General features: G+C 60.7%; 94 protein-coding genes, 1 tRNA gene, 1 other RNA gene and 1 pseudogene (1 of these 97 only partly in view). 41 read left to right on the forward strand and 56 right to left on the reverse strand.

What is annotated here, in order from left to right:
* The 7 genes from GOQ25_RS09165 to pyrF all read left to right on the forward strand — a co-directional run.
* Window positions 1–1,227, forward strand: the 3' portion of a protein-coding gene (locus GOQ25_RS09165; RefSeq protein ID WP_160350162.1) for an acyl-CoA dehydrogenase family protein. The gene continues 444 nt to the left of window position 1, outside the view; 1,227 of the gene's 1,671 nt are visible here — the last part of the coding sequence; the start codon falls outside the window, past its left edge; the stop codon is at window positions 1,225–1,227.
* An 85-nt stretch (window positions 1,228–1,312) separates the two neighbouring features.
* Window positions 1,313–2,293, forward strand: coding sequence for a tripartite tricarboxylate transporter substrate binding protein (locus tag GOQ25_RS09170; protein ID WP_160350163.1), 981 nt, complete (start codon window positions 1,313–1,315; stop codon window positions 2,291–2,293).
* 18 nt (window positions 2,294–2,311) lie between these two features.
* Window positions 2,312–3,448, forward strand: a complete 1,137-nt coding sequence (locus GOQ25_RS09175) for a CaiB/BaiF CoA-transferase family protein (RefSeq protein WP_160350164.1) — start codon at window positions 2,312–2,314, stop codon at window positions 3,446–3,448.
* 127 nt (window positions 3,449–3,575) lie between these two features.
* The gene (locus GOQ25_RS09180; RefSeq protein ID WP_160350165.1) at window positions 3,576–4,502 is read left to right on the forward strand and encodes a YihY/virulence factor BrkB family protein; all 927 of its coding nucleotides are present in this window, start codon (window positions 3,576–3,578) and stop codon (window positions 4,500–4,502) included.
* Window positions 4,503–4,562: 60 nt separating this feature from the next.
* A complete protein-coding gene (locus tag GOQ25_RS09185) occupies window positions 4,563–4,955 on the forward strand; it encodes a diacylglycerol kinase (RefSeq protein WP_160350166.1) in 393 nt (130 codons plus the stop codon).
* Between the two features lie 87 nt (window positions 4,956–5,042).
* Window positions 5,043–6,374 (forward strand): NAD(P)/FAD-dependent oxidoreductase, encoded by a 1,332-nt coding sequence (locus GOQ25_RS09190; protein ID WP_160350167.1) that lies wholly within the window; start codon window positions 5,043–5,045, stop codon window positions 6,372–6,374.
* Window positions 6,375–6,378: 4 nt separating this feature from the next.
* Window positions 6,379–7,197, forward strand: coding sequence for an orotidine-5'-phosphate decarboxylase (gene pyrF, locus GOQ25_RS09195; RefSeq protein WP_160350168.1), 819 nt, complete (start codon window positions 6,379–6,381; stop codon window positions 7,195–7,197).
* Window positions 7,198–7,248: 51 nt separating this feature from the next.
* On the opposite strand, the gene GOQ25_RS09200 is transcribed toward pyrF, so the two are convergent.
* The 6 genes from GOQ25_RS09200 to ribBA form a co-directional block, all read right to left on the reverse strand.
* Window positions 7,249–7,818, reverse strand: a complete 570-nt coding sequence (locus GOQ25_RS09200) for a CinA family protein (RefSeq protein WP_160350169.1) — start codon at window positions 7,816–7,818, stop codon at window positions 7,249–7,251.
* Complete coding sequence (locus GOQ25_RS09205; RefSeq protein WP_160350251.1) at window positions 7,815–8,321, reverse strand: phosphatidylglycerophosphatase A; 507 nt, start codon at window positions 8,319–8,321, stop codon at window positions 7,815–7,817. The genes GOQ25_RS09200 and GOQ25_RS09205 overlap by 4 nt, the downstream gene beginning before the upstream one ends.
* A gap of 39 nt (window positions 8,322–8,360) precedes the next feature.
* On the reverse strand, window positions 8,361–9,326 hold the full coding sequence (thiL, locus tag GOQ25_RS09210; protein ID WP_160350170.1) for a thiamine-phosphate kinase: 966 nt from the start codon (window positions 9,324–9,326) through the stop codon (window positions 8,361–8,363).
* Window positions 9,327–9,458: 132 nt separating this feature from the next.
* Window positions 9,459–9,962: a transcription antitermination factor NusB gene (nusB, locus tag GOQ25_RS09215; RefSeq protein WP_160350171.1), complete on the reverse strand. Its 504-nt coding sequence runs from the start codon at window positions 9,960–9,962 to the stop codon at window positions 9,459–9,461.
* Window positions 9,949–10,470, reverse strand: coding sequence for a 6,7-dimethyl-8-ribityllumazine synthase (gene ribH / locus GOQ25_RS09220; protein WP_160350172.1), 522 nt, complete (start codon window positions 10,468–10,470; stop codon window positions 9,949–9,951). The genes nusB and ribH overlap by 14 nt, the downstream gene beginning before the upstream one ends.
* Window positions 10,471–10,479: 9 nt before the next feature.
* Complete coding sequence (gene ribBA, locus GOQ25_RS09225) at window positions 10,480–11,658, reverse strand: bifunctional 3,4-dihydroxy-2-butanone-4-phosphate synthase/GTP cyclohydrolase II (RefSeq protein ID WP_160350173.1); 1,179 nt, start codon at window positions 11,656–11,658, stop codon at window positions 10,480–10,482.
* Window positions 11,659–11,821: 163 nt separating this feature from the next.
* Between ribBA and GOQ25_RS09230 the strand changes: the two genes are divergently transcribed.
* The 7 genes from GOQ25_RS09230 to GOQ25_RS09260 all read left to right on the forward strand — a co-directional run bounded on the left by GOQ25_RS09230 (window position 11,822) and on the right by GOQ25_RS09260 (window position 19,067).
* On the forward strand, window positions 11,822–12,637 hold the full coding sequence (locus tag GOQ25_RS09230; protein ID WP_160350174.1) for an HAD-IIB family hydrolase: 816 nt from the start codon (window positions 11,822–11,824) through the stop codon (window positions 12,635–12,637).
* Window positions 12,634–13,458 carry an IclR family transcriptional regulator gene (locus tag GOQ25_RS09235; protein WP_160350175.1) on the forward strand — a complete coding sequence of 275 codons (825 nt, stop codon included), beginning with the start codon at window positions 12,634–12,636 and terminating at the stop codon, window positions 13,456–13,458. The genes GOQ25_RS09230 and GOQ25_RS09235 overlap by 4 nt, the downstream gene beginning before the upstream one ends.
* A gap of 148 nt (window positions 13,459–13,606) precedes the next feature.
* Window positions 13,607–14,617: a phosphate/phosphite/phosphonate ABC transporter substrate-binding protein gene (phnD, locus tag GOQ25_RS09240; protein WP_160350176.1), complete on the forward strand. Its 1,011-nt coding sequence runs from the start codon at window positions 13,607–13,609 to the stop codon at window positions 14,615–14,617.
* Between the two features lie 5 nt (window positions 14,618–14,622).
* A complete protein-coding gene (phnC, locus tag GOQ25_RS09245; RefSeq protein WP_160350177.1) occupies window positions 14,623–15,393 on the forward strand; it encodes a phosphonate ABC transporter ATP-binding protein in 771 nt (256 codons plus the stop codon).
* A complete protein-coding gene (phnE, locus tag GOQ25_RS09250) occupies window positions 15,381–16,247 on the forward strand; it encodes a phosphonate ABC transporter, permease protein PhnE (RefSeq protein WP_160350178.1) in 867 nt (288 codons plus the stop codon). The genes phnC and phnE (GOQ25_RS09250) overlap by 13 nt, the downstream gene beginning before the upstream one ends.
* Window positions 16,244–17,068 carry a phosphonate ABC transporter, permease protein PhnE gene (gene phnE / locus GOQ25_RS09255; protein ID WP_160350179.1) on the forward strand — a complete coding sequence of 275 codons (825 nt, stop codon included), beginning with the start codon at window positions 16,244–16,246 and terminating at the stop codon, window positions 17,066–17,068. Before phnE (GOQ25_RS09250) ends, phnE (GOQ25_RS09255) begins: the two co-directional genes overlap by 4 nt.
* A gap of 133 nt (window positions 17,069–17,201) precedes the next feature.
* Entirely contained in the window at window positions 17,202–19,067 is a 1,866-nt protein-coding gene (locus tag GOQ25_RS09260; protein ID WP_160350180.1) for a CYTH and CHAD domain-containing protein, read from the forward strand.
* A gap of 114 nt (window positions 19,068–19,181) precedes the next feature.
* On the opposite strand, the gene ftsY is transcribed toward GOQ25_RS09260, so the two are convergent.
* Window positions 19,182–20,165 carry a signal recognition particle-docking protein FtsY gene (gene ftsY, locus GOQ25_RS09265; RefSeq protein WP_236844540.1) on the reverse strand — a complete coding sequence of 328 codons (984 nt, stop codon included), beginning with the start codon at window positions 20,163–20,165 and terminating at the stop codon, window positions 19,182–19,184.
* A 572-nt stretch (window positions 20,166–20,737) separates the two neighbouring features.
* On the opposite strand from ftsY, the gene rsmD reads away from it, so the two are divergent.
* From rsmD to GOQ25_RS09285, 4 genes are all read left to right on the forward strand, one after another.
* Window positions 20,738–21,322 (forward strand): 16S rRNA (guanine(966)-N(2))-methyltransferase RsmD, encoded by a 585-nt coding sequence (gene rsmD / locus GOQ25_RS09270; protein WP_160350181.1) that lies wholly within the window; start codon window positions 20,738–20,740, stop codon window positions 21,320–21,322.
* A 59-nt stretch (window positions 21,323–21,381) separates the two neighbouring features.
* Window positions 21,382–21,897 carry a pantetheine-phosphate adenylyltransferase gene (gene coaD / locus GOQ25_RS09275; protein ID WP_160350182.1) on the forward strand — a complete coding sequence of 172 codons (516 nt, stop codon included), beginning with the start codon at window positions 21,382–21,384 and terminating at the stop codon, window positions 21,895–21,897.
* Between the two features lie 94 nt (window positions 21,898–21,991).
* Entirely contained in the window at window positions 21,992–22,246 is a 255-nt protein-coding gene (locus GOQ25_RS09280) for a YfhL family 4Fe-4S dicluster ferredoxin (protein ID WP_160350183.1), read from the forward strand.
* A gap of 38 nt (window positions 22,247–22,284) precedes the next feature.
* Entirely contained in the window at window positions 22,285–23,475 is a 1,191-nt protein-coding gene (locus GOQ25_RS09285; protein ID WP_236844541.1) for a benzoate/H(+) symporter BenE family transporter, read from the forward strand.
* On the opposite strand, the gene GOQ25_RS09290 is transcribed toward GOQ25_RS09285, so the two are convergent.
* Entirely contained in the window at window positions 23,472–23,858 is a 387-nt protein-coding gene (locus GOQ25_RS09290; RefSeq protein WP_160350185.1) for an MOSC N-terminal beta barrel domain-containing protein, read from the reverse strand. The two genes, GOQ25_RS09285 and GOQ25_RS09290, sit on opposite strands and share 4 nt — an antisense overlap.
* Window positions 23,855–26,356: an AsmA family protein gene (locus tag GOQ25_RS09295; protein WP_160350186.1), complete on the reverse strand. Its 2,502-nt coding sequence runs from the start codon at window positions 26,354–26,356 to the stop codon at window positions 23,855–23,857. Before GOQ25_RS09295 ends, GOQ25_RS09290 begins: the two co-directional genes overlap by 4 nt.
* 378 nt (window positions 26,357–26,734) lie before the next feature.
* Between GOQ25_RS09295 and GOQ25_RS09300 the strand changes: the two genes are divergently transcribed.
* Together GOQ25_RS09300 and GOQ25_RS09305 are read left to right on the forward strand one after the other, a co-directional pair.
* Window positions 26,735–27,127, forward strand: coding sequence for a MarR family winged helix-turn-helix transcriptional regulator (locus tag GOQ25_RS09300; RefSeq protein ID WP_370519933.1), 393 nt, complete (start codon window positions 26,735–26,737; stop codon window positions 27,125–27,127).
* Between the two features lie 35 nt (window positions 27,128–27,162).
* Window positions 27,163–27,993 carry a siderophore-interacting protein gene (locus tag GOQ25_RS09305; RefSeq protein ID WP_160350188.1) on the forward strand — a complete coding sequence of 277 codons (831 nt, stop codon included), beginning with the start codon at window positions 27,163–27,165 and terminating at the stop codon, window positions 27,991–27,993.
* A gap of 104 nt (window positions 27,994–28,097) precedes the next feature.
* Here the strand turns inward: GOQ25_RS09305 and GOQ25_RS09310 are convergent, their stop codons facing one another.
* The 3 genes from GOQ25_RS09310 to GOQ25_RS09320 all read right to left on the reverse strand — a co-directional run bounded on the left by GOQ25_RS09310 (window position 28,098) and on the right by GOQ25_RS09320 (window position 32,419).
* Window positions 28,098–28,814 (reverse strand): MgtC/SapB family protein, encoded by a 717-nt coding sequence (locus tag GOQ25_RS09310; protein WP_160350189.1) that lies wholly within the window; start codon window positions 28,812–28,814, stop codon window positions 28,098–28,100.
* Between the two features lie 9 nt (window positions 28,815–28,823).
* Window positions 28,824–31,577, reverse strand: coding sequence for a magnesium-translocating P-type ATPase (gene mgtA / locus GOQ25_RS09315; protein ID WP_160350190.1), 2,754 nt, complete (start codon window positions 31,575–31,577; stop codon window positions 28,824–28,826).
* A 113-nt stretch (window positions 31,578–31,690) separates the two neighbouring features.
* Window positions 31,691–32,419 (reverse strand): hypothetical protein, encoded by a 729-nt coding sequence (locus tag GOQ25_RS09320; protein ID WP_236844535.1) that lies wholly within the window; start codon window positions 32,417–32,419, stop codon window positions 31,691–31,693.
* A 447-nt stretch (window positions 32,420–32,866) separates the two neighbouring features.
* Between GOQ25_RS09320 and GOQ25_RS09325 the strand changes: the two genes are divergently transcribed.
* The 4 genes from GOQ25_RS09325 (at window position 32,867) to GOQ25_RS09340 (ending at window position 37,208) form a co-directional block, all read left to right on the forward strand.
* A complete protein-coding gene (locus GOQ25_RS09325; RefSeq protein WP_160350191.1) occupies window positions 32,867–33,775 on the forward strand; it encodes a restriction endonuclease in 909 nt (302 codons plus the stop codon).
* Window positions 33,776–34,245: 470 nt separating this feature from the next.
* The gene (locus GOQ25_RS09330) at window positions 34,246–34,458 is read left to right on the forward strand and encodes an AlpA family transcriptional regulator (RefSeq protein ID WP_105843190.1); all 213 of its coding nucleotides are present in this window, start codon (window positions 34,246–34,248) and stop codon (window positions 34,456–34,458) included.
* Window positions 34,459–34,493: 35 nt separating this feature from the next.
* On the forward strand, window positions 34,494–35,366 hold the full coding sequence (trfA, locus tag GOQ25_RS09335) for a plasmid replication initiator TrfA (protein WP_202109386.1): 873 nt from the start codon (window positions 34,494–34,496) through the stop codon (window positions 35,364–35,366).
* A gap of 1,203 nt (window positions 35,367–36,569) precedes the next feature.
* On the forward strand, window positions 36,570–37,208 hold the full coding sequence (locus GOQ25_RS09340) for a DNA-binding protein (RefSeq protein ID WP_160350193.1): 639 nt from the start codon (window positions 36,570–36,572) through the stop codon (window positions 37,206–37,208).
* A 103-nt stretch (window positions 37,209–37,311) separates the two neighbouring features.
* On the opposite strand, the gene GOQ25_RS09345 is transcribed toward GOQ25_RS09340, so the two are convergent.
* The 8 genes from GOQ25_RS09345 to traD all read right to left on the reverse strand — a co-directional run bounded on the left by GOQ25_RS09345 (window position 37,312) and on the right by traD (window position 44,228).
* On the reverse strand, window positions 37,312–37,623 hold the full coding sequence (locus GOQ25_RS09345; RefSeq protein WP_101193039.1) for a hypothetical protein: 312 nt from the start codon (window positions 37,621–37,623) through the stop codon (window positions 37,312–37,314).
* A 14-nt stretch (window positions 37,624–37,637) separates the two neighbouring features.
* The gene (locus GOQ25_RS09350; RefSeq protein WP_236844536.1) at window positions 37,638–38,756 is read right to left on the reverse strand and encodes a M23 family metallopeptidase; all 1,119 of its coding nucleotides are present in this window, start codon (window positions 38,754–38,756) and stop codon (window positions 37,638–37,640) included.
* A gap of 2 nt (window positions 38,757–38,758) precedes the next feature.
* On the reverse strand, window positions 38,759–39,286 hold the full coding sequence (locus GOQ25_RS09355) for a hypothetical protein (RefSeq protein WP_160350195.1): 528 nt from the start codon (window positions 39,284–39,286) through the stop codon (window positions 38,759–38,761).
* Window positions 39,279–39,467 (reverse strand): hypothetical protein, encoded by a 189-nt coding sequence (locus GOQ25_RS09360; protein WP_160350196.1) that lies wholly within the window; start codon window positions 39,465–39,467, stop codon window positions 39,279–39,281. Before GOQ25_RS09360 ends, GOQ25_RS09355 begins: the two co-directional genes overlap by 8 nt.
* Before the next feature lie 225 nt (window positions 39,468–39,692).
* Window positions 39,693–40,298 carry a hypothetical protein gene (locus GOQ25_RS09370; RefSeq protein ID WP_160350198.1) on the reverse strand — a complete coding sequence of 202 codons (606 nt, stop codon included), beginning with the start codon at window positions 40,296–40,298 and terminating at the stop codon, window positions 39,693–39,695.
* 123 nt (window positions 40,299–40,421) lie between these two features.
* Window positions 40,422–40,871, reverse strand: coding sequence for a hypothetical protein (locus GOQ25_RS09375; protein ID WP_015060243.1), 450 nt, complete (start codon window positions 40,869–40,871; stop codon window positions 40,422–40,424).
* A 4-nt stretch (window positions 40,872–40,875) separates the two neighbouring features.
* On the reverse strand, window positions 40,876–43,752 hold the full coding sequence (locus GOQ25_RS09380; protein ID WP_160350199.1) for a DotA/TraY family protein: 2,877 nt from the start codon (window positions 43,750–43,752) through the stop codon (window positions 40,876–40,878).
* On the reverse strand, window positions 43,752–44,228 hold the full coding sequence (traD, locus tag GOQ25_RS19535; protein WP_160350200.1) for a conjugal transfer protein TraD: 477 nt from the start codon (window positions 44,226–44,228) through the stop codon (window positions 43,752–43,754). The genes GOQ25_RS09380 and traD overlap by 1 nt, the downstream gene beginning before the upstream one ends.
* Window positions 44,229–44,764: 536 nt before the next feature.
* Between traD and mobQ the strand changes: the two genes are divergently transcribed.
* From mobQ to GOQ25_RS09430, 9 genes are all read left to right on the forward strand, one after another.
* Window positions 44,765–45,979, forward strand: coding sequence for a MobQ family relaxase (gene mobQ, locus GOQ25_RS09390; protein ID WP_160350201.1), 1,215 nt, complete (start codon window positions 44,765–44,767; stop codon window positions 45,977–45,979).
* A 224-nt stretch (window positions 45,980–46,203) separates the two neighbouring features.
* Complete coding sequence (locus GOQ25_RS09395) at window positions 46,204–46,539, forward strand: hypothetical protein (RefSeq protein WP_160350202.1); 336 nt, start codon at window positions 46,204–46,206, stop codon at window positions 46,537–46,539.
* Complete coding sequence (locus GOQ25_RS09400) at window positions 46,536–46,973, forward strand: hypothetical protein (protein ID WP_160350203.1); 438 nt, start codon at window positions 46,536–46,538, stop codon at window positions 46,971–46,973. The genes GOQ25_RS09395 and GOQ25_RS09400 overlap by 4 nt, the downstream gene beginning before the upstream one ends.
* A gap of 8 nt (window positions 46,974–46,981) precedes the next feature.
* Entirely contained in the window at window positions 46,982–47,218 is a 237-nt protein-coding gene (locus tag GOQ25_RS09405; protein WP_202109387.1) for a hypothetical protein, read from the forward strand.
* On the forward strand, window positions 47,215–47,523 hold the full coding sequence (locus GOQ25_RS09410) for a hypothetical protein (RefSeq protein ID WP_160350204.1): 309 nt from the start codon (window positions 47,215–47,217) through the stop codon (window positions 47,521–47,523). The genes GOQ25_RS09405 and GOQ25_RS09410 overlap by 4 nt, the downstream gene beginning before the upstream one ends.
* Before the next feature lie 161 nt (window positions 47,524–47,684).
* Complete coding sequence (locus GOQ25_RS09415) at window positions 47,685–48,290, forward strand: recombinase family protein (protein WP_160350205.1); 606 nt, start codon at window positions 47,685–47,687, stop codon at window positions 48,288–48,290.
* Window positions 48,287–53,074 (forward strand): type ISP restriction/modification enzyme, encoded by a 4,788-nt coding sequence (locus GOQ25_RS09420; protein ID WP_160350206.1) that lies wholly within the window; start codon window positions 48,287–48,289, stop codon window positions 53,072–53,074. Before GOQ25_RS09415 ends, GOQ25_RS09420 begins: the two co-directional genes overlap by 4 nt.
* The gene (locus GOQ25_RS09425; RefSeq protein ID WP_160350207.1) at window positions 53,071–54,333 is read left to right on the forward strand and encodes an SIR2 family protein; all 1,263 of its coding nucleotides are present in this window, start codon (window positions 53,071–53,073) and stop codon (window positions 54,331–54,333) included. Before GOQ25_RS09420 ends, GOQ25_RS09425 begins: the two co-directional genes overlap by 4 nt.
* Window positions 54,326–56,041, forward strand: coding sequence for an ATP-binding protein (locus GOQ25_RS09430; protein WP_160350208.1), 1,716 nt, complete (start codon window positions 54,326–54,328; stop codon window positions 56,039–56,041). The genes GOQ25_RS09425 and GOQ25_RS09430 overlap by 8 nt, the downstream gene beginning before the upstream one ends.
* A gap of 36 nt (window positions 56,042–56,077) precedes the next feature.
* Here GOQ25_RS09430 and GOQ25_RS09435 read toward each other — a convergent pair whose 3' ends face one another.
* The 10 genes and pseudogenes from GOQ25_RS09435 to mnmC form a co-directional block, all read right to left on the reverse strand.
* Entirely contained in the window at window positions 56,078–56,611 is a 534-nt protein-coding gene (locus GOQ25_RS09435) for a hypothetical protein (RefSeq protein WP_202109388.1), read from the reverse strand.
* An 84-nt stretch (window positions 56,612–56,695) separates the two neighbouring features.
* The gene (locus tag GOQ25_RS09440) at window positions 56,696–57,400 is read right to left on the reverse strand and encodes a hypothetical protein (RefSeq protein WP_160350210.1); all 705 of its coding nucleotides are present in this window, start codon (window positions 57,398–57,400) and stop codon (window positions 56,696–56,698) included.
* Entirely contained in the window at window positions 57,387–58,574 is a 1,188-nt protein-coding gene (locus GOQ25_RS09445; RefSeq protein WP_160350211.1) for an integrase arm-type DNA-binding domain-containing protein, read from the reverse strand. The genes GOQ25_RS09440 and GOQ25_RS09445 overlap by 14 nt, the downstream gene beginning before the upstream one ends.
* A 221-nt stretch (window positions 58,575–58,795) precedes the next feature.
* Entirely contained in the window at window positions 58,796–59,887 is a 1,092-nt protein-coding gene (ychF, locus tag GOQ25_RS09450) for a redox-regulated ATPase YchF (protein ID WP_160350212.1), read from the reverse strand.
* A gap of 391 nt (window positions 59,888–60,278) precedes the next feature.
* Window positions 60,279–60,354, reverse strand: a tRNA-Lys gene (locus tag GOQ25_RS09455).
* A gap of 82 nt (window positions 60,355–60,436) precedes the next feature.
* A complete protein-coding gene (locus GOQ25_RS09460; RefSeq protein ID WP_160350213.1) occupies window positions 60,437–61,234 on the reverse strand; it encodes a MetQ/NlpA family ABC transporter substrate-binding protein in 798 nt (265 codons plus the stop codon).
* 24 nt (window positions 61,235–61,258) lie between these two features.
* Window positions 61,259–61,912: a methionine ABC transporter permease gene (locus GOQ25_RS09465; RefSeq protein WP_160350214.1), complete on the reverse strand. Its 654-nt coding sequence runs from the start codon at window positions 61,910–61,912 to the stop codon at window positions 61,259–61,261.
* Window positions 61,872–62,955 (reverse strand): annotated as a pseudogene (locus tag GOQ25_RS09470) (methionine ABC transporter ATP-binding protein); the annotation flags it as partial. The pseudogene GOQ25_RS09470 and the gene GOQ25_RS09465, both read right to left, overlap by 41 nt.
* 299 nt (window positions 62,956–63,254) lie before the next feature.
* Window positions 63,255–65,480 carry a glycoside hydrolase family 31 protein gene (locus tag GOQ25_RS09475; protein WP_160350216.1) on the reverse strand — a complete coding sequence of 742 codons (2,226 nt, stop codon included), beginning with the start codon at window positions 65,478–65,480 and terminating at the stop codon, window positions 63,255–63,257.
* Window positions 65,481–65,702: 222 nt separating this feature from the next.
* Complete coding sequence (gene mnmC, locus GOQ25_RS09480; RefSeq protein WP_160350217.1) at window positions 65,703–67,634, reverse strand: FAD-dependent 5-carboxymethylaminomethyl-2-thiouridine(34) oxidoreductase MnmC; 1,932 nt, start codon at window positions 67,632–67,634, stop codon at window positions 65,703–65,705.
* Window positions 67,635–67,851: 217 nt separating this feature from the next.
* Here mnmC and GOQ25_RS09485 point away from each other — a divergent pair, with 217 nt between their 5' ends.
* Complete coding sequence (locus tag GOQ25_RS09485; RefSeq protein WP_160350254.1) at window positions 67,852–68,703, forward strand: inositol monophosphatase family protein; 852 nt, start codon at window positions 67,852–67,854, stop codon at window positions 68,701–68,703.
* Between the two features lie 106 nt (window positions 68,704–68,809).
* Here the strand turns inward: GOQ25_RS09485 and GOQ25_RS09490 are convergent, their stop codons facing one another.
* Window positions 68,810–70,477: an AMP-binding protein gene (locus GOQ25_RS09490; RefSeq protein ID WP_160350218.1), complete on the reverse strand. Its 1,668-nt coding sequence runs from the start codon at window positions 70,475–70,477 to the stop codon at window positions 68,810–68,812.
* A gap of 87 nt (window positions 70,478–70,564) precedes the next feature.
* Between GOQ25_RS09490 and GOQ25_RS09495 the strand changes: the two genes are divergently transcribed.
* Complete coding sequence (locus tag GOQ25_RS09495) at window positions 70,565–71,764, forward strand: M20 aminoacylase family protein (RefSeq protein ID WP_160350219.1); 1,200 nt, start codon at window positions 70,565–70,567, stop codon at window positions 71,762–71,764.
* Window positions 71,765–71,786: 22 nt separating this feature from the next.
* Here the strand turns inward: GOQ25_RS09495 and GOQ25_RS09500 are convergent, their stop codons facing one another.
* Entirely contained in the window at window positions 71,787–72,665 is an 879-nt protein-coding gene (locus GOQ25_RS09500; RefSeq protein ID WP_160350220.1) for a LysR family transcriptional regulator, read from the reverse strand.
* A gap of 103 nt (window positions 72,666–72,768) precedes the next feature.
* Here GOQ25_RS09500 and GOQ25_RS09505 point away from each other — a divergent pair, with 103 nt between their 5' ends.
* From GOQ25_RS09505 to mgtE, 3 genes are all read left to right on the forward strand, one after another.
* Entirely contained in the window at window positions 72,769–73,812 is a 1,044-nt protein-coding gene (locus GOQ25_RS09505) for a YeiH family protein (RefSeq protein WP_160350221.1), read from the forward strand.
* A gap of 214 nt (window positions 73,813–74,026) precedes the next feature.
* Window positions 74,027–74,434, forward strand: coding sequence for an acyl-CoA thioesterase (locus GOQ25_RS09510; RefSeq protein WP_160350222.1), 408 nt, complete (start codon window positions 74,027–74,029; stop codon window positions 74,432–74,434).
* A 10-nt stretch (window positions 74,435–74,444) separates the two neighbouring features.
* Window positions 74,445–75,911 (forward strand): magnesium transporter, encoded by a 1,467-nt coding sequence (mgtE, locus tag GOQ25_RS09515; protein WP_160350223.1) that lies wholly within the window; start codon window positions 74,445–74,447, stop codon window positions 75,909–75,911.
* A gap of 51 nt (window positions 75,912–75,962) precedes the next feature.
* On the opposite strand, the gene GOQ25_RS09520 is transcribed toward mgtE, so the two are convergent.
* From GOQ25_RS09520 to GOQ25_RS09535, 4 genes are all read right to left on the reverse strand, one after another.
* Entirely contained in the window at window positions 75,963–77,225 is a 1,263-nt protein-coding gene (locus GOQ25_RS09520) for a D-amino acid dehydrogenase (protein WP_160350224.1), read from the reverse strand.
* 24 nt (window positions 77,226–77,249) lie between these two features.
* Window positions 77,250–77,966 (reverse strand): VOC family protein, encoded by a 717-nt coding sequence (locus GOQ25_RS09525; RefSeq protein WP_160350225.1) that lies wholly within the window; start codon window positions 77,964–77,966, stop codon window positions 77,250–77,252.
* A gap of 54 nt (window positions 77,967–78,020) precedes the next feature.
* Entirely contained in the window at window positions 78,021–80,765 is a 2,745-nt protein-coding gene (gene secA / locus GOQ25_RS09530) for a preprotein translocase subunit SecA (protein ID WP_160350226.1), read from the reverse strand.
* 190 nt (window positions 80,766–80,955) lie between these two features.
* Window positions 80,956–81,969 carry a M23 family metallopeptidase gene (locus tag GOQ25_RS09535; RefSeq protein WP_160350255.1) on the reverse strand — a complete coding sequence of 338 codons (1,014 nt, stop codon included), beginning with the start codon at window positions 81,967–81,969 and terminating at the stop codon, window positions 80,956–80,958.
* Window positions 81,970–82,012: 43 nt separating this feature from the next.
* Here GOQ25_RS09535 and GOQ25_RS09540 point away from each other — a divergent pair, with 43 nt between their 5' ends.
* Window positions 82,013–82,498: a DciA family protein gene (locus GOQ25_RS09540; RefSeq protein WP_160350227.1), complete on the forward strand. Its 486-nt coding sequence runs from the start codon at window positions 82,013–82,015 to the stop codon at window positions 82,496–82,498.
* Between the two features lie 220 nt (window positions 82,499–82,718).
* Here GOQ25_RS09540 and lpxC read toward each other — a convergent pair whose 3' ends face one another.
* From lpxC to rnpB, 16 genes are all read right to left on the reverse strand, one after another.
* On the reverse strand, window positions 82,719–83,642 hold the full coding sequence (gene lpxC / locus GOQ25_RS09545) for a UDP-3-O-acyl-N-acetylglucosamine deacetylase (RefSeq protein WP_160350228.1): 924 nt from the start codon (window positions 83,640–83,642) through the stop codon (window positions 82,719–82,721).
* Window positions 83,643–83,839: 197 nt separating this feature from the next.
* Window positions 83,840–85,027 (reverse strand): cell division protein FtsZ, encoded by a 1,188-nt coding sequence (gene ftsZ / locus GOQ25_RS09550; RefSeq protein WP_160350229.1) that lies wholly within the window; start codon window positions 85,025–85,027, stop codon window positions 83,840–83,842.
* A 182-nt stretch (window positions 85,028–85,209) separates the two neighbouring features.
* Window positions 85,210–86,436 carry a cell division protein FtsA gene (ftsA, locus tag GOQ25_RS09555; protein WP_160350230.1) on the reverse strand — a complete coding sequence of 409 codons (1,227 nt, stop codon included), beginning with the start codon at window positions 86,434–86,436 and terminating at the stop codon, window positions 85,210–85,212.
* 4 nt (window positions 86,437–86,440) lie between these two features.
* On the reverse strand, window positions 86,441–87,265 hold the full coding sequence (locus GOQ25_RS09560; protein WP_160350231.1) for a cell division protein FtsQ/DivIB: 825 nt from the start codon (window positions 87,263–87,265) through the stop codon (window positions 86,441–86,443).
* A gap of 22 nt (window positions 87,266–87,287) precedes the next feature.
* Window positions 87,288–88,265, reverse strand: coding sequence for a D-alanine--D-alanine ligase (locus GOQ25_RS09565; RefSeq protein WP_160350232.1), 978 nt, complete (start codon window positions 88,263–88,265; stop codon window positions 87,288–87,290).
* Window positions 88,262–89,668: a UDP-N-acetylmuramate--L-alanine ligase gene (murC, locus tag GOQ25_RS09570; RefSeq protein WP_160350233.1), complete on the reverse strand. Its 1,407-nt coding sequence runs from the start codon at window positions 89,666–89,668 to the stop codon at window positions 88,262–88,264. Before murC ends, GOQ25_RS09565 begins: the two co-directional genes overlap by 4 nt.
* Window positions 89,665–90,738 carry an undecaprenyldiphospho-muramoylpentapeptide beta-N-acetylglucosaminyltransferase gene (murG, locus tag GOQ25_RS09575; protein WP_160350234.1) on the reverse strand — a complete coding sequence of 358 codons (1,074 nt, stop codon included), beginning with the start codon at window positions 90,736–90,738 and terminating at the stop codon, window positions 89,665–89,667. Before murG ends, murC begins: the two co-directional genes overlap by 4 nt.
* Window positions 90,735–91,928 (reverse strand): putative lipid II flippase FtsW, encoded by a 1,194-nt coding sequence (gene ftsW / locus GOQ25_RS09580; RefSeq protein WP_160350235.1) that lies wholly within the window; start codon window positions 91,926–91,928, stop codon window positions 90,735–90,737. Before ftsW ends, murG begins: the two co-directional genes overlap by 4 nt.
* 1 nt (window position 91,929) lies before the next feature.
* Window positions 91,930–93,465 (reverse strand): UDP-N-acetylmuramoyl-L-alanine--D-glutamate ligase, encoded by a 1,536-nt coding sequence (gene murD, locus GOQ25_RS09585; protein ID WP_160350236.1) that lies wholly within the window; start codon window positions 93,463–93,465, stop codon window positions 91,930–91,932.
* Window positions 93,462–94,631 carry a phospho-N-acetylmuramoyl-pentapeptide-transferase gene (gene mraY, locus GOQ25_RS09590; RefSeq protein WP_160350237.1) on the reverse strand — a complete coding sequence of 390 codons (1,170 nt, stop codon included), beginning with the start codon at window positions 94,629–94,631 and terminating at the stop codon, window positions 93,462–93,464. The genes murD and mraY overlap by 4 nt, the downstream gene beginning before the upstream one ends.
* Window positions 94,621–97,452 carry a bifunctional UDP-N-acetylmuramoyl-L-alanyl-D-glutamate--2,6-diaminopimelate ligase MurE/UDP-N-acetylmuramoyl-tripeptide--D-alanyl-D-alanine ligase MurF gene (murF, locus tag GOQ25_RS09595; RefSeq protein ID WP_160350238.1) on the reverse strand — a complete coding sequence of 944 codons (2,832 nt, stop codon included), beginning with the start codon at window positions 97,450–97,452 and terminating at the stop codon, window positions 94,621–94,623. Before murF ends, mraY begins: the two co-directional genes overlap by 11 nt.
* Window positions 97,449–99,179, reverse strand: a complete 1,731-nt coding sequence (locus GOQ25_RS09600) for a penicillin-binding protein 2 (RefSeq protein ID WP_160350239.1) — start codon at window positions 99,177–99,179, stop codon at window positions 97,449–97,451. The genes murF and GOQ25_RS09600 overlap by 4 nt, the downstream gene beginning before the upstream one ends.
* Window positions 99,176–99,466 carry a cell division protein FtsL gene (ftsL, locus tag GOQ25_RS09605; RefSeq protein ID WP_160350240.1) on the reverse strand — a complete coding sequence of 97 codons (291 nt, stop codon included), beginning with the start codon at window positions 99,464–99,466 and terminating at the stop codon, window positions 99,176–99,178. Before ftsL ends, GOQ25_RS09600 begins: the two co-directional genes overlap by 4 nt.
* Window positions 99,466–100,560, reverse strand: a complete 1,095-nt coding sequence (gene rsmH, locus GOQ25_RS09610) for a 16S rRNA (cytosine(1402)-N(4))-methyltransferase RsmH (protein WP_160350241.1) — start codon at window positions 100,558–100,560, stop codon at window positions 99,466–99,468. The genes ftsL and rsmH overlap by 1 nt, the downstream gene beginning before the upstream one ends.
* A gap of 8 nt (window positions 100,561–100,568) precedes the next feature.
* A complete protein-coding gene (mraZ, locus tag GOQ25_RS09615; protein WP_160350242.1) occupies window positions 100,569–100,997 on the reverse strand; it encodes a division/cell wall cluster transcriptional repressor MraZ in 429 nt (142 codons plus the stop codon).
* Window positions 100,998–101,267: 270 nt separating this feature from the next.
* Window positions 101,268–101,684, reverse strand: an RNA gene (gene rnpB / locus GOQ25_RS09620) — RNase P RNA component class A.
* Between the two features lie 71 nt (window positions 101,685–101,755).
* Here rnpB and GOQ25_RS09625 point away from each other — a divergent pair.
* Window positions 101,756–103,597, forward strand: coding sequence for an ATP-binding cassette domain-containing protein (locus tag GOQ25_RS09625; RefSeq protein ID WP_160350243.1), 1,842 nt, complete (start codon window positions 101,756–101,758; stop codon window positions 103,595–103,597).
* Here the strand turns inward: GOQ25_RS09625 and pyrC are convergent.
* The gene (pyrC, locus tag GOQ25_RS09630; protein ID WP_160350244.1) at window positions 103,591–104,640 is read right to left on the reverse strand and encodes a dihydroorotase; all 1,050 of its coding nucleotides are present in this window, start codon (window positions 104,638–104,640) and stop codon (window positions 103,591–103,593) included. The genes GOQ25_RS09625 and pyrC overlap by 7 nt on opposite strands.
* Window positions 104,641–104,666: 26 nt before the next feature.
* Window positions 104,667–105,860 (reverse strand): M20 aminoacylase family protein, encoded by a 1,194-nt coding sequence (locus GOQ25_RS09635; protein WP_160350245.1) that lies wholly within the window; start codon window positions 105,858–105,860, stop codon window positions 104,667–104,669.
* A gap of 147 nt (window positions 105,861–106,007) precedes the next feature.
* Between GOQ25_RS09635 and GOQ25_RS09640 the strand changes: the two genes are divergently transcribed.
* The gene (locus GOQ25_RS09640; RefSeq protein ID WP_160350246.1) at window positions 106,008–106,286 is read left to right on the forward strand and encodes an SWIB/MDM2 domain-containing protein; all 279 of its coding nucleotides are present in this window, start codon (window positions 106,008–106,010) and stop codon (window positions 106,284–106,286) included.
* A 228-nt stretch (window positions 106,287–106,514) separates the two neighbouring features.
* On the opposite strand, the gene GOQ25_RS09645 is transcribed toward GOQ25_RS09640, so the two are convergent.
* Entirely contained in the window at window positions 106,515–106,883 is a 369-nt protein-coding gene (locus GOQ25_RS09645) for a hypothetical protein (protein WP_160350247.1), read from the reverse strand.
* 195 nt (window positions 106,884–107,078) lie between these two features.
* Window positions 107,079–109,529, reverse strand: a complete 2,451-nt coding sequence (locus GOQ25_RS09650; RefSeq protein WP_160350248.1) for an ankyrin repeat domain-containing protein — start codon at window positions 109,527–109,529, stop codon at window positions 107,079–107,081.
* Window positions 109,530–109,899 lie beyond the last annotated feature (370 nt).

Consider the following 109,899-nt stretch of genomic DNA (forward strand, 5'->3'; position numbering starts at 1 on the left):
AAAAAGTTCGGCGATCCGGCCCTGGTCGAACGCTATCTGCCTCATTTGACGACATTAGACTTCGAGGACTTATACCAAGGCGCGATGTTCATGACCGAACAGGCGGCGGGCTCGGACATCGCGGCCACGGAAACCATGGCTTATGCCCAAGACGATGGGACCTGGCGCCTGCATGGCGACAAATGGTTTTGCTCGAATGCGGATGCCGAGCTCGCCATGGTGCTGGCGCGTACCGAAAACGGGCAGCCGGGCTTGAAGGGCGTATCGTTATTCCTACTGCCCAAGACGCTGGACGATGGCCAACACAATCACTATCGCATCTTGCGCCTGAAGGACAAGCTCGGCACACGATCGATGGCGAGCGGCGAGATAAAACTGGAAGGCGCGGTTGCCTATCTGGTGGGCGAACCGGGGCGCGGGTTCGTGCAAATGGCGGACATGGTCAACAACTCGCGGCTGTCGAACGGCGTGCGGGCGGCAGGTCTCATGCGCCGCGCGGTCTTCGAAGCCGAATATGTCGCGCACCACCGGTTGGCGTTTGGAAAGCGGCTCGCCGACATGCCATTGATGCAGCGCCAACTCGACAAACTGCGCGTGCCGGCCGAACAGGCACGCAGCATGGTGTGCCAGACTGCCCAGGCCCTGCGCCGCTCGGACGCAGGCGAGGCGGGGGCCTATGCATTGCTGCGTATCTTGACGCCGCTCATCAAGTTTCGAGCCTGCCGTGACGCCCGTAAGGTCACTGGAGACGGCATGGAGGTACGTGGCGGCTGCGGTTATATCGAGGAATGGATAGAGCCGCGATTGGTGCGCGACAGCCATCTGGGCTCGATATGGGAAGGCACCAGCAATATCGTCGCGCTCGACGTCATACGTGCGATTCGCCGCGAGGGCGCGCTGCCGGCGCTACAGCAACAAGGTGAAGCGCTCTTGAGCGCCTGCCCGGCTGATGAGACCACGCGGGCTCTTGAACATAGCTTGTCGCGCGCTTGTGCGCTGGCCGACTACGTCACTCAGACCGGCGACGACGCGCAGGCGCGCAGCGTCGCCTCAGCGCTCTATCACTGCTTTAGCGCCTGTGCGATGTACTGGGAAGCCACGCAGACCAACGACGAGGAACGCGCTCGCCTGGCCCGCCTGGTCTTGAAACATCGCCTGCTACCGCGTGACCCGCTGGCTGGCGATACCGAGCTTGAGACACCGAAGGAGACCGCGGGCGCGGCATGATTCACGCCCCCCACGCAGAACACGATCATTACCGAGGCCCCGCTTGGCCAAGCCATGCGCACAATAAAGACCAAGGAGACACATCATGAATAGACGTCACGTACTACGGGTACTTGCCACCACTGCGGGACTGTTTGCGCTGCCCACCTGGGCAAAGGAAGAGAGCTATCCCAATCGCCCGGTCACCCTGGTGATTCCCTATCCCCCCGGCGGCCCGACAGACGCCATGGGCCGAGTGCTGGCATCCACGCTGTCTGACATCCTCGGCCAAATCGTCATTGTGGAAAATCGCGCTGGCGCCAACGGCAATATCGGCGCGGAAGCCGTCGCGCGTGCCAATCCCGACGGCTATACATTGATGCTTGGCACTTCCGGACCGTTGGCGATCAATGCGAGCCTGTATAAAAACCTGGGCTATGACCCGGTCAAGAGCTACGACCCGATCATTCAGGTCGGCTATCTGCCCAATATCCTCGTCGTGCATCCATCTGTGCCGGCGACCAACGTCAAGGAATTAGTGGCGCTATCCAAGGCCAAGCCGGGGACGCTGAGCTATGCCTCGTCAGGCAGCGGCGCATCCTCGCATCTGGCGGGCGTGCTATTTAACTCGGTGGCAGGCACCGATTTTTTGCACATCCCTTACAAAGGCACCGGGCCCGCCCTCAACGACTTGCTGGGCGGTCAGGTCTCGATGAGTTTCACTGACGTGCTGACCGCAATACCTCATATACAAAGCGGTCGCCTGCGAGCCCTGGGTGTGACTACCGCATCGCGCTCGCGCGCTTTGCCTGATCTGCCGACGATTGCCGAGCAGGGATATGAAGGTTATGACGTGAGTGTTTTCTTTGGCATTGTCGCGCCCGCTCACACGCCGCCAGACCGCGTCGCTCGACTGAACGAAGCCCTGCAGCGCACACTGCAAAACGAGAAGGTCCGGGAGTTTCTGGACAAGCAAGGATTGGAATCTGCGCCAGATCTGGCGCCCGAAGCGTTGGGCGCATTCGTTTTCCAAGAACGCGACAAATGGGCGAAAGTGGTGGCGGACTCTGGCGCCGGCATTGATTGACCACACGGACGACAACGTATGCAACACGCACAAGCCAACGCCACAAAACCGGGTGCCCTTGCGGGCGTCCGGGTCCTGGATTTATCGCGGATTCTCGGCGGCCCGTATTGCGCTCAGATTCTCGGTGACCATGGCGCCGACGTGATCAAGATCGAGCCGCCGACTGGCGATGACACGCGCACCTGGGGCCCGCCCTTCAAAGACGGCGTGGCTTCGTACTATTACGGGTTAAACCGCAACAAGCGCATTCGTCATCTGGACCTGGCTTCGTCCGAGGGACAGCAGACTGTGCGCGAATTAATCGGCCAGGCGGATGTACTAGTAGAAAATTTCAAACCCGGCACCATGGAGCGTTGGGGCCTGGGTTACGACGAGATCAGCGCGGAACACCCCGGGTTGGTGTGGTGTCGGGTGTCGGGCTTCGGTACCGACGGCCCGCTGGGCAGTCTGCCTGGCTATGACGCCGCGGTACAAGCCATGAGCGGGGTGATGAGCGTCAATGGCGATGCCGGCGGGCCGCCCCTGCGCGTGGGCTTGCCCGTGGTCGATATGGTGACCGGGCTGAACGCCGTCATCGGCATCTTACTGGCGATTCACGAAAAGCAACGCAGCGGCAAAGGTCAATTCGTGGAAGCCGCCCTTTACGATAGTGGCCTATCGTTGCTACACCCGCATGCGGCCAACTGGTTTCTGGACGGCGTTCAACCCCGGCCTACCGGCAACGCGCATCCTAATATCTACCCCTACGACGCATTGGACACCGCGACCGGGCCGATCTTTCTCGCGGTCGGAAACGATCGACAATTCGGCCTGCTTTGCCAATGTCTTAACCGCCCGGAACTGGTCGACGACCCGCGCTTTAGCCGGGCCGGGGCGCGTTCTATTAACCGGGAGGCGTTGCGCGGCGAGCTGACCCGATCGCTCGCCGACCAAAACGCCGAAGACCTCGCTGCCCGGCTCATGGCCCTGGGGGTACCGGCGGCGGCAGTGCTATCGGTCGATCAAGCCTTGGCTCATCCACACACGCTGCACCGCCAGATGGTGGTCGAAATGCAAGGTGGCTACCGGGGGCTTGGGGCACCGGTGAAGTTGAGCCGCACGCCCGCCACCTATCGTTATACCCCTTTGACACCCGGGCACGATTTTGACGAGTAGGACCCTTTCGCGGGCACAGCGGCGATAGTTCGACGGCATTGACGCTCCGCTGGGTACCCTCGGTTTGTCGCGAGCGAGGCTCGGCTCCTACAATGCAGGCACCCGGACTCGCACTCGTTGTACGCCCATGCCCCTGCCGCCTCGCTTATTGAAAGTCCTCCGTCCGTCTGAACTCTACGGACTCATCGTCGCGTCGGCCAAGCAATGGTCAGATCGTCGGGCCTCCAGCAAGGGTGCGGCCTTGGCGTTGTACATGGTGTTTTCCTTGGCGCCCATGCTGATTCTGGTGATTGCCGTCGCGGGCTTGTTCTTTGGCGAGGAGGCCGTGCGCTCGGAGCTCTTCGATCAAGTGCATGGTCTGATTGGTGCGCGCGGTGCCGAAGTCGTGCAGACCGTGCTGGCCAGCGCGCACGAATCGGGCGGGGGTTGGATTGCCGCACTGCTTTCCATTTCTATCCTGGTGTTCAGTGCGACGACGGCATTTGCCGAGCTGCAAGCCAGCCTTGATGAACTCTGGGATGCCAAGCAACAACGCAAATCTGGCTTGCATGGCCTGGTGCGCAGCCGCATGGTGGCGTTCGGGCTGGTGCTGGTGTTGGCGCTGTTCCTGTTGCTGTCCTTGATCATGAACGCAGCGCTGGGCGGGGCCAAGGCGTACTACGGAGAACTTTGGGCAAACTCCACGTTCGCCACGGTGGCGGACTGGATGTCCAGCCTGTTTTCATTCGCGGTCGTCACGGCGCTTTTTGCCGTGGTGTTCAAGCTGCTGCCGAGCATCAATATTCCCTGGCGCGATGTGATCCCAGGCGCTATCGTGACGGCCGCGCTGTTTTTAGTTGGCAAATGGGGCATAGGCTTATATCTGGGGCGCGGCGCCGCCGTTTCCGCGTATGGCGCGGCAGGCTCGATGATCGCCCTGTTGTTGTGGATTTATTATTCCGCGCAAATCTTCTTTTTCGGCGCGGTCTTTACCCGCGAGTTTGCCGAGCGGTTCGGCAGCCGACCGCCTGTGAATACACCAGTCACCGACGAGCCTGAAATCGATCGCCACTAGGCAAAGCCTCGTGACTGCCTGTCTGGAGCGGTCACCGCCCACCTCACCCACATTCGATCTATGTCCGCTACTCCGCACACTTCGCCCTTCAAAAGCTCGGGCGGTCTGCGCCGCGTCCTGAACGCCATGCGCTATTCGCTGCAAGGGCTGCGCGCCGCTATCACCCATGAAGCCGCGTTCCGACAAGAACTGGCCTTGGCTGTGGTGATGATCCCGGCGGCCTTTTTTCTCGGCCGCTCGCTCACCGAGGTGGCGATTCTGATTGGCACCGTCATATCGGTACTCGTGGTGGAACTGATGAACTCGGCCATCGAGGCGCTCGCCGATGCAATATCGGTCGACACGCACCCTTTGCTCGGGCGCGCGAAAGATCTGGGCAGCGCGGCAGTGTTGCTGATGTTGCTATTGACCGGTGGCATTTGGCTCGCGGTGGCAATCGACCGATTCCTGTGAGGCCTGCGATTCTGATAATTTCGCAACGTTTGTGAACAGCCGTGAATCCGATATACGGTTGATGCGTCGGCCCGTATACTCAATGCCATGAACCATGCATCGGCCCGGCCAGAATCTGGCCAACCTCATCAGGTCATCATCGTCGGCGGCGGCGCGGGCGGCTTGGAATTGGCCGCGAAGCTCGGACGCAAGCACGGCCCGCAATGCGTGACGCTGGTCGATAGCCGGCCCATCCATATCTGGAAACCCTCGCTCCATGAAGCGGCGGCCGGCACACTCGATATTTACCAGGAAGGCTTGTCCTACCTGATGCTCGCCAACCTCTGCGGCTTCACCTTCGCGCTGGGCGAAGTGCAAGCCGTCGACCGCGAGCGGCGCACGATCCAGGTTGCCGAGGTACGCGATGACCAAGGTGAGATGGTGCTGCCCGAACGCCAATTACCCTACGACACGCTGGTGCTCGCGCTAGGCAGCGAATCCAATTTCTTTAATACGCCGGGCGCCGCGACCCACGCGGTGACGCTCGATTCCACCGAGAATGCCGAGGCATTCCGTCTGACCATGCTGAAAGCCATGGTGCAGGTCGATCAGGCCAAGGTGCACGATCCTTCAGCGGAACTCGATGTCGTCATTGTGGGCGGTGGTGCGACGGGCGTGGAACTGGCGGTCGAGCTGCATGAGGCCGGCGGCATCGTGGCGGCCTATGGATTGCCAAACTTTCGCGCCGACCGAGACCTCGTCATCACGCTGGTCGAAGGCGGGCCTCGTCTTCTGGGACCGCTGCCGGAGAAAATCGCCAAGGCGGCTCACGAGCGCCTGACGGACCTGGGCATACGCGTGGAAACCGATTGCCGGGTCGCTGAAGTCCGCGAGGATCGCGTGATCGCCGCTGATGGACGTGAGTTTCGATCGAACCTATGCATGTGGGCGGCGGGGATACAGGCGTTGCCCTTGATGGCGAGCCTGGGCATGCCGGTCAACCGGGTCGGCCAGCTGATCGTCAACGACAGATTGGAGTCTCCCGACCCGCATATCCTGGCGCTGGGGGATTGTTGTGCCGTGCCCATGGGCGATGGCAAGCGCACCGTGCCGGCGCGGGCGCAAGCCGCGCATCAGCAGGCGTCTTATCTGGCGCCGAAACTGACGGCCCGTATCCGGGGCCACGACGAACCGACCGCGCCCTATCGTTATCGCGATCACGGCTCGCTGGTATCGCTGGGACAGGACGCGGGCGTGGGCAGCCTGATGGGCCGGCTGTCGGGACGCGGCCTCTTTGTCAGCGGTACACTGGCGCGCCTGATGTACATGAGCCTGCATCTCATGCACCACCATGCGGTGCTGGGACTTTGGCGCACTGCGACCCTGGCGCTGGCGCGACTGCTTTTGCGGCGTACGCATCCGCGCGTGAAACTACACTGATCCGATGACCTTTATTGAACTCCTCCAACAGGCCTGGGCAAACGGCAACACGCTGCTCCAGGTGGGCCTGGACCCCGATCCCAAGCGTTTTCCGCGCGAACTCGACGGCAAACCGGACGCGATCTTCCAGTTCTGCCGCGATATCGTCGATGCCACGGCGCAGTATGCCTGCAGCTTCAAGCCGCAGTTCGCGTATTTCGCCGCGCATCGCGCCGAAGACCAGCTCGAAGCGCTGTGCGCGCATATCCGCGAGAAGTATCCCCACCTGCCCATCGTCATGGACGGCAAACGCGGAGATATCGGCACGACGGCGGAAAACTACGCACGCGAAGCCTACGAGCGCTATGGCGCGCATGCGCTGACGGTAAACCCTTACATGGGATTTGATTCCGTCGAACCGTATCTGGGCTGGAAAGATCGAGGCGTCATCGTGCTGTGCCGCACCTCCAACCCCGGCGGATCGGATTTGCAGTTCTTGAAACTGGACAGCGGCGAACCGCTCTATCTGCATGTGGCGGGCCTGGTGGCGGACAAATGGAACGCCGGCGGCCAATGCGGTTTGGTGGTGGGCGCGACTTTCCCGAACGAGCTGGCCGCCGTGCGGCAGCGCATCGGCGACAGCATGCCGCTACTCGTGCCGGGCATCGGCGCCCAAGGCGGCGATGTGACCGCCACGGTCAACGCCGGGCGTACCCAGGCTGGCACCGGCATGATGATCAATGCCTCGCGTGCAATTCTGTATGCCAGCGGCGGGGATGACTGGCGCGAAGCCGCCGCCACAGCCGCGCAGGGCCTGCGCGACGAGATCAACGCGGTGCGTTAAAACGAAGCGCCAACGCAATAAACGGATCCCTGAAAACGGGATCCTGATTCATCAAGCGCGATGCTGATTCACCGGCTGCCCGGCCAGTTCCAGTAAACCGCGCAACGCGAACACCACGGCAGCATGCCGGACCTCGGACCGGTCGCCCGGGAATATCTCCGTCAACGCCCGAGAAGTAATGCCATCGGCGCTACGCATCGCAAAGCCAAAGCACACCATGCCTACCGGCTTGCCCGCTGTCGCGCCACCTGGGCCGGCGATGCCGGTGGTAGCGGCCGCAATATGTGATTCGGGCGTGGCGAGCAGCACGCCGTTTGCCATCTCCAACGCCACTTCTTCGCTCACGGCGCCAAAACGATCCAGGGTTTCCTCGGAGACACTCAGTTCCGCGACCTTGGCCGAATTGCTGTAGGTCACGAACCCGCGCTCGAACCAGCCGCTAGATCCCGCCACGGCCGTCATCGCCCCCGCGAGTAAACCACCTGTGCAGGACTCCGCCGTACCCACCATCCAGCCTCGCCCCAGCAGCGCAGCACCCAACTGCTCGGCCAGGCCAATGGCTTGCGCGGGCACCAAAGCTACCGGTGCCAAGCCGGCGACGGATTTATGCGAGGTATTCATGCAAAGACTCCCAGACGCACGGCTATCGCCATGACAAACAATGAGTAAGCAGCGGCGACGATGTCATCCCACATCACGCCAAAACCGCCCTTGATCCGAGAGTCAAAGTATTTGATGGGTGGCGGCTTGGCAATATCGAACAATCGAAAGAGCCCGAAGGCCAGCAATTGCGCGAAAAAGCTGTCGGGTGTGAGCCACAAGACCAGCCAGAACGCCACCATCTCGTCGCACACAATGCCCACATGGTCATCGACATGCAGCTGCCGCGACGCGCGTTGACACGCCCAGCAGCCATAGGCAAATAGCGCCACCAGCGCCACGCCGATCACCAAATCGGACAAAAACCCGGCAACGACGGCCCAAATCAGCCATGCCAGCAGCGTGCCCCACGTGCCCGAGGCGGGACGGATGAGACCACTGCCAAAACCAAAGGCGACCAACCGCGCCGGCTCTGCACGGACCCAGTCAAACGATGGATACGCGACTTTGACGCGTTCGCGCATCGAGCTCGAGGAGGAATCGGTAGAGAAATCGGTCATGAATCAGGACCCAGGAAAATGATCGAAACCGCGCGGCAGCGCCGACATCGGGCGTCCGTCAGCGGCGAACACCTGCAGGCCGCCCGCTTCGGTCACATGGCCGATACGCGTCACAGGTACGCCAACGCGCGCGGCGGCTCGCCTGACGTGGTCGTCGTTTTCGGCGGCCGCAGTGAAGCACAGTTCGTAAACATCGCCACCGCCTAAAACCGCTCGCACGAGCGTATCGTGATCCAGGTCTTGCAGCGCGTCCGCGACAGGTAGCGCGTCGAACTGCAGCTGTGCGCCGACCCGGCTGGCCGACAACACGTGCCCCAGATCCTGTACCAGCCCATCAGAAATATCGATTGCGGCATGCGCAAGTCCCGCCAGCGCTAACCCCAGCTCTACGCGAGGCGTAGGCCATTCCAGCGCACGCCGCGTGGCGGCCAACAACGAGTCGTCGGTGGGCAACTGGGCATCAAGCAGCCGGTAAGCGATATCCGCCGCGCCCAGAGCGCCCGAGACCCAGATATGATCACCGACGCGCGCGCCATCGCGCCGCAACGCAGGTTGCGCGGCGACCGCGCCAAAGACGGTCACGCTAATCGTGAGATCCTGGACACTTCGGGTGGTATCGCCGCCGATCAATGGGCATCCATGGGCATCGGCCAGTGCATGAAAACCCCGCGCGAATGCCGCGAGCCACGATTCGTCTACGTTTGGCAAGGCCAGCCCGAGCAAGCAGCCCAGCGGCTTGGCCCCCATCGCGGCCAGATCCGACAAATTCACTGCCAGGGCTTTATGCCCCAGGGCCTCGGGATCGACATTGGGATAAAAATGGCGGCCTTGAATCAGCAGATCCTTGCTGGTCGCGATCTGCATGCCCGCCGGGACGGAAAATAGCGCGCAATCATCGCCCACGCCCAACGTGCCCTCGGGCGCGGGTCGGGTGAAATACCGGGCAATGACGTCGAATTCAGAAGCCATGACAGCTACCGGGCCGCGTAGAGCCCGGCCCCGCGTCCGCCACACGATGGGCCACGACAAAGGTGCATGGGCGGATCAGCCAGATCTTCACGCTTTGCACCGTCCTCATACGCACCGTGCGCCGCGCCGGGATTAACGCCGTTGCGCGGCCGCTGCGCGGACTTCGGCCGCGCGCACGTCGGCGGCCAGCTTGTCCAGCACACCGTTGACGAACTTGAAGCCATCCGTGCCGCCAAACGACTTGGCCAGCTCGACCGCTTCGTTGATCGCCACCTTGTACGGCACTTCGACGTGATGCACGAGCTCGAAGCTGCCGATCAGCAAAATCCCGTGCTCGACCGGCGACAGCTCGGCCAGCGGACGGTCGATATAGGGGGTGAACTGCTCGCGCAGACTCGGCGCCTCGCGGAACACGCCATGCAGCAAGGTCTTGAACCACTGCGCATCGGCCTCGGAGAAGTCCTCGGCATCGCGCAGGTGTGCGTCGATCTCGCCCGCGTCCTGGTTGCCCTGGCCGCCACGCAACAACCAGGCGTAAACGCCCTGCAGCGCGAATTCGCGTGCACGACGACGGGCGCTGCGAGCGTTGGCGCGCGCTTGCGCGGCGCTGTCCGCCGTGGGTTTATTCGTTGTCAAGATCTTCGTCCTCGTCGTCTTCGTCTTCGTCGTCCTCGTCTTCCTCTTCGGGTTGCAACGCGGCGACCAGATTGCCCATTTCCACGGCGGCCAGGGCGCAATCAGCGCCCTTTTCCGCGGCGCGGGCCTGAGCCTGCTCATCGGTGTCCACGGTCAACACACCGTTGGCTACCGGGATGCCGGTTTCCAGCGAAATACGCGTGATGGCGGTGGCCATCTCGTTGCTGACGACTTCAAAATGATAGGTTTCGCCGCGGATAACCGCGCCCAGCGCGATCAGTGCGTCGAATTCAAAACTTTCTGCCATATGCGACAGCGCCACGCCCAGCTCCAGCGCGCCCGGCACGGAAGCGACCATCACGTCGCGCTCATCCACGCCGAGTTCAGCGAGTTTTTGCAGGCAGGCGTCCAGCTCGGCCAAGCCGATTTCTTCGTTAAAGCGAGCGCGCACGATACCGATGTGCAGCCCTTCGCCATTCAGATCAGGGGTAAGGACGTAAGGATTCATAGTTCAGCCTTATTGAGAATTGGCGGAGGTGGAAGGGTCGCAATCGTAACCCGTAACGGTCAGCGAGAAGCCCGCCATGCTGGGCATCTTGCGCGGACGCGCCAACAAGCGCATTTTGCCGACGTTCAGATCCCGCAGAATCTGCGCGCCGATACCGTAGGTGCGCAAACCGTAGCGATCGCCGCCGTCCGTACGGGCCTGTTTGTCTTCGCCGGTCCAGCCCGCGATTTGTTCGAACAGGTGCTCGCTGGACGATTGGCAGTTCATCAGCACGACGACGCCAGCCGGCGCTTTGGCGATGGTCTGCAAGGCACGGCCGACGCCCCAGCTGTGGCCGGCCGAACCGTGATCGAGTGCATCCAGGATGGAAGCCGGTTCGTGTACGCGCACCAGCGTCTCGCGCTCGCCGTCGATGTCGCCGTGGACCAGCGCCAGGTGCACCGATCCGCTGGCCGTATCCTGATAGGCTACGGCGCGGAACTCGCCCCACGCGGTCTGCATCGTGCGCTCGCCGATGCGCTTGACGACCGACTCGTGCTCGCTGCGATATTGGATCAGATCGGCGATGGTGCCGATCTTCAGATTGTGCTGACGGGCGAATTTCACCAGATCCGGCAGGCGCGCCATCGTGCCGTCGGGATTGAGGATTTCGCAGATCACGGCGGCCGGCGTCAGGCCAGCCATCGCGGTTAAATCACAGCCAGCTTCGGTATGACCGGCACGCACCAGGACACCACCGGGAACCGCGCGCACGGGGAAAATATGCCCCGGCTGCACCAGATCGCTGGGCTTGGCGTCGCGCGCCACCGCCACCTGAATCGTGCGTGCGCGATCAGCGGCCGAAATACCGGTTTCAACGCCTTCGGCGGCCTCGATCGACTGCGTAAAGTTGGTCCCGTAGCGGGTGCCATTACGCGCGGCCATCAGCGGCAAATCCAGCTGGCGGCAGCGGTCTTCCGTCAGGGTCAGGCAGACCAGGCCCCGCCCATAGGTCACCATGAAATTGATGGCCTCGGGCGTGACAAACTCGGCCGCCATCACCAGATCGCCCTCGTTCTCGCGATCCTCTTCATCCACGAGGATGACGATACGGCCGGCGCGCAGCTCGGCGATGATCTCTGCGACAGAGGCGATACCAAACGATTCGGAGTCTGTGTCGGAAGACACGGAGGCAAGCGGGGCGGACATGGCGTCGGGAAACTGGCTGAAAAAAATGATTTTACCCGCACCTGGGCGGCAGCCGGGCGCGCACCGTGCCGTCCCCATGGTAAAGCTCAGACAACCTGCCCGCCCCGCATTGCACGACGGTACACTGCGCAGACAAAAATTCCATCGAGACTTCCTGACAGCCATGCAAGCACTAGCGTCTCTCCCCGACTCTCTCGCCGCCTCCGTGCGCGTCGTTCTCACCGATATCGACGATACCTTGACCACGGAGGGGCGCCTGCCCGCCGAGGCGTACCACGCGCTCGAACGCCTGGAGGCCGCGGGCATAGCCATCATCCCCATCACCGGCCGCCCGGCTGGCTGGTGCGACCACATCGCCCGCATGTGGCCGGTAAAGGCCGTAGTAGGCGAGAACGGCGCGTTCTATTACGCCTACGACCGGCAGGCGCGCCGCATGAAAAGCCATTACTGGGCCGATGCGCAGACTCGTCAGGCCAATCGGGCGCGCTTGGACGCCATCCGCGACCGCGTGCTGCGCGAAGTCCCGGGCACGGCCGTCGCGAGCGACCAGGATTACCGTGTCGCCGATCTGGCCATCGACTTTTGCGAGGACGTGCCGGCGTTATCGGATGATGCCGTCAGCCGCATCGTGGCCATCTTCGAAGAAGCGGGCGCGCAGGCCAAGGTCAGCTCGATTCACGTCAACGGCTGGTTTGGCGACTACAACAAACTCAGCATGACGCGCACCTTGTTCCAACGCGAATGGGGCCAGGATATTGAAAAGCATTTGGGCGAGTGTCTGTTCATCGGCGATTCGCCGAATGATGAACCGATGTTCGAATTCTTTCCCTTATCCGTCGGGGTTGCGAATATTCAGGCGCTCTTGCATCGCCTGACGCACCGGCCCGCCTATGTGGCCTCGCGTCATGGTGGCGGCGGTTTTGTCGAGATGGCGCAACGGCTGTTGCAGGCACGCGGTGTCGCGCTGGGGCAGCCATGACGGCCAGCAAGACCGCGGCGAACATGCCGCCGGACGGCCGACGCAGCATTCAATCCATTGAGGTCGGCTTCCCCTTGCTTTCGGCCCTGGTGAGCGCGGGCAAGCCATTGACGCTGCGCGACCTGGCCAATGCGGCAGGCATGACGTCGGCCAAGGCGCATCCCTATCTGGTGAGTTTCACGCGCGTCGGCCTGGTGCAGCAAGATGGCCTCACCGGCCAATACGAACTTGGCCCGTTCGCGCTGCAGATGGGTCTGGTGAGCCTGCAACGATTGGACCCCGTACGCGTGGCGCTGCCCGAAATCGCCGAACTGCAAGCCGAGATCGGCCATACGCTAGGCCTGGCCGTGCTCGGCTCGCACGGTCCCACCATGATTCATATGATCGAGGCCAGCTATCCGGTGCATGTCAACATGCGCAAGGGCACGGTCATGTCGATGCTGCACACCGCCACCGGTCAGGTGTTCGCCGCCTGGCTGCCACCCCAAGTCGCCGAGCACTATATCCAGCGCGAGGTAGGCGACACCGCCGTCATCGCTGGCCGCGAGCCGCCCCCTAAAGTCGCGTACGCGGACGTGGAAGCGCGCTTGGCCGACATCCGGGTGCACGGCATGGCCCGCGCGATCGGCAACCCGTTGCCAGGCGTGGATGCGCTGTCGGTGCCGGTTTTCGATCACACCGGCAACATTACGCTGGCTTTGACCTGCCTGGGGCCATCGGGGTTATTCGATGTGGGTTGGCATGGCGCGATTGCGGGGCCACTGCGCGCCTGTGCAAACAAGATTACGCACAAACTCGGATACCGCAAATCCACCAATTGATGGCAGTCTCATCAAAAAATCAGACTAAACGAAAAAAGCCGAACAAAACCCGAAAGAAAAGCTAGGTGATTTCCCGGCTCTGCAGGTTCGTTTTTTTGTGTTTGAATTAGATTGATCCGAAATAAACGGACCCTAAGGAGACAACACCATGCAAGCTGTGCACCTATTGCGGGCGGCCGCGGCCGCCACGCTGATCTTCGGCTTTCAGACCGCACACGCGGCGGATGCCCAAAGCTGCACGAATCGCGGCGATCTGGACGAGATGTATTGCGATGCGAACAAGGATCTGGTGGCCGACACCCCCACCGATCCCGCCAAGCAAAAGACACCTTCCACCCTGGTCTTTACCTACACACCCGTCGAAGACCCGGCGGTCTACGCCAATATCTTCAAGCCCTTTACCGACCACCTGAGTCAGTGCACCGGCAAGCGCGTAGTGTTCTATCAGGTGCAAAGCAACGCCGCCGAAATCGAGGCCATGCGTTCGGGCCGTCTGCACGTCGGTGGCTTCTCCACCGGTCCCACGGCCTTCGCGGTGAACATCGCCGGCGCGGTGCCCTTCGCCGTCAAGGGATACGAGGACGGCTTCCAAGGATACAACCTCATCGTCATCGTCAAAAAAGACAGTCCTTATAAAAGCCTGGCCGATCTGAAAGGCAAGAAACTCGCCCACACCTCGCCCTCGTCGAACTCCGGCCACATGGCCCCCGTCGCGCTGTTCCCCAAGGAAGGCTTGACGCCCGACAAGGACTACAAAGTACTTTTCTCGGGCAAGCACGATCAGTCGGTCATGGGCGTCAATTCCGGCGACTACGATGCGGCGGCCGTCGCCTCGGACGTGTTCCACCGCATGGCCGAGCGCGGGCAGATCAAGGAAGACGACTTCCGTGTGATCTATCGCAGCGAGAAATTCCCGACCTCGTCGTTTGCCTATGCGCACGATCTGGCGCCGGAATTCCGCGACAAGATGCTCAAGTGCTTCTACGACTACCGCTTCCCGGACGAAATGAAAAAGGCCTTCGACGGCGCGGATCGTTTCTATCCGGTCACGTACGAGAAAGACTGGGCCATCGTGCGCCAAGTCGCCGAATCGGGTGGCGAACGCTTTAACCGCGCCGCCTACGACAAGGAAACCGCCAAGAGCAAAGGCAAGCAGTAAGCATTATGTCCACGTCTTTACGCATTGCAGGCCTGGTCAAGGAATACCGGGCCGGCCAACCCGTCCTCAAAGGAATCGACCTACACGTGCAGGGTCAAGGGCTGACGGCCATCATTGGCCCGTCTGGCACGGGCAAGAGCACGCTCTTGCGCTGTATCAACCGGCTCATTGACCCCACGCGCGGGCAGATCCTCCTTGAGACCGAGGAAGGCTCGGTAGACCTCGCCGCCATTCGCGGCACGGCCCTGCGGCAGGCTCGCCGTCAGATCGGCATGGTGTTCCAGGAATACAACCTGGTTGAACGCCTGACCGTGATGGAGAACCTGCTTACCGGGCGCCTGGGCTATAGCAGTGCGTTCAAGGCATGGATGCGCCGCTTCGAACCCGACGATATCGAGCGGGCCTATCGGCTACTGGATGTCGTCGGGCTGGGCGGCTTTGGCGATCAACGCGCCGACGCGCTGTCCGGCGGGCAGCGTCAGCGCGTGGGTATCGCGCGGGCGCTGATGCAGCGGCCACGTCTGCTCCTGGCCGACGAACCCACCTCTTCCCTCGACCCCAAGACTTCCGTGGAAATCATGGAGCTCTTGGCCGAGCAAGGCACCGCCAACGGTATCCCGGTGCTCGTCAACATTCACGATGTTGAACTGGCGCGCCGCTACGCCAGCCGCATCGTCGGCATGTCGGGCGGCCACGTGGTCTATGACGGCGATGGACAGGGCCTGGACCCCACGATGCTCAAGACCATTTACGGAGGCGAATCGTGGCTGGAGTAACTCGCCGTCCTTTCGCATTGTCGTGGCAGACCAAGCTGATCGGCGTCGCGATTTTTCTGTATGCGCTATATGCCGCCGGGCAGCTGGATTTCAGCTATGAGCGATTCCGCGCGGGTCTCGGTCATGCCGCCACGCTGCTGGGCCGCATGTTCCCGCCGGAAATCAAACAACCCGACGCATTGTGGCAAGGCCTGGCGGAAAGCCTGGAGATCGCGGTCCTGGCCTCAGTGCTGGGGATCTTGATCGCCTTGCCCGTCGGCCTGCTCGGCGCGCGTAACCTGATGCCAAACTGGGCCTCGTGGCCCGCGCGGGCGCTGGTGGCGCTATGCCGTTCGCTGCATCCGGTCATTGTCGCCATTCTCTTCGTCAAGGCCGTCGGCTTTGGTGCGCTCGCCGGTATCCTGGCGCTGGCCGTCGCGTCTGTAGGCTTTATCGGCAAGCTTTTCACCGAATCGATCGAGGAAATCTCGCTTAAACAAGTCGAGGCCGTGCGCGCGACCGGGGCGTCCTTTGCGAATGTGATTATCTTTGGCGTGCTGCCACAGGTGTTTGCCCGATTCATCGGGTTTGCCACCTATCAGTTCGATTCCAACCTGCGCAACTCCACCATGGTCGGGATCGTGGGCGCGGGCGGTATCGGGGGCACGTTGTTCTCGGCGTTCCAACGCTTCGATTACGATTTCGTCGCCGCGATTCTGATCATCCTCATCGCCATCATCATGCTGGGCGAAATCCTGGCTCGCTTTGTCCGGGCAGTATTCTTGGATAACCTGGGTTTTGACACCCTCCTTAACCGCCGTTTCAACGCCGCGCGCGGCCTGGGTGGCAAGTCGTCGAATCAGGAGGACGTATGAATACGCCCTCCACTCATCTGCAGGCGGCCGGGTATCCGCGTAGCTGGCAACGCTACACCTCGGGCCAGCGGCTGCTGCGATTCGCTCTATACCTGATCGTGGTCGCCGCGATTGTACAGTCGGTGCGCAGTGTCGAAATCATCCCCGAATTCCTGTACGACGCGCCCGAGCAAATGGCGGATCTGATCGGCCGGATGTGGCCGATCGACTGGGGTTTTTACTTCGAAGGCGTGCATGCCGCGCTGATGGAAACGCTGCACATCGCGACCCTGGGCACGATTCTGTCGGTCATCCTCGCCGTGCCGGTGGGCCTGCTCGCGGCCAACAATTTGACGCGCAATCGTCTCATCAACCAATTGGCGCGACTCATCCTCGTGTCCAGCCGGTCGGTGAATTCGCTGGTGTGGGCGCTGCTGTTTATCGCGATCTTCGGCCCTGGCGCGTTGGCGGGTACGCTGGCGATTGCGTTTCGCTCGATCGGTTTTGTCGGCAAACTGGTCGGCGAAGCCATCGAAGAAGCCCAGCGCGGCCCGGTCGAAGCCCTCACCGCCACGGGCGCGAGTGGCGGCGCGGTGCTGTGGTATGGCTACTGGCCACAGATTCGCCCAGCGTTCTGGTCCATTGTGCTCTTGCGATGGGACATCAACGTGCGCGAATCCGCAGTGCTTGGTCTGGTCGGCGCAGGCGGCATCGGCATGGCCTTGGATACCGCGTTAAATCTTTTCCAATGGGATCGTGTCGCGCTGGTGTTGGCCGCGATCTTCGCCATTGTTATCCTGGCAGAGATCATCATCACTCAAGCGCGTAAGCGCATTCTCTAAGTCCCGACGGACAGCGCGAGGCACACAGGCTGGACCTGGCCTCGCGCATCAGATGCACTAACCCTCCGGTGGTCATCAAATCTCCCCATCTATTGGTTAACATGGGCCGTTTATTCGGCTTCGCACCTTAACCATGTCAGAACAAGAATTGAAGTTGCACGTCCCGGCCTCGGCTCGCCCGGGCGTTTCGAAGGCGGTTGACCGGCAAGCCACCCGCATCCGCCTTCACGCCCAGTATTTCGACACGCCGGATCGCGAGCTGGCTCGCGCGCGCATTGCGCTGCGTTTGCGCCTGGAAGGCGACAGCTGGATGCAGACGCTCAAAATGCCCGGCGCGAACAGCATCACGCGTATAGAACTCAACCATCCCCGCCCCGGCCCGGAACTCGATCTGTCCGTCTATACCGGCACCGAGTTCGAGGCGCCCTTGTCATCGTTGCAGGGTGAGTTGAGCATGCGCTACGAAACCGACGTAGAACGCCTGCTGCGTAACGTGCAAACGCCCGAGGGAACGATCGAGCTTGCCTATGACACCGGCGTATTACGCGCCGGCTCTTTGGAACTGCCGATATCCGAGCTGGAATTCGAACTGATCGAGGGCGACCCGGCCGCGATTTTCTCGGTCGCGCGTCGCTGGCAGCGGCAACACGGCCTGGTGCTGGACGCTCGCAGCAAATCCGAACGCGGAGATGCCTTGGCTAGCCTGGCCCAACAGCTCGCCGAGATAGACGCCAGCACGGAGTCCGCCGAAACGATCGCCGCGCAACGTGCGCGCGCCATCGCGGATTTCTGGGCCCCGCGTCCCTCGCAGTCCGTGGTCCTGGAACCTGGCATGACCCCACACGAGGCCATGGCCCGTATTGCCGACGAATGCCTGGACCAAATCATCCGCAACGCGGCCACGCTGGCCGAGGTCGATACCTTGGGCATCTACCCGGCCGGCCGCCCAGAGCACTTACATCAGCTTCGCGTCGCCATGCGCCGTCTGCGTTCGGCTTGGCGGCTGATGGACGGCTGGATCACCCCGCCCCCGGCTTCGGTCTTGAATGGCGCACGCAAGTTGTTCGGCCAGCTGGGGCAAGGCCGCGACCGTGATGTGTTGATCGGAACGGTGTTGCCCATGCTGCAACGCGCGGGCATGCCAGCCATCGAAGTGCCTGAAGAGCACTCAGGGTTCGACGCCCAGGCATTTACGGCCGGGCCGCAGTTTCAGCGGTGGCTCCTGGACACCTTGGCTTGGAGTGTGGCTATCCAAACGACGCCTTTATCGGCGGACCTCGCAGGTGGGGACCAGGAACCACCAGCCCCGAATAGCCCTGCCTCTGCCGCGGCATTGGCAGATGCCCCCGCGACGGCTACCGCAGCCGCGCCGGCGCAAAGCGAGACATTGACCGAAGAACCCACACCAGAGGCATCGTCGGAGTCCGAAGCAAAGTCACATCCGGGGTTGAAATCGGAAGATAGCCAAGATTCGCAACACCACCCCGAACAGGGAACAGCGCAGCAGGCGCTCGCCGATCAAGCGCAAGACCAGCCGCCTGCGGACGATCTCGCACCGGTCACCGAAGGCACGGCATCGCCCGCCCTCGCGGACCTTTTGACCCGCCGCTTGCAACGCTGGCACAAGCAAGTCGTCAAGCAAGGCAAACAATTCGCGTCGCTGGACCTGCCCACGCGCCACGAACTGCGCAAACGCGGCAAACGCCTGCGCTACGGACTGACGTTCGCCCAATCGCTACTGCCTCAGGACAAGGCGAGCAGCTATGGAAAAAAGCTGTCGCAACTGCAGGATGTCCTGGGCGAGATCAACGATCTGGCGGTAGCGAACGATCGGTTCGAAGCATGGAGCGACAAGCATCCCCAAGCTTGGTTCGCATTGGGCTGGATCCGCGCACGCCTGGATCACTTAACGACTGAGGCCCAAGCCGCGTTGGACGATTTAGGCTCGGGTAAGCCGTTACGCAAGCGAAAGGCTCGCAAGCACAAAAAGCACGACTGATAAAAACTTGGCCGGTTAAATGGAGAAAGTTCCCCATTCAACCGGCCATCGATTACCTCGGTGTAAGCCGTTCAGTTCAAGCTTAGAGCACTACACCAGGCGTGGAAGCCAGACTCAATCCGACAACAGCGCGGCTGCGAATTCATCCGCCACGAAAGGCTGCAGATCTTCCATGCCCTCGCCCACACCGATCCAATACACAGGAATCGGCCGTACGCCATTGCTGCCCGCCGCCACGGCAGCCAGCGTGCCACCCTTGGCGGTGCCGTCAAGCTTGGTCACCACGAGACCCGTCAGATTGATCGCGGCATCGAAGGCACGAATCTGCGCCAACACGTTCTGCCCGGTGTTGCCGTCAACCACCAACAATACCTCGTGTGGCGCGTTGCCGTCTGCCTTGCCGATCACACGACGGATCTTTTTCAGCTCTTCCATCAGGTGCAATTGCGTCGGCAGGCGGCCGGCGGTGTCAACCATCACCACGCCCATCTGACGCGCGCGGCCGGCGTTGACTGCGTCAAATGCCACAGCCGCCGGATCGCCGCCGTCTTGCGCAATCACGCTGACATTATTGCGAGCGCCCCATTCCACCAGTTGTTCGCGCGCGGCTGCACGGAACGTATCGCCCGCCGCGAGCAGCACGCTCGCGCCTTGGCGCTGGAACGCATGGGCCAGCTTACCAATGGAGGTTGTCTTGCCCGCGCCGTTGACGCCCGCGATCATCACCACGAGGGGCTTGGCTTTCTGCAGATCGAATTGGCGCTCGAGCGGCCGCAGATGATCGGCCAACAATTCGCGCAAGGCCGCCTTGACCTTTGCCGGATCGTCGAGACGCTCCTTGCGCACACGCGTACGCAGTGCGGTCAGCAGCTTGTCGGTCGCTTCCAGGCCGGCGTCGGCCATGATGAGCGCGGATTCCAATTCCTCGAACAGGTTCTCGTCGACTTTGACGCCGACGAACAGGCTCCCGAGGCTTTGCCCCGTGCGCGCCAAACCTTGCTTGAGGCGGCCTAACCAGGAAGATTTCTTGGGAGCGGGTTCCGCAGCGGGGACCCCCTCGGACACGGGCTCAGGTACCGCCTGTGGCGCTGGCGTCAAAACGGCAGGGCTAGACGCCGGCGTAGACACCTGTGTTCCTGCGCCGCCCGTGACGGCTGTTTGCGCATCAATCTCTTGCGCTTCGGCGGGAGCGGGATCAGGAACCGGGGCGGGAGGCGGAGTTTGGACCTGGACAGAACCGGGGGAAGTCGTCGGGGAAACTTTCGTTTCCTCGGCTTTCCCACCAGAGGTCCACCGGCTCCAGAATCGCGTGGGCGGATCCTGATCGGCCTGCTGCGTAGCAGCCGGTTCGACCGGGGCAGACGGCACGGTCTCGCTTACCGGTTTCTCGCTGGCGGGAGCAGCCGGTGGCGTCGGTTCAGGCGTGCTGACGGGGTGACTGACGGGAACGGCCGGCGCAGGCGCAACAGGCGTCTGCACGGGCGCGGCAGGGGCCTCGTCAGGACGTGATGTGTCTGCCGGCGGCGCAACATCGGGCTGCACCGGCTGGGCAGGCGGCGGGGATTTTTTCTTGAAGAAACGGAACATGAGCGAAGTATATTCGCTTCCCCGCGGTGCAGCAGCCTCGCCAGCGGGGCCGGCTGCTATATTCGCGCGAGGAGGTTCGTTTTTTGAAAAAAAACCCGACGGGCAACAAGCCCATACGCATCGTGGCCGGTCAATACCGGCGCACGCCGATTTCAGTACCTGACGATGTTCCCGGCCTGCGGCCCACGCCAGACCGGGTGCGGGAGACCCTGTTTAATTGGCTCACCCATTTGTGGGCAGGAAACTACAGCGACAAGCAGATCTTGGATCTCTTTGCCGGCAGCGGCGCGCTGGGGTTCGAAGCCGCATCGCGTGGCGCCGGTCATGTGCAAATGGTCGAACAGGATCGCCGCGCGCTCGCCGCCCTGCGCGCCCTGCGCGACAAGTTGCAGGCACAGTCCGTGCGCGTCCACGCGGGCGACGCCTTGCAGGTGCTCGGGCGAATGGACGCCTCGCGCTTTGATCTGGTGCTGCTCGACCCACCGTTCAACCAGGACTGGTTACCGCGGCTTTGGCCGCAATTGCCGGGTATATTGACCGAAGATGGCTTGGTGTATGTAGAGTCCGAAGCGCCCCTGTCGCCCCCGCCCGAATTTGAAGTCATCCGTCAAGACAAAGCTGGTGCCGTGCACTACGGCTTGATGCAATTTGCTGCATTGCGGAAATAAGTCAATAATCCAGCATTCGGAGGAAGGTGTACGTCTATTCGTAGGATACGGAGCCACACATGATTACCGCTGTCTACCCCGGCACGTTTGACCCACTAACCCGCGGCCACGAAGACCTGGTGCGCCGCGCGGCGTCCTTGTTCGACAAGGTCGTCGTGGGGATTGCTCATAGCCGAAACAAAAAGCCGTTTTTCAGTATCGAAGAACGCGTTGAAATCGCTCAGGAAGTCTTGGGCCATTATCCCAACGTGGAAGTCCGCAGCTTCGCCGGGCTGCTCAAAGACTTCGTCCGCGAACAGAACGGGCGCGTCATCGTGCGCGGTTTACGCGCGGTTTCTGACTTCGAATACGAGTTCCAAATGGCCGGCATGAACCGCCATTTGCTACCTGAAGTCGAAACCATGTTCATGACGCCTTCGGATCAATATCAGTTCATTTCGGGCACGATCGTGCGCGAAATCGCCCAATTGGGCGGCGATGTGAGCAAGTTCGTGTTCCCCTCCGTTGAGCGCTGGCTGCAAGCCAAGGCCAAGGAACATCGCGAACAGTCCTGGCCCGACAAAGGGCGTAACTGAGCTTCGTGCGGCGCGCGGGGCACTGATCCCGGCGCCTCGCTGTGGGGCGTACAATGAGCACGTTCTGCCCTCCGCGCCTGCGCGCGTTACTGCCATGGCTCTGAAGATCACCGAAGAATGCATCAATTGCGACGTTTGCGAGCCGCAATGCCCGAACGACGCCATCTCGATGGGCGAGGAGTTCTACGTCATCGATCCGGCCCGCTGCACCGAGTGCGTGGGGCATTATGACGAGCCGCAGTGCCAGGTCATTTGTCCGGTCGAGTGCATCGAGCTTCACCCGCAATGGAACGAGGGCCGCGATGCCCTGCTGGCCAAATATCACCGCCTGACCAAGACCGTCGCGTGAGCGCCTCCGACGCCCATGCCCTCGCCCGGCGCGCGCCGCTGGCGCGGGATCTCTCGTTCGGCGCCGTCGTGGCTGGGCTGATCGCTGTGCTGGTGAGCTTTGGCGGCACAGCGGTGCTCATGGTTCAGGCCGGCCAGGCCGCCGGCCTGGATGGGATTCACATTGGCTCTTGGCTCGGTTCCATCTGTTTGGCGCTGGGAGCAGGCGGCCTCATCCTGAGTTTGAGCACGCGCATGCCTATCGTGCTGGCATGGTCCACGCCCGGCGCCGCGCTGCTAGTCACGGCGCTCGCTGGCGTACCGTTCGACCAAGCTGTGGGCGCCTTCATTCTCGCGGCGCTGCTGACCTTGGCCTGCGGACTATTGGGATGGATAGATCCCATCATGCGCCGCGTGCCCAGCGAAATCGCCAGCGCCATGCTCGCTGGGGTGTTGTTGAATTTCGGAATTGGCATTTTTACGCGCATCGGCGAGCAGCCCGTCCTCGCCCTATCGATGTGCGCGGTTTATCTGCTGGGCAAACGCTGGTTGCCACGGTATGCGGTGGTGGGCGTGATGGTCGTCGGGCTCGCCGTGGTGGCAGCGCAAGATCAGCTGCAGCTTGGCCAGATCGATTGGCATGCGACGCAGTTCGTCTGGACTTCCCCCGTGTTTACGTGGCAGGCTGCCATCAGCATCGGGGTTCCCTTGTTCGTGGTGGCCCTGGCCTCGCAAAACTTACCCGGACTGGCGATTTTGCAGGCCTACGGCTATCGGCCGGCAGCTTCGCGGCTGGTCGGTATCACCGGTTTACTGGGGCTGCTGGCCGCGCCGTTTGGGGCGCACAGCATCACCATGGGAGCGATCATCGCCGCGATATGCGCGGGCCCGGAAGCGCATCCCGACCCGCGTCGCCGTTATATCGCCGGGGCGACATATGGGCTGGTCTACGTGATTCTGAGCGTGGCCGCCGGTGCGGTTGCACTGTTTTTCCAAGCGCTACCGGCCGCGTTCATCGCGGTGCTAGCAGGCCTCGCCTTACTGGGCGCTATTCTGAACGGCATGGCTGGCGCGATGGCGAACCCGGCTCGACGCGAACCGGCGCTGATTACCCTGCTAGCGACGGCATCCGGATTCAGCGCCTGGGGCATCGGTTCGGCCTTTTGGGGGCTGGTGGCAGGCTTAATCGCGCACGCCGTCATGCAATGGCGTCAGGGCCAGACGGCGCAAAAAGCTTCTGCCCGGGATTAAGCGGGCCAGTGGATCTCGCCCATCTCGGGATGCACCTTCATCACCCGGCTAGGAATCTGCAGAAAATTCGACACCCAAGCCGAAGCCAGATCGCCCTCGTCGACGACATCCACCGTTTGATCGCCCAACAGAATCTGACGACGCACGCTGTCATCGTCCTCGATCACATCCAGCGGAATATCCAGTCTCAACATCCCCGGCGCCTTCATCACCAGGTAGCCCATGCGCAGCTCCACCGCGATCTCGGCAAGCCTCGGGCAGAGCTCTCGGTTCAACCACGTGCCAGCATCGTTAGCAATCAACCAGCGGCGATGATAATCCGCTGCCTGAGATTGTTCGGTCGTGCCGCACTCGGCGATCGGTTGATAAACACTAGCTGTCATTTGCCCAGAATTCCCTTGATGGCGCGATCGATCTTCGGTGCGAGATGTTCGTCTTCGACGGCGCGCTTGAGCTCGCGTTCCAGACTCTTTTTCAATACATCGGTCGCGGCGCCGCGCCATTGCACCGTGTAGACCGGCTTGTCGAATGTGCCGCTGATGAGGACGGGGATGGTGATGCCCTTCAATTCCTCCAGGTCTTTGCCATCCTGACCGGTGCTCGTATTCACCACGCGCACCTTGGCCAGAAAATCGAACGTATCCTGCACAAAATCGATCCGTGCGGGCTCGCCCTGCGTGACTCGCAACAGCGGCGAGGCCATATCGAGGCGCTTGGCTTGAGCGACGCCTTTGACAAACACCAGATCGGCCTCAAGCGAGGTGAAATCGGTGGTACGCGCGCGGTCTGCCTCCAGCGAAGGATCTTGCGCTTCGCCCGTGAAAGCCGCCTTCAATTCACGCAAGGTCTGCGCCACATTGATGCCCGTGACCGCGCCATCGCGCAAGCGCAGTTGCATGCCCCCATTCAGGCCGGTAATCAACGCGTACGAATTCGAACCCGCCGTCTTCAGATCCAGCGCGAGACTTCCGGTGCCGGTCAACACGGATTTTTCGGTCAGATCGGTCAGCAACGGCCCAATGGATATCCCCGCCAGGCTCATCTTGGTCGCAACTTGATTGCCGTTGGCGGCATCCACTGACAACGCTCCGCCCACTTTGCCGCCGTAAAGCGATGCCGCCAGTGTCGAGATATCGAGCTTGCCCTTTTCCAGTTTAATCTTGGCGGTCAGATCACTGGCTTTCAGCCCGCGCACCATCAGATTGCCGATCTTGATCGAACCATTCGCGCTCGGACCCACCAGCATCGAGAGGTCAAACGCGTTATCCGCGGCGGCAGTCTCTGTCGCCGACTCGGCCTCCGGCTTTTTCTCAGGATCGTCTTGCTTGCCATCGCCGGCCGTTGCCGGCGCTGCGGCCGCCACGGGCGGGGCGAGTTTATCCAGATCGAGCGTATCGACAGCCAGCGCAAATGTAATGTCGGGCAGCTTCGATAACTGCTTGACGTCCGCGGTCAGATCAAACTTGCCGCCTTCAAGCACCGCGCTGATTTTGGCGCCCGCCTGGTCTTTCTGCATATTGGCACTCATGCTACCAATGACCGGAATCTGCAGACTGCCCTTAGGCAAGGCCGGATCCGTGATATTGACTTCGCCTCGCAGGGTCAACAGGCTGATCGCCCGTTGCCAGAAGTTAAACGTAGCCGGCGATACAAACGATGCCTTCACCACGCGTTCCCCCTCGGTCAGCGTGCTGTCGAATTTGACTTCCTTGATGTCCAGCTCGCCGGCATTGCCGCTGATACCGTTCAATCCGAAACTCGCGTCCAGCCCCTGCAGGCGCACCCGACCGGTCAACGCCTGCCCGGTCGCCTCGGAAGGAGAAATGCTTAAGCCCGGTGCGTCAGCCGCCATTTCGAACGGCCCGCCCGGCAACGTCCCCTTTGCGCGCAACGCTACTTTATCCAACTGCAATTTCAGCTCGTGCGGGTCAAGCGCCAACTTGGGAACCGTCAGGCTGGCCTCCACGTTTTTCATAGGCGACGGTTGCTCGGGCACATCGCCCTGGAACAGAATCTCCAGCCCGCCAACATCCAACGATGAAGTCTGACCATTGAAGGCCAGATTGCCCCGCGCGCTCAGGCTCTTGGCTTCGGCACCCAGCACGTTGCCATTCATGCGCACGTCCAGGCGCTGCGCCGCAAAACGCCGGGCCAGCGGATCCAGCGTCAATAAGCCCTGACCCGTCAGAGTGGCGTCCATCCGCGGATGCCCGCCCTCCACGCGCGCGGAGAAACTCAGGTCGAAAGGCTGTTTATACGTGACTCGCCCCGTATTGGCGGTCAGATTGGTGACTGCGACCGCCATGCCGGAAATCTCGTCCTGCAGCTGCAATTCGCCGGCCTGTAGTTCCAGACCTGCGATGTCGATTTGCATCGAAGCCGGCGCCGTACTGCTGCCGGTGGTCAACGCACGGGTGGCACCCGCCATTGCGCCCACCACGGCGTCCGCCGCCCCGACGGGTTTCGCGGTGGATGCCAGATCGCTGCCGGCCAGGTCTTCGAAATTCAGGTGGCCGTTCTTTTTCCGGACGATACGGGCTTTGAACCCATTGATCGCGACGTGGTCGACGACGAGATTGTCCGACAGCAATGGCCAGACAGCCACGGCCAGCCGCATGCTTTCAATCGAGGCAAAGATGTCCGGGCTATCGACTTCCGACAAAGACACGCCCTGCACCGACAGGCCGATACGGGGGAACAACGACAACTCGACGTCGCCCTCAATGGCCAGGGTACGGTGATAGCGTTCCTGCACAAGCTCTTCCAGCTTGTATTTGTACGCATTGGGGTCGAACGTGAGCAAAAAGATGGCCAGGCCGACAACAGCCACGATCACCAGCACTACCAGGCCGATCACTATGCGCTTGAACCACGTTTTCATTGATGCCCCGCGGGTACCTCGACTAGGAATAATAGGGTAATCCCCGCTAACCGACAGGGTCGCGAGGATTCCAGCCGCCTCGAGCTAGCGACGTGGCGATATGGTAACAAACCGGCAGCAGGAATCCGCGCTAACTTACTGACAAATACGGCTTCTAAAATACGCACACTTGCCGACACATGATGCCGGATCGGCGAGACGGGTATGATCCTGTGCACGGAATGCCCGATTGCGCCCCCGCCAGCGCGGCAATGATTGCCCTAATTCCCTGGCACAATTTCCTCATCCCCGCTCTCTGGCAGCCGCGCAGGAGACCCCGTTTTGCCGAATCAACAAGGTTTAGAAGTCATCCAACACTTGGGACAGGCCTACCGCGCCATGCAGGCCGCGTTCAGCGCGCGCGTCGGTCACGCCCTGCCGCGGTGGCGCATCCTATTCACCCTGCACGAGAACGGCCAGTGTTCGCAAAAGATGCTGGCCGAACGTTGCCGCCTGGACCCGGCCTCGCTCACGCGCTTGCTGCAAGCCATGCAACAGCAAGGCTGGGTCGCGCGCAGCGCCGATCCCCATGACAATCGCGTCACCAATGCGACGCTCACTCCTGCCGGCCAGGCAGTGGTGGACGAGGCACTGCCGCGCCGCGCCGCGTTTTTCGAGGACGCCCTTCAAGGCTTGTCTGCGGAGGAGGTGCAGACGTTGAACGGGCTGCTCGATGTGCTGGAACGCAACTTCGCCAACGCGGGCGCGACGCGAACGCCAGTTGAAGATTGATGCCGTACGGCGGCTCGCCCTTATCCCGGACCACCATGGATCCTACTTTCACCGATCGTTACGCTGTACAGAGAATCCGTCATACCCTCAAAGCGCGCCTGCTTCAGGTACGCCGCGTGACGGCATTGGGCCCGCATATGGTGCGCGTCACCCTCACCGGGGATCTCCAGGATTTCGTCTCGGCGTCCTTTGACGACCACGTAAAGGTTCTGCTGCCAGAGGGCGAAGCCTTGCCCGTGCTGCCGACGTTTGGCCCGGATGGCCCTTCTTTCCCAGCCGATCAGCCGCGGCCGGTGGCGCGAGACTACACGCCCCGCCAGTTTCGCGCCGACGCCCAAGAATTGGATATCGATTTTGTCCTGCACGATCATGGCCCCGCCGGCGCCTGGGCGGCTCAGGCGCGGCCGGGTCAACATCTGGGCATCGCGGGTCCGCGCGGCTCGATGGTCGTGCCTATGGATTTCGACTGGCATATTCTGATCGGCGACGAAACCGCCCTGCCCGCCATTGCGCGCCGCATCGAAGAACTGCCGTCCGACAAACGCGTTATTGCACTGATCGAAACCCAGACGCAGCAGGATCGTATCGATCTGCCGGTCCGGGACAACGTTACCGTGCAATGGGTGGACGCCCTGCCTGAAAACGATAAACGCGAATCGCACGTCACGGCATTGGAACAGGCCGTGCGCGAGCTGGCTCTGCCCTCCGAGGGCGAAGGGTTTATCTGGGCGGCGGGCGAATCGGCCGTCATACGCGCCATCCGTCATCATCTGGTGAACGAACGCGGCATCGTCAAAACGCGCATCCGCGCCTCCAGCTACTGGCGGCGCGGATGCGTGGGCAAGCACGAAGTATTGGACGATTGACGGCCAAGGCCATCGCCGCCCCACCGATTCATAGCAGATCCGAGGGACAGCACACGAATAGCCTCGCAGGCCACAGCGACCGATCCGCTGGCCTTGCCCGCGAATTATTCCGTCGTACTCTGACTCCAGAACGCCTGCCGTACCGCTGGCAGCGCGGCCAGCCGCTTCACCAGCGCATCGAGCTCATCGCCATCCACGGAGGTCGCGGCCAAGGTGACCTCGATTTCCACGTCCTCTTCGCCAAAGGCGTGGATATCCAGATCCCCAATGGGATGGTTGATTTGCTCCAACGCTTCTTCCAGCAGCGCCATGACCATTTTCTGGTGCGCGCGCTCGGCAATGACATAAACCATGCTCGTTGCCTCGACAGATTCAACGTCCAGGGGCTGACGGTTAATGCGGTTGACGATGGGTCTGAGCAAGGTGTTGGCCGACAACACGAACAACGTCCCCAGCACTGCCTCGCCCACCAAGCCGGCGCCGGCCGCCGCACCCACAGCTGCCGACCCCCAAAGCGTGGCCGCCGTATTCAGGCCTCGGACATTGCCCTCTTCGCGCATGATGACACCGGCACCTAGAAACCCAATGCCCGACACCACGTAGGCGATGACGCGTACCGCACCGGCATGCCCATACAGGCGGATCGCCATCCCGACGAATAACGCAGCACCGACAGCGACCAGCACATTGGTGCGTAATCCGGCCGTGCGTTGACGGTACTGCCGCTCGAAACCGATCAGCCCGCCCAGCACGAATGCTGCAGACAGGCTGATCAAGATATCGAGCAAGGAGACCGCGTTAAAGCTGTGAATCGTCCCCATGCGCTCCCCTTACTGCCAGCCGTAACGGCGGACGTAAATCCCTTTCATGGCTTGAGTCAGTCCCATATAGGCCAACAAGATGATTGGCAGGAACACGAAGTATAGCGGCGGCAACGCTTCAAGCTTGAAGCAATCCGCCCACGGACCCATCGGCAGAAATACGCCTATCGCCATGATCACCGCCGTCATGACCAGCAGCGGCATCGCCGCCCGGCTTTGGATGAACGGAATCTTCGGCGTGCGGATCATGTGCACGATCAAGGTTTGCGTCAGCAGGCCCACGATGAACCATCCCGACTGGAACAGCGTTTGGTTTTCCGGCGTATTGGCGGCGAACACAAACCACATCAACGCATACGTCGCGATGTCAAAGATCGAGCTGATCGGTCCAAAGAACACCATAAAACGTCCTACATCGGCGGGCTGCCAGCGCTGCGGCTTTTTCAACAGATCCTCATCCACATTGTCGAATGGGATCGCGATCTGCGAGATGTCGTACAGCAGGTTCTGCATCAAGAGCTGAATCGGCAGCATGGGCAGAAAGGGAATAAAGGCCGATGCCACCAGCACCGAAAATACATTGCCGAAGTTCGAGCTGGCCGTCATCTTGATGTACTTGAGCATGTTGGCAAAGGTACGGCGGCCTTCCAATACGCCCTCCTCCAACACCATCAGGCTCTTTTCCAACAGAATGATGTCGGTGGCTTCCTTGGCGATATCGACGGCGGAATCCACCGATATGCCGATATCCGCTGTACGCAAGGCCGGCGCATCGTTGATGCCGTCGCCCATGAATCCCACCACATGGCCATTGGCCTTGAGCAGGCGCACGATGCGCTCCTTGTGCGCGGGCGTGAGTCGCGCAAACACGTTGTGCGATTCGACGGCTTCGGCCAGGACTTTGTCGCTCATGTCTTCGATATCGCTACCCAGCAGGACGCCACGCGTCACCAGACCCACTTCGCGGCAGATCTTGGCGGTCACCAGTTCGTTGTCACCCGTCAGCACTTTGACGGCAACGCCATGTTCGGCCAATGCGCGAAGCGCGGGCGCGGTCGATTCCTTTGGTGGATCCAGGAATGCGATGTAGCCAATCAAAGTCAGCTCGCGCTCGTCGGCCACGCCATAGGTCTCTTGCGTGGGCGGCACTTCCTTCATCGCCACGGCCACCACGCGCAAGCCTTCTTCATTAAAGCTTGCCGTGACCTGACGAATACCGTCGAGCAGCGCGGGCGTCAGGGCCTCGACCTTGTCACCATGGCGAACATGGGTGCACACGCTCAAAACCTCTTCCACGGCGCCTTTGCAAATCAATTCATGATGATCCTCGCGCTCGCTGACCACCACCGACATGCGGCGGCGATTAAAGTCGAACGGCACCTCATCGACCTTGCGATAGTTCAGCACCGGATTGAGTTCCTGATGCACCTCTACGTGTTCCAGCACCGCGACATCCAAGAGGTTCTTCAGGCCCGTCTGGTAGTAGCTGTTCAGATAGGCCATGTTCAACACTTCGTCGGACGTTTCGCCCCACACATCGACGTGACGCGACAGGCAGATCTTGTCCTGCGTCAGCGTGCCAGTCTTATCCGTGCACAGCACATCCATCGCGCCAAAGTTCTGAATCGCATCCAGCCGTTTGACGATGACACGCTTGCGCGACAGCACTACCGCACCCTTGGCCAGCGTGGACGTCACAATCATGGGCAGCATCTCGGGCGTCAGACCCACCGCGATGGACAGCGCGAACAGCAGCGCCTCCATCCAGTCGCCCTTGGTAAAGCCGTTGATGAACAGCACCAGCGGAGCCATGACCAGCATGAAGCGAATCAGCAACCAGCTCACCTTGTTCACACCCGACTGGAACGAAGTCGGCGCGCGATCCGTCGTAGTGACCCGACTGGCCAGCGCGCCAAAGTACGTGGCGTTACCCGTACCCAGCACCAGGGCGGTGGCAGAGCCCGACACCACGTTGGTGCCCATGAACACAATGTTGTCCAGCTCCAGTGGGTTGTTGGCCTTTTTATCGCGCTGGTTAGCGAATTTCTCGACAGGCATGGATTCGCCGGTCATCGCCGCCTGGGCCACGAACAAGTCCTTCGCGTTCAACAAACGGCAGTCCGCCGGGATCATGTCGCCGGCCGACAGCACGATCACATCACCGGGCACCAACAGTTTGAGAGGCACTTCCTCGCGTGTCGGTTGCCTATCGGCAGATGCGCCGGCGCGCTGTCCGGGCGCCGCATCCGACTCATCGCGGCGCAACACCGTGGCGGTATTGGTGACCATGGCCTTGAGCGCATCGGCAGCCTTATTTGCTTTGGATTCTTGCCAAAAGCGCAACACCGTCGAGAGCACGACCATGGAGCCGATCACGACGGTTGCCTCCATATCGTCGGTGAGAAACGAGATGGTCGCCAGCACGGTCAACAGCAGGTTAAACGGGTTGCGATAGGACAGCCACAGGTGTTGCCACCACGCCAGCGGTTTTTCGTGTTCGACCTCATTCAGACCGACGCGCTCACGCACGGCCTCGGCCTGCGCTTCGGTCAGGCCTTCGGCGTGACTGTCGAACTTGGCTAGCAAAGCCTCTGGCTTGCTGTTCGCGGCAGCGGACAGATGCTTGCCCAACGCGGCAGGCAGGTCGCGGTTGACGCCACTCTGCGTCAATGTGTCCAGCAGCGCCAAGCGGCGATAGTGACGCGCCGTGCGATGGCTGCGCAGAAAGCTCACAAAGAACTCTTTCAGCAATGTGAATTTCATTATTGTTCTCCGAGATAGCCTGTCGGAGTGACACTGTTGAAAGTGCTCTCGGACAGGCGATCAATATTCCGGTTCTGGCATAAATATCTATAGAAAAGGCAGCGCTGATGACATCAAATCGAAAACGGTGCCGTGAAAAAGCTCAGGCCCAGAGAGAACCGCCGGTATCCCCCGCCGTTGCGGTTGCCATAAGAAGCGTTGAGCTGGACACGTTCGGGGGCCAACCAATGGCGCACGCCAAACTGATAAAAGGGCTTGCCTCGATCCTGACCATAGGTCTCGGCCGTCAGACCCACTCGCTGAGTCAGCTGCAATTCGGCGCCCAAGCCCCAGGTCATTCGGTCTTGCCGCTCTTGTCCATCGCGCAACCAACCGAGGTTGGTATGAACCAGCAGGTCATCATCGCGTAGCGAAAAACTGACGGGAATCAACGCATACCAATCCCGCGCATTCGCCTTCGGATAGCGCACCATGCCCGCGGCCAAGCCGACACCCCAGCCATTGGGCTCCATCGGTTTAAAAAGCGTCTTGCCTTGCAGCGCCAAATCTGACGCGTTGGTATGCCCGGCCTCTCGTGTCAACGCACCACCGGCGGCGAGTTCAAAATTGCCCGTGAAGTTGCAGGCAGGCATGGCCCACATCTCTGTGCTGTGGCGGTTTTTCTGCACCCAGCTGTCGAGTTGGCAGGTCTTGGGGTCAACGAGCGTCGCGTCCTCGGTCACCATGGGACGTCCCGCCTGTGCGGCGCAGGCCGTGAGCAAGGCCGCGCCAAGGATGGCCAGCCGCAGCGGCGGATAGGCCGCGCCATGACGGCCGGGCTGTCGAAAATATTGGAAGCGCATGGCATTCTCCTCTGCAGTGAGGCGAAGCCCAGGCGCGCGCACGGCATGGCCCGTGGCATCATGAGATGCGCGCAAGCCGCCCGCTTGCCGAAATCGGCAAGCGATGTCCACGGCCGATTGCTACACGGCAATCAGCCAACAAGTTGTCATGGAGGGGGAGCTAGCGTGCAGGGAAAACTGCAACGCGTATGCCGCCTCTCGCGCCTGGCGAGACAGCGGCAGAGAGTCTGCGCGTTATCTTGCCAAGGGGGTGCCGGTCATTGAAACCGGCCGACTACTGTCACTTGAACAAGTGCCCACGTGGGACTCCGCTAAAAAGATGATGGCCGCGAGTTTACACGCGCCTCTTAGATGGGACAATGCTTCACCAGATAGTTCTTGTACGAAAATCAGCATAACGGCTGGCGAACGTCCACCGAAGCTTTTCCAAATTATTAAGGTTGCCCGATGCGCGCCTCGTCGCATCGGGCCACTATTACAACGCCTATGTCGAAACCGAGAAGTAAACCCTCTGCGTTCCTATGGATCGCGGGGATCGCCGTCCTCATCATCTTTGCCCTACTGAGACAACGCATCGGTGACCAACTCGCCATCCTTGCATGTGTGGCCGGAGTGATCCTTATCATCGGCCTTAATCGATGGCTGCATTACCGAGCAAGGAAAAAGGCAAACCAGCAGCGGCAAGCCCGACTCACGAACATTCGACAGGCGGTAGAGCAACACAAGCGCGTGCTGCTGCGAAAACAAAAACAAGGCACGTTTTACGACGAGTACGACATGCCAGACGATGCGAAGTGGCGCACTGATCTGCGCTACTTCGTAAAACGCGTGCTGCCTGTCAAGGTTGCGCCGGAGGATCTCATCGACTATCCAGACATCCCGAGCCGATGCGCCCTCGTCGAAGGCATGCTCGCGGAGTGGGCCGCAGAGGGAGAAGTGATAGTAGAAGCTCCTCCGAAGCGTCCGCTTAAGCTATCGACCCACTCGGTCGGCATCGCGTTTGAAAAAGATTGCGCGGAAATTCTGCGTCAAGTCGGCTGGAAGGCCCGCATCACGGTCGCATCCGGCGATCAAGGCGTGGATATCGAGGCCGAGCGCGATGGCTTCACCATCGTCGTGCAGTGCAAGCATTATTCGGCGCCGGTGGGAAATAGCGCTGTGCAAGAAATCGCCGCCGGCGCGCTGCATTATGGCGCTAACCGCGGCGTGGTGGTGAGCAAGTCGTCATACACGGCGTCCGCACGACGCCTGGCGCAGACAACGGGCGTGTTACTGGTGGATTTCGATGATCTCAAGTACATCGACATTCTGCTCGATGACAGGCGCATTGAGGATGCACGCAGCCGCAGTGATTAATGGCCGGCCAGTTTCATGTGCTGGCTCGCATCGACAAGCATGTTGCCCGGCGGCAATGTCCATTGCTATCGCTGGCCGGCATCTGCACACACGCTATGCTCGAGCACGAGCTTAGACGACCAGCGCGAGACATCTAAAACAAAAAACCCCAGTCAACGGCGCCGTTGATTGGGGTTCTCGCGTCCGTTGCCGTCTAGCGGCAACCGGGATTTCGATCAGACGTTAAACCAAAAATCTGGCCGCAAAGCGTGTATGGAAGCGGAATTGTCTCTGGTATCACTCATCTTGTAGTCACTTCCATATACACTTTAGCCGCTGCTACCCGGAGCGGGGTCCGCGCATCGCTTGCCTGTCCCGCATCGCTGCCGTCGGATTTTTTGCTGCAAAAATTCCCTTCTGGGAATCCGTGACCGTGACCGGCCCGCCGTCTGAAACTGCCTGCATTCAATCGAAATGCAGGGGTAAAGACGATGAAGATTTTACGCAAGAAGGCGGTCTGCGAGAAGCTGGGCGACATCAATGAGACGACTCTCTGGCGCATCTCGCGTGGTGATCCGACATTCCCGGTATCCATCCAGCTTAACAAAAGAGTCGTCGGCTGGCTTGAGCATGAGATCGACGCGTGGCTCGAACAGAAGGCCGCTGCCGCCCGCGCTGCCAGCAACAACGCTGTCTACCCCTGATCGCCGCGATTCCGCAGGTCAGAAGGCAGGGGTCGATGATGCGCAGCCTAGGAAAAGCCGCAGCTCTTGATGGACAGGTTGATCGACTGCGTCGTTCGGCTTACCTCAGAAATAGAGGCATCTCTCCAACTGGGCAGTTCCAACTCGACCTGATCTTTCCGGACTCAATGGAAAACAGAGATGACCTGCGGCACATCCCCAATGACTACGCAAGATCATCTCTGTTTACAGTTGGCAACAAGCGAGTGCCGCGCCGGGCGTTCATGCACGAAACACTATTCCATTACAACGAGCACATTTCAATTCTCTACACAGGCATAGAACTCCGCGCAGAAGATGACGAACTCGTGTGGTTGCAAATCCTGAACTATGCCCAAAAGGTGGCGCTCGGCGAGCCATTCGAATTTTCCGTCAAAAACTTGGTGGCGGATGTCGGTTGGCACAAAAATGGCCGCTATTACGATAAGGCCCGTGAGTGCATCAGCCGCCTGAAGGCCAGTGAAGTTCTGGCACTCAACAATAAAGCGTACGGAAATAGCGGTGCGATTTCGCTCATCCAGAACTACACAGTGCTCAACGACGAACACGGCAAGCCGACCCACTATCGAGTCTGGATGAATCCCAACTTAATTTATTTGTTCGCCGGGAATACGTTTACCAGCCATTCCTGGACTGCCTACCGGGGCTTGTCGCCGGTCGCGAGGCGCTTGGCAGACTACATTGAAAGCCACAAGCATCCGTACCCCTTAGCTCTGACAAGGTTTCGCGCCATGTGCGGGTCAAACAACAAAGACATTGCCGATTGGCGACGAACCGTAAGAAAGGCATGCGCTGAGGTGCAAGCCGCCCAGATTGCCACGATAGCCTTCGTGTCCGGCGATGACCACATCTGCTGTGGAGACGGGTGATCTAAAAAAGCAGCTTGACCCCTGCGTACAGGCCCGCAATTGCGGGCTTTATTGTGTCCAGAGATTTTTCCTCAGAGTGGTGACTCGAAGTTATCCACAGAAACAACGTTTGGATGCCATTTCTCGTGACAGATGACCCATGCAGCGTGACAGATGACCCATGTCGGTTTTGCAGTTCATGGGTCATCTGTCACGGTTTCGAGCTGATTACCCAGTGATCTTGCGGCTCTTGATGGGGCGTCTGTGGATAACTGCTCGACCGCCATCAGCATGTCTGAAAAAACGTGGATTTTCGTGACAGATGACCCATGAAATTTTGGGCCGGCAGAAATTTTGAAACTCAAAAGCGTGACAAATGACCCATAAAAGCGTGACAGATGACCCATGAAAACGTGACAGATGGCCCATCTCACACAGATCAAATGTCATCGCAACCTATTGTTTTAAATGAAAATTTAACTTCACCAGCAAAGCCGCTAACCTTCTTTTTAACCATTTCTTTAACCAGAAGAAGCCTTCGCTCCCTCCGGTCGCTGCGCGTCAGCCCGTGGATAACGGCAAGCCGTTACCCACCGGCCTCCTTGCGGCTACTCGTCATTCAAAGAATGACAGAGGCTACTTGGCGTCGGCTGTTTTCAATATGCCTCCGGCGGCCCTGCCGGGGGCCACTCGCCGCCGTGAGGCTCGGGGAGCAGGGGTGGCGGGCTGCGCCCTTCGTCCCTGCCCCCACTCGCACAGGCTGTCCGCTACGGTTCAGCGTCAAGGGGCCGTGTCCTCGCTTCGCTGCGGGCCGCACCAACCCCTTGACCCTGCCCCTTCGCAGGAATCCTTCAGCAAACACCCAGAATCGCTCTGTGCGGCGTTTTCTCGTGGCGGGCCATGCTCCCATTGCCTGCACGTAATGGCTCACTACAGGCCGTTTCTGGCTGTTTTCCAGTCGAGCCGGTCGGCAAGGCGGGAATGCGCAGCTTTCCGCGCTTGTCGGCTAGCCGACAACGAGCGCAGCGAGGCGTCAGCAAGTAGCCCCTGTCATTCTTTGAATGACGAGTAGCCGCAAGGAGGCCGGTGGGTAACGGCTTGCCGTTATCCACGGGCTGACGCGCAGCGACCGGAGGGAGCGAAGGCTGTTTCCTCTTGCCCCTTCATCGCTGTTACGTTATCATAACGTAACACGTTACGGTGTTACTATGAAAGGAACCAGTCATGCAACAGGTCGTCACCCAGCAGGCGGTCGATGCCGCCGCTGATGCCATCGTCGCCGCAGGCGGCAAGCCCACCTTCCGGCTGGTCCAGCAGCGCGTCGGCGGGTCATTCACCACGCTCAAGCCGATGCTTGCCGACTGGGAGGCTCGGCGCGAGAAAGGCGAAGAGGTTGCCGTGGAGGTGCCGGATGCCCTGCTCGCTCGCGGGGCTGACCTTGTGCGCACCATATACGCTGAGGTGGCCCTGCAAGCGCGGGTGGAGTCTGAGGCTGTGCGCAAGGATGCTGAGGCTCGTGTGGGTGCGATGAAAAGCGAACTGAGCGAGGCAACTGAGGAAATCGCCCGACTGGAAGCGCAGGATGCCGCCCGTGCTGATGAGCTTGCCGCCTTGCGAGAGGCAAATCGGGCGCTGGAGTTGAAGGTTGGCCGTCTGGAGGAACGTGCCGAGCACGCGACGCGCATGGAGGTTGAGCTTCGCGAGACTCGCTCTGCTCTTGCCAAGGCCGAGCAGCAGGTGATCGACCTGCAAGGCCAGCTTGCCAAGGCTGGCGATGTTCAGCGGCAGCTTGCCAGCCTGGAAGAGCGGCTGGCTGCGGCAGGCATTGCGCCGAAGGGGGCCAAAAAGGGTCGGGGTGAGTGATGCGTGCAGCAGCCCAGCCAGCCTGGTGGGCGCGTGAGGCTGCCGACAACGAAGCGGCGGCTGTTGCTGCCGCCGCTATCATGAAAGCCCAGCAGGGGTAGGCTTACTGCCCCTCCATGACTTCCTGCTCGATCCGCATCTGGAGCATCGAGATGTACGCCAGCAGCGTGATTTTTTCGACGAGATCAAATCGGTCGCAACAGATGACCAGTTCCTCGCGGCGGTACTCCCGTTGTCGTCGGCAACTGGATGGAATCAGCACGATCCTAGGCTCCGGCCTGCGCTTTCTGGGCGCGAACGGCAGCATTTCCAGAATCACGCCAGGGCAAGATCGCATCGCCTGGACAAACCTCTGACGCTCTTCTCGCTCTGTGCAGAGGCGCTGCATTACGTCAGGGTGCAGAAACACAAACATGTTGCTTCCCTCCACTATTGAATGCTGCGCAACACGCCGCCGCGCTGCGCCCGATCATGTGCTGCGGCAGCCTGCTTGCGCAGCCGCTCGGTCTTCTGTGATGTGTAGATAGCCAGCAGGGCTTCTACGCGCTCCTTCTTCCGGTAGATCGCTTCGGCCATGTAGTTGCTGACGCCTACTGCGCGGTTGAAATCTACCCAGAGTGCCCGGCTGGATACCTTGGTGATGTTGTTGTTCCATTCGGCGTCGCTGAACCGACGCCCCGCCTCTGTCAGTAGCATTTCGTGAGTGGACATCGTGTCGTAACCGCCAATCGGCGCGGTCGGCAGCGTGCCGTAGCCGTCCTTGTCAGACAGCCACTCGGCAGGCGACTTGCCCTCGGCGGCGGCCAGCGCCGCGTCCGCATTCGCCGCCGCGACTTGTGCTGGCTCGAACTTGACGTTCGGAGCCACGCCGCCCGGAGGGACGTTGCCGAACAGGATGGCGTGCTGCTCCTTGGTGTCCTTGCCCAGAATCGGGTAGTGCTGCGGATTGCCGTCTTGGATCGGGAAAGTCGCGCAGAAATACGGTGCCGGGTCAGTCTTCCAGCCGATGCCCTGCTGCTGGTTGAATGCGAACGGAAGCTGGGCTGGATTGAAGGTGCCTTTGGCCGCATCCTGAGTGAAAGCCTTGGCACGGGCTTCATCCTTCTGCGCCGTGCCGTAGGTGAAGTGCAGGTGCTTCACCATCTTGTCGCTGGGCGTGTTGCCGGACAGGCCGATGTACTGCCCTGCCTTGACCTCCATGCCCTTCTTCAACCCCGTGGCAAAGCCGCTCATGTGGTAGTACGCCACCACGTCGCCATTGCTGCGCTCGATGAGGATCGCGTTGCCCGCCGAGCGCCGGTTGCCGATGAAGGTGATCTTGCCGTCCGTGGTGGCGTACAGGGGCTGCGATGCGCCGCTGGTCGAGAAATCCAGACCATCGTGCATGTGCGGCTTCTGGTTGGCGCTGCCGAAGTTCCCCGCACCGCCGCCCCTGAATTTGCCGAAGCGCCCGGAGACGGTCTGTTTCTCGGTTGGCGACACCATGCAGGTATCGGCCAGTGCCGGAGTCACGGCCACCAGTGCGGCCAGAGCAAGCAGCTTGTGCATGGTCATGGCTCCCGGTACTCGTTTTCGTGGGCGGCGTAGCTGCCGTCGATGGTGCAGGTCAGTTGCACCGATTCTGGGCCAAATGGCTGATCGGCCATCAGGCTGCCCATCGAGGTTTTGCGGTTGGGGAACGATTGGCCCTTGTTCAGCTTGGCAGCCTTGGCGACTTCGGCGAGCGTCCTGCCACGGATGTGCGAGGTGTAACTGTGGCCCAGTTCGCCGCTGCCATCATCGACCCAGACCTCGATCTCGGCCACAGGCAGGCCGAACACGTTGAATCCGCTGGGCGGCGTCAGCCGGTAGTGCTGTTCCTCGCCAGCCGGTTTGCGCGGCAGCATGGCACGGGAGGCAGGATGGTCGGGCAGGTCTTCGCGGCACTCCAGCGCGGCCTGCAGCATCGGGCCAGCCACGGCCCAGAGTGCTGCGTTGGGTGCGGCTGGCTCGTTGTCGAGCAGCGGGACGGGCATCTGGGCGCAGACGATGCTGGAAAACGCCACCGCAGTAATTGTGATGAGGTGCTTGCTACGCATGGGCATGGCTCCTGATGTCGATGTTGTGATGCGACCTGATGCGCATGGGCTTGGTGGGCTTGGGGTCAGGCTGCTGCTTGGCCTGCCGGTCGAGCCACAGATCGACCAGCTCGCCGATGACCTGGTCGTGCTCGCGCAGCCACGACACGCGCAGAACGAGATAGTTGTCAGCGGTTTTCATGGTTGGGCCTCACTAGGTAGCGGTACACAAGCCAGATCAACGGTGTCAGGTAGAGGATGGGGACAGCTATGGCGAGGGTGATCGTTCCGACCTGGGCAGCAGGAGGGCCATTCATCAGCGCATCGCGCTCGACGAACAAGGCGAGACATGTCCCGAGTACGCAGCAGATGTTGGTGACACGCTCGCGGCCAAGGCGAAGTAGGAGGGAGTGGATCATCTGGGCCATCACTGAATCCCCCGAACCCAAAGCATGTCGCGGACGTAGCGGCCAAACGCGCCCTCCACGAACAGCGTGCCGGAGCGCACTTGCCATGCACGATAGCTCCAGCGGATCGCGTGGATCGAGAACGGCAGACACATGGACAGCACGCTCAGAACAACCATCAGTGGAGCGCCTACAGCCAGTTGCCATGCGGCCATCAAGAAGACAAGCGCGACAACGATCCAATAGCCTCTTGATTTGAGCAGGTGGCTACGGATCAGCTTGCTGCGCTCCTGATCCTCAAGGAAGGCCAGTCGTTGCTTGCCTCGAACCTCCATGCGTGCATCGACAATGCGGCGGATTTCGGCAGGGTCTTCTGGGGCTAGTACGCCAAATCCGCAACGTGCGGAGCACTCCCACGGGTAAAGCGCGGTGTCGTCAGCCTGCGCGTTGGTTGGTCGGTGCATGACTCCACGCCCACATTCAGGACATCGAGGATTCCGCAGGGTATGCCAAAGGTCACGGATGAAACCGTGATTCCGCTTGAGCTGCCCCCAGCCCAAAATGGATAGCGGCATTGAAACGAAAGTGAATTTCGCAGCTTTCTTTGCTCCGTTCAGGATACTCATGCGTGTGCCCTCCGGTAGTTTTTACGCCGTTTGCGCTGGGCCAGCACGGTGTCCGCGACAGCCAGAAGGATGGCCAGCACTGTGGTTGGAACGGTGGTGTCGATCATGTTCATCTGGCCTCCTTTACGGGCTGGGAGAGTCGTTTTCGTGGTGGTGCTGCTGCTGTTTCGCCAGCGCCAGTGAGTGCTCGAACCATTGCTGCATGAGGTGAGCAATGTCGCTTTCACGAGCAAGCAGTGCTGGGTCGGTGTGCGGCACAGCGCGAATCGCGCCGGGGGCTTTGGGGCCCGCCTTCATAAGCCGGTTGACCTCCTTCGCGTAGATGTCGGTCGCCATGAGGCGATGCTGCTCAGGAGCTGCCTTCAATGCGGCCAGCGCGGAATATGCGATGACGGAAAGGGCATTGAGTGCATAGGCCAGTTCGCGCTGCTCGCGGAGTGCTGCGTCGAATTGAGGCTGCACATGAGCGATGGCATCGTTCCAGCCTTCGTCGTAGCCTTGGCGAAGTCCGTGTGCTTTACCTACGGCCAGACCGTGCGACTCGGCAACGAACGCATCAGCAGATTTGTACATACATTCACTCCTTTTCTGTGTCGCCGTTATCGGTTGGGGGAGGGGAGTAGCGGCTGTCATACGACTGGTCAATGCTTCCTGAATCGCCAATGACGCCTTCACTCCCGGTGCTGACGGTTTCGCCGCGCAGCGACGCCTTGTAGGCTGCGATGCGTGCGTCTGCTCCTTCGGAGTAGGCTGCTTTGCCTTCGGCGAGAGCCGTGCGACCGGACGCGACGTAATCATTGGCGGAGGCGGTCGCGGCACTGCCAAATCCAGTAACGGCGGCTGCGCCTGCACCAACCAGACCTGCTCGGGCACGTTGCCCAAGGCTTGCGCCGCTATCTGCTGCATCTCGGAATGCAGTGACTCCGGCGCTGCCGGTTGAGATCGCAGCATCAGCGGCGCGGCCTACACTCCGGGCGGTTGCCCCCAAGGTGCCAGTGACGGCCCGACCTAAGCCAACGCCAGCGGCGTCACTGACCTTTTCACGTCCAGAGCGAGTATCTGACTGTGGTGTGGGTGCAGTGGTATCGGGCGCTGACGGGGCAACGCCTTGGTCGCCTGCACTTAGCAGCGCCCGCTTGGTTGTTGTGTTGCCGCGCCCACCGCCGCCATTGCCCGTGGGCGGCGTGCCGCCGTTGCCACCACCGGGGAGCAGTTCTCCGCCGCCATTCCCGCTGATACGGCGTGATGCTCCGCTACCGCCAGAGGGCAGGGCACCACGGGATGCGGCCTGCTCCATTCCGCGACGTGCTTCGCCTACCGCCTGAGTTTCGCCGAGGTCGCTCACACCAGCGCCGATCCAACGCAGCACATGATCCGGCAGGATTTGCGGCAGGCCGAACGTCATGTAGAGCACGGGCAGGAGTGTCAGCCCGAACACCATGAACCACCATGCAAACGAAAGGAACGAGCTGATTGCGCCAACCGTGCCGGTCGATGTGACCACGGCACCGCGCATTGCAAAGAAACCCTTGGCAATGAAGTCGATGATCGGATCGCTGACGAGCATGGCGGCGAACAGGCCGACTACGGCCAGCGCCGGGCGGGCGAACAGCGACAGCAGCAGCAGGTAGCCTTGCGATTGGCTGCCGACAAAAGTGCGGTCAGGTGTCATGTGCATGACCGCCCACAGGGGCGCAGCAATGATCGACTGGAGCACCGCCAGAATCCAGCCGACCACCACTGTCATGAAAATTACGTAGGGCAGGCTGGGCAGAAAAACGCCAAAGTAGAAGGCCATCGGTTCGATGTACGAGGCCATCATGGCAAGCTGCTTGACGGGCACCTCGATCACCCAATCCCAGATCGGCGTCACAACCTTGTCGAGATCGAGGCCGGTGCCGACGCCTTTGACGGATGAGAGCGTGCCAGCGACGACGCGCAACGCGGTCGCTCCCGTCTTGATCGCCACATCTGCCGCGCCGATCCCGGCGCGGGCAACCGCGAGGTAGTCACCGACGCACTTCATGCGGTTGAGAGAGCCTCCCATCTGGCCAGCGGTGCCGCAGAGAGGTGTGGTGCCAGAGGTGTTCGCGCCGGTCGCCATCTCGACCATGCTTTCCATCAAGCTGTTGATCCAGAGGCTCACCTTGGCGTCGAAATCGGCGTTAATCGAGCCGATGTTGATGTCGGACTGAGCGTCCTTGGGGATTACGCTGGTGAGGTCGCCGGGGCCGCTGGTCGGAGCCTTGTAATTTCCCTTCGCTTCCGACTTTTTGCTGATGGCCTCAGTTACCGTTGTCACCGATCCGATAAGTCGGCTGGCCGCTGCATCAGCGGGCAGTGCGGACAGCGACGGGGCAGAGACAGAGCCAACCGACTCCGATGTGATGGCTGTGATGCGCCCACGTACTTCTCCGACGCGCTGATACCAGCCTCCAGACATCGCCCAGCCTTCATCCGTCAGTGACGTGGCGAGCGATTGGAATCCTGATTTCACACCAGTTGTGTCACTCAGTGCAGCCATGAGGGCCGCTGCTACTTGAGTTTCCGCGGCATTCACCAGTTCGTTGAACGTTGCTGAATCCACGTTTGACCAATCACCCGAGATGTCATTCGGCCATGTGTTTACCCATGCCTCCAGATCGCCCATGAGTTTGGTAGCGGCCTGAATCTTGGCGTTCTGCGCCGCCACTCGGAGCTGCTCCAGAGCTGCTTCAATCCCGGTTGTGTCTTTTGCGGGCTGGGCGGCGTACTGGCTGATGCTGACAGTGCCGCACAGCGGTTCTCCGCCACCCAAATTTGTCGTGGCGTTCCGATCCTTGATCTGGAAGAGATATTCGGTACGCCCGCCATTCGTGGTGGTCTTGTCGGCGCTGGGTGCCGCACTGACCTGTGCCCCCGGGTAAATCTGGTTTGCAGCGCGGGCGCAATACGAAGCGGCGAGGTACTGCTTACCGAAATCGCGTAACCCATAGAAGCTCCCCGGATCATTGACTCCTTGCACGACTCCATCAGGATTCAGCACGCCAATCGCCATCCCGGTCTTGTAAGTGCCGTTGGCAAAGCCTACCCCCCACAGCGCAAACATCAGCACAACAAGCTGGATGAAGCTGAAGCCGCTAGCCGTGGGCAGCAGTACGGCCCCGCCTGCCACGATCCGCACGGGTGTCCACAGCGATGACCAATTGCGTCCCATCACTTCGCCATCGTTGGCTGTGTTCAGCGTTCCCATGACTGCGACGTAGCTGACGATGAGCGTGCCCACGATCAGGATGCCGCTATTAAAGAAGCCCATCATGGTCGCGATGACGTTGCTCGCGGCGCTGACGGTATCCGGGTCGGCTCCCGTGACCAGCGCGTCAATCACCGGGCCGAAGATGCTGCGCAGCATATCGACGCTGTGATCGGTGCAATTCGCTGCGTCATCGCACGGAGAAAACGGCATCTGTGCCATTAATGTGCTCCTTGCTGATAACGGTTTTCCTGGGCAAGCACGACCGCCGGACCGAACTCCACGTCATCGTCGTCATCGTCGTCGCCAGTGGATTTGCGGCGCTTGCGTGCGGCAGCACGCTCAGCCAGCACCTGATCGCCACGGCGCTTGTACTTTTCGAATACCGCGCTGGGCCAAGTACCGTCGCGGTCACGCTGTTCCGCCGCTTCCAGCATCAGACCCAGCACGAAACCGGGATCGGCTTCCAACAGTCCGGCAATCTGCGCCAGACCGCCCACCGCATATTTGCGCTGGTTGATGTAGGTTCGCCTTGCCGCCTTCTGCGCCCGGCGCTGGGCCTCTTTCAGCTCTTCCAGCCGTTTTTGCTGCCGCGCCACCGTGGCTGCCAGCGCAGCTATTTCCCGCTCTCGCTGTTCTGCCAGTTCGTTGGCTGGGCGGCGTCCCCGTCCTCGCTTCTGTTCCTCTTTCTGCTGCACGTTCGTTCTGCTCCATGTGGCATGTCTCAGACCGAACTATCTGCACAAAATACAGCATAGTCAATGGTCTGCCAGACACCTTGAAAGTTAGGTTGTCCATGTTTTTTGAGTCTTACACCGAGGTACTCAAGACTGTTTTTTCATTATTTTCAAATAGTTATTTTTCTTTGTAGATCAAATAGATACATGGACTATTGTCCATATATGGATGGCAATAAATTTTCTCTGCTCGTAGCTTGCGAGCAACTGCGGACGTGCCGCCATCTAGTTTTCAACTTGCGGCCATGCTGCCAATAAATACTATTTTTTGAGGACAAAAACGCGCCTTTGGCGGTATCATTTGCGTGTGTGTTGTGCGCCTCGCGTGGGGCCAAGATGGTGGTGGTTTTCATCTGTTGCGCCTGCCGCAACAGCGCAGTTACGCATCGCTACGCGACGCCTGCGCAATGGGCTGCGCCCCTTGACCCCCTTCAAGCTGCTTTCAATGGGGGACGCGGTGCCAACAGGTTTTCAATGAGGGTGGCGGCATGTACCGGATGGAGCTGAACTACATCAGCCGCGACGGCGGCAAGAAAGGCAAACAGCGGGATGCCGCCAAACAAGGCCACGGCTTTTCGGCCACAGCCGCCGCTGCTTACCGCAGTGGCGGCATCGTCACTGACCACCGCACCGGTGAAGTGCATGACTACACGCGCAAGCGCAGGATCGGCCACACGGAGATCGTTGTGCCGCCCGGAGCGCCGTCCTGGGCCAGCCACCGCGAGGCACTGTGGAATGCAGTCGAAGCCGCCGAGGCGCGGAAGGATGCACGGCTGGCACATGAGTTCATCGTGGCGTTGCCATATGGACTCACGAAGGAGCAGGAAATCGAGATGGTGCGCGACCTTGCTCAAAGCATTGCTGACCGGCACGGCCTGCCTGTGGACTTCGCAATCCACAAGGACGACCCGAAGAAGTGGGACGGATCAGTGAAGGGGATTGTCGGCAGTCACGCACATCTTTTGATGCCGACACGAGAACTGACGCCAGAGGGTTTCTCGAAGGTCAAGGGGCGCGAGTTCATTGACCGGAAATTGGGGCCGAAAACACTCCGCTACTGGCGCGAACAATGGGCCTTGATCGGCAACACGCATATGGAGCGGGCAGGACTGGGTGAGCGATGGGATCACCGCACCCTCTCAGTACAGCGCGAAGACGCACTGGAACGGGGAGATTTGGCCGCTGCCGAAGAACTCGACCGCCTGCCCGGTGTACACATCGGAGCGGCTGCCACGGCGCTGGAGCGCCAAGGGATCGACACGTACTGGGGCAACCTGAACCGGATCATCCTCGCCAAGAATGCGGAGCGCAGATTGGGGCACGAGCGCAAACGCATTGAAGAGTCGATGGCCGCGCTGGAGCACCGTCTAGCGGAACTGCGGGCCGCGCAAGAGGCTGACGCCACTCAGCCGGAGCCCAGCGATGATGATCCTCGCTGGGCGGCGTTTGAACGCACCTTCATGCACGCAGCTCAGTTCGAGCACGACCTCAGCTTGACCGTTCTGGCCGCACCGCTTGCCGGACTCAAAGCACGTTTCGCGGCGTACATGGATACCGCTGCGGAGCAAGGCATGACGCCGGAAATGTTCGCTCAAGCCTGCGCAAAAGGCATGGCCGAACAGGAGCGGCGGGCTATGCAGGAACAGGCGGCGAGGGATGCCGATCCCCAACCGCCACAAGAGGACTCCCCTGTTGCCACTCCCGTGCCATGATGCCACCGGCAATGGTGGCAACAGTGTGGAAAGACGGTGGCAGCATGGTGTCAATGATGACGGTAACAAGGTGGTGACATGGTGGAACGATGGTGGCGGGATATTGGTAAGACAGTGACGGCACTGTGGTGGCTGTGTGTGCGGATGGTGGTAATAACGTGGCACTTCACCACAATGCAGCCACATTCCCGCCACCATCCCATGCCGATTCGGGAGGGGTGCGCATGAAAGTCTGGGCATTCGATGAGAACCGGGCCGACTTCGTAGATGCTGCGCCGGAGCGGCTGAACGCTGATCCGGCTGGGTGCTACATCATCCGGCGCGGCGATGACGTGTTCGTCCGCGAGCACGGCCAGGAACGGCCCATGCCGGAGCGGCTGACCGTAGCCGGGGTGCTGTTCGACCGGGAACAATTCGAGGATGTCTACCCCTTGCCTCTGCGAGCGGAGATGAAGCGAGACGGTCAATGGGCGCGGGCACAGTTACAGGCCCGTGACCGTGGTGAAGTCAGTCTGCCGCTGGAGCTTCCGATCTGGGTGACGAAGGGGGAGCCAGAATGATCGACCTACAGCGAGCAGCCATCAGAGCACGCCCCGCGCTTGCCGTTCTGTCCGCCGAGATTGGTGAGCCATCCCCGGATACGGTGCAGGCGATGACAATCATCGAGCAGATGCTGGGCGACATCGAAGCCGGGCGGCATCCACTCGACCGCCCCGACGACTGGCCCCAGCGTGACCGCTGGCCGGATCGTCCTCACTGGGACAGGTGGCGATGGGCGATCAAGACGCTGGCCGTTGCCAGCGGCACGACCGCCTATTGCAGCCCGAAGTATGAATACATGCGCGTCGATACCAGACAGGCGCGGTCTGATGCCCTGACCGGGGCATTGCTTGACGTTGCAGACGTGATAGAGCTGGCAAGCGTCCGAGAGCCTAGCGGCCAGTTTCGGCCTTCCGACGTGACCGGAAGTGGCCGCCCGTCACGGATAGGATGATTGCCGAGATGCCTCCGCCAATCGCGCAGCGGTTTGTGCCGACCGATCCGGCCATCATGCACTCTGTCTACACGTTGGCCGATTATCCCGTGCTGGCAGCGCTGGCAGCCGAGCGTACACAGGCCACCCGGCTTGATGGCCGAGCTTGCCGGGCCATCTACGAGGATGCACGGCAGCGCATCGACTGGCAGGCCATGCCGCCCCATGAGCGCGAGTTTGCGCAGCGGCTGGGCGTGGGGCCATGAGCACCGCCCGCGACATCGAGCGGTCGATGCTGGAGCGATGCCTCCAGATTGCCACCACGCCGGGCGATGTGCCCCGAGATCAGGCAGAGGCCAATGTCTGCCGGTTGGCCGGGATGATCGTGGACGGCAGGTATCCAGAGGCAGGCAAGCGGCTATCTGATGCGGCTACGACCTACTTTACCGACCATCCAGAGCAGCAAGTGCCGTCCGCCGAGGTCGTCCGGCGCGGCTGGATCATCAACGCTCCGCGCCTGCGCGAGCGGCTGGAACGCCTACTGGCGGGGGTTGTTGGTGTTTCATCGTAACCCGGCGAGTGTTCGGAAAACGGTAGTTTGATGAACAGTCGGCAACGGCATCGTTACATCTGGTCAAACAGCCTCTCCGTTGTTAAAATTTCCGTCAACTTTTCAAAGTCCGCCAAACATGCGTTTGCTGGACATATTCATGTGCGACGGAAGCGAACGGCATGGGGCAACGCATCGGGTACGCCCGAGTTTCGACAGATGACCAGAACCTTGACTTGCAGCTTGACGCGCTGCATCGAGCTGGCATCGCTGACGGCTGCCTGTACTCCGACACCGCCAGCGGTAAGGATGCCGAGCGCAAAGAACTAGCTGCATGCCTGAAAGCACTCCGCGAGGGCGACACCCTCGTGGTTTGGCGTCTTGACCGGCTGGGGCGCAGCCTACCCGACCTTGTGCGCATCGTCGGTGAGCTAGAAAAGAAGGGCGTCGGTTTTGAAAGCCTCACCGAAAAAATCGAAACAAGCAGTGCTGCGGGCAAGCTGGTTTTCCATGTTTTTGCCGCACTTGCCGAGTTCGAGCGCAACCTGATCCGCGAACGCACCCGAGCAGGGCTTGTGGCCGCTCGTGCCCGTGGCCGGTCGGGTGGCCGCAGGCCAAAGCTGACACCTCAGCAGATCAAAGAGATCAAGCGACTGATGACTGACCCGACCATTCCGGTCAGTCAGATCGCTGAACGCTACAAAGTATCCAGAACGACTATCTACAAGGTCGCACCACGCCGGGAATCGGAAGTGGTCGAGGCCCAGCCAGTGAAGAAGAAACCATGATCCGTGACATTCTCCAGCAATACAGGGACGAATCCGCTTTCAACCGTGACTTGGGCGACCGCTTCGAGCGGCTGATGCGGGCCTACCTCAAGCTCGACCCGCAGTACCTTGCATTGTTTGAAGATGTCTGGCTCTGGAAGGATTGGCCGCAGCGGGAAGCCCTTGGCTACAAGCTGCCGGACACCGGCATCGACCTGGTAGCGAAGCTGCGCGATGAGGATGGTTACTGCGCGATCCAGTGCAAGTTCTACGACTCCCCGATTCCGTTGGGCGATCTGGGTAACTTCTTCACACTCTCTGGCAAGGGTGGCTTTACCCAGCGCCTTATCGTGGCAACTGCGCCGCTCTCCAAGCACGCGGCGGATGCGCTGGAAGGGCAGACCATTCCGGTCGAACTGATGACCTTGGAGGACTTGGAAGCCTCCCCGATTGACTGGTCACAGTTCTCGCTGGACAAGCCCGATCAACTGCGCAAACTGCCCAAGAAAGACCCTCGCCCGCATCAGAGCGAAGCCCTGGCCAATGTCACCAAAGGCTTTCAGGCCCACGACCGTGGCAAGCTCATCATGGCCTGCGGCACGGGCAAAACCTACACCTCGCTCATCATTGCCGAGCAGATGGTAAAGCCGGGCCAGAACATCCTGTTCCTGGTGCCGTCCATCGCGCTGCTGTCGCAGACGCTACGGGCGTGGACAGCCGATGCCAGTGTGCCGTTGCGCTGCTTTGCGGTGTGCTCGGATAGCAAGGCCAGCCGCAATGAAGAAGACATGCGCATCTACGAACTGGCTTATCCGGCCACGACGAATGCAAACAAGTTGGCTGCTTCCCTCGCCGCAACGCAGGACGAAAGCGCCATCACGGTGATCTTCTCGACCTATCAGTCCATTGAAGTGGTACATCAGGCGCAGCAGAAAACCGGCATGGTGTTCGACCTGGTGGTGTGCGATGAGGCACACCGCACTGCGGGCTATACCGCTCCCGGCGAAGATCATTCCGCATTCGTGCGCGTCCATGACAACGCCTACATCAAGGCAAACAAGCGGCTTTACATGACCGCCACGCCGCGCATCTACGCCGAAGCCAGCAAGAGCAAGGCCGAAGAAAACGATGTGCAAGTGTTCTCGATGGACGATGTGGCCACCTTCGGTCCGGTGTTCCATCAGCTTCGCTTCGATGAAGCTGTCCGTTGCGATCTGTTGTCCGACTACAAGGTGCTGGTGATCGCTGTTGATGAGTTGCACGTCAGCAGGGTGCTCAACAAGCGCATCGCCGACAGCGGCGATGAACTCAAGCTGGATGACGCGGTGAAAATCGTCGGCTGCTGGAACGGCCTGGGCAAGCACGTCGCCGCTGAGGATGGCATGGATGTCAGCGTCGATCCTCAACCGATGCGCACTGCCATCGCCTTCGCGCAGTCGATCAAGCACTCCAAGCTGCTGACCGCCGAGTTCGAGCGCATTTCCGACGACCTCGGCGACCAGATCGACTATCTCCCCGCGCTGGAGGCCAAACACGTCGATGGCACCATGAACGTGGTCGAGCGCAACCAGAAGCTCTCCTGGCTCAAGGACAACATCGGCAAGGAAGAGCCGGTATGCCGCATCCTGACCAATGCCCGCTGCCTCTCCGAAGGCGTGGATGTCCCGGCACTGGACGCTGCCATTTTCCTGAACCCCCGCGATTCCGTGGTGGACGTGGTTCAGTCAGTCGGTCGCGTGATGCGCAAAGACCCGGCTGGCCGCAAGAAGTACGGCTATGTGATTTTGCCCATCGGCATTCGCAAGGACACTTCGCCCGAAACGGCACTTGATGACAACAAGAAATACCGCGTGGTCTGGCAGGTGCTCAACGCTTTGCGTGCCCACGATGACCGGCTGGACAAGCAGTTCGCCACCATTGACCTGACAGGCAAAGGCAATGGCGTGGTGAACGTCATCGGCGTGGGCGGCGGCAACGAGAAAACCGATGCCTTCGGCGGAGAGCAGCTTGGCTTTGCCTTCGATCCGGAGGAACTTGGCAAGTGGCAGGACGCCATGTTTGCCAAGATCGTCACCAAGTGCGGCAACCGCCGCTACTGGGAGGACTGGGCGAAAGACATCGCCGAGATTGCCGACCGTCACCAGATGCGCATTCGCGCCTTGCTGGAGAAACCGTATTCCAAGGGCAAGAAAGCGTTCGACGAGTTCCTCAAAGGTGTCAGGAAGAACCTCAACCCCAGCGTCAGCCAGAACGACGCCATCGAGATGCTGGCCCAGCACATCATCACCAAGCCGGTGTTCGACGCGCTGTTCGAGGGCTACGCCTTTACCAGCAAGAACCCCGTGTCGCAGTCCATGCAGAAAATCATGGACATCCTCGATGCGCAGGCGCTGGACAAGGAGCACGAGACGCTGGAGGGCTTCTATGCCAGCGTGCGCGAGCGGGCATCTGGTATCACCGACCCGAAAGGGCGGCAAAAGATCATCATCGAGCTGTACGACAAGTTCTTCAAGACCGCTTTCCCGCGCATGGTCGAACGACTGGGCATTGTCTACACGCCGGTCGAGATCGTGGACTTCATTCTGCACAGTGCCGACGCCGCCCTCCAGGCACACTTCGGCACCAGACTGGCTGACCAGAACGTCCACATCCTAGACCCCTTCACCGGCACCGGCACTTTCCCCGTGCGGCTGATCGAAACAGGGCTGATTCCGCCTGAAAAGCTGCCCTACAAGTACCGCCACGAGCTGCACGCCAACGAGATCGTGCTGCTGGCCTACTACATCGCCGCCATCAACATCGAGGAAGCCTTCCATCGCGTCACAGGACAGGAATACGAACCGTTCCCCGGCATCGTGCTCACCGACACCTTCCAGATGAATGAGCCGCAGACCGGCGATCTGGATGAAGGTTTGCCAGAAAACCACAAGCGCGCCGATCAGCAGAAGGCAAGGGATATAAGGGTGATTGTGGCAAATCCTCCATATTCTGCGAAGCAGGAAGATGCCAACGACAACAATCAAAATCTGAGCTACCCCAAGCTGGATAGTCGTATTGCAGCAACCTACGCTGTGCACTCCACCGCAACTAATAAGAATGCTCTATATGACTCTTATATCAGGGCATTCCGCTGGGCATCAGATCGGATAAAAGATGAAGGTGTGATCTGTTTTGTCACTAATGGTGGCTGGCTTGATGGAAATTCAATGGATGGCTTCCGCAAGACCTTGCAGGACGAGTTTTCTGATGTGTATGTCTTCAATCTACGGGGCAACCAGCGCACCAGTGGGGAATTATCTCGAAAAGAAGGAGGCAAGGTATTCGGGTCTGGCTCGCGCACGCCCGTAGCCATTACCCTGCTCATCAAACGCAAAGACCACCAGGGCAAGGCCGCGATCCACTACCACGATATTGGCGACTACCTCAGCCGTGAGCAAAAACTGGAAATCGTCAGCAGCTTCGGCAGTTATCAGCAGGTGCCGTGGCAAACCCTGGAGCCTAACGAGTACCACGACTGGATCAATCAGCGCAGCGGGGATTTCAGCGCCTTCGTTCCGTTCAACGATGAGCCGGATGCAATATTTGCATTCCGTTCTCGCGGTGTCGAAACCAGCCGTGACGCTTGGGTTTACAACGCAAGCAAAGCCAATCTAGAAACAAACATGCAGCGCATGATTGACTTTTACAACGATCAGCTTGCATTGCATGGGAGTATCGTTCAATCGGCGGGTTCGGCCAAGGAAAAAGAAAAGACGGCCAGCCAGTTGATTGACACAAACCCTAAGAAGATTAAGTGGACAAGAGGATTGATAGCCCACCTGAGTCGCAGTAGGAAGGGGACATTCGAACACAACAAGATTGGCAAGGCTACATACCGCCCATATTGTCAATCATGGGTCTACTACGACCAGCAGTTTAATGAATATTTCAAAGAAAAACTCTATCCATCTGCCAGCTACTCCAATATGGCAATTATTGTCCCTGGAACAGGTTCGACTAAGGATTTTAACTGCCTAATAGTAAACACAATCCCAGATCTAAATATCCAATCAGGCGGAGGCCAATGCTTCCCCCTGCACTGGTACGAAAAAGCTACGGACACCAATCCACAAGGTGGCCTTGGCTTTGGCGGCGACGATGCCAGCCTGCCCGATGCCAATGGCTACATCAAGCGTGACGGCATTACCGACGTGGCACTGGCCAACTTCCGCCAGCACTACAACGACGAGTCGATCACCAAGGAAGACATCTTCTACTACGTCTATGGCGTTCTGCATTCGCCGGAATACCGCGAGCAGTATGCCGCCGACCTCAAGAAGGTGCTGCCCCGCATTCCCTATGCGCCGGACTTCAAGGCATTCAGCCAGGCGGGGCGCAAGCTCGCCGACCTGCATCTAAACTACGAAACGGTGGAGCCGTGGCCAGTGCAGGAGGATGCCAAGCCCAAGGGCGATCTGAATGACCTGGCTTACTACCGCGTCGAGAAGATGCGCTTTGCTTCGCTGGGTGGCAGAAACAAGGACAAGAGCGTCATCGTCTTCAACAGCCGCATTACCCTGCGCGGTATCCCGCTGCAAGCCTACGACTATGTGGTCAACGGCAAGAGCGCCATCGAGTGGGTCATGGAACGCTATCAGGTCTCGGCCGACAAGGATAGCGGCATCAAGGATGATCCCAATGACTGGTGCCGCGAGCACAACGACCCGGCCTACATCCTCAATCTCGTCAAGCGTGTTATTCGGGTGAGCATGGAGACCAATCAGATTGTCGACTCGCTGCCGTCATTGCTGAAGGATAAATCATGAACACCAAGAGCAAACCTGTTTCCGAAAATCCGACTGCGCATCAGCCTCTGCGCAGCTTTCGTGAGCCAAGAGCAACGGAATGGCATAAGTTAGATGCAACGGAACAGGATTCTCTTTCGGACGATGAGAGCAAACAGGCCAAATCAAGGGCGGAGCATGCTCGTGAGAGGCTAGAACAGACGCTTTTAGCCGCGCTGAAGATGGAACATGTCATGATATTGGCAGGTTCCGGGTGTTCCTATGGAGTCGTCGGCAGTAACGGTTCCAAAGGGCCGTCTATGACGGAACTGTGGAATACAGTCGTTGGCAGCGAGGCCACAGAGTCAGCAAAGAAGGTGGCAGGCCGCGTTCAATACAACATTGAAAATAAAGATATAGAAGCATTTCTTTCCCAAATTGAAGGCTGGCTTTCGTTGATGGGAGATGACACTGAGGTTTCTGCATTTCTCAAAACCGCAAAACAAAAAATTCTGGAGAAATGCGGCGGATTCATTGAAGGAGCACCTCTAACTGCCCACAAATCCTTTCTGCATCGCCTGTCTCGCCGAAGAGTGAGAGATCAGAGGTTAAAGGTTTTTACCACAAACTACGATCTTTGTTTTGAGCGTGCAGCCGCCGAGCTTGGATGCATCCCCATCGACGGATTCTCTTTCTCCAATCCCCGCCATTATGACCCCCGTTTTTTTGACTACGATATTATTCGCAGAACTCGATCAGGCGACAAGCAAAGCACATATCTAGAAGGCGTTTTCCAATTATACAAACTGCATGGGTCAGTCAATTGGGAAAAGCAAAACAACGGAACAATCAAGGAAGCCCAGCAGCCTGATCCAGAGCGTGCTTGCCTGATCTATCCGGCCAGCGGAAAATACCAGAAGAGCTACGATCAACCATATCTTGAATCAATCTCACAGTATTTGGCAGCAATACGTGAGCCAAACACTTGCGTATTGGTCGTGGGCTTCGGATTTAATGATGACCATTTGTCTCAACCACTTCTATCTTCCGTTCAATCCAACCCTCACTTGCGAGTAATTATTGTCGATCCATCACTCCAAGATAAAGCAGAGAACGAAGGCCAAGCCAATCGCTTTCACAAAGCGTTATTCGAAGCATCCGAAAGTGGTGAGGATGTATGGTTTATTAACGCTACTTTTGACCAATTCGCCGAATTAATTCCAGACCTGAAATCATTAACTCCGCCAGAGCGGCTATTCCTCGCTGTTCAAGGAACTCAGAAAGGCGCGGGACATGATTAACTTAGATGATGAATTTCCTAAAGGCTTGCTTAGGCCAGAACTCTTTCTGGGAGTTGCCTCTTCCATTTCGGCCAGGAGCGTCTCTGTTAATCTAAGCTCCGCAGGTCAGCCCAGCGGCTCTCATTATTCTGGTGGGCGATATGGTCGCGGGGAGGTTGGGGAATTCATCTTAATAGAAGGTCAGCAAAATATTCTGTTAGGCCGCATCACCGAGGTGAAACTCCGGGAACCGGAAAGACGCAGTATTCGCTCTGACTATGTTGGTCGAGAGGAATTGGATGCCATTGGTCAGATCCAGCTTCTTGGTTGTATCTCTATGCATGACCTTCGCGTTACAGCAGGAGTTGATGCCTACCCTCGTTTAGGTGATCGCATTTATGCTGCGCCACACCGTTACATCTCGTTGCTACCCCTTTTGATGGAAAGAAAAGGAGAAGAGCCTGCAATTACCTTGGAACTCGGACATATCGACCCCGCAGGAGAAAGTAAGGTTTTCGTTAAGCCAGAGAAGTTATTTGGACGCCATTGCGCAATTCTGGGGGCAACGGGTGGTGGAAAAAGCTGGACTACGGCAAAAATCATTGAGGAGTGTATAAAACATCAAGCAAAAATAATTCTGCTTGATGCCACGGGGGAGTACCATGGTTTCAGTGGTGAGCTAATAAAAAACTGCCATCTTGGATCGGTAGTGTCAAAGGCGGAAAATTCTGAAGAGTGCTCGCTACCTCCCTCTAGCTTCGTCGAGTCGGATTTTATTGCCTTGTTTGAGCCATCCGGGAAAATTCAGGGGCCTAAATTAAGAGCGGCAATTGAGAGCTTAAGACTGGTTCAAATTGATGCAAGTTTGGCGAATGATGGAATTCTCGTTAAAGAACACAAAGAAAAATTGCCAATATTAAGAGCATTGGCGAAGCATGCAGATAAAGTGCAGAATCCTAGTCAGCCTTTCAATGTCAAGCTATTGCCAAGGCAGCTCATTGCCGAGTGCGTACAAGATTATGGCGATGCCAATTGGAAGGGGCGAAACGATCAGGAAGTGGGTTGGTGCGCAGCATTGATTGCAAGGATTAACAATATATTTAAATCCCCTGTCTTTGATTGCGTTTTTTCGGCTAACGCTAGACCATCTGTAACCAGCAAGATTGATGAATTCCTATCTGATAATCACAGGCTTTTGCGCATATGCCTCAGCGGTATCGGCCATGAATTTAAAGCCAGGGAAATTATTGCGAACACAATTGGAAGATTTCTACTTGGCAAGGCAAGAGCCGGAGGCTTTCGCGATACACCGGTAATTGTTATTGTGGATGAGGCGCATAATTTTCTGGGAAGATATGCTGGAGCAGAAGATCATCTGGCGAAATTGGATTCTTTTGAAATCATCGCCAAAGAGGGGCGCAAGTATGGCTTAAACATATGTTTAGCAACGCAGCGCCCCAGAGATATTACCGAAGGGGTGTTAAGTCAGATGGGCACCCTCATCGTCCATCGTCTTACCAATGAGCAAGACCGACAAGTGGTTGAGCGGGCATGTGGAGAAATTGATCGGGCGGCATCGGCCTTTCTCCCAAATTTACGTCCAGGTGAAGCAGCTATTATTGGCGTTGATTTTCCGATCCCCTTGACCATTCAGATACAAAAACCGGTAACCAAGCCGCAATCGGAAGGGCCAAACTATCAGAAGAAGTGGGCTATAAAACCATCCTAGTATGGCAGGCAGTTATCTTGTATGTCCGTTAGTAAATCAACGGGCTTTGGGAACAAAATCCGGTAGCGCCGCCATCCGCTCATACATCTCTTCCTGCTCGGCAGCCAGCGTCGGATCATCGTAGGGGCTGGCGACCAGATCCTCCGGCGTCGGTGTTTCGCTCTTCGACGGACGCCCTCGTGCTCGGCTTGGTCTCGGGTGTCCTGCCTTCTCCAACGCCTTCGCCAGCACATCTAGGGCATCCCAAATCCGCTCGGGCCGGACTGGCTTCACTCCGGCAGCCAGTGCTTTTGCCGCCCATCCCATGTGTTCGGCAGCGTGCAGCAAGTGGCTTTTTTGCTTGTACTCAGCAAACTGCCGGTCTCTCTCGGCCATCCATTCCCTGAACTCTTCACGCTCGGCGTCAGTCAGGATGGCGTCAATGTCAGGTGGCAGTGACGTTGCCCAGCGATCCACAGTCCCTAGCACAATCTGCTTGGAACGCTTTTTCTCATGGTCATAGGCGTAGCGTAGCAGGGAGATTGATTTTCCCTGTCGTGTGTTTCCGCTTTTATCGCGGTAAGTCTGCACACGTATATGCATCGAAATTGCGCTTCTCTATATGCGTATTTTTTAGATGATAGTTCTAGCGAAAGGCTTGGGGAAGCCTTTTCGCTACTCCACCAGCTTGATGCCGTTGAACTCAGGCATTTCACGCAGGAAAAGTCGGAAGTCCTCAGCATCCCCCGCCGTAACTGGTATTCCCCCTTCTGAAAACACCACCTTTTCTTCGTCAGGATCGGTCAGTATCTGAAAGCCCAGCTTGACGATGGCGGCGGCTGTGCCCCAATGCAGCTTCTTCGCATCGGCTTCCAGCATGGCGAACATCACGCAGCGCATGGCTGTCGTCACATTGCGCTCATCCACATCCCAGTCATTGCGCGTATTAAACGGGATTCCGAACATGGAAAGCGTGTTGGCAATGCTTTTCGCCGTCCGCCGTTTCCGCAGCCGCACGATGTCCGCTTGTTCGCCCTTGATGACGCGGGCCAGCGCATCGGCGTCATTGGACAGCTCTTCCAGGGCGAGCAGGCGGGTTGAAAGCGGGATGGTCTGGCTGTAGTTGAAGTCCAGGCTGGCGGCGTCCTTCGCATCAAGACGACCCAGCGCAGCCCGCAGCCGACGCGCATCGGACGCGGCCTTTTCAAGCGCCCGGATACGCGATGTATCAGGCGGGGTATCGGTGATGCTCCAGCCATTCGCCAGCCACCGGAAAAGCAGCTTTTTGTGGTCATGTGGCAGTTTCCTGACCGACTCACAGCGCAGGATGTCCTTCACCAGTGCGAAGCGGAACTGACGCCGCTCATCAGCCTTTGTCATTGGCTGCCTCCCGCTTCCAGATTTCGAGCTTGTCTGCCCATGCCTGCATCATGTCTCGCCGCTCTTCGAGGTAGGTGGCATGGTTGTAGGTGCGACGCACCGAGTTAGGTTCCGCATGGGCAAGCTGCGCCTCAATGGCATCCGGGCGATAGCCCATCTCGTTCAGCCGGGTGCTGCCCGTGGTTCTGGTGCCATGCGGGCTGTAGGTGCCGCTCCAGCCCAGCACCTTGAGCGCCTGCCGGATCGAATGCACAGACATCGGTCTGTTGCGGTCATCCCTGCCGGGGAAGATGTGCGTCCGGTCGCCACTGATGGCGTGCAGGCGACGCAACATCTCTATGGCCTGCGTTGGCAGCGGCACAACATGCTCGCGGCGGGCTTTCATGCGCCGGGCTGGGATCGTCCAAAGCGCCGCATCGAGATCGAATTCAGCCCATTCCGCCTCTGCTGCTTCGCTGGGACGCGCCAGTGTCCACCACATCAACTGGATGCAGAAATTGACCTGATAGCCGCAGCGGTGGTTGTCGAAGTCGTTGAGCAGCTTGCCGATCTGCGCGGTGGTCAGCGCCGTCTTGTGTTGCGTCTTGTTGGCGGGCAACGCCTTGCGGACGGGCCAGACAGGATCGTTGTCTGCCCGCAAGGTGGCAACGGCCAACTCGAAGATGCCGGACATGGTGCGTTTGGCTTCGGCGGCGACGGTCGGCGCACCGCGCTTCACAGTCTTGGTGAGGATGTCGAGGACATGCGCCGGGGTGATGTCGCGCACCGGGAGCTTGCCGATGCTGGGGAAGACCACTCGCTCCAGCATGTCCAGGCGGCGTTTCTTGGTGATGTCCTCCCAGTCCCGCAGAGCCAGCCACTCTTTGGCGACGGTCTCGAAGGTATTGGCGGAATCCTCTTCGCGCTTGAGGCGCTCAAGCTGCCGGTGCTGGACGGGGTTGATGCCCTGCTTGACCAGCTTCCGCGCTTCCTCGCACTTGTCCCGCGCTTCGGCAAGGCTGACGGCGGGGTAGTCGCCCAGCGCGAACCACGATCCCTTGCCGCCCAGCTTGAAGCGGTAGCGCCAAGCCTTGACCCCATTGGGTTTCACTTCGAGGTAAAGGCCGCGAAAGTCATTCAGGCGGTAGAGCTGCTCCTTCGGTTTGGCAGCACGGCAGTGGGCATCTGTAAGCACGGTGTCACGGGATCAGCAATAAGGAACGACAGAAGGATCATATACACCTTCTGTCACCCCGTCCAATCTTCGTATACACCAGCGTAGTCACTTTACGCGAGCAAGGCCGGGCAATGTCATGCAATCCATGGAAACGAAAAACCCCGGAATTTCTGGGGTTCTAGCGCTGCTTCCTGGGTTCTAAGCAATCTTGTGAAATGCTGAGAAATGGCTCTCTAGGGTCAGGCGTTGAACAAGAAATTCATCACATCGCCATCCTGCACGATGTACTCCTTGCCTTCCGCGCGCATCTTGCCGGCTTCTTTCGCGCCGGTTTCACCCTTATAGGCGATGAAATCGTCAAACGAGATCGTTTGCGCGCGAATAAAACCGCGTTCGAAATCGGTGTGGATCACGCCAGCAGCTTGCGGGGCGGTCGCGCCCACCTTGACCGTCCAGGCGCGCACTTCTTTCACGCCAGCGGTGAAATAGGTCTGCAGACCCAACAAGCGATAGCCCGCACGGATCAAGCGATCCAGGCCCGGCTCTTCCATGCCCATATCGGCCAGGAACGCGGCTTTGTCAGCGTCGTCCAGCTCGGCAATTTCGGCTTCGATGGCGGCGCAAATCGCCACCACCGGCGCGTTCTGCGAATTGGCATACTCGACCAAGCGATCCAACAGCGGATTGTTCTCAAAGCCGTCGTCGCTGACGTTGGCCACGAACATCGCAGGCTTGGCCGTGATGAAACCAAACGATTTCAACGAGAACATCTCATCGGCATCCAAGCCCAGCGCCCGGATGGGCTGACCTGCGTCGAGTTGCTTCTGGCAGCGCTCCAACAAGGCCACGAGCTTTGCGGCTTCCTTGTCGCCAGAGCGAGCCAGCTTGTTGTTGCGATGGACGGCTTTCTCGATGGTCTGCAAATCGGCAAGCGCCAGCTCGGTCGAGATCACCTCGATATCGGAGATGGGATCGACCTTACCCGCCACGTGAATCACGTTGGGGTCTTCAAAACAGCGCACCACGTTGACGATGGCATCCGTCTCGCGAATGTGCGAGAGAAACTGATTGCCCAGACCTTCACCCTGACTCGCGCCCGCCACCAGACCGGCGATGTCCACGAATTCCACTACAGCGGGCACCACGCGCTCGGGCTTGACGATCTCGGCCAACTGGGCCAGACGCGGGTCCGGCACCTCGACCACGCCAACATTGGGCTCGATCGTGCAGAACGGGTAGTTCTCGGCGGCGATACCCGCCTTGGTCAGCGCATTGAAAAGAGTCGATTTGCCAACATTAGGCAGGCCGACGATGCCACATTGCAGAGCCATGGAATTCCTTGATGTCCCGGCACAATCGAACCCGAATCGGGTGCGAGGATCTACCTACTCGCAAACGCTCGCCATGCGGACCACGCCAGACATGAAGAAACGCGAATTGGCAGTAGCCCCGCTGTGCCTGTTTTATTTAGAAAATAAAGTCGATTGTAGCCGCCCGCGCGGCCGGCGCGTGACGAATGCAGGCCCCTGCGCGCGCGCGCCATCCTCTCGTCAGAATAAAGCCCCTGGACCTACACCACGCTTAGCCCGACACGCCCGATTCAAAGGACAAAAGAAAAAGCTGACCCAAGGGTCAGCTTTTCGACATCCATGCGTAGCGGATAGAACCATGCCAGATGCTGGCACCTGCTGCCCGCAGGCAATGCATGGCTTAACAATTTGGTGGTGGGCCCTGCGAGACTCGAACTCGCGACCAACGGATTAAAAGTCCGCTGCTCTACCGACTGAGCTAAAGGCCCGACCGAAGCCCGAGATTATGACGAAGTTATTTTCGTCTGTCAAATCGGAATTCGATGATCGTCAAAAACAATCCGTCCGTGCTTACCAGGCGGCAGTGACCGCGCCCTTGAACTTCTCTTCGATAAAGGCCTTGACCGGGGCGCTCTGGTAGATGCCCACCAGTTTCACCAGATCGGGACGATCTTTATCCTGCTCGCGCACGACCAGTACATTGGCGTAGGGCGACTCGGCGGATTCACGCACGATCGCGTCCTTGTTCGGGTCCAGACCGGCTTCCATGGCGAAATTGGTGTTCACCGCCGACGCGTCGACATCGTCCAGCGAACGTGGCAATTGCGCGGCGTCCAGTTCGACGAAACGCAGCTTGCGCGGGTTCTCGGTGATATCTAGAGGCGTGGCTTTCAAGCCGGCTTTGGGATCCAGCTTGATCAGGCCATTTTGCTGCAACAGCAGCAACGCGCGGCCGCCGTTGGTTGGGTCGTTTGGAATGCCGATCTGTGCGCCCTGTTTGAGCTCATCCAGGCTCTTGACCTTCTTGCTGTAAATACCGATGGGGAACACCACGGTCTTGCCGATGCTCACGAGCTTATAGCCGCGGTCGGCGTTGGCCGTGTCCAGATACGGTTGGTGCTGATAGCTGTTCAGATCCAGATCGCCAGCAGCCAGCGCGGCATTCGGCTGCACGTAGTCGCTGAACTCGATGATCTGCACTTGCAGGCCTTGCTTGGCCGCCTCTTGTTTCACCACATCGAAAACCTGGGCGTGCGGCCCGGCGGTAACGCCTACCTTCAGCGGCTTGTCCTGAGCCAGCGCGGGTTGCGCGATCACGGCAGCGCCCAGGGTTAGGGCGGCTAACGACTTGAGAAGCTTGATACTCATGATATGTCTTCCGAGTAGGAAAAATTAGCGATGCGACATGCGACGCACGAGCCAGTCGCCCAGCCCCTGCACCACCTGCACCAAAACTACCAACACGACCACAACGGCCAGCATCACTTCCGGCTGGAAGCGCTGATAGCCATAACGAATCCCCACGTCGCCCAAGCCGCCGCCGCCAATCGCGCCAGCCATCGCGGAATACCCGATCAGGCTGATGATCGTGACAATGGTGGCCGCCACGAGACCCGGCAATGATTCCGGCAACAACACTTTGACGATGATCTGTAACGGGCTCGCCCCCATGGCACGTGCCGCCGTCAGAAGGCCCGCATCGACTTCACGCATCGCGTTTTCGGCGATGCGCGCCATGAACGGAATGGCAGCGACCGACAATGGCACGATCGCCGCCGTGGTGCCGATGGAGGTCTGCGCAATCAGCCGCGTAAACGGAATGATGGCAACCATCAAGATGATGAACGGCACCGAACGCGTGATGTTCACAATGGCGCCGAGCACGCGATTAATCGCCAGGTTTTCCAACATGGCACCGCGTGCCGTCACGACCAGCACCACGCCTAGCGGGATACCGATCAATACGGCAATCAAGCTGGGAATCCCCACCAGCAGCAGCGTTTCCCCGAGCGAGGTAACAAGCAAATTTATCAATTGTGAATTCATGGCGCGATGTCTTCCACGGAAATGTCTAGGGCGGCCAATGCTTTGAGCGCCTGCTCTACCGCGAGCGGTGCGCCTTGCGCCAGCACGAACAAAGTGCCCACCGCAACGCCTTGAATGTCTTCCACCCGGGCTTGCACCAGGCTGATATCCAGCGCGTGCTCCCGCGTCAGATTGGATAACAGGGTGCCGGAATTCGCGCCCGCCAACCGGATACGCCACAGACGCGCAACCGTGCCGGGACGCGCTGCTTCGAGCTCGGCCAGACGCGCATGGGCAGCCGCCAGCGTCGTATCCGTCAGATCGGAGGCCGTTGCCGCCGACACCATCGCGCGCGTGACGTCATGTTTGGGCGAAGCAAAAATGTCCTGCGTGCGGCCCGACTCCACAACCTGACCATGCGAAAGCACAGCCACGCGATCACAGATCTCGCGCACGACTTCCATCTGGTGCGTAATCATCACGACCGTAACACCGGTCTTTTTATTGATGTCGCGCAATAACGCCAGAATATTGTGAGTGGTCTCGGGATCGAGCGCCGAAGTGGCCTCGTCGCTCAGCAACACATCGGGATCGTTGGCCAGCGCACGCGCAATGCCGACGCGCTGTTTTTGTCCACCGCTGATCTGGCTGGGATAGCGATCGCGTAGATGCTCCAGGCCTACCAACTTGAGCAAGCGCTCCACCTTGGCGGGAATCTGGCTGCTCGGCACACCGGCGATTTCTAGCGGCAAAGCAACGTTGCCATACACCGTACGGCGGGCGAGCAGATTAAACCCTTGGAACACCATGCCAATCCGCCGGCGCTGCTGGCGCAGCTCGGTTTCGCCCAGGCCGGTGAGTTCGGTCCCGCCAATGGAGATGGTGCCGCTGTCCGGGCGCTCGAGCAAGTTGATGCACTGGACCAGCGTGCTTTTACCGGCCCCGCTGGGACCGATGATGCCGAAAACTTCGCCCTGCTCGATATGCAGGCTGATGTCGCGCAGGGCCTCGAATCGGCCGCGCGGCGTCGCGTAAGTCTTCGCTAAATGTTGGATGTCAATCATGGCGTTGCGATTGTGAGAGATCGCGCTTCTAAAGAGAACGACAGTTTCGTCTCTGTTTAATAACTAAATGGAATAAAGGATGGGCGCGCAACAGTGCCTCGCAGATCGCACGGTCCTGCGAAGGCATGCGGAATCATGACGCGGGGGTCCCGGGAGGCCGCCTTGAGCCCTGCCTCGCACGCCGCGCGCGACCTTCCCTTGTCACCCAGGATGCGAGCGAGTAGGCGAGAGTACAACGCAGAGGCAGCAGGCTTTTGCGCCCGCCGGCAATGTTGCGCCAGCGGGCGTTCGGCGGCAGATCAGCGCGCGCGAGAAATGCGCACTTCGGCGCCGCGTCGTTTCACCTCAAGGCCCTCGGCGGGCAGGATGCGCAAGCCTTCCAGCCCCTTGATATAGCTGGAGCCCTGCATCTGCATGACGCGGATCTTGTTACGCATCACGACCGGGTTATGCACCGGCATGCCAAACATCCATACCTCGTCCAGAATGCGCGCGGAATTGAATTCGCCCGCATGCTGAACCGCCGGTCCGAGGCACAGCATATGCCCTTCGCGACCAAAGACCGGATACTTGTCCAGCCCCCACTCCACCGCCAGCGTCGTGCCGCCTTCGTAGCGATAGCCGGTGTTCAGATCCCACCAGGCTTCGCCCTTGGGCAGATACACGTTCACGCTATTGCCAGGCTGCATCACCGGTGCAACCAGCAACGCCGGCCCCAGCAGGTATTGCAGATCCCAATTGTGGGCTTCGGGATCGTTGGGGAAGCTCAGCGCCATCGAACGCTGCACCGGCAAGCCGGTCCGCACGGAATCCTCGATCGCGCCCAGCACATAGGGCACCAGGCGATAACGCCATTGCAGCCAGGTGCGCGCCTGCTCCAGCGCCTCGTCGCCAAAGTCCCAAGGCATCAAGCCCGGCACGCCTTGGAAACAGAAGTTCGCCGAGAACACCCCGACGGTCAGCCAGCGCAGATAAAGCTCTGCGCTCATGTTGTCTAGCGGCGCGCGCGCCGAGCCGATGTTGTGCACCTGCACCGGCACACCGCTCGCACCAATCGACAAGGCGGTGCGCAAGGTGTGCTCCAGGCCGTCCCAGTCGTTCGTGACCTCGGGGCCTAGCTGCCATGGCAGACGCTGTGCCGCCGGGAATAGATCGGTGCTGGGCACCACGCCTTCTGGCGGCACCTTGTGTCCGGCCACCGCCTCGAACAAGCCGCGACGGGCCAGCAGCGGATACTGCGTGCGCAGAATCGCGCCCGTATCGCCGTTGCGCGCACTGACGCCATCCGGAATATCGATTTGCGCATTGCAGACCGGTGCATCCAGACCGTCGTCGATCAGCTGACGATGACGTTCGATCCAGAGGTTATACACATCGCGGTAGGTCAGATCGAGCAAGCCATAGGGACGTCCGCCGGTGGCTTCGTTGCCCTCGAACACCTGAGCGCCACCATCGTCGTTGGTGAGCAGCCAGCCGCGGTCTTCGAGTTCCTCGAACAACGGAGTGGACTGAATCACGCCCGGAAAACCGGTCGCGGCCAAATGCACATGCTGCTCACGGAACCGCGCAAGCAAAGGCTTGGCCTCGGGAAAGCGTTGGCTATCCCACTCGAACACGGCCTTGTCGGCCTGAAAGCCCCAGGCGGCCGGCGTGGCGAATTTCACCACGTCCAGCGGCAGTTGCAGCTCGCGCATGCGCTCGACCAGGCCCAAGGTATCGATGGCCGACTGGCCCTCGGGCTGTTGCAGCCATGCCCCCATGGCCCACAGCACGGGTTGCCCCGCGCGGCCGGTCAGCGCACTGTATTGATTGAGTATCTCGACGGGTTCGCCGGCGAAGATGAACAGGTCCAGGACATTGTCCTCGACGCTCAAGGTGTACGCGGACGCCGTCGGCGCCACGCCCAGGTCATGATGGGCGCGGTGCATGGTGTTCACATAAACGCCCCAACCCCGAGGACTCCAGGCCAGCGGCAGCGCGCGATGGGCCGGGTCATCGGAGACGATGGCTTCCTCGCGACGATTCAGATCACCCGAGGTTTCTCCCAGGCCATACAGACGCTCATCGTCGGCCAGCGTAAATGCGGCGTTCCAGACAGCGTTGTCGTCGTCATCGAGTGCGTTGTAACCGAACGCAGGCTCATGCTCGGACACGTCCGAGGCCAGCACCTGCGTTTCGCCGCGATAGAGCGCGATGCGAACCGGGTCAGTCAGAACATCCAGCGAGATTTCACCCTGGGTGATGCGCCAGCCCTTGCCATCCTCGTGAGGCGTGACAACGCACTCGCCGACGGCCTCCTGGCGAGCTAACAACATATCCGCCACCGCGCGCACGCGCGCACTGGGCTTTTCCTCATTCAGGACATTCGCCTGGCCGCAGCGCAGGCGAAAAACACCAGGCGCGTGCGCCTCGACTACCAGGTGCAGCCCATCACCCGCATCGAAATCGACGCGGCTGGAACGTGACGAGAGCAACTCGACGGCGTCGAGCTGGGTAGTATGGGCAAAGTCGTACTTGGGCGGCACAGAGCATCCCCCGGCTTAAGCCAAAAAAACCGTTAAAAGACGTTATTTTGACGGATTTGTTCCACGAAATAAAATCGGGCGCGTTTTTTGCGTCAAAAACTCCCGGCAAGTTTGTCCAAAAATCGCGCAACCATCCTTGGCATCAGGATGCCAAAGCCATTTTCACTGGTTATTTTTCAATCAAATCAGTCATTTACATAAAAACCACAATCACACCGATCATTAACGTGGTGCAAGCGCAGTCAATAAGTCGGCTTCAAGCGGCAAAGGCTCGTCGCAAAGGGCCGACGCGATAATATCCCCCGCCAAAGCCGACCAGCTCAAACCACGCGACGCATACCCGGCAGCCAGCCAGACCCCCGGTGCATGGGCGAGCGGGCCGATCGCCGGCAAACGACCTGGCAACACTGCGCGCCACCCCGCCCAGCCTGGCAATTGGCCAGGTGCGCAAGAAGTCGGCCAGTCATAGCCAAGCAGCCCACGTACCTTGCCTAAAACGGTGTGCTGCCCCTCTGCCGTCATCTGCGACACGCTGGCGCCGTGCTCGTAGGTACTGCCCGCCACGCAAACACCGTCGACGGCAGGCAACAGATAGCCTTCGCCGCCGATAATGCAGCGCGGCCCTCCCGCCAGGTCCGAGGCGGTCAACAAGCTAACCTGGCCAGCTAACCGGTGCATTTGAGCCAGCCGGGGCAGCGGATCCAACAGACCGCTGCTTCGCAGCAGAGCCTGTGCGCCGAAGGCGTTAGCCAGGATCACGGTTGTCCCTCGGGCCAGGACAACGCCATCCGCGTCACAGACTTCCCAACCGGTTTCCGCGCGCTGCAACACGCTGGCCACGCCAACCACGCGACGCACGCCTTCGGCTTGCAATAACGCCGGGATCAGCCTGGCCGGCTGCACCAGCATTCCCTCGCGGAAAAACACTCCCCCACGCGCCACAGAAATTCCCGCCAGCGACGAAGCCTGTTCGCGGTCCACGGGGTGCGCCCAATCCCCCGGAAACCGAAGTTGGGACAGCGTTTCCCCCAAGGCCGCGCTGCGCCCTTCATCACGGTCCAACTGCAGCGTGCCGCAACGCAATGGCGCCGCCTCGCCGGACAGCCCCGCCCAACGGGCCCACGCTCGCGCGCTGCCGGCTCGGGACAAACGCGCCCGGGAATTATCGTCCCGAGCGATTACAGGCGTGAGCGCGGCCGCAACGTGACCGGCATGCGACATCGCCTGCGGCGTGCTGGCAGGATCGATCACCACGACGGGACGGCCACGCAATGCGAGCGCCTGCGCGAGGCCGGCTCCCGCCAGCCCGGCTCCGATGATGACGACTTCCCCGGATTTATCCGTGTCGGCATCGCGCGCCGCATCCCATATGCGGTCGTCGAAGCCAGCGGCCTTGCCCGAGGCGACGGTCGGCGAAAACTCGCCACTCGCCCCCGTATCCGGTTTGGAACGCACCCCAACTGTCATGTGCAGTTTGCCCGCATAACCCGGCTGACGGCCGACGTCGAAACCCGCGTCAACCAGCGCACGGCGCACGGCTCCCGCGCTTGCCCAAGTGGCCAATGTCGCGTCGGGCGCGGCCAGGCGTGCCAGATCGCGCATCAGCTCGGGCCGCCATAGATCCGGATTCCGACGAGGGGCGAACCCGTCAAGGAAATACGCATCAACCCGCGCGCGCAGGCGTGGCACCACGGTGGCCGCATCGCCAAACGCCAAGGTCAGCGTCACCGCCCCACCCTCGAACTCCAGACGATGCAGGCCGGGCAGACAGGCGGGCCATTGCGCCACCAGTTGCTCGGCCAAACCGCGCAACGCGTCCGGGGCAATGCGACGCAATATCTGAGTCACGTCGTCGCGAGCAAATGGATGTGCTTCGACCGACAGCATATGCAGTCGCCGAGACCGCGCCGGGTCGTCGCGCCAGGCACGCCACAGCGCCAGAAAATTCATGCCTAGACCAAACCCGGTTTCACACACCGTGAAGCTGGCACGCCCTCGCCATCGTTGCGGCAAGCCATTGCCACGCAGAAACACGTATTCCGCCTGCCCGAGCGCACCTGCCGTGGAGTGATAGACGTCCCCGTAGAAGGTATTGCGAAAATGCCCTTCGGCATCAAAACCGACATCGGGTGGAATAAGCGGTACGTAAGACATCAGACGGGAACGAAACGAAGTTCGAAGATACTAACGAGCCAAGTACAGGCGACATGCTGAACCTGGTCTCAACTTGTGACGCCGCACAGCATACCGAAAGTGACGGCTTCATGACGTGGGCTGAAAACGACGAGTTGCGTGGGAATCGGGCTTCTCGCGGGTGCGTGCAGATCGCTTGGCTTACACTGAACTCATACCCAACCTCGAAGCGATCATCATGCCGCATTCTTCCACGCTCGATCTGGGCGCTGCAATCGACACAGCCGCAACGGCGGCGCATACCGGCGCGGGCATATTGCAGGCCTATGCGCATAACCGTGGCGATCTCGTCATCGACCACAAGGCCCGCAACGATCTCGTCTCGCAAGCCGACCGCGAAGCGGAAGCCGCGATCATCGAGGTATTGCGCGCGCGCACCCCAGAATTCGGTATTGTCGCCGAAGAGTCCGGCGGCGCCGCTCAGGGCCTTGCGACCTGGTATATCGATCCCCTGGATGGCACCACCAATTTTTTGCACGGCATTCCGCACTATGCGGTGTCGATTGCGCTGGTGGCGCACGCCGGCACGCGCGCGGGCCTGGGCGAACCTTTAAAAGAAGACACACCGGTCATCGGTGTCGTCTATGACCCTTGCCGCGAAGAGCTTTTCACCGCGGTCTATGGCATAGGCTCGTGGCTGAATGGCCGCCGCATTACCTGTTCGCGTACGGCCTCGCTCAATGACGCCGTGCTGGCGACGGGGTTCCCGTTTCGGGACTTCAGCTTTGCCGATCAATACATGCCCATGCTGCATGACGCTATCCGCACCACGCGCGGCGTGCGGCGCATGGGCGCGGCCGCGCTCGATCTGGCATGGACGGCTTGTGGACGGTATGACGGCTATTGGGAAATGGGCCTCGCGCCTTGGGATGTGGCGGCGGGCACCTTGATCATGCGCGAAGCGGGTGGCGTGTGCCACGATATGCATCAGCGCGACCCGTGGCCGATCGGCGGACGCTTGGTTGCTGGCAATCCCGAAATTGCGCTCGCACTTCAGGAAATGATCTCGCCCCATCTACGTGTGGAGTAGCGTCAGCGCCGCCAGGCTTGCCGCGGGGCGAATCGGCCCCGCATACGTTCAGACATGCCAATGGGCAGGCTCGCTCGGCAAAGCAGCCACGACGTGAACTCCAGGCCTAATCGGTCTTTAACTCACGACGCAGGATCTTGCCCACGTTGCTCTTGGGCAATTCGTCGCGGAATTCCACTGAGTGCGGGCGTTTATAACCGGTGAGCTTTTCCTTGCACCATTCGATCAGCTGCGTTTCGGTCAGCGAGGAATCGCGCCGCACCACGAACGCTTTCACCGCCTCGCCCGAGTGCGGGTCGGGCACGCCGACCACTGCGCACTCCAACACCCCGGGGTGCGAGGCGATCACGCTTTCCACCTCATTGGGATAGACCTTGAAACCCGACACGGTGATCATGTCCTTCTTGCGATCCACGATACGGGTGTAGCCCTTTTCATCCATGATGCCGATATCGCCGGTCCGGAAAAATCCATCGGCGGTCATCGATTTGCGAGTTTCGTCGGGCCGGTTCCAGTATCCCAGCATCACCTGAGGTCCCCGGATGCACAACTCGCCGCGCTCTCCCAGCGGCACCTCATTGCCATCGTCATCCAGAATCGCTACCTCGGTCGAAGGAACCGGCAAGCCTATCGAACCGGAGTACGCATCGGTGTCGGTCGGGTTCACCGTGGCCACCGGAGAGGTTTCGGATAAACCGTAGCCTTCGATCAGTGGCCGGCCCGTGATTTTCAACCAGCGCTGCGCCACGTGCGGTTGCACGGCCATGCCTCCCCCGAGGGTCAAGCGCAACTTGGAGAAATCGAGTTTGGCGAACTCAGGGTTTTCGGCCAAGGCGTTAAACAGGGTATTCACGCCAGGGAAAATATGCACGCCGCTCTCTCGCCACGCCTCGATCAAGGCACGCTGATCGCGGGGATTGATAATGAGCAGATTGCGCATGCCGGCATACATGCCATAGAGGCCGCAAACCGTCATCGCGAACACGTGATAGAGCGGCAACGCGCTGATGATGGTCAGCGGCGTGCCTTCCAGGTCTTTCAGCGCGGGCCGCACCACGGCTTCCATCTGTAATACGTTGGCGATCAGGTTGCCGTGCGACAGCATGGCGCCTTTCGGTATGCCGGTGGTGCCGCCCGTGTATTGCAGTACCGCGACGTCATCACGGCCGAGCGTGGGCGGCGTGAAGGTTGCGGCCGCGCCTTCGGCCAGCACGCGCGGCATACGCTGCGCGCCTTCGAGATGCCAGCTCGGCACGATACGCTTGATATGACGCGCGACGAAGTTCACCAGCGGAGCCTTTAAGCCGCCAAGCAAATCGCCCGGGCCGGTCACCACGATATGACGCAATGCTGCGCGATCGCTCACCGCTTGCAGGGTATGCGCGAAGTTCTCGAAGATCACAATGACTTCCGCGCCGCTGTCGAGCAACTGCCGTTGCAGTTCATCGGCCTTGTAGAGCGGGTTGAAATTGACCACCACCATCCCGGCGCGCAGTGTCCCCAAGAGGCTCACCAGATACGCGGGCACATTGGGCATCATCAACGCCACGCGCGCCCCTTTCTGCAGGCCTTGCTTTTGCAACCACCCGGCAAACCCGCGCGCGTGGCGATCGAGTTCGGCGTACGTCATGGACGATCCCATGGCCGTGCACGCCACACGGCTGGCATGCTTGTGGCACGCCTGATCGAGCAGCGCGGTGAGCGACGCGTACGACTCAATCGAGATTTCCGCGGGAACGCCTGGGGAATACTGGGCGAGCCAGGGGCGCGACATAGGGGAGCCTCCGTGTATAGTGATGCAACTGGTTTTTATATGCCGATAATACCCGGGTTATCCGGAGATCTACGCTAGGAGTCGCCGATGAACCTGCTCGAACCCATCGTAGCCTGGCGCCAGGATATCGCACGCATCCGCCGCGACATTCACGCCCATCCTGAACTCTCGTTCGAGGAGTTCCGTACCGCCGACCTGGTGGCCGCCAAACTGCAAGAATGGGGAATCGACGTGGATCGCGGTCTCGGTGGCACGGGCGTGGTCGGCATCATTCGCGGCAAGCTGTCGGGCTCTCGGACGGTCGGTCTGCGCGCCGACATGGACGCGTTGCCGATGCAGGAGGTCAATACCTTTGAGCATGCCAGCCAGACTCCCGGAAAAATGCATGCCTGCGGACACGATGGTCATACCGCGATGCTGTTGGCCGCGGCGCGCTATCTGGCGCAGCATCGTGACTTTGCCGGCACGGTGTACGTGATTTTTCAGCCCGCCGAAGAAGGCGGTGGCGGTGCCAAGCGGATGATCGACGATGGGCTGTTTACGCGGTTTCCGATGGAGGCGGTATTCGGTCTGCATAACTGGCCGGGCCTGCGCGTGGGTCAGTTCGGCGTGACGGCCGGGCCGATCATGGCGTCGAGCAATGAGTTCATCATCACGATTCAGGGTAAAGGCACGCATGCCGGGATGCCCCATTTAGGCGTGGATCCGGTGATGACGGCCGTGCAGCTGGCTCAGTCGCTGCAGACTATCATCACGCGCAATCGCAATCCATTAGACGCCGCGGTGCTGAGCATCACGCAGATTCATACGGGCAGCGCGGACAACGTAGTGCCTAATATCGCCACGATGCGCGGCACGGTGCGCACGTTCACGCACGAGACGCTGGACCTGATCGAGGCGCGTATGCGCGATATCACGCACCACACCTGCGCCGCGCTGGATTGCACGAGCCAGTTCGATTTTCAGCGCAACTATCCGCCCACGATCAACCATGTGGACGAAACCGCCTTCTGCGTCGAGGTGATGCGCGACATCGTCGGTGCGGAAAACATCCTCAATCCGGTTCAACCGACCATGGGTGCCGAGGATTTCGCCTTTATGCTGCAGGAAGTGCCGGGCTGCTATGTCTGGCTGGGCAACGGGGATGGGCAACACCGCGAGGCGGGTCACGGCGCAGGGCCCTGCATGCTGCATAACGGCAGTTACGACTTTAATGATGATCTGTTGCCCTTGGGCGGCACGTATTGGGTCGAGCTCGCACGCCGGTGGCTGGCGCGGGATGTATAAGCAGACGGTCGGTGGCGCTGCGTCACCGCAGCGCAAAACACGCCTCTAGAAAACGTTCGGCCGCGCGCGAGGACGCCTGCGAGTGAGGCACCAGAATACTCAGCGTCCGAGTCAGAGGTTGCGGATGCAGCCGGACCACGGCCAACGTGCCATCTTCATGGCGCATCGACATCAGCGACACAAATCCGATCCCCAGACCCGCGCGCACGGCCTGTTTGACGCCTTCGACCCCGGCGAGTTCGAGGCCCACGGCGGGTGCCAGACCTTCTTGTGCAAACGCCTGTTCCACGAGCCGGCGCACGCCGGATCCCGGTTCTCGCATCACCAGCGCGAACTGCACCAGCTCTTGCAGATGCGCAGCACCTTGTTTTGCCAAAGGGTGATCCGCACGAACGATCGCCACGACCTCATCCTGACGCCAGGGATGTACCGCCGTGTCAGCGGGTAAACCGACAGGGACTTCGCCCTCGATAAAAGCCAAGTCCAGCCGGGGAAGCCTCTCCACAATCTCGCTGGTATTGCCGTCTGACAGATGCAAACTCACAGCGGGAAACTGTTGATGGAATGCTGCGACAAGGCTCGGTAGCAGATAGCTCGCGGGCGTCGTACTGGCGCCTAGACGCAATGTGCCGGTTTCCAAGCCTTGCCACGACTCGCGCAGCGATTGGGTCTGTTGATACACCTGCCGCAACTGGCGCGCTTGCTCCGCCAAGCGTTCACCAGCGGGGGTCAAGGCCACGCCCTGGCCGCGCCGGCGATATAGCGGCTCGCCAAACCAGTCTTGCAGCAGCCGAAGCTGCCCGGACACCGCCGGTTGCGACAGGTGCAGCAGCTCCGCCGCGCGGCTGATACTGCCAACATCGGCGACATAGGCAAAGGTAAGTAACTGATCAGGCGTCATGGCAAATATCGGAATTTCTGATATTGAATATCCAAATTAAAAATTTCTCAAATAAAGAGGGGCGACTTAATATGCCGTTTAGTTATTTAGTAATGCGAATGCGATGTCGACCACCACTGCTCTCCCCGTGCCTACCCCTTGGCGTGACAAGCTCAATGGAGTGCTATTTGTCGCCCTGATGACCGTCGCGGTCATGCAACTGAGCGACTTGCCCTTCATTCGGCAATTGGGAATCTCGCCGTTGATCGTCGGCATTGTGTGCGGCATGCTCTACGGCAACTTCCTGCGCGGCACCATGCCGGCGGATTGGGCTGTAGGGGTGAATTTCACAGCGCGCCGCCTGCTGCGTATTGCGGTGGCGTTTTATGGTCTGAATATCAGCATCCAACAAATTGCTGACGTGGGCTTGCCCGGCCTGGCGGTCTCGGTGGCGGTCGTGGTGGGCACGTTGCTGATTGGCACCACTGTCGGGCAACGCCTGCTTGGCCTCGACCGCGACACCGCCATGCTGACGGCGGCCGGCAGCGCAATCTGCGGAGCGGCCGCCGTCCTAGCGTTTGAACCGACCCTGCGGGCGGCTCCACACAAAAGCGCGGTCGCCGTGGCGACCGTGGTGCTGTTCGGGACCTTGTCCATGTTCCTGTACCCGATCGCCTATCAGGCGGGCTGGCTACACCTCAGCACGCAGGAGCTCGGTCTGTATATCGGCGGCACCGTGCACGAAGTGGCCCAGGTGGTCGCGGCGGCCAGCAACATTGACCCCGCCACAACGGAGGTGGCGACCATCGTCAAAATGACCCGAGTGGCCCTGCTGGTGCCAGTGCTGTTGATCCTGGGCATGTGGCTGCGCAGCGCCGCCGCGCGCTCGGGCGGTGAACAGACCAAAACCCGTCTGCCCATCCCCTGGTTCGCGGTCGGATTTCTGGTGCTGGCCATCATTAATTCCCTGCACATCCTGCCCCCGGACGTCGTCCACGCGATCCGCCGGCTGGACGTGTTCGCCCTCACCATGGCGATGACCGCGCTTGGCATCGAGACACGCTTTGGCCAGATTCGTAAAGCCGGGCCTAAAGTCCTGCTGCTGGGCTTGATCCTGTACGCTTGGCTGGTTTTCGGCGGCTACTGGATTGTGAAGCTGGCGGCTTAAAACCCACACGCGTGCCGGCGCCGGGGCGACGTTCTTGCGAAATACGGTCCTGGCCCCGTCCCGCCGGCTGCGCCTTGCGGCGCCCTCAACGCGGCGAGGACGCGTCCCAGGATCGCCATGGGCCGAGCGATCGCGCAAAAACCCCGCTCGCGCCCGCAGACCTTGGCGTTTTGCTGCATAATCGGCCGGTTTTCATTGCGACTGGAGCCGGCCCATGTCTAGCGGCAAAGATTTCTCCACCTCCCTACCCGCCGGCCGGGATCCCGTGCTGCGAGTCATGCCCATGCCGGCTGACGCCAATATTCATGGCGACGTGTTCGGCGGCTGGATCATGGCCCAAGTGGATATCGCCGGATCCATCACCGCCGCGCGGCGCGCCGCCGGCCGGGTCGCCACCGTGGCGGTCAACGCGTTTCAGTTCAAGCAACCCGTCTTTGTGGGCGATCTGCTGAGTTTCTATACGACTATCGTTAAGACGGGTACGACTTCGGTTACTGTGTCTGTTGAGGTTTACGCCGAGCGTAACCGGATGGATGCGGAGGTCGTCAAAGTCACCGAGGCGGTGCTGACCTACGTCGCCACGGACGAAGCCCGGCGCAGCCGCCCCCTGCCCACTCTGTAAAGTCTGATTTATGTCGCAGCCCGCCGCCCCCACCGCGACACCTCGCCGCCTGGACCCCGAAGACGCGCAGCACGCGCTGTCCGAGGTGCAGGAGCTCCTGCGTCGCCAGAGGCTCGTCGAGGAGCTCGCGCAACGCCAGGAAACGGCCGACGACGAGGCCGCCCCGCGCGTCGAGGATCGCCTGCACCGTCAGCATGAAGCCGAGCTGAAATCGCTGGTCGACGCGCTGCACCCCGCTGACATCGCGTTCATCCTGGAATCGCTGCCTAAGGACGAGCGCCAGATGGTCTGGCGTCTGGTCAGCGCGACCCACGATGCCGACGTGCTGCTGGAAGTCGAAGACTGGGTTCGGGAATCGCTTATCGAAGCGATGGACCGCCAGGATCTGGTCGCCGCCACGGGCAGCATGGACGCCGACGAGCTGGCGGACCTGGCGCCCGATTTGCCGCCGGATGTGGTGGCGGAGGTGCAAAAAGGCCTGACCGACGAAGAGCGCGCGCAGTTGCTCGAAGCCATGGGCTACCCCGAAGACAGCGTGGGCGCCATCATGGACTTCGAGATGGTGCGCGTGCGCGAGGATGTCACGCTTGAGGTCGTCCTGCGTTATCTGCGCCGGCTGCACGAGCTGCCTGACCATACCGATCAAATCTTCGTGGTGGATCGCCAGGACAAGCTGCAAGGCGTCCTGCCGGTATCGCGCATGCTGGTGAGCGAGCCGGATACCGAAGTGCGCGAAGTGATGAGCACGGATTTCCTGACGCTCAATCCGCTGGATTCCGACGCGGATGCGGCGGGCGCGTTTGAACGGTATGACCTGGTGTCCGCGCCCGTGATGGACGACCAGGGCCGTCTGATCGGACGCGTGACCATCGCGGACGTGGTGGACGTGATCCAGGAAGATTCGCAGGAGCAAGCGCTCTCGCGTGCTGGTCTGCAAGAAGAAGACATCTTCGCCCCGGTGACCAAGGCCTTGCGCAACCGCGCGCCGTGGCTGTTGTTCAATCTCTGTACGGCGGCGACGGCGTCCCTGGTGGCGTCGCGCTTCGAGGACACCGTCAGCCACATCGTGATTCTGGCGTTCCTGATGTCTATCGTGGCGGGGATTGGCGGCAACTCCGGCAATCAAACCATGACCATGATTATCCGCGCCCTGGCCGTGGGCCGGATCACCGCGCGTAATCTCTGGCAGCTGGTCAAGCGCGAGCTGCTGGTCACCTTGCTCGTGGGTCTGTGCGGCAGCATCGTGGCGGCCCTGTTCGCCTGGGCGATATCGGATTCGATCTCCATCGCGCTGGTGATGATGGCGGCGATGATCTGCAACATGCTGGTCGGCGCCTCGGTGGGCGTGCTGGTGCCCATGGTGCGTACGCGGTTCGGCAAAGACCCAGCCATCGGCTCGTCGGTCTTGTTGACGTTTGCCACGGACTCGCTGGGCTTTTTTATCTTCCTGGGACTGGCGACTTTGTTCCTGGTGTAACGCGCAAGCGCCCTGACGCGTGCACACAGGCGTGCGCACGCGACGAAGCGTTCAGGCGTACCGGTCCACTGTCAGGCCTTCCAGATCGACCTCCGGCTCGCGGCCGGTGACGATGTCGGCCACGATCTTGCCCGTCCCGCAGGCCTGCGTCCAGCCGTTCGAACCGTGCCCGCAGTCCAGATAAAGGTTGCGGTAGCGCGTCTTGCCGAGTATCGCCGGGCCATCCGGGGTCATGGGCCGTAAACCTGCCCAGGCTTGGGCTTCCTCGATCCCCACGCCTTGCGGAAACCATTCACGGACGACGTTTTTCAAAAAGGCCACGCGTCCAGGGTCGACATTGGCATCGTAACCTTTAAGCTCCGCCATGCCTGCCGCGCGCACACGGTCGCCGAGCCGCGAGATCATGACCTTGTTGTACTCATCCATCAAGGCCGCGCGCGGCGCGCGTGAGGGATCGTGAATGGGGGCCGTGATCGAATAGCCTTTCATGGGGTAAATTGGCAATGAGATACCCAGTGGGCGCAGCAAGAACGGGGCTTGGGGGCCCAGCGCCAGCACATAGGCATCTGCCGTCAGCGGTGTGGACTGCCCTTCAATTCGTACCCCCTCAATGCGGTCTCCCGCCGACGGCAGCGCGGTAATCCGTGCGCCGTAGTGAAAGACAACGCCCTGCTGCGCCAGATAAGCCGCCAAGCAGGTCGCGAATTTATGACTGTCGCCCGAGCCATCCCGTGGCAGATACAAAGCACCTGCGATCGGAGCGTGGGAAGCCGCAAGCGCCGGTTCCTGCGCGCGCACCTCGTCGCCCTCCAGGAATCGCCAGGGCACTTCGTATTCGTCCAGCGCCTGGGTAATCCCTTTGACGAGCTTGAGTTCAGACGCCTGGCGAAACACCTGCAGCGTGCCGTCTTCGTGATAATCAAAATCCACCGGCAAGCCGGATGCCGCCAGCGATTTCAGGCAAGCATGGCTATAGTGCGCGACTCGCTGCATGCGCAGTTTATTGGCGCGAAAACGTTCCGCATTGCAGTTACCCACCCAGCGCGCCAGCCAGGCCAGCTTGCGGGGATTGGGCGACAAGGAAAACCGAATGGGCGCCTCGCGTTGCAAGGCCATTTTCAGGACCTTGCCTATCATGCCCGGCGCGGCCCACGGACCGGCGAAGCTGGGGCACAAGCCGCCGGCATTGCCAAAACTCGTTTCCAGCGCGGCCCCGGACCGGCGGTCCACCACGACCACCTCATGTCCATCGCGCCAAAGGTAATAGGCAGCCGCCATCCCGGCCACGCCCGCGCCCAGCACCGCTACTTTCATCGTTGTCTCCGTGCGCCCTGGCGGTCAGAGTCCGGTATTCAGTTCCCGCAGACCATCTTTATGCTGCAGGATCAGGCGCCCCAGACGCGGGATCAGCGCGGTCGCGTCGTGAATGACGCTGATGCGCAGATTGCCCAGCACGACGTCCCAGCCCTCGGGAGCTTCCTCGACGCGCGCGTCGGCGACCACGCCCAAGCGCCACGCCACCGCTTGTTCCTCGGCGGCATATACCTCAATGCGCTCGATGCGCTCGGCGCCGTTGGGGTGTGCCATCAAGCGCGGTGTCCACACGCATTCCGGCGTCAGATGCTGGCAGAAGTACATGCGGATGCCGGGCAAGGGCTGCTCGGCAAAGCGCACGGTCTGGAAGCTGGCCTGGATCTCTTTGCCTTCCACCATGGCTGGCCGCGTCAGCGCTTGAACGGGATTCGCGGCGAATCCTTCGTCGAGCAGGCGCTGGCGCGTGGCCTCGGCATCATAGGTGCGGAACACCAAGGCCTCCAGACCAAAGGGAGAATCGGCGATTTCCTTACGGGCGGGAGGCGCGCCTGGCGGCCAACCCAATAGCTCGATATAGGTGCTATCCAGCGCGATCAGGCGATTGCAGGAACCGAGGTTGTGGACCGACTTATCGCTAAGCAGGAATCCCTGCGCCTCGAAATGGGGCGCCAGCTCGTCGAGCCGGTCGCGCACCATCACCACGGCATGATCAAAATCGGTGACATCGGAAGGATGGAACATGACGACGCCTGCCTGAAAAAACAAAGGGGATGGCAATTTACCATCCCCTGAGCTTTATACGAGCTTACCGTGGCACTGCTTGTACTTTTTGCCACTGCCGCACGGGCACGGATCGTTGCGCCCGACCTTGGGCATGGCGTTGCGCGCGGGCTCCTGTGCCTGACCTTGCTGGTTGGCGTCGGCCTGAGCCAATGCTTCGTCGTAGTCGGAATGGTGGTACTGCACATTCTCGACCTGAGACTGATTGGCTTGCGCCTCGGCCTGCTCGACCTGCTCGGGCGACTGCACCCGCACGGTCATCAAGACGCGCACCACATCGTCACGGATGCGATCGAGCATATTGGAGAACAACTCGAAGGCTTCGCGCTTGTATTCCTGCTTAGGGTTCTTTTGCGCATAGCCGCGCAGATGAATACCCTGACGCAGGTGATCCAGCGACGACAAATGTTCACGCCAATGCGTATCGATCGCTTGCAGCATGATCGAACGCTCGAACTGCGCCCAGGGCTCGTCGCCCACCAGCGCGATCTTGCCAGCGTAGACCTCGCGCACGGCGGTAGCCACGCGCGTGAGGATATCCTCATCGGTGAGGCTGGCCTCTTTTTCCAGCATATCGGACAGCGGCAGCACCAGATGCCAGTCGGCCGCGAGCGTTTTCTCCAGGCCCGGAACATCCCACTGCTCTTCCACCGAATCAGCGGGGATGAAACGACGAACCATATCGGTGACGGCGGCGTCGGCGAGGTTCTCGACCGCAGTGCGTACCGAGGTCGATTCCAGCACCTCGTTACGTTGCGCGTAGAGCACCTTGCGCTGATCGTTGGCAACGTCGTCGTATTCGAGCAGCTGTTTACGGATATCGAAGTTGCGGCCTTCGACCTTGCGTTGCGCGGTCTCGATGGAACGCGTCACCATGCCCGCCTCGATCGGCTCGCCCTCGGGGAGCTTCAGGCGCTCCATGATGGCGCGCACACGATCGCCGGCAAAGATACGCATGAGCGGGTCTTCGAGCGACAGATAGAAACGCGAAGAACCCGGGTCGCCTTGGCGGCCGGCACGGCCACGCAGCTGGTTATCGATCCGGCGCGACTCGTGGCGCTCGGTACCGATGATGCGCAAGCCGCCGGCCTTTTTGACCTGCTCGTTCAACGGCAACCAATCGGCACGGATCTGCGCGATGCGGGCTTCTTTTTCGCTATCGGACAGCGACTCGTCGGCACGAACCAAATCGACTTGTTTCTCGACGCTGCCGCCCAGCACGATGTCGGTACCGCGACCGGCCATGTTGGTGGCGATCGTGATGCGACCGGGCTTGCCGGCCTCGGCCACGATCTCGGCTTCGCGAGCGTGCTGTTTGGCGTTGAGCACTTCGTGAGGCAATCCGGTCTGCTTGAGCAGTCCGGAAATCAGCTCGGAGTTTTCAATGCTGGTGGTACCGACCAAAACCGGCTGGCCGCGCTCGTGACAATCGCGAATATCGTTGATGATCGCGTTGTACTTCTCGGTCGCGGTCTTGAAGACCTGATCGTTCTGGTCGTCCCGGATCAACTTCTTGTTGGGCGGGATGATGACAGTTTCCAGGCCATAGATTTCCTGGAACTCGTAGGCTTCGGTATCCGCCGTACCGGTCATGCCCGAGAGCTTCTCGTACATGCGGAAGTAGTTCTGGAACGTGATCGATGCCAGCGTCTGGTTCTCGTGCTGGATCTTCACGCCTTCCTTGGCCTCAACCGCCTGGTGCAGGCCATCGGACCAACGACGACCCACCATCAGACGACCGGTGAATTCGTCAACGATGACGACCTCGCCGTTTTGCACCACGTATTGCTGATCGCGGAAGAACAGCGTGTGCGCGCGCAACGCCACCATCAAATGGTGCATCAACGAAATATGACGCGGGTCGTACAACGACTCGCCTTCGGGCAGCAGGCCTTGTTGCGCGAGCAGGCGTTCGGCCGTCTCGTGACCCTTTTCCGACAGGAACACCTGCTGAGATTTCTCGTCGACCCAGTAGTCGCCCTCGGGTTCGGGTTCGTGCGGCGTTGGCTCCGATGCCATGCGCGTGAGAAACGGCGGCACGGCATTCATGGCGCGGTACAGCTCGGTGTGATCCTCGGCCTGCCCGGAAATAATCAGCGGCGTACGCGCTTCGTCGATCAGGATGGAGTCCACCTCGTCGACGATCGCATACGACAGACCGCGCTGACGGCGATCTTCGACGCGATATTCCATGTTGTCGCGCAGGTAGTCGAACCCGAATTCGTTGTTCGTACCGTAGGTGATATCAGCCTGATAGGCGGCGATTTTCTCTTCGTTGGGCTGTTGCGGCACCACGACGCCAGTCGTCAGGCCCAGGAAGCCGTAGAGGCGCCCCATCCAGCCCGCATCGCGACGCGCAAGGTAATCGTTGACCGTCACGACGTGCACGCCCTTGCCAGCCAGCGCATTCAGATAGACCGGCAGCGTGGCCATGAGCGTCTTGCCTTCGCCCGTGCGCATTTCAGCGATTTTGCCGTTGTGCAGGGCGATACCGCCCAACAACTGCACGTCGAAGTGGCGCATGCCGAACACCCGCTTGCCCGCCTCGCGCACGACAGCAAACGCCTCGGGCAACAAATCATCCAAGGAGGTGCCCTGAGCGTACCGGTTACGGAACTCATCGGTCTTGGCGGTCAGCTCTACATCCGAGAGCGCAGCCATTTTGGGTTCCAGGGCATTGATCTGGGTTACCAGCTTGCGATACTGCTTAAGCAGCCGGTCATTGCGGCTACCTATGAGTTTTTTTAGCAGAGAAACCATGCGTGTCGGTGGCGGGCGCCGTCATTGCCTGGGCCCATCAAGGGCCGGCTCCGCGCGGCGCGGATTATTACTTAGGTTGAGCGGAGCAATTCCACTAGAAGCGATCGAGTTTAACGCACCTCGGAGAGTATCGGCTCAGCTTGGATCAAATGCGCGCGTAGCCTGACTAGTACGATGCAAATCAGGCGAATTACTGCGTCACTGTCGCGCGAGGCGACTGCGCCGTCTTCGAATGCGCCGCACGTGAGGTCGACGCTTGCGCCACAACGGGTGGCGTGGACTCCGGCCCCTGCAAGAACAGGCGCGGATCTAGCGGCTGGCCGGCCAGCCGCACCTCGAAATGCAGATGCGGTCCGGTGGACTGTCCCGTCGAGCCCACTAGCGCAACCTCTTGGCCGCGGCCCACGACTTCGCCGGGTTTGACCAAAAGCTTGGACGCGTGTGCGTAGCGGGTGATCAGGCCATCGCCATGATCGATTTCCACCGTATTGCCATAGCCTGGTTGGTAACGGGCATCGAGCACCACACCGCCCGAGGCAGCCAATATCGGCGTGCCCGCGGGCGCGGCGAAATCCAGGCCCTCGTGCATGGCATAGCGATGCGTCACGGGATTGCGGCGCCAGCCATAAGAGGAACTCAAATAAGGATAGTTACTGACCGGCATGGTCGAAGGCAGTCTGGCTTGATCGGCTGACCGCCGCGTCAGCGCGACATCCAGCATGCGCAAATTGTCGGTCTGCCGGGCCAGACGTGCCTGCAATGCGTCGAGTTGGCGTCCCAATTCTTCGGCGGACTCCAGCGCGGGTGGCGGCTGGCGGTCCGTGAACAAGTTGTCCATGACCTCCTCGGCTTGGGCCGGGGCATTGAGGCTGGCGGCCAGTTCAGGATCGGTGTAGGCCACCCCCGCTACTTTGGCCACGCGCCGTCCGACGCTGTCCACACTGACCAGCTTGGCCTGCAGCTCGCCCACCTTGGCCGCGAGCAGACTAATATTCTCTCGAAGGTAGGCCGCGTCGCGCTCGGGCTGCCCCCCGGGAGAATAGGCGGCCCAATCGACCTTATAGGCGGGCAAGGCCACGGGCGTCAGGTAACGCTGCAAGGTGGCGCCGACGAGCGCCGCGGTGGCCAGCATGGCGACCACAACCAGCCCCAAGCGCAGACCGCCCAGGACCTGTTGGCCGGGCTGGCCCTCGCGGGCGTGCATAATGACAATCTTCAAAGTAGGCAAATCCTGTTATTGAGACGGAATGAACCGATACACATCAAACCGCTCTCGTTCGCCAGGCGGGCGACGTAGTGAAACGCCGCTGGGATGGCTGGGGCACGACGCGCGCGGCGCGGGCGTGCTGGCGACAGCACGCAGGCACCTGCAGATACAACAGGCGATCGGCGCCATCCTGCCGCCCACGCTAGGCGTGGTCTGCGTCGTGGCCAAGCTCGAACCCCCGAGGCTGCAACTGGCGGTACCGAGCGCCGCGCATGCGGCCAAGCTGCGTCAGCTCGCGCCGCGAATCGTACAGGCGCTCAACACCCAAGGCTGGAACCTTAACGAAATTACGGTTCGTGTTCAAGCCGGGATGCCGCGCCCAGGCGCCAAGGCGCCACGTCCGCCCAAGGAAGCGCAGCCGCTCGGGCCAACCGCGTTGGGTGCGTTCGAAACGTTACAAGAGAGCCTGCGCCCTGGCCCTTTAGCCGACGCGGTGGCCAAATTGCTCGCGCATCACAAGGGGTGAATGGCACAACGTAGGCGTGGATACTACGCGCGCCGCGTTACAGTGTTGCGATTGAAAATTTGCTTGGCGGCCAGGCCCGACTGCTATCGGACAACGCCATCCGTTCACAGGGCGGACAACGCCATCAGCCGACAGGATTTGCCGATTTCGCCCAGCTCTGGCACGCCGCCATGCAGGCGCTACCGCGTAGCCGCCTGCACAACGAATCAGCAAAGTCCGATCAGGCGAGCTTCCATTCGTGGCGAAACGCTTGGGGCGCTGCCGCTTGCGACTCGTAAGTGACCAGTTCCCAGGCGTCGCGCTGCGCGAGCAAGGCGCGAGCGAGCTGATTGTTCAGGGCATGGCCGGATTTGCAGGCCACGTAACGGGCGACCAAGGGCTTGCCCACTAGATAAAGATCGCCAATTGCATCGAGGATCTTGTGTTTGACGAATTCATCGTCATAGCGCAAGCCATCGCTATTGAGCACGCGATACTCGTCCATGACGATCGCGTTGTCCAGACTGCCGCCCCGGGCCAAGCCCATGGAACGCAAGGCCTCGACCTCGTTGACAAAGCCGAAGGTGCGCGCGCGCGCAATCTCGCGCACGTAGGAATGCGTCGCGAAATCGATCTCGGCGAAATTCGCCGTGGAGTCGATCGCGGGATGACGGAAATCGATAGAGAAAGCCAGCGCGAAGCCTTCATGCGGCTCCAGACGGGCCCATTTCAGGTTTCGGCCCTCGCCTTCGCGGATTTCTACCGGTTTTTTTACGCGGATGAAGTGCTTGGGCGCATTTTGTTCGACGATGCCCGCCGAGCGCAGCAGGTACACGAAGGTCGCCGCGCTGCCATCCATGATGGGCACTTCTTCGGCCGTCAGATCGACATGCAGATTGTCGATACCCAGGCCAGCCAACGCAGACATCAAATGCTCGACCGTGGACACGCGCACATTGCCCTGTTGCAACACAGATGCCATACGGGTGTCGCCCACCGCATCGGCACGCGCGGGCAGATCAACCACTTCGGGCAGATCGACGCGGTGAAACACGATTCCGGTATTTGCCTCGGCAGGACGCAGGGTGAGCTCAACGCGACGCCCCGAGTGGACGCCTACGCCGGTCGTGCGAACGAGATTCTGAATACTGCGCTGTCGAAACATGGGTGATCTTTGCTTGAGCTTTGCCGGTAAATGCCTACAAATCGCCGGCGTAAGGTGACATTGTAACCTCGCCCGCCGTTGGGCGCCATGATTTAGCACGCGAACGCATACAAAGCCCGCCCGGCGTCCGGCCCGTCTGGGGAGACGAGCCGGCGCAGAGGGAGTCGGACCAGTTCCCTGGACCGTTTAACGCAACATCAATCGGCTTGCTTACGCAGGAAGGCCGGGATATCGAAATGATCCATACCCGAGCTTTCCAGCGCGCGGACCTGGGCCGACGCCTGCGAACGCGGATTGCGCATCACGGACGGCACATCCAGGTTGCGATAGTCGCCGCCCTGGCCGCCGGTCAGGGTGCCGATCATCGGCACGTCGTCGGTACCCGTGCGCAGGCCTTCGACCACGTTTTGCACCAGCTTCGGCGCAGCCACGCCACGGCCCAGGCCAGTTGCGACCACGGTCACGCGCAGGTTCTCGCCCATCGACTCGTCGTAGGCCGTACCGAAAATCACGGTGGCGTCTTCCGAAGCGTAGCTGCGGATGGTTTCCATGATTTCGCGCGTTTCGCGCATCTTCAGCGAACGGCTGGCAGTGATGTTGACCAGCACGCCACGCGCGCCGTGCAGATCCACGCCTTCGAGCAGCGGGCAAGCGATGGCTTGCTCGGCAGCCACGCGGGCCCGGTCGGCGCCGCTGGCGGTCGCGGTGCCCATCATGGCCTGACCCTGCTCGCCCATGATCGTCTTCACGTCTTCGAAGTCGACGTTCACATTGCCTTCGACATTGATGATTTCGGCAATGCCGGCGCAAGCGTTGTGCAGAATGTCGTCGGCCGACTTGAAGCAGTCTTCCTGGGTGGCATCCTCGTCCATCAGCTCATACAGATTTTCGTTGAGCACCACGATGAGCGAATGCACGTGCTTGGCCAATTCGGCGATGCCTTCTTCGGCCATGCGCAGGCGCTTGTTGCCCTCGAACGAGAAGGGCTTGGTCACCACGCCCACGGTCAGGATGCCCAATTCCTTGGCCACCTCGGCGACGACGGGGCCTGCTCCCGTACCGGTGCCACCACCCATACCGGCAGTGATGAATACCATGTGCGCGCCATTCAACGCGGCGCGGATTTCTTCACGAGCGGTCTCGGCCGAAGCGCGACCCTGTTCGGGCTTGGCGCCTGCGCCCAGGCCCGTGCGGCCCAAACGGATCTGCACCGGCGCGTTGGTCGCAGCCAGTGCTTGGGCATCAGTGTTCGCGCAGATGAAGTCCACGCCGCTCACACCGCTACGGATCATGTGGGCGACGGCGTTGCCGCCCGCGCCGCCAACACCGACGACCTTGATGACGGTCCCCTTGGTGTTGTTCTCAAGCATTTCAAAGTTCATCATTGACTCCCTCACAAGTCCAGATAATGCAGATCAGAAAAATTCCCCACCAACCTATGTTTTCAGGAGCGGCTGCCAAATGCTGTTGATTCGTGGAATCGCCAGACTTGGCATCTTCTCCAGTTCGGCCTAAACCGTCTTGCGACGGCCTACGCCGGGAACAGGCCCCCGTCTGTTCCCTTCATTCAATTCATAAACCATTCCTTCATGCGCGCCAGCAGGCTCTTGAAGCTGCCCGTCTGCGCCGCGACCTTACGACCGCGCACGCGCTGCATGCGCGCTTCCTGCAACAAACCCATGACGGTCGAGAAACGCGGATTGCGCATCACGTCGGCCAGGCTGCCTTCGTATTCGGGCACGGCCAGGCGCACGGGCTTGAGAAATACGTCTTCGGCCAACTCGATCATGCCGGGCATCTGCGAAGATCCACCCGTCAGCACCACGCCGGACGCCAGCAGGTCTTCATAGCCCGACTCGCGCACGACTTGCTGCACCAGCGAGAACAGTTCCTCGACGCGCGGTTCGATCACCGCGCCCAAGGCTTGACGCTTGACCTGACGCGGGCCGCGATCGCCCAGGCCAGGTACTTCGACCGTTTCATCCGGACGCGCGAGCATCTGCTTGGCCACGCCATAACGCAGCTTGATTTCTTCCGCATCCGGCGTGGGTGTGCGCAGCATGGCCGCGATGTCGTTGGTGATCTGATCGCCAGCGATTGGCACCACGGCGGTGTGGCGTATCGCGCCGCCCGTGTAAATCGCCACATCGGTGGTGCCACCACCGATATCGACCAGCACCACGCCGAGTTCCTTCTCGTCGGCGGTCAGGCACGACAAGCTCGAGGCCAAGGGCTGCAGAATCAAGTCCTGCACTTCCAGGCCGCAACGGCGTACGCATTTAACAATGTTCTGCGCCGCGCTCACCGCGCCCGTCACGATATGCACGCGCACTTCCAGGCGCAGGCCGCTCATGCCGATCGGCTCGCGGATGTCTTCCTGACCATCGACGATGAACTCCTGCGTCAGCACGTGCAGCACTTGCTGATCGGTCGGAATATTCACCGCCTTGGCCGTCTCGATGACACGCGCGACATCGGTCGCGGTGACTTCCTTGTCCTTGACGGCCACCATGCCACTGGAGTTAAAGCTGCGGATGTGGCTGCCCGCGATGCCGGTATAAACATCGCGGATCTTGCAGTCGGCCATCAACTCGGCTTCCTCCAGCGCGCGCTGGATGGAATTGACGGTGGTCTCGATATTGACCACCACGCCCTTGCGCATGCCGCGCGACTCGTGCTGGCCCAGGCCGAGCACTTCAAAGCGCCCTTCCGGCAGGATTTCGGCAACCACGGCAACAACTTTGCTGGTACCAATATCCAGGGCGACGATGAGGTCCTTGATGTCACGGGTCATGGCGTTAACGCTTATTCGAAGATGTGGATGAAGATTTTGATTTGGCTTGCCCCTCTGGCAGCGGCGCCAGAGCCAGGGCGAATCCGTTGGGATAACGCAGATCGGCCTGCGTCACGCCGCGACCCTCCAGACGGTTGATCACCGCCGGCCAGGCCTGTACAAATCGTTGAATGCGGGCAGCAAAGGGCAACGCGCCCGGCACGCCGTGCGGATCGGGTGCGTCGGCGCCCGGATCGCGCCCCAGATCCAGCGCCAGGCCGTTGGACAGCGTGGCTTTCCAGGCATAACGCGGACTCAGATCCAGCTCGCGCACCGTCAAGTCCAGCGGCGCGAACCAGCGCGCAAGCTCGGCATACCGTTGCACCACCAAGCCCTCCGTTCCCTCGGGCCCGGAGAACTGCGGCAACTCCATATCGTCGTCGAGCTCGCCCGTGTTGGCGGTAAAGGCCTCGCCCCAGGTGTTGATCATCTGGTTCTCGTTCCACAACGCCAGCGGCTGCTCTTCCTCGATCTGAACGCGCAAGGTTCCCGGCCAGATCCGGCGAATCGATGCGCGGCGCACCCAAGGCACCGACTCGAAGACCTCGCGCGCATCGTCCAGATTCACAGTGAAGAAATTGCCACTGAAACGATTGGCGATCACGGCTCGCACCGCTTCCGGAGACACGTAGTGCAACTCCGTCTCGGGCGCGGGCTCCAGCTCGATGCTCGTCAACGTGAAATAAGGGCGCATAGCGATCCATGCCACGCCAGCGGCGAGCATGGCCACCACCGCCAACACGGCAAGCGTGTTGGCGATTAAGTTGGTGGTGCGAGCGTCGTTCCACACGAGAGCTTCCGATTCAGATCAGTTAAGGTTGACGGGCCGGGCTGTGCACTTTGCACGAAGCCTCGGACAAAATTGCTACGCACAGCTCGGCGTAACTCATGCCGACCGCCTTGGCGGCCATGGGCACTAACGAATGACTGGTCATGCCGGGCGAAGTGTTTGCTTCCAGCAGCCAAGGCCGGTTTTCGGCGTCCAACATGAAGTCGATACGTCCCCAGCCCGCGCAGTCCAATGCGCGATAGGCACGCTCGGCGATGTCCATCACTTCGCGTGCGACCGTATCCGGCAGCGCGGCCGGGCAAAAGTACTGCGTGTCATCCGAGAAGTACTTGTGCTCGTAATCGTAGTTGCCGCCGGGAGCGACGATCTCGATCACCGGCAAGGCGCGCGCGTTAACGCCCGTGCCCAACACGGCCACGGTCAACTCACGTCCCACAATGAACTGCTCAGCCAGCACTTCGTCATCGAAGCGTGCCGCCTGCTCATAGGCGTTCTGCATATCCGAATAACCGACGACCTTGGTGATACCCACGGTCGATCCTTCGTGAGGCGGCTTGAGCATCAGCGGCAGACCCAGGCGATCCGGGACCGTGCGCAGATCCGACGCGGCATTTAACGACTCGAACGCCGGCGTGGGCAGCCCATGCTGCAGCCATACGCGCTTGGTCATGGTCTTGTCCATGGCCACACTGGAGGCCATCGGACCACTTCCCGTATACGGCAGACCTAGCAGTTCCAACGCGCCTTGCAGCGTACCGTCCTCGCCATAGCGGCCATGCAGCGCGATAAACACGCGATCGAATCCGGCAGAGGCCAGTTCCGCCAGCGAGCGTTCACCGGTATCGAAAAGATGTGCGTCGACACCGGCGCTCAAAAGCGCTTCGTGCACGCCGCGTCCGGACATGAGCGACACCTCGCGCTCAGCCGATCGGCCGCCGTACAGCACGCCGACCTTACCCAAGGCCTTCACGTCGGTCGCGTGGCTGACCTCATGGATCATGCTAACTCTCCTACCAAGCCGGGCACCTTGCTGATCGAGCCTGCGCCCATTACCACCACGACGTCACCGTCGCGCACAAAATCCACTACCGCCCGCGGCATGTCGGCAACGTTCTCCACGAATAGCGGTTCGATGCGGCCCGCCACGCGCAATGCACGCGCAAGCGCGCGGCCGTCCGCCGCAACCAAGGGCGCTTCGCCCGCCGCATACACCTCCGTCAAGAGCACCGCATCGGCGCTGCCCAGGACGCGCACGAAATCCTCGAAGCAATCGCGCGTACGCGTATAGCGGTGCGGCTGAAAAGCCAGCACGATGCGCCGGTCCGGCCATGCGCCGCGCGCGGCTGCCAAGGTCGCCGCCATTTCGACCGGGTGATGACCATAGTCGTCAATGACGGTAAAAGTACCGCCACCATGCGCCGCCGGCACGGGAAAATCACCCGTCATCGTGAAACGGCGGCCCACCCCGGTGAACGCCCCCAGCGCCTCGACAATATCCTTATCCGCTACACCCAGTTCCGTTGCTACGGCAACAGTCGCAAGCGCGTTGCGCACATTGTGCAGACCGGGCAGATTCAATTCCACATCCAGCGCGGGCAGCGAGCTGTCGCGACCGGCGCGATGCACCGTAAAGCACATGCGCGTGCCCTTGGCTTGGATATTTTCCGCGCGCACCTGCGCATCGGCGCTCAATCCATAAGTCGTGATCGGCCGCGAGACAAAAGGCATGATCTCGCGCACATTCGCATCATCCGCGCACAGCACGGCGCTGCCATAGAACGGCAGACGGTGCGTGAACTCGATAAAGGCACTCTTTAAGCGCGCGACATCATGGCCATAGGTGTCCATGTGATCGGCATCGATATTGGTAACGATAGCCATCACAGGCAAGAGATTCAGAAACGAGGCATCCGACTCGTCGGCCTCGACCACGATGTATTCGCCCTGACCCAGGCGTGCGTTGGCGCCAGCCGAATTCAAGCGTCCGCCAATCACGAAAGTAGGATCCAGCCCGCCCGCAGCCAACACGCTGGCCACCAGGCTGGTCGTTGTGGTCTTGCCGTGCGTTCCGGCCACCGCGATACCGCGCTTTAGGCGCATAAGCTCAGCCAGCATGATGGCGCGCGGCACCACCGGGATACCTGCCGCGCGCGCGGCGATGACTTCCGGGTTGTCCCCCGCGACCGCCGTCGATGTGACGATCGCATCGGCGCCCGCCACGTTCGACGCGGTATGCCCGACCGCAACACGCGCGCCCAGCGACGCCAAACGGCGCGTCACCGCCGATTCGCTCAGATCGGAGCCGCTAATGGTATAGCCGAGCGTCAACAGCACTTCGGCGATGCCGCTCATGCCCGACCCGCCGATACCGACGAAATGAATATGCTGGATTCTGTGTTTCATGATGCTCGCCTCGCTGCTTCGACGCAGACGTCGGCTATATCTGCCGCCGCTTGCGGACGCGCGTGCAGACGCGCCCGTTGTGCGACGGACTGGAGTTCGGAACGCGTGCGCTGACCCAGCCATTCGGCGAGCCACTCAGGCGTCAATTCAGTTTGTTGGCACAGCCACGCGGCCTGCACGTCACTTAGGAAACGCGCATTGGCGGTCTGGTGATCATCGATGGCATGCGGAAACGGCACGAATAGCGCCGCCACGCCCGCCGCCGCGACCTCGGCCACCGTCATCGCGCCGGCACGGCAGATCAACAGATCGGCCTGCGCCATCGCTGCGGCCATGTCGTCGATGAAGGCGCGGCAATCGGCTTGCACACCGGCCTGTGTGTATCCGTCGCGCAAAGCCTGCAAATGCTGCTCGCCCGCTTGATGCGTGACCTCGGGTCGCGTGTGCGGCGACATCAAAGCCAGTGCCTTGGGCAACACCGTGTTCAGCGCCTGAGCGCCGAGGCTACCGCCCACGACCAACACGCGCAGAGGCCCGTTACGGGTCGCATAACGCTCATCGGGCGCTGGCAGTTCACACAGATCGGCGCGCACCGGATTACCAAGCACCTCACCACGCGGCAACACATTCGGAAAGCCGCTCAAGACGCGACGCGCGCGCTTTGCCAGCCAGCGATTCGCGGTCCCGGCCACGGCATTCTGCTCGTGTACGACCAGAGGCACGCCGCGCAGGGAGGCCACCATGCCGCCGGGAAAGGCTACATAGCCGCCCATACCCAGCACCACATCCGGACGAACCTGCGACAGCCGCTGCCATGCCTGCAATCCCGCACGGGCCAGCAAGAACGGCAGTTTGATCAACGCCGTCGCGCCACGGCCACGCACGCCTTGGAACTGCATGGGCACGAGCTCGATGCCGCGCGCGGGCACGAGGCGCCCTTCCATCTTGACCGGATTACCCAGCCACAACACGCGCCAGCCCCGATCGAGCAGCACTTGCGCGACCGCCAGGCCCGGCATGATGTGTCCGCCCGTGCCACCCGCCATGATGAGTATCGTAGGCGCCGTCATACTCGCCCCCCTCTCATCATGATGCGATTCTCGATATCCACGCGCAGCAGCATCGCGAGCGCGCACAGATTCATCACGACACCCGAACCGCCATAGCTCATCAACGGCAGTGTCAAACCCTTGGTGGGCAGCAGCCCGAGGCACACGCCCATATTGATGAACGCTTGCACCCCAATCCAGATCGCCACGCCTTGTGCCACGAGACCCGCAAAGGTCCGCTCCATCGCAATCGCCTGACGTCCAATATCGAAACCACGGTAGACCACTACGGCGAACAGACACAAGACCAGCACGACGCCGACGAATCCCAGCTCTTCGCCCACCACGGCCATCAGAAAGTCCGTATGCGCCTCGGGCAGATAGTGCAGTTTCTCCACACTGGCGCCCAGGCCCACGCCAAACCATTCGCCGCGCCCCAGTGCGATCAAGGAGTGCGACAACTGATAGGCGCTGCCATACGCGTTGGCCTCATTCCAGGGATCCAGATACGCGAACAAACGCGCGCGACGCCACGGCGACAACCAGATGAGCGCGAGGAACGTTCCCACCATCACGGCGGCCAGACTGCTGAAATACTTACCGTTGATGCCGCCCACGAACAGAATGCCAACCGCAATCGCCACGATCACGATAAAGGCGCCCAAATCCGGCTCCAGCAGCAACAGCAAGCCCACGCCGCCCAAGGCGAATGCCATCGGCAAAAAGCCGCGCGAGAACGACTGCATGTATTCCTGCTTGCGCACCGTATAGTCCGCCGCGTACAGCAAGCCACATAGCTTCATCAGCTCCGAGGGCTGAAAATTCAACGGCCCCAGCGGGATCCACCGGTGCGCGCCGTTGACTTCGCGGCCAATGCCCGGAATCAACACAGCCACCAACAGAATCAGCGACACAATAAAGCCCGGCACCGCCATGCGTTGCCAGAAACGGATCGGCATGGACAACACAACCGCGCCGGCAATCAAGCCAGCCGACAGGAACAGCCCATGACGGATCACAAAGTAAAAACGACCGTAAGACGCGTAACGCGGGCCATCGGCCAGCGCGATCGACGCCGAATACACCATCAGCAGACCCAGCAGCAACAACGTCGTCGCCGCCAGCACGAGCGGCGCATCGTAATTGCGCATGCGGGTGCGGCCGGGACGAACGGCATTGACGCTAGTGGTGAGGTCGGCGAAGAGACTCATGTCAGACCTCACCCCGATCACGCGCGAGGTCTTCGACCTCTTCGACGAACACCGCGCCGCGGTGCGGATAATTGCGGAACATATCCATACTGGCGCAAGCCGGCGACAGCAGCACGGCATCGCCCGGCTCTGCCAACTCGGCGCTGTGGCGCACGGCTTCGCGCATGTCTTGCGCCATCACGCAAGGCACACCCGTTTCCTCCAACGCGCGCGCGATCTCGGGTCCGTCCGTGCCGATCAACACCACCGCGCGCGCATAACGCGCCACGACGGGCGACAGGGGCGAAAAGTCTTGGCCCTTACCCAGCCCGCCCGCAATCAATACCACGGGCTGACCCAATCCTTCCAATGCCGCCACGGTGGCGCCAACATTGGTGCCCTTGCTGTCATTGATATAGTCCACCCCGCCTATCGTGCGCACAAAGGCGGCGCGATGCGGTTCACCCGAATATTCGCGCAGGGCGCGCAACATCGGTCCCCAGCCTATATCCAGCACGCGTGCAAGCTGCAACGCCGCCAAGGCGTTCAAAGCGTTATGCATGCCGCGAATGCGCAACGCATCCATCGGCATCAGGCGGCTCATGCGCCCGGCCGCGCGTTCGGGCGGTGGAGCATTCTTTTTGCGCCGGACCGGCGCGGCCTGGTCGTCGAAATCGGTGGATTCGGACACCACCAGCCAAGCCATGCCCTGATTCAGATCCAGGCCTGCATCGCCGACCAGCTCCGGCATCTCGCGGCCGAACGTGCGCACGCTCAACGCCGTCAACGAGGGCACCATCTTCGCCACGATCGGATCATCGCGGTTGACGATCGCCACGCGCGCGAGTTCGAACAATCGGGCTTTTGCCCGGGCGTAAGCCTCCATGCCACCGTGCCAGTCCAGATGATCCTGGGTGACATTGAGTACGGTCGCGGCATCGGGTGCGAGGCTACGCGTGGTTTCCAGTTGGAAGCTCGACAGCTCCAGTACCCATACCTGCGGCAAATCGTCTTCATCCAGCGCCTGCATCAACGCCGTCAATGCCGCCGGGCTGATATTGCCCGCCGCGCGCGCAGTAAAGCCGCCCGCCTCGACAAGTTGCCGTGTCATCGCGGTCACCGTGGTTTTCCCGTTGGTGCCGGTCACCGCGAGCACGCGAGGATGATAGTCACGCGATGTCGCCAGATCCGCCAGTGCGCGGGCGAACAACTCGATCTCGCCCACAACCTCGATACCGCGTTCGGCCGCCTGCGCGAGCAGCGCCTGGGCCGGAGCCTGATTGGGCGCCAGGCCAGGACTGAGCACCAGCTGGCTCACGCCATCGAGCAAATTCGCTTCGAACACCTCGCCGCAACCGAGGCGGTAATCGACCTGCGCGCCAGAGTCGGCCAAGGCCGATCGCAACGCCGCCAAGCCGCCCGGCTCGGCGCGCGTATCCGCCACGCGCAGGGCCGCGCCCTGCCGGGCGCACCAGCGGGCCGCAGCCGCGCCCGTCTCGCCTAATCCGAGGATCAAGACGAGCGGGGAATCCGCGCGAGGGGTGACAGAACTATTCATCGCAACTTCAATGTGGATAAACCGATCAACACCAGCATCATGGTGATGATCCAAAAACGCACGACGACTTGAGTTTCCTTCCAGCCGCCGACTTCAAAATGGTGATGCAACGGGGCCATTCGGAATATCCGCCGGCCTTGTCCATATTTACGTTTGGTGTACTTGAACCAAGTCACCTGCACCATGACCGACAGCGTCTCCACCACGAACACACCGCCCATGATGAAGAGCACGATTTCCTGACGCACAATCACCGCGATCGTGCCGAGCGCACCACCCAAGGCCAAGGCGCCCACATCTCCCATGAATACCTGGGCCGGATAGGCGTTGAACCATAGGAACGCCAGCCCCGCTCCGCCAATCGCGGCGCACAGCACCATGAGCTCCGCCGCCCCCGGAATGTAGGGAAACAGCAAGTACTTCGAATAATCGACGCGGCCCACGACATACGCAAAAATGCCCAGCGCGCTACCCACCATCACGGTAGGCATGATCGCCAGACCATCCAGGCCATCGGTCAGATTGACCGCGTTACTCGTCCCCACGATGACCGCCCAGGTCAGCGCCACGAAACCCAGCACGCCTAGCGGATAGCTCACCGATTTAAAGAACGGCACGATCAGATCCGCACGCGTCGGCAATGGCATCGTGAAACCGCTCGCCACCCAATCCCGGAACAGCGGCCACAGTTCAGCATTGGCGGGCGCCGATACCGCGAAAGCCAGATACACCGCGGCCACCATGCCGATGGTGGCCTGCCAGAAGAATTTCTGCCGCGCCGGCATACCTTCCGGATCTCGATGCACGACCTTGCGATAGTCATCTGCCCAGCCGATCCAGCCGAACCCGAACGTCACCATCAACACCACCCAGACGAACCGGTTCGTCCAATCGGCCCACAGCAAGGTACTGATCGCGATCGAGATCAGAATCAAGGCACCGCCCATCGTGGGCGTGCCGTTTTTGACCAAATGCGATTCCGGGCCGTAGGCGCGCACGGCCTGGCCGATCTTCATTGCAGTCAGCTTGCGGATCACACGCGGGCCCGCCACCAAGCCAATCAACAAAGCGGTCGCGCAGGCCAGCACCGCGCGCATTGTGATGTATTCCAGCACGCCAATCGCGCGCACATCGTCGGATAGCCAGCGGGCGATCTCAAGCAGCATGGGTGTCCCCCTGGCGACCTGCCGTCATCTTGTTGTTATTGTCCGTCGACAGCTGCTTCACCACCCGCTCCATGCGCATAAAGCGCGAACCTTTCACCAACACACTCACTGCGCGCAGTGTGCGCAGCGCCACCAAAATCTCTTCCACGCTGGCACATGCCTGCGCACCTTCGCCAAACGCCGCCGCGCTTTCGCGACTGGCCTCACCCAGCGTATACAGCGCATCGATGCCCATCGAGCGGGCATACTCACCTACTTCGCGATGCATCGCCGGACCGTTATCGCCGACTTCGCCCATATCGCCCAAGACCAACGCACGCGGCGCGGGCAACTGAGCCAGCACATCAATCGCCGCGCGCACCGAATCCGGATTGGCGTTATAGGTGTCATCGATCAGCGTCGATCCATCCGCCAGCACATGCCGCTGCATGCGCCCTGCGACCGCGCTGAAGCTTTCGAGCGCACGCACTGCATCATCCAGCGTCGCACCCGCCGCCAAGGCAGCGCCTATCGCGGCCAGCGCATTACGTACGTTGTGCAAACCGGGCACGGGCAGCGTCAAATCCGCGACGCCAGCCGGCGTGACCACGCGGCAACGCGACCCTTGCGCAGTCGCCGCAATGTCTTCGGCGTAAATATCCAGACCCGCCTGCAAGCCAAACCGCAGCACGCGTCTCGCGCCCGCCTGTTCTTCCCAAATGGCGCAATGCGCGTCATCTCCCGGAAACACGGCCACGCCATCGTCGGGCAGGGCTTCGATCACCATGCCGTTTTCGCGCGCGACCGCCTCAACCGAATGCATGAACTCCTGATGCTCACGCTGCGCGTTGGTGATCACGGCTACCGAAGGCGCGGCCATTTTCGCTAGCACAGCGATCTCGCCAGGATGGTTCATGCCCAGCTCGAACACGGCCGCACGATGCTCCGGACGCAGACGCAACAGCGTCAACGGCACACCGATGTCGTTATTGAAATTCCCGGCGGTCGCAAGACGGCCGGATTCACCCTGCCATTGCGCCAGCACAGCGGAAATCATTTCCTTGGTCGTGGTTTTGCCATTGCTACCCACCACGCCCACTACCGGCAGCGAAAACCGCGAACGCCAAGCCGCGCCAATGCGCATCAATGCCAGTCGGGTATCACCCACCACGATTTGCGGCAGTGAGACTTCCGCAACAGGATGCGCCACGACGGCGGCACAAGCCCCAGCTTGCTGAGCTTGCGTCAAATAGTCATGCCCGTCGAAATTCTCCCCGGCCAGCGCCAGGAATAGCTCATTCGCTCCAATCCGGCGCGTATCGGTGGACAAGCCGGCGACACGAGGCAGCAGCAGCGCGAGCCTCGCCCACTCCCTATCGTCGAAAGGCGACTTCACTCCCGCCACTTCCTGATAGGTCTCATGGCCTTTGCCTGCCAGCAGGATCACGTCTTCGGTGCGCGCGGCCCACACGGTCTGCATGATGGCCATCGCGCGATCCGCCTGGACCGTCAAAGAGGCATTCGACGGCACACCCGAAAGGATTTGCGCGATGATCGCGTCCGGCGCTTCGCCGCGCGGGTTATCGCTGGACACCGTCACTCGATCGGCTAGTTCGGCGGCGATGCCGCCCATAACCGGACGCTTGCCCGCATCACGCTCGCCGCCGCATCCAAACAGGCAAATCAGCTCGCCGCCACGCGCCTGCGCGACGCCACGCAGGGCAGTCAACGCTCGCGCCAATGAATCCGGCGTATGCGAATAATCCACCACCACCAATGGCCCTTGATCGCTGCTATCGGCCGCGCCGATCAACGGCGTCACGACTTGCAGACGACCTTCCACCGGCCGGGTCTTGGCCAACGCAGCAGCAATCTGCCCCAACGACCATCCCAGTCGAGACAACACACCGGCAACCAACAGCAAATTCGATACGTTATGCTCGCCCAGCAGCGAGGACACAATCTGCGCCTCGCCACCCGGTGCGACCAAGGTAAAGACGTGTCCGTGCGTCGTCACCCGCAAATCGCGCACATGGAAAGCGGCTGTCGTGTCTTTCTGCGAATAGCCCATTGCCAGGCCTTCGGGCAAAGACTGCAACCAGCGCGCGCCGACCGCATCGTCCGCGTTGATGATTGCCGCTGCCAGCCCCGGCCACTGAAACAAGCGCGCCTTGGCCTGCTCATACTTCGTCATCGACCCGTGATAATCCAGGTGATCACGCGTCAAATTAGTAAACGCCGCGACCTCGATACGTACGCCGTCCAGGCGCCCCTGATCGAGTCCGATGGACGAGGCTTCCAACGCGACGACCTTCGCCCCTGCATCCCGCATCGCGGCCAGCACGCGATGCACGGTCAGCACATCCGGCGTGGTCAGGTGACCGCCCAGCGAGCGCCCGTCGGGCAAGATCGCGCCCAGGGTACCTATCGTGCCGCAAGGCCTGCCCGCCGCGTTGAGCGCTTGCGCGACCCATCGCGCGCAGGAGGTCTTACCGTTAGTGCCGGTCACCGCCACCACGCTCAACGCCGCCGATGGCCGTCCATACCATTCATCGGCCAGCGCGCCCAGCTCGGCGCGCAGATCCGCCACCGCAAGCACACGCGCATCGGCCTCAAAATCCGCCGGCACCGGCGCCTCGCACAGCACGGCCGCCGCGCCTTGCTCGATCGCACGCGCAATATAGTCGCGCCCATCAACCGTGCCACCCGGGCAGGCCACAAACACATCGCCCGCGACCACGTCGCGGGAATCCAGCCGCAGGTCAGCCGATGCCGCCACGCGCGCACGCAGCCAGTCCACCAGCTCGGCGGTCTTCTGCGACAAGTTCTGCACGGCGTTCATCGCGCGCTCTCCTTTACCCCTGCCACAATCGTCGACTCAAAGGGCGCATCCGGCTGCACGCCCATCACGCGCAAGCTGCCACCAACGATTGTTGAAAAAATCGGGGCCGCCACCGCGCCACCGTAATACCCGCCCGCCTTGGGCTCATCGATCGAGATTGCGACAACGATGCGCGGATTCGACACCGGCGCAAAGCCCACAAAAGAACTGCGATAGCGTTGCGTGCTGTAGCGGCCGTCCACGATCTTGCGCGCCGTGCCGCTCTTGCCGGCCACGCGATAGCCTTGCACCTGAGCCGCCTTGGCGCCTTCCGGCCCCGCCGAGGCTTCCAGCATGCTGCGCACCATCGCCGCCACCTGCGGGCTATAGATCTTCACACTGGTAGGATCGCTGTCACGCTTGACCAGCGTGGGCGTCACCATATCGCCATCCCGCGCGAACACGGTATAGGCACGCGCGACCTGCAACAACGATACCGACAGGCCATAGCCGTAGGCCATCGTAGCCTTTTCGATCAGACGCCAACGATCCCACGGACGCAGACGCCCGGGCGCGGCACCGGGAAAGCCCAATTGCGGCGCGCGGCCAAAGCCCATTTCGGTAAAGCGCTCCCACATCTCGCGCGCCTGCAGTTTCTCTGCGATCAGCGTCATACCGATGTTGCTCGAGCGGCGCAGCACCCCAGCCACATTGAGGGTGCCATTGCGACTCACGTCGTGAATCGTGCTGCCCTGATAGCGGAATGAACCATTGCCCGTCTCGAACTGCGTTCTTTCGGTGATCCGTCCCAGGTCCAGCGCCAACGCCGCCGTGAACGGCTTCATGATAGAACCCGGTTCAAACGTATCGGTGATCGCGCGATTGCGCAGATTGGGCGCGTGGAAGCTATCGCGGTCGTTGGGATCGAACGTGGGCAGACTCGCCATCGCCAGAATCTCGCCCGAGCGCACGTCCATGATGATGGCGCTGGCCGCGCTGGCCTGGTGGCGCTGCAAGGCTTCGGTCAACTCGCGATAAACCAAGTATTGCAGACGAGCATCGATCGACAGGCTCAGGTCGCGGCCGTTAATCGGCATCGTGACCGCTTGCACGTCCTCGATCACACGTCCCAAACGATCTTTAATGACGCGGCGACTACCAGGCGTGCCCGACAGCAGCTTGTCGAATGTCAGCTCGACGCCCTCTTGCCCCTTATCTTCGACGTTCGTAAAGCCCACCAGATGGGCCGTGACTTCACCATCGGGGTAATAGCGGCGCGTTTCGGCCTGCTGATAAATCCCCGGGATTTCCAGTTTTTTAATTTGGTCGGCCAGATCCGTGGGAACCTGCCGCTTCAAATAGACAAAGTTGCGATCCAGATCCGACAGACGGCCACGCAGATCGGCCACGGACAAGCCGAGCAGCTTCGCCAACTGCGTCAGCTGCTCGGCCGTCGCGGGCTTGGCGTCTTCGGGAATGGCCCAGATGGCACGCGCCGGCACGCTCGAGGCCAGCACCACGCCATTACGATCCAGAATCTTGCCGCGCGTAGCGGCCAGGGTCAGGGTGCGCTCGTAGCGCCGCTCGCCCTGCTGTTGCAAAAACTCGGTGGAAAGGCCCTGCAGATATAAAGCACGGCCGGCCAGCACAACAAAGCCCGCCATCAACAACACCAGCACCAAGCGCGCGCGCCAGGTCGGCAGCTGCCCGCGCAGCACCGGATTGTCGAAGAACGGCACGCGCTTCATTGCGCGCCTCCGTTGGCCGCGACGGGCGACTGATTCAAATACAGCGTGCGCTCAGGCGTAATCGGGATCAGCTTCAGATCCTGACGGGCGGCATGATCGATGCGGGCATTGCGAGCCAGCTCGGCGCGCTCCAGCTGCAAACGGCGCCAGTCCGTGTCCAGCGTGTTCGAAAGCGTGTTGCTGCGTTCCAGCTCAATGAATAGCTGACGCGAGTGATACCGGCTCGTGACCAAAGAAATGGCCGACAACATCAGCAAGATAGCGGCGAACAGGCTTAGACGCGCCATTAACGCGCCCTCCGCTTCGTACCGTGCTTGGGCGTTTCGCCCGGCACGCGCATCGCTGGCACAAAGCTTGCGCCTTCGGCTTCCAACGGCGTCGTGGTCCGCTCGGCCACGCGCAGCACGGCCGAACGCGAGCGTGCATTGCCCGCGATTTCCTCATCGGTGGCCAGCACCCGCCCGAGGGATCGCACCAGCGGCTGCGGCATTTCACTTTCACGCAGCGGCAAGCGCGCATGCGCGACAGCCGGCCTCGCGGCCGCCGCGATGCATTGCTTGACCATGCGATCTTCAAGTGAATGAAAACTGATCACCGCCAACCTCCCCCCCGGGGCAAGCAGTTCTAGAGCTGACGCGAGGGCGCGCGCGAGCTCTTCGAGTTCCCGATTGATGTAAATCCGTAAAGCTTGAAACGTGCGTGTGGCCGGATGTTGACCTTTTTCGCGCGTGCGGACGGCGCTGGCGACGCACTCGGCGAGCTCGAGCGTGGTGCGCAGCGGCCGTGTTGCGCGGCGAGCAGCAATCGCCTTTGCAACCTGAAAAGCAAACCGTTCTTCGCCATATTCCGCTATGACCTCCCGCATCTCATCCACGCCAGCCTCGGCCAGCCATTCCGCGACCGTAGGGCCGCGGGTCGTATCCATCCGCATATCGAGCGGACCTTCGCGCATAAACGAAAAGCCCCGCCCCGCATCATCCAACTGGGGCGAAGACACCCCTAAATCCAACATCACGCCATCGATTTTCTCGATGCCACGTTCGGCCAGCGACTCGCGCATCGTGGCGAACCCATCGTGCACCACCGTCACGCGTGCATCGTTTGCCGCCAGCTCGGTCGCCACCGCAATCGCTTGCGGGTCCTTATCGAACACCACCAACCGAGCATTCGGCCCAAGACGGCTCAGCAGCTCGCGGCTATGCCCGCCCCGGCCAAACGTGCCGTCCACAAACACGCCGCGCTCGCGGCGCGCGTTGGCCTGTGCCTCGGCCTCTTCTTCATCCTGCCGCAACGACCGGCTCGCACCCTTGCCGCCGAAGTCGGCTTGCAATAACGCGTCCACCGTCGGCGCCAGCAGCACGGGCCGATGTTCGAATTCCATACTTGATTTCAGAACGAAAACTGGTTCAACACGTCCGGCATCCCCTGAGCTAAATCTTCCGCCTCGCGGCGGGCCAGGGAAGCGGCATCCCACAGCTCGAAGTGCGTGCCCATACCGAGCAGCATCACATCGCGCGTCATACCGGAAGCGTTGCGCAGTTCAGGCGCAATGAGCACGCGGCCGGAACCATCAAGCTCGACGTCCTGCGCGTTGCCCAACAACAGCCGCTGCAGTGCACGCGCCGACATGGGAAACGCGGCGATCTGCTCGCGCTTTTTTTCCCACTCCGGACGGGGATACACCAACAAACAGCCGTCGGGATGGCGTGTCAGGGTCAGGCGACCTTCTGCCTGAGCAATCAGCGCGTCACGATGCCGGGTCGGAATCGAGATCCGGCCCTTGGCATCAAGCGTCAGCGCGCTGCTCCCCTGAAACACCACTTTTACTCCACTTAATTGCACAAATTCCTACTTTTTCCCACTCTACGGTAATGGCTAAGGCGGGTCAAGCGGAGGGTTGCAATTTTTTCAATCACAACAAGGACTTAGAGCACATTTAAAATTTTGCAAAACAAAAACCCCCTGATAAATCAGGGGGTTGCGCTAACAACTAAAAGTCCTTTTTCAGGATCGGCCCGAATCGGACCGCCTTTCAATGTTTTACGTTTGCTTCACACTGCCCTCTGCCCGTACCTGGCGGGCTTTAAGCTGCAAGACAGGTCTATAGGCCGGATTCTGTACGCCGGGTCACCCCGACGGGCAATCATTCCTCTGCGCGGATCATTGCTGAGCCGCTGTAGCCACCTACCCGCATACTGGGACGAGCCGCCCCTCAGGTCCGAAGACCGTGCGCATGCCTATTTGGTGTTGCTCCGGATAGAGGTTACCGCGTTTCACCCTGCCACGCCGCCCGACGCAAAGCGTCTGACGCAGTACGGAGATAGCCGTACCGGTGCGCGCCCGAAAGCACGCCCGCGCCGCAGACTCGTCTCTGTGGCCCTATTCCTCGGCTGCTTGCGGACAAAGCCCGTAAACAGCCGGACGGCCGTTAGCCGTTATCCCGCCCTATGGAGTCCGGACCTTCCTCGACGCACTTTCGTACACCGCGATTGCCCGACCTGTCTTGCGGATGACATTGTACGGCACGTACCTGCGACAATAGCGGGAACGCTCAGCAACCCGCATTTATTTACCTCATGGCCAACAACACGCTTATCACCTTGACCGACGTACAGCTCGCGTACGGCCACCATCCGCTACTCGACCATGCCGACTTCGTCATTCAAGAAGGCGAACGTATCGGCCTGATCGGCCGCAACGGCGCGGGCAAAAGCTCCCTGCTCCGCTTGCTGGACGGTCGCAACGTGCCTGACGATGGCGACATCGCCCGCAACTCGGGCCTGAAGGTCGCCACCGTCGAGCAAGAGCCCGATCTCGACGAAAGCGCGACGGTCTACGAAGTCGTCCTGAATCGCGATGATGACCATGAGGACTGGCAACGCCCCTCGCGCGTGCAGGCGCTGATCGAACGCCTGGGCTTGCCCGGCGACGCACGCATCGCTGGCCTGTCCGGCGGCACCCGCAAACGCGTCGCCCTCGCGCGCGCGCTGGCCGACGAACCCGATTTGCTGTTGTTGGACGAGCCCACCAACCATTTGGACTTCACCGGCATCGCCTGGCTTGAAGAACTGCTGCGCAGCTGGCGTGGCGCGGCCGTCATCATCACCCATGACCGCCGATTCCTGGACGCCATTGCCACGCGCATCGTCGAACTCGACCGCGGCAAGCTGCTCAGCTTTCCCGGCAACTTCTCGCAATGGCAAGAACGCAAAGCGCAGTGGCTCGAATCCGAACGCCTGGAGAACGCGCGTTTCGACAAGCTATTGGCGCAAGAAGAAGTCTGGATCCGCAAAGGCGTCGAAGCGCGCCGCACCCGTAACGAAGGGCGCGTGCGCCGCCTGGAACAACTGCGTGTCGAACGTGCCGAGCGCCGCGAACGCGTCGGCAACGTAAGCCTCGCGCTCGCCGAGGGGCAACGCTCCGGCAAGCTGGTCGCCGAACTCGAAGACGTGTCCAAGGCCTTTGGGGAACGGGTGGTGGTCCGCAACTACAGCACCACCCTCATGCGCGGCGACCGTATCGGCATCATCGGCCCCAATGGCGCGGGCAAGACCACGCTGCTAAAGATCATGCTGGGCGAACTCGCGCCCGATAGCGGCAGCGTCCGGATGGGCACGAACGTCTCCGTAGCCTATTTCGATCAGATGCGCGCCCAGCTGGACGAGAACGCGACGCTGGTCGACATCATCAACCCGGGCAGCGAGTGGGTGGAAATCGGCGGCACGCGCAAACACGTGATGAGCTATCTGGGCGACTTCCTGTTCTCGCCCGCGCGCGCGGGATCCCCGGTGAGCAGCCTGTCCGGCGGTGAACGCGCAAGACTGCTGCTCGCGCGCCTGTTCGCCAGACCGGCCAACGTGCTGGTGCTGGATGAACCGACAAACGATCTGGATATCGAGACCCTGGAGCTGCTCGAAGAGCTGCTGCAGGAATACACCGGTACGGTACTGTTGGTCAGCCACGATCGCGCGTTCCTGAACAACGTCGTCACGCAGACCATCGCATTCGAAGGCGACGGCCATTGGCGCGATTACGTGGGCGGCTACGATGACTGGGTCGCGCAACGACCCGCGCAAGCCGCGACGCAAACCCCGACCAAAGAAAAAACGGCATCGGCGAAAGAAAAAGCCGCCCGCTCAGCGGACACGGACGCCCCTGCCGCAACACGCGCGAAACCCACCCGCGTGGCCAAGCTAAGCTCCTGGGAACAACGCGAACTCGAAGGCTTGCCCGACGAAATCGCGCAAATCGAGGCCCGCCAGGAAGCACTCTCCGCGCGCTTGGCCGACGGCACGCTTTATCGCGATGCCCCTCAGGAGGTCGAACAGATCAATGCCGAGCTGGCGACCCTAGAAAAGACTTTGGAAGACAAATTCGCCCGCTGGGAACTGCTGGAATCGCGGCGCGGCGATCAGTAATGCACAACGCGCCATTCCAACGACTCGCCCGCGGCTAGCGGCACCAGCGTGGCGTCGCCATACGGCACCTCGTCAGGAATGGTGAACGTCTCGCGGCGCAACGTCAGCGTGTCCGTATTGCGCGGCAAGCCGTAGAAGTCCGGACCGTGCAGACTGGCAAAGCCTTCCAGACGATCCAAGCAGCCCGCACGCTCAAAGACGGTGGCGTACAACTCCATCGCATGCAGCGCCGTATAACAACCCGCGCAACCGCAAGCGTGCTCTTTTAATCCACGCGCATGCGGTGCGCTATCCGTGCCCAGGAAAAAGCGCGGGCTGCCGCTGGTGGCGGCTTCAACCAGCGCCTGACGATGCGTCTCGCGCTTGAGAATCGGCAAGCAATACCAATGCGGCCGCACGCCACCTTGGAAGATCGCATTGCGGTTATACAGCAGATGCTGCGGCGTGATGGTCGCGGCGATCGGCCCTTCCGCATCGCGCACATATTCCGCCCCATCCTTTGTCGTGATGTGTTCGAACACCACCTTCAGCTCGGGAAACGCGCGGCGCAACGGCTGCATCACCCGTTCGACAAATACCGCCTCACGATCGAACACATCGATGCGCGGATCCGTCACCTCGCCATGAACCAACAACGGCATGCCGCAGCGCTGCAGGGCTTCCAGCGCCGCCGTGCACTTACCCAGCAAATCGGTCACCCCAGCGTCGGAATTCGTCGTGGCCCCGGCGGGATACAGCTTGACGGCATACACCTGCCCTGATTCATGCGCCCGCACAATCTCATCGGCTGTGGTGTTATCGGTCAAATACAGCGTCATCAAGGGGGTAAAGGCCGGCAGGCCTTCGTGCTCGCGCAGCGCCGCCTCGATGCGGGCGCGATACGCCAGCGCCTGTTCCGTCGTAGTCACCGGCGGGCGCAAATTCGGCATGATGATGGCGCGCGCGAACTGGCGCGCCGTATCCGCGACGACGGCTTTTAACGCCGCGCCATCGCGCAAGTGCAGGTGCCAGTCATCCGGCCGGGTGATCGTCAATTGAGTCATTGTGTCAGTCGTGAAAGTAACCCGGCCTATTCAGCCAGAGGCATGCCGCGCTCGGCCAGCGCGCAAAACATCGCGCTGCCCAACGGAATCACGGCATCATTAAAATCAAAGCGGGGGTTATGCAGCAAACATCCCGATTCCGCGCCGCCCTGTCCCAAACGGAAATAGGCCCCGGGACGAGCCTGCAACATAAACGAAAAATCTTCCGACCCCATCGACGGCGTCAGATCGCGCACCACGTTTTCCTTGCCGACCATTTCCGTTGCAATGTCGGCAACGAGATTGGCATGTTGGGGCGTATTCAGCGTGGCGGGATAAATCCTCTGGTAGTGGATCTCCGCCGTGGCGCCAAAGCCGCTAGCGATCGCCGTCACGAGCTCGCGCATACGTGCCTCGACCATTTCCTGTACCGACTTCCGAAACGTTCGCACCGTGCCCACGAGCTTGGCTTCGCGCGGAATCACACTCATCGCATCGGGATGCCCCGCCTGCATCGATCCAATCGACAGCACGGCAGAATCCAGCGGATTTACATTACGCGACACGATGGTTTGCAGCGCGGTAATCACCTGACCGGCGATCGTCACAGGGTCAATGGTCTGATATGGATGCGCGCCATGACCGCCGCGACCCATGATCGTGATCTCGAAGCGATCCGCCGCCGCCATCATGGGCCCGGGATTGATGCCGATCGTACCGGGTTTTAACCCCGGCCAATTATGCAAGGCATAGATCGCGTCACAGGGGAACGTGTCGAACAGTCCGTCCTCCATCATGGCCTTGGCGCCGCCGCGGCCTTCCTCCGCTGGCTGAAAAATCAACACAGCGGTGCCGTCGAATTGACGCGTTTGCGCCAGATAGCGGGCCGCGCCCAGCAATATCGCGGTATGACCATCATGGCCGCAACCGTGCATCAGACCGGGCTTACTCGACTTATGCGAGAAATCATTGTCCTCGGTCATCGACAGCGCATCCATATCGGCGCGCAGGCCGATCATGCGACCGCTATCACAGCTCTTGCCACGGATGACGCCGACGACGCCCGTCTTGCCGATACCGCGATGGACTTCCAGGCCCATGGCCTCCAGCGCACCCGCCACAATGCCGGATGTACGCACCTCTTCGAACCCTAATTCGGGGTGAGCATGCAGGTCGCGGCGTATGGCCGTCAACTCATCATGAAATAGACGGATAGAATCTAGGGCTGATCTTGCGTACATGGAGCGTAGCGCGCCTTGAAGAATCGGGGGGTCAAGCCCCCATTTTAGTTGCTACAGAGCATAAATGCCTTTGTCTTTGACTGAGAGACACGTTATGCTCCGCCCGCAGGACAATTTTTCCAACAGCCAGAGAAGGAGCGCCGTATTATGGCTACCACCTCCAAACCCGCGACCGCACGCAAGCCGAACGCCGCATTCATGAAGCCCCTGACCCCCAGCGCCGAGCTGGCCGAGGTCATCGGTTCGGACGCCGTGCCGCGCACCGAGGTCACCAAAAAGATCTGGGAATACATCAAGAAGCACAACCTGCAAGATGCCAGCAACAAACGCAACATCAATGCCGACGCCAAGCTGCGTCCGATCTTCGGCAAAGATCAGGTCACGATGTTCGAACTGACCAAGCTGGTTAACGCGCACTTGAAGTAATCAGGGCACGGGCCGTACTGCGTACGTCCCCGCCTCTGCGATGGGTCCGTGCTGGGACCCACCCGCCCCAGGGCTTGCCACGCCGGGCGTGCATTCATACGCGAGCCTAAATAAAAACGGCTGACCATTGGTCAGCCGTTTTTATGCGCGCGCAAACCGGGCTCTGGCGCCCCGCTCGGGAATAGGGCTTATCCAGCCTACTATCCCGTCGCAGCAAGGCGCAGCGCTTTACGCGTAGCTGGTGGGCACAGTGCCTGACATGAGGGCCAACCAGCCTTTAATAAGGCGATAAAGCACCCACACCACGGTCGCCACCACACCGATCCAGCCGATAAAGATCAACGTCAAAATCGCGCTGATCGCTAGCCAGAGCAACGCCCACCAGAACGTACGCAGCAACCAGTCAAAGTGCGCGGCGTACATCGTGCCCGCAGTGTCCGTGCGTTTGACATACATCAGCACCACGGCAGCGATGGTCGCGATACCCAGAAAACCGCCGGTCAAAAAACCCAGGGCATAAAGCCCGTAAGCGACATGGGTCAAGGTACGCAAGTCGAGCGAATTGTTTGGCTGAGAAGGAATTTGAGGATCGCTCACGATAACCGCTCCATCGAATAGATTTAGCCAATGTTACCGCACAAAGCCGCGACTTCGGGCAGGAAGGCCGGGATGAGGTGTCCGCGCCACAGCGGTCTTGACATCCGTCCTGACGCAGGCCGAATCAGGTCGGCCTTCCCTATCCCAGCTTTTCGACATTCCGGCCATTGAAACGCCAACTGCCGTGCATTCAGATCAGAACCTGAGCTTGCCCATCATTTCCATCACCCTCCTTGTTTGGTCGATTGCACTCTGCCGCACCGGCGCAACATCGCCACCGAGGTAAAGCAAGGATTTCACGGCGTGAGACTGCCCTGCCCCAGAAGCCTGCATTAGAGCGGACGATACATTGGCGCCCAGGGCCAAGCATCCTCTGGCTGCTGTAACGTCGTAGGAGTCTTCGAGTGCTGAAATCAACATATCGTCCAGATTTTCGGGAGGTATCGCCACACCTGATGCCTTCAGCAACTGTGCCACCTCCGTATTCCCGGTACCCATCGCCTCAATCAGTACGCGTTCCGACGCCTGCGTTACCTCATGCCCGGCGGCGCGCAAGGGCTGCAGCACATCTATATGGCCATTCTTTAAGGCGGCAATTAGATGCTCCTCGGTGTCTTCGGGCTGTGGTTGTATCCCTGCAGCTAATAATGCTGCGAGCAACTGGCTCTTTCCCTGACGTATCGCAGGGGCTATCAGCCCTGTGCTGTCGGTCATCCGGGAGGTGAACCGCTGGAATTCCTCTTTGTTGTCGCGCCGGGCAGAAACGTCGAGCAACTCGATCACATTGAGTCCTCGCTGTGCAATGAGTTCCTTGGCCGCGTCATCTTCGTTGAGCTCAATTAGCGCGTTCGCTACCTCATAGGGCTCGTAGCCAATATCAAGCATAAAAGACAAACGCTTCAAGCTTGTGTCTCCCATCCACCCGTCCCGTAAAGCGAACGCAAACACATAGTGGGGATCCGCTTGCGCAGCTGCCAATATCCGCCCAAGAACCACGTCCGTCTCGCGAGACAGGTCGAGCAGAACCCTGCTTGAAGCGTCTGTATCAGCCGTTACCAGCGCCTTGATTTCGATCCAGTCGACCCGCAACAGAGCGCGCAGCAGATCAGCGCAGGCTCGATCTCCTTGCATATCATAGGCCCCGGCCATCGCCTCCAGTCGCCTCAGACGATCACTCTTTGCGGGGTCAGCGATATCGTCTTTGGCCAACAGAAGCGTCGTCAGCAAACCACTGCCGCTTTCGCCGGCGTCATCCATCATCCTCTTGAGCGCAGCGACATTGTTGCTCGCGGAAGCTAGGGTTTCTTCTATATCAGGCAATTCCGACGCCAAGGCGTGGCCCAGCGCTTCCGGGACACGAGCACCGGCTGCAATCAGAGTATGAACTGCCACGGGATCCTTTCCGCCCTTGGCCGTGTCGTACAAGGCGTACGACGAGTCCACGCCGGCCGCGATCAACGCTTCGAGACGCTTCATCCCTTCGTCGGGATTAACGCGACAATCCGCCGCCAAGGCACTCAACCGCGATGAAACATTGCCTCCCGCCTCGAACAGCACTCTGGCCGTGGCGCGATCCCCAGTCTCGAATGCCCGCGACAATGCCTGCGTCGGATCCTGACCGCGATCGATCAAAAGCTTCACGGCCTCCTGCTGGCCGGCCTTCGCCAACGTCTGGAATATCGAAATCCTGTCTTCGGCGTTCAAGCGTCCGTTGCTAAGCATGAGGCTTAATGCCTTCCCATCACCGGCCTTAGCGACCCGTACCACTGCATCGTTGATGTTGAAACCGAAGTCCAACAAACGCTTCAGCCCCTTCGCATCACCATTTCGTGCCGCATCGACCATAGCTTGGTGTGGGTCCGCGCCCAGCAGCAGCAAGAGATGGCAGACATCCGGAGCTTTTTCCCCTCGGAGTAGCACCTGCCGCATGGATACGGTAGGGTCTGCGCCTAGAGCCCGCAAGTTGGTCAAAACACGAGCACGCGACTGCGTAGCGGGCTCCGTAACGGCCAGGGCTTCCATCGTCAATGCAGAACTCGCGTCCATGCCCTCGTCGAGCATCCGTTGCGCCTCGACCATATCGCCATCCGCGCATGCAGTGCGCAGCGCTTCGAGTGCACCCGCAAATCGGCGTTGAAAATCAGTATCCTTGTCCCGCAAAGCGAGCGTATAGGCAACGCCGATGTCCCCACGGGCCTCGAGCAAAAGATCTGCCGCGTTAAGCGTGCACAGTATTGATTCGGCCCTTGCTCCTGAAGCAGGCAAGACAAGCTTGGAAGGAATGTCGCCTCCCTTTTCGATGAGTGCTTTGCTGAGTGGAACATTGCCGTTTTCCACTGCCAGCATCAGCGGCGTATATTCTTGGCGATCCCGCGCATTAAGTGCTGAGTGACCCGCAGGCAACCTGGCTATTATCTCGCTTGCGAGCTCGCGATCGTCCAAGGCAATAGCCAGATGAAGAGGAGTCTGGCCATCTCTATTGCTAGCGGATAAATTGGGATCGAATCTCTCGATGAGATCGAGAGCCGTGCGCGCGTGTCCGTGTTTGATCGCAGAAAAGATCCGCGCGCAATCTTCAGCGGTAGGTGAACTGCGGGAAGGTCCGGAATCGGCAACAGCCGAAGGGAGTTTCGGATCAATGTTCATAATGTGCGCCCGCGGCTCCTTTCATGGGAAAGACTCTCTCAAACCCATGAGTACCGGCTGCATCTGGTAAGTTCCAACTACACGGTTGTTTATCCGTAACCGCAATTCCCTATCTGACGCCAGCGCCTTTGCCCGGCGCGCAAACAAAAAGCCCGACGAAGCGATTCGTCGGGCTTTTTATATGGAGTTGGGAGGGGTTTTCTATGGCATGGACATGCCGGGTGCCGGGGCGTGTCTAAGGCGCCGCCGCAAAGACAAAACCCCATCGGAGATCTCCGATGGGGTTTTGAGGATAAGAGCCTGACGATGACCTACTTTCACAAACGAATGTTCACTATCATCGGCGCTAAGGCGTTTCACTGTCCTGTTC

Source organism: Bordetella sp. 15P40C-2, from assembly GCF_009763235.1.
Lineage (GTDB): Bacteria > Pseudomonadota > Gammaproteobacteria > Burkholderiales > Burkholderiaceae_B > Bordetella_A.

Bases quoted from the DNA above. Each gene is read 5' to 3' on its own strand.
- pyrF (WP_160350168.1), top strand. From the start codon at position 6,379: ATGACCTTTATTGAACTCCTCCAACAGGCCTGGGCAAACGGCAACACG.
- ftsL (WP_160350240.1), bottom strand. From the start codon at position 99,466: ATGGCGCGTCTAAGCCTGTTCGCCGCTATCTTGCTGATGTTGTCGGCC.
- GOQ25_RS09425 (WP_160350207.1), top strand. From the start codon at position 53,071: ATGAACACCAAGAGCAAACCTGTTTCCGAAAATCCGACTGCGCATCAG.
- GOQ25_RS09505 (WP_160350221.1), top strand. From the start codon at position 72,769: ATGTCGACCACCACTGCTCTCCCCGTGCCTACCCCTTGGCGTGACAAG.
- GOQ25_RS09535 (WP_160350255.1), bottom strand. From the start codon at position 81,969: ATGCACGCCCGCGAGGGCCAGCCCGGCCAACAGGTCCTGGGCGGTCTG.
- GOQ25_RS09355 (WP_160350195.1), bottom strand. From the start codon at position 39,286: ATGCGTAGCAAGCACCTCATCACAATTACTGCGGTGGCGTTTTCCAGC.
- GOQ25_RS09420 (WP_160350206.1), top strand. From the start codon at position 48,287: ATGATCCGTGACATTCTCCAGCAATACAGGGACGAATCCGCTTTCAAC.
- GOQ25_RS09380 (WP_160350199.1), bottom strand. From the start codon at position 43,752: ATGGCACAGATGCCGTTTTCTCCGTGCGATGACGCAGCGAATTGCACC.
- GOQ25_RS09325 (WP_160350191.1), top strand. From the start codon at position 32,867: ATGCGCGCCTCGTCGCATCGGGCCACTATTACAACGCCTATGTCGAAA.
- mnmC (WP_160350217.1), bottom strand. From the start codon at position 67,634: ATGTCTTACGTACCGCTTATTCCACCCGATGTCGGTTTTGATGCCGAA.
- mgtA (WP_160350190.1), bottom strand. From the start codon at position 31,577: ATGAAATTCACATTGCTGAAAGAGTTCTTTGTGAGCTTTCTGCGCAGC.
- GOQ25_RS09510 (WP_160350222.1), top strand. From the start codon at position 74,027: ATGTCTAGCGGCAAAGATTTCTCCACCTCCCTACCCGCCGGCCGGGAT.
- GOQ25_RS09565 (WP_160350232.1), bottom strand. From the start codon at position 88,265: ATGATCCATGAGGTCAGCCACGCGACCGACGTGAAGGCCTTGGGTAAG.
- GOQ25_RS09440 (WP_160350210.1), bottom strand. From the start codon at position 57,400: ATGACAAAGGCTGATGAGCGGCGTCAGTTCCGCTTCGCACTGGTGAAG.
- GOQ25_RS09485 (WP_160350254.1), top strand. From the start codon at position 67,852: ATGCCGCATTCTTCCACGCTCGATCTGGGCGCTGCAATCGACACAGCC.
- murC (WP_160350233.1), bottom strand. From the start codon at position 89,668: ATGAAACACAGAATCCAGCATATTCATTTCGTCGGTATCGGCGGGTCG.
- GOQ25_RS09415 (WP_160350205.1), top strand. From the start codon at position 47,685: ATGGGGCAACGCATCGGGTACGCCCGAGTTTCGACAGATGACCAGAAC.
- GOQ25_RS09395 (WP_160350202.1), top strand. From the start codon at position 46,204: ATGAAAGTCTGGGCATTCGATGAGAACCGGGCCGACTTCGTAGATGCT.
- GOQ25_RS09460 (WP_160350213.1), bottom strand. From the start codon at position 61,234: ATGAGTATCAAGCTTCTCAAGTCGTTAGCCGCCCTAACCCTGGGCGCT.
- GOQ25_RS09540 (WP_160350227.1), top strand. From the start codon at position 82,013: ATGAACCGATACACATCAAACCGCTCTCGTTCGCCAGGCGGGCGACGT.
- GOQ25_RS09520 (WP_160350224.1), bottom strand. From the start codon at position 77,225: ATGAAAGTAGCGGTGCTGGGCGCGGGCGTGGCCGGGATGGCGGCTGCC.
- GOQ25_RS09305 (WP_160350188.1), top strand. From the start codon at position 27,163: ATGGATCCTACTTTCACCGATCGTTACGCTGTACAGAGAATCCGTCAT.
- GOQ25_RS09375 (WP_015060243.1), bottom strand. From the start codon at position 40,871: ATGTACAAATCTGCTGATGCGTTCGTTGCCGAGTCGCACGGTCTGGCC.
- thiL (WP_160350170.1), bottom strand. From the start codon at position 9,326: ATGGCTTCTGAATTCGACGTCATTGCCCGGTATTTCACCCGACCCGCG.
- GOQ25_RS09310 (WP_160350189.1), bottom strand. From the start codon at position 28,814: ATGGGGACGATTCACAGCTTTAACGCGGTCTCCTTGCTCGATATCTTG.
- murD (WP_160350236.1), bottom strand. From the start codon at position 93,465: ATGAATAGTTCTGTCACCCCTCGCGCGGATTCCCCGCTCGTCTTGATC.
- coaD (WP_160350182.1), top strand. From the start codon at position 21,382: ATGATTACCGCTGTCTACCCCGGCACGTTTGACCCACTAACCCGCGGC.
- GOQ25_RS09625 (WP_160350243.1), top strand. From the start codon at position 101,756: ATGGCCAACAACACGCTTATCACCTTGACCGACGTACAGCTCGCGTAC.
- GOQ25_RS09340 (WP_160350193.1), top strand. From the start codon at position 36,570: ATGCAACAGGTCGTCACCCAGCAGGCGGTCGATGCCGCCGCTGATGCC.
- ribH (WP_160350172.1), bottom strand. From the start codon at position 10,470: ATGAATCCTTACGTCCTTACCCCTGATCTGAATGGCGAAGGGCTGCAC.
- GOQ25_RS09180 (WP_160350165.1), top strand. From the start codon at position 3,576: ATGCCCCTGCCGCCTCGCTTATTGAAAGTCCTCCGTCCGTCTGAACTC.
- GOQ25_RS09370 (WP_160350198.1), bottom strand. From the start codon at position 40,298: ATGAGTATCCTGAACGGAGCAAAGAAAGCTGCGAAATTCACTTTCGTT.
- GOQ25_RS09405 (WP_202109387.1), top strand. From the start codon at position 46,982: ATGCCTCCGCCAATCGCGCAGCGGTTTGTGCCGACCGATCCGGCCATC.
- GOQ25_RS09235 (WP_160350175.1), top strand. From the start codon at position 12,634: ATGACGGCCAGCAAGACCGCGGCGAACATGCCGCCGGACGGCCGACGC.
- ribBA (WP_160350173.1), bottom strand. From the start codon at position 11,658: ATGTCCGCCCCGCTTGCCTCCGTGTCTTCCGACACAGACTCCGAATCG.
- GOQ25_RS09260 (WP_160350180.1), top strand. From the start codon at position 17,202: ATGTCAGAACAAGAATTGAAGTTGCACGTCCCGGCCTCGGCTCGCCCG.
- GOQ25_RS09635 (WP_160350245.1), bottom strand. From the start codon at position 105,860: ATGTACGCAAGATCAGCCCTAGATTCTATCCGTCTATTTCATGATGAG.
- GOQ25_RS09190 (WP_160350167.1), top strand. From the start codon at position 5,043: ATGAACCATGCATCGGCCCGGCCAGAATCTGGCCAACCTCATCAGGTC.
- ftsW (WP_160350235.1), bottom strand. From the start codon at position 91,928: ATGAGTCTCTTCGCCGACCTCACCACTAGCGTCAATGCCGTTCGTCCC.
- GOQ25_RS09170 (WP_160350163.1), top strand. From the start codon at position 1,313: ATGAATAGACGTCACGTACTACGGGTACTTGCCACCACTGCGGGACTG.
- GOQ25_RS09280 (WP_160350183.1), top strand. From the start codon at position 21,992: ATGGCTCTGAAGATCACCGAAGAATGCATCAATTGCGACGTTTGCGAG.
- GOQ25_RS09295 (WP_160350186.1), bottom strand. From the start codon at position 26,356: ATGAAAACGTGGTTCAAGCGCATAGTGATCGGCCTGGTAGTGCTGGTG.
- GOQ25_RS09500 (WP_160350220.1), bottom strand. From the start codon at position 72,665: ATGACGCCTGATCAGTTACTTACCTTTGCCTATGTCGCCGATGTTGGC.
- mraY (WP_160350237.1), bottom strand. From the start codon at position 94,631: ATGCTGCTTGAGATCGCCCGCTGGCTATCCGACGATGTGCGCGCGATT.
- murG (WP_160350234.1), bottom strand. From the start codon at position 90,738: ATGACGGCGCCTACGATACTCATCATGGCGGGTGGCACGGGCGGACAC.
- phnC (WP_160350177.1), top strand. From the start codon at position 14,623: ATGTCCACGTCTTTACGCATTGCAGGCCTGGTCAAGGAATACCGGGCC.
- GOQ25_RS09525 (WP_160350225.1), bottom strand. From the start codon at position 77,966: ATGTTCCATCCTTCCGATGTCACCGATTTTGATCATGCCGTGGTGATG.
- GOQ25_RS09230 (WP_160350174.1), top strand. From the start codon at position 11,822: ATGCAAGCACTAGCGTCTCTCCCCGACTCTCTCGCCGCCTCCGTGCGC.
- GOQ25_RS09410 (WP_160350204.1), top strand. From the start codon at position 47,215: ATGAGCACCGCCCGCGACATCGAGCGGTCGATGCTGGAGCGATGCCTC.
- GOQ25_RS09430 (WP_160350208.1), top strand. From the start codon at position 54,326: ATGATTAACTTAGATGATGAATTTCCTAAAGGCTTGCTTAGGCCAGAA.
- GOQ25_RS09640 (WP_160350246.1), top strand. From the start codon at position 106,008: ATGGCTACCACCTCCAAACCCGCGACCGCACGCAAGCCGAACGCCGCA.
- trfA (WP_202109386.1), top strand. From the start codon at position 34,494: ATGATGCGCAGCCTAGGAAAAGCCGCAGCTCTTGATGGACAGGTTGAT.
- GOQ25_RS09290 (WP_160350185.1), bottom strand. From the start codon at position 23,858: ATGACAGCTAGTGTTTATCAACCGATCGCCGAGTGCGGCACGACCGAA.
- GOQ25_RS09300 (WP_370519933.1), top strand. From the start codon at position 26,735: ATGCAGGCCGCGTTCAGCGCGCGCGTCGGTCACGCCCTGCCGCGGTGG.
- GOQ25_RS09205 (WP_160350251.1), bottom strand. From the start codon at position 8,321: ATGCGCGAACGCGTCAAAGTCGCGTATCCATCGTTTGACTGGGTCCGT.
- GOQ25_RS09465 (WP_160350214.1), bottom strand. From the start codon at position 61,912: ATGAATTCACAATTGATAAATTTGCTTGTTACCTCGCTCGGGGAAACG.
- GOQ25_RS09495 (WP_160350219.1), top strand. From the start codon at position 70,565: ATGAACCTGCTCGAACCCATCGTAGCCTGGCGCCAGGATATCGCACGC.
- GOQ25_RS09350 (WP_236844536.1), bottom strand. From the start codon at position 38,756: ATGCACAAGCTGCTTGCTCTGGCCGCACTGGTGGCCGTGACTCCGGCA.
- phnE (WP_160350179.1), top strand. From the start codon at position 16,244: ATGAATACGCCCTCCACTCATCTGCAGGCGGCCGGGTATCCGCGTAGC.
- GOQ25_RS09185 (WP_160350166.1), top strand. From the start codon at position 4,563: ATGTCCGCTACTCCGCACACTTCGCCCTTCAAAAGCTCGGGCGGTCTG.
- GOQ25_RS09650 (WP_160350248.1), bottom strand. From the start codon at position 109,529: ATGAACATTGATCCGAAACTCCCTTCGGCTGTTGCCGATTCCGGACCT.
- GOQ25_RS09175 (WP_160350164.1), top strand. From the start codon at position 2,312: ATGCAACACGCACAAGCCAACGCCACAAAACCGGGTGCCCTTGCGGGC.
- lpxC (WP_160350228.1), bottom strand. From the start codon at position 83,642: ATGTTTCGACAGCGCAGTATTCAGAATCTCGTTCGCACGACCGGCGTA.
- ftsZ (WP_160350229.1), bottom strand. From the start codon at position 85,027: ATGATGAACTTTGAAATGCTTGAGAACAACACCAAGGGGACCGTCATC.
- secA (WP_160350226.1), bottom strand. From the start codon at position 80,765: ATGGTTTCTCTGCTAAAAAAACTCATAGGTAGCCGCAATGACCGGCTG.
- GOQ25_RS09400 (WP_160350203.1), top strand. From the start codon at position 46,536: ATGATCGACCTACAGCGAGCAGCCATCAGAGCACGCCCCGCGCTTGCC.
- GOQ25_RS09490 (WP_160350218.1), bottom strand. From the start codon at position 70,477: ATGTCGCGCCCCTGGCTCGCCCAGTATTCCCCAGGCGTTCCCGCGGAA.
- rsmH (WP_160350241.1), bottom strand. From the start codon at position 100,560: ATGGAATTCGAACATCGGCCCGTGCTGCTGGCGCCGACGGTGGACGCG.
- GOQ25_RS09320 (WP_236844535.1), bottom strand. From the start codon at position 32,419: ATGCGCTTCCAATATTTTCGACAGCCCGGCCGTCATGGCGCGGCCTAT.
- GOQ25_RS09345 (WP_101193039.1), bottom strand. From the start codon at position 37,623: ATGTTTGTGTTTCTGCACCCTGACGTAATGCAGCGCCTCTGCACAGAG.
- murF (WP_160350238.1), bottom strand. From the start codon at position 97,452: ATGAACGCCGTGCAGAACTTGTCGCAGAAGACCGCCGAGCTGGTGGAC.
- mgtE (WP_160350223.1), top strand. From the start codon at position 74,445: ATGTCGCAGCCCGCCGCCCCCACCGCGACACCTCGCCGCCTGGACCCC.
- pyrC (WP_160350244.1), bottom strand. From the start codon at position 104,640: ATGACTCAATTGACGATCACCCGGCCGGATGACTGGCACCTGCACTTG.
- phnD (WP_160350176.1), top strand. From the start codon at position 13,607: ATGCAAGCTGTGCACCTATTGCGGGCGGCCGCGGCCGCCACGCTGATC.
- mobQ (WP_160350201.1), top strand. From the start codon at position 44,765: ATGGAGCTGAACTACATCAGCCGCGACGGCGGCAAGAAAGGCAAACAG.
- ftsA (WP_160350230.1), bottom strand. From the start codon at position 86,436: ATGACCCGTGACATCAAGGACCTCATCGTCGCCCTGGATATTGGTACC.
- GOQ25_RS09600 (WP_160350239.1), bottom strand. From the start codon at position 99,179: ATGAAGCGCGTGCCGTTCTTCGACAATCCGGTGCTGCGCGGGCAGCTG.
- GOQ25_RS09330 (WP_105843190.1), top strand. From the start codon at position 34,246: ATGAAGATTTTACGCAAGAAGGCGGTCTGCGAGAAGCTGGGCGACATC.
- GOQ25_RS09200 (WP_160350169.1), bottom strand. From the start codon at position 7,818: ATGAATACCTCGCATAAATCCGTCGCCGGCTTGGCACCGGTAGCTTTG.
- GOQ25_RS09360 (WP_160350196.1), bottom strand. From the start codon at position 39,467: ATGAAAACCGCTGACAACTATCTCGTTCTGCGCGTGTCGTGGCTGCGC.
- ychF (WP_160350212.1), bottom strand. From the start codon at position 59,887: ATGGCTCTGCAATGTGGCATCGTCGGCCTGCCTAATGTTGGCAAATCG.